The sequence below is a fragment of the Bacillus sp. PAMC28571 genome (assembly GCF_014250435.1).
In the GTDB taxonomy this organism is placed as follows: Bacteria; Bacillota; Bacilli; order Bacillales; family Bacillaceae; genus Bacillus; species Bacillus safensis.
Map to the genome: position 1 here is coordinate 3392488 of NZ_CP060191.1, position 115343 is coordinate 3507830.

The 115343-nt window shown below is 41.3% G+C and carries 98 protein-coding genes, 6 tRNA genes, 3 rRNA genes, 1 pseudogene and 1 other annotated feature (2 of these 109 only partly in view); of the genes and pseudogenes, 39 read left to right on the forward strand and 69 right to left on the reverse strand.

Features of this window, described 5'->3' with window-relative positions:
- The 4 genes from H7F25_RS17155 to H7F25_RS17170 all read right to left on the reverse strand — a co-directional run.
- On the reverse strand, positions 1-798 hold the 5' portion of the coding sequence (locus tag H7F25_RS17155; RefSeq protein WP_185853988.1) for a T7SS effector LXG polymorphic toxin. It extends 882 nt beyond the left edge of the window; only the first 798 of its 1680 coding nucleotides appear in the window; it begins with the start codon at positions 796-798; the stop codon falls past the left edge of the window.
- Positions 799-1001: 203 nt separating this feature from the next.
- Positions 1002-2237: a TerD family protein gene (locus H7F25_RS17160; protein ID WP_185853989.1), complete on the reverse strand. Its 1236-nt coding sequence runs from the start codon at positions 2235-2237 to the stop codon at positions 1002-1004.
- A gap of 372 nt (positions 2238-2609) precedes the next feature.
- Entirely contained in the window at positions 2610-4049 is a 1440-nt protein-coding gene (gene bglA, locus H7F25_RS17165; protein WP_133744906.1) for a 6-phospho-beta-glucosidase BglA, read from the reverse strand.
- Positions 4050-4059: 10 nt separating this feature from the next.
- Positions 4060-5958 (reverse strand): beta-glucoside-specific PTS transporter subunit IIABC, encoded by a 1899-nt coding sequence (locus H7F25_RS17170; protein ID WP_185853990.1) that lies wholly within the window; start codon positions 5956-5958, stop codon positions 4060-4062.
- Positions 5959-6114: 156 nt separating this feature from the next.
- Between H7F25_RS17170 and H7F25_RS17175 the strand changes: the two genes are divergently transcribed.
- On the forward strand, positions 6115-6825 hold the full coding sequence (locus H7F25_RS17175; RefSeq protein WP_073208095.1) for a GntR family transcriptional regulator: 711 nt from the start codon (positions 6115-6117) through the stop codon (positions 6823-6825).
- Between the two features lie 47 nt (positions 6826-6872).
- Here H7F25_RS17175 and H7F25_RS17180 read toward each other — a convergent pair whose 3' ends face one another.
- Positions 6873-7364, reverse strand: coding sequence for an Imm64 family immunity protein (locus tag H7F25_RS17180; protein ID WP_253207500.1), 492 nt, complete (start codon positions 7362-7364; stop codon positions 6873-6875).
- Between the two features lie 277 nt (positions 7365-7641).
- Between H7F25_RS17180 and H7F25_RS17185 the strand changes: the two genes are divergently transcribed.
- On the forward strand, positions 7642-8538 hold the full coding sequence (locus tag H7F25_RS17185; RefSeq protein ID WP_185853991.1) for a PhzF family phenazine biosynthesis protein: 897 nt from the start codon (positions 7642-7644) through the stop codon (positions 8536-8538).
- 39 nt (positions 8539-8577) lie between these two features.
- Here H7F25_RS17185 and H7F25_RS17190 read toward each other — a convergent pair whose 3' ends face one another.
- The gene (locus H7F25_RS17190) at positions 8578-9453 is read right to left on the reverse strand and encodes a LysR family transcriptional regulator (protein ID WP_253207501.1); all 876 of its coding nucleotides are present in this window, start codon (positions 9451-9453) and stop codon (positions 8578-8580) included.
- Positions 9454-9676: 223 nt separating this feature from the next.
- Between H7F25_RS17190 and H7F25_RS17195 the strand changes: the two genes are divergently transcribed.
- Complete coding sequence (locus H7F25_RS17195; protein ID WP_185853992.1) at positions 9677-11323, forward strand: DUF2075 domain-containing protein; 1647 nt, start codon at positions 9677-9679, stop codon at positions 11321-11323.
- Positions 11316-11621 carry a nucleotide pyrophosphohydrolase gene (locus tag H7F25_RS17200; protein ID WP_185853993.1) on the forward strand — a complete coding sequence of 102 codons (306 nt, stop codon included), beginning with the start codon at positions 11316-11318 and terminating at the stop codon, positions 11619-11621. The genes H7F25_RS17195 and H7F25_RS17200 overlap by 8 nt, the downstream gene beginning before the upstream one ends.
- Before the next feature lie 84 nt (positions 11622-11705).
- Here H7F25_RS17200 and H7F25_RS17205 read toward each other — a convergent pair whose 3' ends face one another.
- The 15 genes and pseudogenes from H7F25_RS17205 to H7F25_RS17275 all read right to left on the reverse strand — a co-directional run bounded on the left by H7F25_RS17205 (position 11706) and on the right by H7F25_RS17275 (position 27587).
- Entirely contained in the window at positions 11706-12212 is a 507-nt protein-coding gene (locus H7F25_RS17205) for an LURP-one-related/scramblase family protein (protein ID WP_024424003.1), read from the reverse strand.
- A gap of 105 nt (positions 12213-12317) precedes the next feature.
- Complete coding sequence (locus H7F25_RS17210; protein WP_185853994.1) at positions 12318-12659, reverse strand: darcynin family protein; 342 nt, start codon at positions 12657-12659, stop codon at positions 12318-12320.
- Positions 12660-12729: 70 nt separating this feature from the next.
- The gene (locus H7F25_RS17215; protein WP_024424005.1) at positions 12730-13320 is read right to left on the reverse strand and encodes a Crp/Fnr family transcriptional regulator; all 591 of its coding nucleotides are present in this window, start codon (positions 13318-13320) and stop codon (positions 12730-12732) included.
- Positions 13321-13442: 122 nt separating this feature from the next.
- Positions 13443-14297, reverse strand: coding sequence for an MBL fold metallo-hydrolase (locus H7F25_RS17220; RefSeq protein ID WP_024424006.1), 855 nt, complete (start codon positions 14295-14297; stop codon positions 13443-13445).
- A gap of 50 nt (positions 14298-14347) precedes the next feature.
- On the reverse strand, positions 14348-15514 hold the full coding sequence (locus H7F25_RS17225; protein WP_024424007.1) for an MFS transporter: 1167 nt from the start codon (positions 15512-15514) through the stop codon (positions 14348-14350).
- 137 nt (positions 15515-15651) lie between these two features.
- Positions 15652-15954 (reverse strand): ArsR/SmtB family transcription factor, encoded by a 303-nt coding sequence (locus tag H7F25_RS17230; RefSeq protein ID WP_039182804.1) that lies wholly within the window; start codon positions 15952-15954, stop codon positions 15652-15654.
- A gap of 757 nt (positions 15955-16711) precedes the next feature.
- Positions 16712-16849: pseudogene (locus H7F25_RS19580) on the reverse strand (MBL fold metallo-hydrolase); the annotation flags it as partial.
- 35 nt (positions 16850-16884) lie between these two features.
- Entirely contained in the window at positions 16885-19995 is a 3111-nt protein-coding gene (locus tag H7F25_RS17240) for a DEAD/DEAH box helicase (RefSeq protein WP_185853996.1), read from the reverse strand.
- 873 nt (positions 19996-20868) lie between these two features.
- Positions 20869-22626: an AIPR family protein gene (locus tag H7F25_RS17245; protein WP_185853997.1), complete on the reverse strand. Its 1758-nt coding sequence runs from the start codon at positions 22624-22626 to the stop codon at positions 20869-20871.
- An 80-nt stretch (positions 22627-22706) separates the two neighbouring features.
- On the reverse strand, positions 22707-23186 hold the full coding sequence (gene rlmH / locus H7F25_RS17250; protein ID WP_185853998.1) for a 23S rRNA (pseudouridine(1915)-N(3))-methyltransferase RlmH: 480 nt from the start codon (positions 23184-23186) through the stop codon (positions 22707-22709).
- An 80-nt stretch (positions 23187-23266) separates the two neighbouring features.
- Positions 23267-23437 (reverse strand): CxxH/CxxC protein, encoded by a 171-nt coding sequence (locus H7F25_RS17255; protein ID WP_185853999.1) that lies wholly within the window; start codon positions 23435-23437, stop codon positions 23267-23269.
- 161 nt (positions 23438-23598) lie between these two features.
- Positions 23599-24429 (reverse strand): energy-coupling factor transporter transmembrane component T family protein, encoded by an 831-nt coding sequence (locus H7F25_RS17260; RefSeq protein WP_185854000.1) that lies wholly within the window; start codon positions 24427-24429, stop codon positions 23599-23601.
- On the reverse strand, positions 24420-26135 hold the full coding sequence (locus H7F25_RS17265) for an ABC transporter ATP-binding protein (RefSeq protein ID WP_185854001.1): 1716 nt from the start codon (positions 26133-26135) through the stop codon (positions 24420-24422). Before H7F25_RS17265 ends, H7F25_RS17260 begins: the two co-directional genes overlap by 10 nt.
- Positions 26136-26154: 19 nt before the next feature.
- Complete coding sequence (locus H7F25_RS17270; protein WP_024424020.1) at positions 26155-26712, reverse strand: ECF-type riboflavin transporter substrate-binding protein; 558 nt, start codon at positions 26710-26712, stop codon at positions 26155-26157.
- A gap of 14 nt (positions 26713-26726) precedes the next feature.
- The gene (locus tag H7F25_RS17275; RefSeq protein WP_024427616.1) at positions 26727-27587 is read right to left on the reverse strand and encodes an SAM hydrolase/SAM-dependent halogenase family protein; all 861 of its coding nucleotides are present in this window, start codon (positions 27585-27587) and stop codon (positions 26727-26729) included.
- Positions 27588-27698: 111 nt separating this feature from the next.
- Positions 27699-27969 (reverse strand) — a binding site (T-box leader).
- 192 nt (positions 27970-28161) lie between these two features.
- Between H7F25_RS17275 and H7F25_RS17280 the strand changes: the two genes are divergently transcribed.
- Both H7F25_RS17280 and H7F25_RS17285 read left to right on the forward strand, forming a co-directional pair.
- Positions 28162-28851, forward strand: a complete 690-nt coding sequence (locus H7F25_RS17280; RefSeq protein WP_185854002.1) for an ABC transporter permease subunit — start codon at positions 28162-28164, stop codon at positions 28849-28851.
- Complete coding sequence (locus H7F25_RS17285) at positions 28852-29733, forward strand: ABC transporter ATP-binding protein (protein ID WP_149126096.1); 882 nt, start codon at positions 28852-28854, stop codon at positions 29731-29733.
- 38 nt (positions 29734-29771) lie between these two features.
- Here the strand turns inward: H7F25_RS17285 and H7F25_RS17290 are convergent, their stop codons facing one another.
- The 11 genes from H7F25_RS17290 to H7F25_RS17340 all read right to left on the reverse strand — a co-directional run bounded on the left by H7F25_RS17290 (position 29772) and on the right by H7F25_RS17340 (position 37908).
- Entirely contained in the window at positions 29772-30236 is a 465-nt protein-coding gene (locus tag H7F25_RS17290) for a GNAT family N-acetyltransferase (protein WP_041106743.1), read from the reverse strand.
- 68 nt (positions 30237-30304) lie between these two features.
- Complete coding sequence (locus H7F25_RS17295) at positions 30305-31495, reverse strand: S1C family serine protease (RefSeq protein WP_370880894.1); 1191 nt, start codon at positions 31493-31495, stop codon at positions 30305-30307.
- 78 nt (positions 31496-31573) lie between these two features.
- A complete protein-coding gene (locus H7F25_RS17300) occupies positions 31574-32368 on the reverse strand; it encodes an MBL fold metallo-hydrolase (protein WP_024424026.1) in 795 nt (264 codons plus the stop codon).
- Between the two features lie 6 nt (positions 32369-32374).
- The gene (locus H7F25_RS17305) at positions 32375-33238 is read right to left on the reverse strand and encodes a two-component system regulatory protein YycI (RefSeq protein ID WP_185854003.1); all 864 of its coding nucleotides are present in this window, start codon (positions 33236-33238) and stop codon (positions 32375-32377) included.
- Positions 33225-34604: a two-component system activity regulator YycH gene (yycH, locus tag H7F25_RS17310; RefSeq protein ID WP_024424028.1), complete on the reverse strand. Its 1380-nt coding sequence runs from the start codon at positions 34602-34604 to the stop codon at positions 33225-33227. The genes H7F25_RS17305 and yycH overlap by 14 nt, the downstream gene beginning before the upstream one ends.
- Complete coding sequence (gene walK, locus H7F25_RS17315; protein WP_024424029.1) at positions 34594-36432, reverse strand: cell wall metabolism sensor histidine kinase WalK; 1839 nt, start codon at positions 36430-36432, stop codon at positions 34594-34596. The genes yycH and walK overlap by 11 nt, the downstream gene beginning before the upstream one ends.
- A gap of 7 nt (positions 36433-36439) precedes the next feature.
- A complete protein-coding gene (gene yycF / locus H7F25_RS17320) occupies positions 36440-37147 on the reverse strand; it encodes a response regulator YycF (RefSeq protein WP_024424030.1) in 708 nt (235 codons plus the stop codon).
- 348 nt (positions 37148-37495) lie between these two features.
- Positions 37496-37568: transfer RNA gene (locus H7F25_RS17325), tRNA-Phe, on the reverse strand.
- A gap of 27 nt (positions 37569-37595) precedes the next feature.
- A tRNA-Asp gene (locus H7F25_RS17330) sits at positions 37596-37672 on the reverse strand.
- Positions 37673-37754: 82 nt separating this feature from the next.
- A tRNA-Glu gene (locus H7F25_RS17335) sits at positions 37755-37826 on the reverse strand.
- A 6-nt stretch (positions 37827-37832) separates the two neighbouring features.
- Positions 37833-37908 (reverse strand) — tRNA-Lys (locus tag H7F25_RS17340).
- 343 nt (positions 37909-38251) lie between these two features.
- On the opposite strand from H7F25_RS17340, the gene H7F25_RS17345 reads away from it, so the two are divergent.
- On the forward strand, positions 38252-38776 hold the full coding sequence (locus H7F25_RS17345; RefSeq protein WP_149126095.1) for a peroxiredoxin family protein: 525 nt from the start codon (positions 38252-38254) through the stop codon (positions 38774-38776).
- A 29-nt stretch (positions 38777-38805) separates the two neighbouring features.
- Here the strand turns inward: H7F25_RS17345 and H7F25_RS17350 are convergent, their stop codons facing one another.
- The 7 genes from H7F25_RS17350 to H7F25_RS17380 all read right to left on the reverse strand — a co-directional run bounded on the left by H7F25_RS17350 (position 38806) and on the right by H7F25_RS17380 (position 45906).
- Positions 38806-39015, reverse strand: a complete 210-nt coding sequence (locus tag H7F25_RS17350; RefSeq protein ID WP_149126094.1) for a hypothetical protein — start codon at positions 39013-39015, stop codon at positions 38806-38808.
- Positions 39005-40162, reverse strand: a complete 1158-nt coding sequence (locus H7F25_RS17355; protein ID WP_185854004.1) for a DUF418 domain-containing protein — start codon at positions 40160-40162, stop codon at positions 39005-39007. The genes H7F25_RS17350 and H7F25_RS17355 overlap by 11 nt, the downstream gene beginning before the upstream one ends.
- Positions 40163-40299: 137 nt before the next feature.
- Positions 40300-41589, reverse strand: a complete 1290-nt coding sequence (locus H7F25_RS17360) for an adenylosuccinate synthase (protein ID WP_024424032.1) — start codon at positions 41587-41589, stop codon at positions 40300-40302.
- 255 nt (positions 41590-41844) lie between these two features.
- Entirely contained in the window at positions 41845-42258 is a 414-nt protein-coding gene (locus H7F25_RS17365) for a VOC family protein (protein ID WP_073208155.1), read from the reverse strand.
- 129 nt (positions 42259-42387) lie between these two features.
- The gene (gene dnaB, locus H7F25_RS17370; protein WP_024424034.1) at positions 42388-43752 is read right to left on the reverse strand and encodes a replicative DNA helicase; all 1365 of its coding nucleotides are present in this window, start codon (positions 43750-43752) and stop codon (positions 42388-42390) included.
- Positions 43753-44005: 253 nt separating this feature from the next.
- Complete coding sequence (locus H7F25_RS17375) at positions 44006-44962, reverse strand: DUF4885 family protein (protein ID WP_185854005.1); 957 nt, start codon at positions 44960-44962, stop codon at positions 44006-44008.
- Positions 44959-45906 carry a DUF4885 family protein gene (locus H7F25_RS17380; RefSeq protein ID WP_185854006.1) on the reverse strand — a complete coding sequence of 316 codons (948 nt, stop codon included), beginning with the start codon at positions 45904-45906 and terminating at the stop codon, positions 44959-44961. Before H7F25_RS17380 ends, H7F25_RS17375 begins: the two co-directional genes overlap by 4 nt.
- 108 nt (positions 45907-46014) lie before the next feature.
- Between H7F25_RS17380 and H7F25_RS17385 the strand changes: the two genes are divergently transcribed.
- On the forward strand, positions 46015-46872 hold the full coding sequence (locus tag H7F25_RS17385; protein WP_185854007.1) for a hypothetical protein: 858 nt from the start codon (positions 46015-46017) through the stop codon (positions 46870-46872).
- 144 nt (positions 46873-47016) lie between these two features.
- On the opposite strand, the gene H7F25_RS17390 is transcribed toward H7F25_RS17385, so the two are convergent.
- Entirely contained in the window at positions 47017-47235 is a 219-nt protein-coding gene (locus H7F25_RS17390; protein ID WP_185854008.1) for a hypothetical protein, read from the reverse strand.
- A gap of 534 nt (positions 47236-47769) precedes the next feature.
- Between H7F25_RS17390 and H7F25_RS17395 the strand changes: the two genes are divergently transcribed.
- The 12 genes from H7F25_RS17395 (at position 47770) to H7F25_RS17450 (ending at position 65731) form a co-directional block, all read left to right on the forward strand.
- Positions 47770-48654 (forward strand): alpha/beta hydrolase, encoded by an 885-nt coding sequence (locus tag H7F25_RS17395; RefSeq protein WP_185854009.1) that lies wholly within the window; start codon positions 47770-47772, stop codon positions 48652-48654.
- 4 nt (positions 48655-48658) lie between these two features.
- Positions 48659-49444: a 2,3-dihydro-2,3-dihydroxybenzoate dehydrogenase gene (locus H7F25_RS17400; RefSeq protein ID WP_185854010.1), complete on the forward strand. Its 786-nt coding sequence runs from the start codon at positions 48659-48661 to the stop codon at positions 49442-49444.
- A gap of 26 nt (positions 49445-49470) precedes the next feature.
- Positions 49471-50649 carry an isochorismate synthase DhbC gene (gene dhbC, locus H7F25_RS17405; protein WP_185854011.1) on the forward strand — a complete coding sequence of 393 codons (1179 nt, stop codon included), beginning with the start codon at positions 49471-49473 and terminating at the stop codon, positions 50647-50649.
- Between the two features lie 26 nt (positions 50650-50675).
- Positions 50676-52295 carry a (2,3-dihydroxybenzoyl)adenylate synthase gene (locus H7F25_RS17410; RefSeq protein ID WP_185854012.1) on the forward strand — a complete coding sequence of 540 codons (1620 nt, stop codon included), beginning with the start codon at positions 50676-50678 and terminating at the stop codon, positions 52293-52295.
- Between the two features lie 19 nt (positions 52296-52314).
- Positions 52315-53223 (forward strand): isochorismatase family protein, encoded by a 909-nt coding sequence (locus tag H7F25_RS17415; protein ID WP_133744930.1) that lies wholly within the window; start codon positions 52315-52317, stop codon positions 53221-53223.
- A 13-nt stretch (positions 53224-53236) separates the two neighbouring features.
- Positions 53237-60385 carry an amino acid adenylation domain-containing protein gene (locus H7F25_RS17420; protein WP_185854013.1) on the forward strand — a complete coding sequence of 2383 codons (7149 nt, stop codon included), beginning with the start codon at positions 53237-53239 and terminating at the stop codon, positions 60383-60385.
- A 20-nt stretch (positions 60386-60405) separates the two neighbouring features.
- Positions 60406-60633, forward strand: coding sequence for an MbtH family protein (locus tag H7F25_RS17425; RefSeq protein WP_133744932.1), 228 nt, complete (start codon positions 60406-60408; stop codon positions 60631-60633).
- Between the two features lie 123 nt (positions 60634-60756).
- Positions 60757-62382, forward strand: coding sequence for a helix-turn-helix domain-containing protein (locus tag H7F25_RS17430; protein WP_185854014.1), 1626 nt, complete (start codon positions 60757-60759; stop codon positions 62380-62382).
- 98 nt (positions 62383-62480) lie between these two features.
- On the forward strand, positions 62481-63446 hold the full coding sequence (locus tag H7F25_RS17435) for an iron-hydroxamate ABC transporter substrate-binding protein (RefSeq protein WP_185854015.1): 966 nt from the start codon (positions 62481-62483) through the stop codon (positions 63444-63446).
- 94 nt (positions 63447-63540) lie between these two features.
- Positions 63541-64275, forward strand: a complete 735-nt coding sequence (locus H7F25_RS17440; RefSeq protein WP_185854016.1) for an alpha/beta hydrolase — start codon at positions 63541-63543, stop codon at positions 64273-64275.
- Between the two features lie 72 nt (positions 64276-64347).
- A complete protein-coding gene (locus H7F25_RS17445; RefSeq protein WP_064498621.1) occupies positions 64348-64494 on the forward strand; it encodes a YycC family protein in 147 nt (48 codons plus the stop codon).
- A gap of 22 nt (positions 64495-64516) precedes the next feature.
- A complete protein-coding gene (locus H7F25_RS17450; RefSeq protein WP_185854017.1) occupies positions 64517-65731 on the forward strand; it encodes a CynX/NimT family MFS transporter in 1215 nt (404 codons plus the stop codon).
- Positions 65732-65770: 39 nt separating this feature from the next.
- Here H7F25_RS17450 and rplI read toward each other — a convergent pair whose 3' ends face one another.
- From rplI to H7F25_RS17465, 3 genes are read right to left on the reverse strand one after another with little or no spacing between them, the layout of a single operon-like run.
- A complete protein-coding gene (rplI, locus tag H7F25_RS17455; protein ID WP_008359128.1) occupies positions 65771-66220 on the reverse strand; it encodes a 50S ribosomal protein L9 in 450 nt (149 codons plus the stop codon).
- Positions 66217-68196 carry a DHH family phosphoesterase gene (locus tag H7F25_RS17460; protein WP_185854018.1) on the reverse strand — a complete coding sequence of 660 codons (1980 nt, stop codon included), beginning with the start codon at positions 68194-68196 and terminating at the stop codon, positions 66217-66219. Before H7F25_RS17460 ends, rplI begins: the two co-directional genes overlap by 4 nt.
- 30 nt (positions 68197-68226) lie before the next feature.
- Positions 68227-69165 (reverse strand): YybS family protein, encoded by a 939-nt coding sequence (locus H7F25_RS17465; RefSeq protein WP_185854019.1) that lies wholly within the window; start codon positions 69163-69165, stop codon positions 68227-68229.
- 303 nt (positions 69166-69468) lie between these two features.
- Here H7F25_RS17465 and H7F25_RS17470 point away from each other — a divergent pair, with 303 nt between their 5' ends.
- Positions 69469-70395 carry a manganese-dependent inorganic pyrophosphatase gene (locus tag H7F25_RS17470; protein ID WP_024424048.1) on the forward strand — a complete coding sequence of 309 codons (927 nt, stop codon included), beginning with the start codon at positions 69469-69471 and terminating at the stop codon, positions 70393-70395.
- 55 nt (positions 70396-70450) lie between these two features.
- Here H7F25_RS17470 and H7F25_RS17475 read toward each other — a convergent pair whose 3' ends face one another.
- The 3 genes from H7F25_RS17475 to H7F25_RS17485 form a co-directional block, all read right to left on the reverse strand.
- A complete protein-coding gene (locus tag H7F25_RS17475; RefSeq protein ID WP_073208192.1) occupies positions 70451-71305 on the reverse strand; it encodes an anti-sigma-V factor RsiV in 855 nt (284 codons plus the stop codon).
- Positions 71306-71800 carry an RNA polymerase sigma factor SigV gene (locus H7F25_RS17480; protein WP_073208195.1) on the reverse strand — a complete coding sequence of 165 codons (495 nt, stop codon included), beginning with the start codon at positions 71798-71800 and terminating at the stop codon, positions 71306-71308.
- A gap of 147 nt (positions 71801-71947) precedes the next feature.
- Complete coding sequence (locus tag H7F25_RS17485; RefSeq protein ID WP_073208199.1) at positions 71948-72607, reverse strand: aspartate/glutamate racemase family protein; 660 nt, start codon at positions 72605-72607, stop codon at positions 71948-71950.
- A 195-nt stretch (positions 72608-72802) separates the two neighbouring features.
- Here H7F25_RS17485 and katX point away from each other — a divergent pair, with 195 nt between their 5' ends.
- Positions 72803-74302, forward strand: coding sequence for a catalase KatX (gene katX, locus H7F25_RS17490; protein WP_231506898.1), 1500 nt, complete (start codon positions 72803-72805; stop codon positions 74300-74302).
- 49 nt (positions 74303-74351) lie between these two features.
- Here the strand turns inward: katX and wrbA are convergent, their stop codons facing one another.
- The 10 genes from wrbA to H7F25_RS17540 form a co-directional block, all read right to left on the reverse strand.
- Positions 74352-74966, reverse strand: coding sequence for an NAD(P)H:quinone oxidoreductase (gene wrbA, locus H7F25_RS17495; RefSeq protein ID WP_034283654.1), 615 nt, complete (start codon positions 74964-74966; stop codon positions 74352-74354).
- A 72-nt stretch (positions 74967-75038) separates the two neighbouring features.
- Positions 75039-75647, reverse strand: coding sequence for an alpha/beta hydrolase (locus H7F25_RS17500; protein WP_034622294.1), 609 nt, complete (start codon positions 75645-75647; stop codon positions 75039-75041).
- Positions 75644-76615 carry a ring-cleaving dioxygenase gene (locus H7F25_RS17505; RefSeq protein ID WP_034667828.1) on the reverse strand — a complete coding sequence of 324 codons (972 nt, stop codon included), beginning with the start codon at positions 76613-76615 and terminating at the stop codon, positions 75644-75646. Before H7F25_RS17505 ends, H7F25_RS17500 begins: the two co-directional genes overlap by 4 nt.
- 191 nt (positions 76616-76806) lie before the next feature.
- On the reverse strand, positions 76807-78324 hold the full coding sequence (gene opuFB, locus H7F25_RS17510) for an osmoprotectant update ABC transporter permease/substrate-binding subunit OpuFB (RefSeq protein ID WP_185854020.1): 1518 nt from the start codon (positions 78322-78324) through the stop codon (positions 76807-76809).
- Positions 78317-79282, reverse strand: a complete 966-nt coding sequence (locus H7F25_RS17515; protein WP_185854021.1) for an ABC transporter ATP-binding protein — start codon at positions 79280-79282, stop codon at positions 78317-78319. The genes opuFB and H7F25_RS17515 overlap by 8 nt, the downstream gene beginning before the upstream one ends.
- Before the next feature lie 202 nt (positions 79283-79484).
- A complete protein-coding gene (gene rpsR, locus H7F25_RS17520) occupies positions 79485-79724 on the reverse strand; it encodes a 30S ribosomal protein S18 (RefSeq protein ID WP_008359105.1) in 240 nt (79 codons plus the stop codon).
- Between the two features lie 41 nt (positions 79725-79765).
- Positions 79766-80308, reverse strand: a complete 543-nt coding sequence (gene ssbA / locus H7F25_RS17525; RefSeq protein ID WP_007497456.1) for a single-stranded DNA-binding protein SsbA — start codon at positions 80306-80308, stop codon at positions 79766-79768.
- Positions 80309-80344: 36 nt separating this feature from the next.
- Entirely contained in the window at positions 80345-80632 is a 288-nt protein-coding gene (rpsF, locus tag H7F25_RS17530; protein ID WP_024424058.1) for a 30S ribosomal protein S6, read from the reverse strand.
- 108 nt (positions 80633-80740) lie between these two features.
- Positions 80741-81841 (reverse strand): redox-regulated ATPase YchF, encoded by a 1101-nt coding sequence (gene ychF, locus H7F25_RS17535; protein WP_185854022.1) that lies wholly within the window; start codon positions 81839-81841, stop codon positions 80741-80743.
- A 216-nt stretch (positions 81842-82057) separates the two neighbouring features.
- Positions 82058-82264: a DUF951 domain-containing protein gene (locus H7F25_RS17540; protein ID WP_008347561.1), complete on the reverse strand. Its 207-nt coding sequence runs from the start codon at positions 82262-82264 to the stop codon at positions 82058-82060.
- Positions 82265-82559: 295 nt separating this feature from the next.
- Here H7F25_RS17540 and H7F25_RS17545 point away from each other — a divergent pair, with 295 nt between their 5' ends.
- Together H7F25_RS17545 and H7F25_RS17550 are read left to right on the forward strand one after the other, a co-directional pair.
- Entirely contained in the window at positions 82560-83879 is a 1320-nt protein-coding gene (locus H7F25_RS17545) for a hydrolase (protein WP_185854023.1), read from the forward strand.
- 15 nt (positions 83880-83894) lie between these two features.
- Positions 83895-84305, forward strand: coding sequence for a hypothetical protein (locus tag H7F25_RS17550; protein ID WP_024424061.1), 411 nt, complete (start codon positions 83895-83897; stop codon positions 84303-84305).
- A 25-nt stretch (positions 84306-84330) separates the two neighbouring features.
- Here H7F25_RS17550 and H7F25_RS17555 read toward each other — a convergent pair whose 3' ends face one another.
- Entirely contained in the window at positions 84331-85386 is a 1056-nt protein-coding gene (locus H7F25_RS17555; protein ID WP_125587578.1) for a YkvI family membrane protein, read from the reverse strand.
- A gap of 72 nt (positions 85387-85458) precedes the next feature.
- On the opposite strand from H7F25_RS17555, the gene yyaC reads away from it, so the two are divergent.
- Positions 85459-86085: a spore protease YyaC gene (yyaC, locus tag H7F25_RS17560; RefSeq protein ID WP_044333170.1), complete on the forward strand. Its 627-nt coding sequence runs from the start codon at positions 85459-85461 to the stop codon at positions 86083-86085.
- Between the two features lie 25 nt (positions 86086-86110).
- On the opposite strand, the gene H7F25_RS17565 is transcribed toward yyaC, so the two are convergent.
- From H7F25_RS17565 to rpmH, 11 genes are all read right to left on the reverse strand, one after another.
- On the reverse strand, positions 86111-86965 hold the full coding sequence (locus tag H7F25_RS17565) for a ParB/RepB/Spo0J family partition protein (RefSeq protein ID WP_024424064.1): 855 nt from the start codon (positions 86963-86965) through the stop codon (positions 86111-86113).
- A complete protein-coding gene (soj, locus tag H7F25_RS17570; protein WP_008360890.1) occupies positions 86958-87719 on the reverse strand; it encodes a sporulation initiation inhibitor protein Soj in 762 nt (253 codons plus the stop codon). Before soj ends, H7F25_RS17565 begins: the two co-directional genes overlap by 8 nt.
- Before the next feature lie 235 nt (positions 87720-87954).
- Positions 87955-88782, reverse strand: a complete 828-nt coding sequence (locus H7F25_RS17575; RefSeq protein WP_172880934.1) for an orthopoxovirus pf05708 family protein — start codon at positions 88780-88782, stop codon at positions 87955-87957.
- Positions 88783-88911: 129 nt separating this feature from the next.
- A complete protein-coding gene (gene noc, locus H7F25_RS17580) occupies positions 88912-89787 on the reverse strand; it encodes a nucleoid occlusion protein (protein ID WP_024424067.1) in 876 nt (291 codons plus the stop codon).
- Positions 89788-89892: 105 nt separating this feature from the next.
- A complete protein-coding gene (gene rsmG, locus H7F25_RS17585; RefSeq protein WP_024424068.1) occupies positions 89893-90612 on the reverse strand; it encodes a 16S rRNA (guanine(527)-N(7))-methyltransferase RsmG in 720 nt (239 codons plus the stop codon).
- A 13-nt stretch (positions 90613-90625) separates the two neighbouring features.
- Positions 90626-92512, reverse strand: a complete 1887-nt coding sequence (gene mnmG, locus H7F25_RS17590) for a tRNA uridine-5-carboxymethylaminomethyl(34) synthesis enzyme MnmG (protein ID WP_024427650.1) — start codon at positions 92510-92512, stop codon at positions 90626-90628.
- Positions 92513-92529: 17 nt separating this feature from the next.
- Positions 92530-93909, reverse strand: a complete 1380-nt coding sequence (gene mnmE, locus H7F25_RS17595; RefSeq protein WP_185854024.1) for a tRNA uridine-5-carboxymethylaminomethyl(34) synthesis GTPase MnmE — start codon at positions 93907-93909, stop codon at positions 92530-92532.
- Between the two features lie 401 nt (positions 93910-94310).
- Entirely contained in the window at positions 94311-94934 is a 624-nt protein-coding gene (jag, locus tag H7F25_RS17600) for an RNA-binding cell elongation regulator Jag/EloR (RefSeq protein ID WP_185854025.1), read from the reverse strand.
- Positions 94931-95713 carry a YidC family membrane integrase SpoIIIJ gene (gene spoIIIJ, locus H7F25_RS17605; RefSeq protein ID WP_087976621.1) on the reverse strand — a complete coding sequence of 261 codons (783 nt, stop codon included), beginning with the start codon at positions 95711-95713 and terminating at the stop codon, positions 94931-94933. Before spoIIIJ ends, jag begins: the two co-directional genes overlap by 4 nt.
- A gap of 158 nt (positions 95714-95871) precedes the next feature.
- A complete protein-coding gene (gene rnpA, locus H7F25_RS17610) occupies positions 95872-96231 on the reverse strand; it encodes a ribonuclease P protein component (RefSeq protein WP_024427652.1) in 360 nt (119 codons plus the stop codon).
- 78 nt (positions 96232-96309) lie between these two features.
- Positions 96310-96444: a 50S ribosomal protein L34 gene (gene rpmH / locus H7F25_RS17615; RefSeq protein ID WP_073208224.1), complete on the reverse strand. Its 135-nt coding sequence runs from the start codon at positions 96442-96444 to the stop codon at positions 96310-96312.
- 620 nt (positions 96445-97064) lie between these two features.
- On the opposite strand from rpmH, the gene dnaA reads away from it, so the two are divergent.
- The 12 genes from dnaA to rrf all read left to right on the forward strand — a co-directional run bounded on the left by dnaA (position 97065) and on the right by rrf (position 111587).
- Positions 97065-98405, forward strand: a complete 1341-nt coding sequence (gene dnaA / locus H7F25_RS17620) for a chromosomal replication initiator protein DnaA (RefSeq protein WP_024424073.1) — start codon at positions 97065-97067, stop codon at positions 98403-98405.
- A gap of 196 nt (positions 98406-98601) precedes the next feature.
- Entirely contained in the window at positions 98602-99738 is a 1137-nt protein-coding gene (dnaN, locus tag H7F25_RS17625) for a DNA polymerase III subunit beta (protein WP_024424074.1), read from the forward strand.
- A gap of 150 nt (positions 99739-99888) precedes the next feature.
- Entirely contained in the window at positions 99889-100104 is a 216-nt protein-coding gene (yaaA, locus tag H7F25_RS17630; protein WP_008360916.1) for a S4 domain-containing protein YaaA, read from the forward strand.
- Between the two features lie 16 nt (positions 100105-100120).
- On the forward strand, positions 100121-101233 hold the full coding sequence (recF, locus tag H7F25_RS17635; RefSeq protein WP_044333186.1) for a DNA replication/repair protein RecF: 1113 nt from the start codon (positions 100121-100123) through the stop codon (positions 101231-101233).
- Positions 101234-101250: 17 nt separating this feature from the next.
- On the forward strand, positions 101251-101496 hold the full coding sequence (remB, locus tag H7F25_RS17640) for an extracellular matrix regulator RemB (protein ID WP_024424076.1): 246 nt from the start codon (positions 101251-101253) through the stop codon (positions 101494-101496).
- Between the two features lie 57 nt (positions 101497-101553).
- Positions 101554-103470 (forward strand): DNA topoisomerase (ATP-hydrolyzing) subunit B, encoded by a 1917-nt coding sequence (gene gyrB / locus H7F25_RS17645; protein WP_024424077.1) that lies wholly within the window; start codon positions 101554-101556, stop codon positions 103468-103470.
- Positions 103471-103702: 232 nt separating this feature from the next.
- Entirely contained in the window at positions 103703-106207 is a 2505-nt protein-coding gene (gyrA, locus tag H7F25_RS17650; protein WP_024424078.1) for a DNA gyrase subunit A, read from the forward strand.
- A 363-nt stretch (positions 106208-106570) separates the two neighbouring features.
- Positions 106571-108119: ribosomal RNA gene (locus H7F25_RS17655) — 16S ribosomal RNA — on the forward strand.
- 95 nt (positions 108120-108214) lie between these two features.
- Positions 108215-108291, forward strand: a tRNA-Ile gene (locus H7F25_RS17660).
- A gap of 14 nt (positions 108292-108305) precedes the next feature.
- Positions 108306-108381, forward strand: a tRNA-Ala gene (locus tag H7F25_RS17665).
- A 98-nt stretch (positions 108382-108479) separates the two neighbouring features.
- A 23S ribosomal RNA gene (locus tag H7F25_RS17670) occupies positions 108480-111410 on the forward strand.
- Positions 111411-111471: 61 nt separating this feature from the next.
- Positions 111472-111587: ribosomal RNA gene (gene rrf / locus H7F25_RS17675) — 5S ribosomal RNA — on the forward strand.
- The 16S, 23S and 5S rRNA genes sit together here with 2 tRNA genes alongside, the layout of an rRNA operon.
- Before the next feature lie 11 nt (positions 111588-111598).
- Here rrf and H7F25_RS17680 read toward each other — a convergent pair.
- Complete coding sequence (locus H7F25_RS17680; RefSeq protein ID WP_103132793.1) at positions 111599-112567, reverse strand: YaaC family protein; 969 nt, start codon at positions 112565-112567, stop codon at positions 111599-111601.
- Between the two features lie 121 nt (positions 112568-112688).
- On the opposite strand from H7F25_RS17680, the gene guaB reads away from it, so the two are divergent.
- The gene (gene guaB / locus H7F25_RS17685; RefSeq protein ID WP_024426749.1) at positions 112689-114155 is read left to right on the forward strand and encodes an IMP dehydrogenase; all 1467 of its coding nucleotides are present in this window, start codon (positions 112689-112691) and stop codon (positions 114153-114155) included.
- 159 nt (positions 114156-114314) lie between these two features.
- Positions 114315-115343: the 5' portion of a D-alanyl-D-alanine carboxypeptidase family protein gene (locus H7F25_RS17690; protein ID WP_133745005.1), read on the forward strand. It continues 297 nt past the right edge of the window; the window shows 1029 of its 1326 coding nt (coding positions 1-1029); it begins with the start codon at positions 114315-114317; its stop codon lies beyond the right edge, outside the window.

The following is a 115343-nucleotide window of genomic DNA, read 5'->3' on the forward strand; positions in this document are numbered from 1 at the left end:
TGCGGCACGTTTTGCATCGTTCACGCCAGTCAGTTCATTCACGATGTTTCCACCATAATCGAGGGCTTTTTCATACCAAGGGCGGTTGGCGAGCGCTTCTTGTTCCTTCGCAATCTTGCGGGCTTCTTCTTGTTCTTTTTTGATTTTCAGATATTCAGAAGTTTGCTTCTCAATATCGCTCTTTGCCTTGTAGATTTCGCTATTTTGATACGCTTTCTTATCAAAATTCATAGGCGAAATCGCTTTTCCGTCATTTGTCGCATTCATCATTTCAGCGTACAATGCCATTGTAGCTTGCTGCTCTGTCTCTGACAAAGCATATTCATCTGTTAAATTTTGATCAAGTTCTCTTAGTTCTTTGACCGTCTTTTTTCGTTCATCTTCCGCATCTTCTATTTTTTCATCAAAGGTTTGGCTATCAAATACCTCTAGGGAAATGAGGTCATCAATGTCTTGAAAAATCGTTTTGAGTGCCTTTTTTTGATCCTTTACAATGCTTTTGGCGTTTTTGATGCCCATATGTACTGCGTTGTCTAAAAAGTGTTCTTCTATAAAGGTATCGCCACCAAAACTCGTATCATCCAGTGTCCCAGAAACACCTTCATGAAAGGCTTTTTGCTTATCGATGAAGCTGATAAACATGTCTACATTTCCGGCGAGCTCTTTATAAAAGCTTTTAATGTTATCGGCTCCTTTCCCAGTGAAATCATCACCGAGGTTGGCCACACCTTGTAATGCCTTTTTTAAATCTACCATTTGTTCGCGGAGTTCCTGATAGTGTTTTGCCCTTGTGTCCATGGCACTGGTTAGTGCTTTTGCATCAAGTATCTTGCCCAGAAGAAGTCACTCCCTCCATTATTGATCATAAAGTCTATTTTACCGTGACCATTAAAACGGAAAAATAGGCTAAATGACATAAAAAATGGAATAGACTCTCTATTCAACGATCAAATAAAATAAGCTAGACAATGCACTTTGTTTTGTCCAGCCATACATTCATTTTATTTATAATCATTGATCGGTCCTTTATCCATCAAAACATCAATTTCATTAGATGACTTCATTTTTAATTTAGGTCTGCACTCGGAATTTGGTTTGCTGTAAAGCTCTAGCGGACGGATGATCACACCATCATTTGTATTTTGAAGCATACCCGGCACACAAGAATAAATCCGATCATTATCATTCGCATGTTTGGAATGAATCGTCACAGAAGTTCCTTGATGATTGTCGATGCTCATAGATACTCTATATCTATAAAAAGAACCTGTCCCGTTTGATTGAGCAGAATAAACAACTGGAACGACAGCAAGGATATCGTCATTTAACCGTAATTTAATGACTTCTGTTTTCATAGATTCACAGTCTCTACCGACATCTCCCATATGCTCTACAGCTCCGTTTCCGAAACTTTTAAGAGCAGGAACACCTTTTGCACCAAACATGGCCACATCTATTTGTTTTCCTGACTTCGTATAGACCAATGCATAAATATCATAATCGGTTCCAGACTCCCAGGATACTGTAGCTGTTATCTCAGGCGTTTTTTCAATGATGATCGGTTTATGACCTTTGTCTAGACTAATTTTACCTTGAACTTTCTCTAAGCTGATAGGTGCAGCCACTTTCTCTTTAGCGGCTGTCTTTATTGGAGCAGACTCATCAATTTGTTTTTCAGAAGCCATTTGAGGAGGTGAAGAAACATCTTGTTCATCAGGTTCAACCTCCACCCCATAAAGCTTGCATAGCCCTTCCAATCCAGAATTGAAGCCACGCCAGATGGATCGTGCTTTCGTTTCACTATTTCTGATATATAGCTCTACTACGACAATCCCTTTTTCATTTGTAAAGTTTACTGGTGTTAGGTATAGCACCTCATCACCTGTTCGAATTTCTGCTTGCAGATTCTTCACTTGAGAAAAGCCAATTCCTTGATCCTCTGTTAGTGTAATCGCCACCTTTGTGATTCCTGCAGGCACTTTGCTCATATCAAAATTCAATTGATGCCTTTTCAACTGACCTGATATCTCTGCTGGTAAAAGTGTCGCGACACCCGTGGCACTCTCCGGCTGATTGTAAAAAATAATGCCATTATCTCCTTGAACTAGATCTGAATCTGTTAAGAGAAACGCTGTTAAAGAAATATCAATTGCATATGATACTTCATAACTGATGGATACTTGTCCCTTTGGAGAGTTTAGTACGGTATTGGCACCCATTTGCAGAGTTTGATTCATTTCAACACTCCTATTCTTCATCTACCATTTATCGCTTTTATAGATCAATTATACCAAATTATATAATAGAACCTATGAATATCTTTATCTCATTTCAATCTCTGCAATGATATGAGACAATGCCAATTAAAAACAAACTACTCTCGAAAGGAGAATTATTATGTATAAAAAATCATTCCTGCTGTTATGGTGATATTCGGCTTTTGGATTCTTCTTCAAATATCCTTGAACATTAAGATATTCCACAATCCAATGAACTATTTTGTCGCTATTACTCTCTTTTTTCTTTGTATTCAGGCATTAATAAAACTTAAACAATGAAAAACCCGAACAAGCATATACCACGCTCGTCCGGGCTTCTATTTTCCTTTATTACACTTCTTCACCATTCGTTGCGATGACGTTTTGATACCAAGTAAACGAATCTTTTTTAAGGCGCTTCATTGAGCCGTTTCCTTCGTTGTCGCGGTCAACGTAGATCATGCCGTAGCGTTTTTTCATTTCGCCTGTTGTGAATGACACGATATCAATGATACCCCAAGGTGTGTAGCCAATAAGGTCGACACCGTCGTATTCAATTGCTTTTTTTAGTGCTTCGATATGAGAAGCGAGATATTGAATTCTTTCTGGATCGTGAATAGAACCGTCTTCTTCCACTTGATCTATTGCACCAAATCCATTCTCTACGATGAATAACGGGATTTGATAGCGATCGTAAAAACGATTCAATGTATATCTTAAGCCTGTCGGGTCAATGGACCAGCCCCAGTCACTTGATTTGATATAAGGGTTATCTACACCATGCGGCAGGGCTCCGTTGACAATGTCTCCGTTGTGATCAGACACCGTATCACTTTTAACCGTCGTCGACATGTAGTAGCTAAAGCCTAGATAATCCACTTTCCCTTTTCTTAAGCTTTCTTCATCGCCTTTTTCAAATGGAATGTGATAGCCTTCGCGTTCGAATTCTTTTAATGCATAGCTCGGATAGTAGCCGCGCACCTGTACATCTGGGAAGAAATAGCGCTGTCTCATATATTCCTCTGCGAGCATGACATCCTCTGGATTTGAGGAATACGGATAGATTGGCACGTGAGAAACCATCGCTCCAATTTGGAAAGCAGGATTGATCTCTTTTCCTTTGGCTACTGCCCATGCACTTGCAAGTAATTCATGGTGTCCTGCTTGATACATGACTTCTTTGGCATTTTCGCCTTCTTTGACTGATACCCCTGAATTTGTCCAAAGGAATAGTGGGTTGTTGACATCCATTTTGTTATTGATTTCATTAAATGTCATCCAGTATGTGACCTTGTCTTTGTATCGATTGAAGCATACTTCTGCGAATTTCGCGAAATACTCAGCGACTTTTCGGCTGCGGAACCCGCCGTACTCTCTTGCTAAATGGAGCGGCATCTCAAAGTGAGACAGCGTAATTACAGGCTCGATACCATGCTTGAGCAGTTCATCAAAAACATCATCATAGAACTGTAAACCTGCTTCATTCGGTTCCGCTTCATCTCCCTTAGGGAAAATCCGGCTCCAGCCGATCGATGTACGTAAGCATTTTAAACCCATTTCGGCAAACATCGCGATATCTTCCTTATAACGATGATAGAAATCGATCGCTTCATGATTCGGATAAAATTTATCTTCTTCTATCGTTTCAGTTATTTGTCTCGGTACTCCATGAGCACCTGCTGTCATCACATCTACAACACTTGGACCTTTTCCTGCTTCATTCCATCCACCTTCAAATTGATGCGCAGCTAATGCGCCGCCCCATAGAAAATCTTTTGGTAAAGTCATTATTTTTTTCCTCCTATTTTACAATAGTGATCATGACATCCGTTGGCTGACATGTCGATTGTTCCTCTACAATCACATCTTCGTACGCTTGTGTATTGGTGATGATGACGGGTGTGATTGTTTTTAATCCTTTGCTTTCAATGGCTTCTTGATCAAATGTCATCAACAAGTCACCCTTCTTCACCTTGCTGCCTTCTTTGATATGAAGAGTGAATGCTGAGCCATCTAGGGAAACCGTATCAATTCCTACATGAACTAGTAACTCCACACCGAATTCTGAACGCAGTCCAATTGCATGCTTTGTCGGCGCAAGCATGACGACACTGCCGTCAAACGGTGCATACAGCTTATTGTCTGTCGGTTCAATCGCAAACCCTTTGCCCATCGCCCCCGAGCTAAATACGGCATCAGGCACTTCAGATAACGGGATCACTTTCCCTGCAAGCGGTGCAGGGATTGTTTCTTCATTATTCATCGAAGCATTCATTTTTTCTCCAACTTGATCTTTATCAGACGTTGCACCGGCTGTCTGTTCCACTGTATCTTCCCCATAACCAAACATTTGAATAAGCACAACTGGTAAGATCAGCGCAATTGCGGCACCAATCAATATGCCGATGATCGATGTTGGATAATTTGAACTAATTCCGTTTACAATCGTCAGTGGACCAGGCAACCCTGCATACGCAAAGTAATAAGGCGTAAAGAAGCTGGCAGCAATGGCCCCGATCGCTCCAGATATACATCCGAAAATAAATGGTTTCTTGAAACGCAGGGTGACCCCATAAATCGCAGGCTCAGTAATTCCAAAGAGACCTGTGATTCCCGCTGAAACCCCGACTTTTCGTGTTTCGCGGTTTCTTGCTTTTAAAATAACCCCTAACACTGCGCCGACCTGAGCGATAACAGCGATGGTTTGATATGCCTGGAAGGAGTCACGTCCATATTGTTCAAAGTTGGCGAGCACCATTGGCGTGATGCCCCAGTGAACACCGAAAATGACAAGCACTTGCCAGAATCCTCCGATAATGGCACCTGCTAAAGCTGGGACATGTTCTGCTAAGAAATTGTATCCGTTTGCAATCCCATTTGCACCGGCTGTCGAAAGTGGACCAATTAATAGAATCGTTAACGGAACCATGACAACCATACAGATAAATGGGACAAATAACGGTTTAACTACCTCGTGAATGCGTTTGTTTAAAAATCTCTCAACATATGAAAGAATCCATACCAAGAATAGCGGCGGCAAAACAGATGACGTATAAACCGTTTCAGATAACGCTATGCCTAAAAAAGTAACGCCTTCCCCTGATGCTACGCGTCCAGCAATCTCCGTCCAAGATGGACTGACAAGCGCTGCTGTACACGCTACGGCGATATACATATTCGTTTTAAAATGCTTGGCTGCTGTGATGGCGATAAAGATAGGCAAGAACGTAAACGGCGCCCATGAAATAAAGCTAAAGACTTCATACGTTCCGGTTTTCGAGAAGCTTGGAAATAATAAATTAATAAGGATAAGTGCACCTTGTAAAATACCAGCGGCGGCCAAAATATACACAAATGGTGCAAACACAGCAGACATGGTCGCGATGACACGATTCAGTACCGTTCCCTTGTTTTCATTTACCTGATCATCATCAGACGGCTGCAGCTGAACAAGGCTGGAAAAATGCTCGTATACCTCACCAACATGCTGACCGATGACGACCTGAAATTGACCGCCGTTTTCCACCACGGTAATGACGCCAGGCATTGCATTAACTGCTTCCTTTGCCTTTGGATTCGAACGTTTCAGAACCAAACGCAGCCGCGTGGCGCATCTTGCAGCACTCACCACATTTTCTTCTCCGCCAACTGCCTCTAAGATGTCTTCTGCAAGCTTTTGATAATCCCTCACTTTTGACATATAAACCCCCCCCTTTATCACTGCTAGTATATGTACATTATAATTATACCGGTACAATTTATCAATACATATATAATTTCAAATAGCATATCAAAGGAAATTTGGTATGTGCTATAATACAAGAACAATAAATCGTGAAAACAAAGAGGAATGGCCATGTTAAAGTATCAACAAATTGCGAGCGATATTGAAAAATATATTGTCACCCATGAGCTGCAGCAAGGGGATAAGCTCCCTGTACTCGAAACACTCATGAGCCAATTTGCTGTGAGCAAAAGTACCATTATCAAATCGTTAGAATTACTCGAAAAAAAAGGAATTATCTATCAAGTGAGGGGCAGCGGCATCTTTGTTCGAAGACACCGGCGCAAGGGCTACATCAGCCTTTTATCCAACCAAGGGTTTAAAAAAGATTTAGAGGAATTTCAACTGACATCAGAGGTTTTAATGCTAGATACCATCAAGCCGTCCGAAGAAGCTGCACTTAATTTGAACATTGAACAAGAAGAGGATGTTTTTTATCTAAAACGAATTCGTTACATCAATGGACAAACCTTATGTTTAGAAGAATCCTATTACCGAAAAACGATCATTCCTTATCTCAACACAGAAATTGCTGCCGACTCTGTTTTTAAATTCGTCAGTGAAGGTTTAGGGCTCAAAGTCGGTTTTTCCGATATGTACTTACAAGTAGGCAAATTGAATGAAACCGAAGCGACACACCTCGGCCTCAAACAAGACGATCCCGCCCTCCGCGTCGAGACGGTCTTTCATCTCACAAACGGCCAGCCCTTCGACTTCTCGAAAATCACATATAACTACATGCAGTCCCAATTTTTTATTCAAGCGAATAATTATTATGGGTGATGGATGGAAAAAGCCTTCTGAGAGTATCAGGAGGCTTTTTTTTACTATTATCTTTCAATCTTCAAACATTCCCTCCTTCTTTCTTGAGAAGAAAGGCCATCAATCGCCACATCACCATAATAAATGTCTATGTGATCTACTTTACCAATTAGAGCAACTGGAAAAGCATGCTGTTCTAGCAGGCACTTTTCAAACTCATTTGGATGAATCTCGACTTCAATTTCATGTCCAATGAACGCATATTCAAATGTAAACGTATGATAAAGATCTACAAGACAGCGTATGATCTCTTGTTGAAGATGAATAACATCATGAGAAACAACCTCTGTCCAATTTAAACTGAGAACGAACCCTACGAAACCCGTTTCTTTTTGTATGTTGATTGTCATCCCTTTTCGATCTGAACTTATGCCTGACAATTCAAACTCTGTATAATAACCTGAAAAATCATCGTCTTTGATGATATTTTCTTTAACACTGTGTTCAATCCATGTTTCTCCGTCAGGGTCCTGACTAAACTTTACTTTCGTAATAGACATGTCTTTTTGAGCTAGATAATCAATCAATTGACGAAAAGTATTTGGTATATGAATGGTCTCATAAAAAACGAGTCCGATATTGATGTATCCACCCAGAGCTATGTCGCATCCCTCACTTCATTTTTTCTTTCATTATACTTTATTCAAACTATTATTCTGCGAAAACCCCTCTCTTCCATGAACACTTCCGATTTAAACCATCAAAAAGATTCATTTTACGAATGCATCAAACAAACTTATGATTAACGTAACAAGAGTGTATAGGAGGGTTCGTCAGATGAGAGAGATTAGAGTGTATCATGTCGATGCGTTTACAACTGAGAAATTTGGAGGAAATGCCGCTGGGGTGGTGTTGGATGGTGAATTTTTAACAGAAGATGACATGCAGAGCATCGCCAAGGAGTTGAATTTGCCGGAATCCGTCTTCTTGCTTCCTGCCCATGATCAGGAAGCCGATTATCGTGTCAAATACTTCACCCCGACGGAGGAGGTCAATTTCTGCGGGCATGCGACTGTTGGATTGACTTGGCTTCTGGCGACGGAGCTAGAACTGGCTAAAGATAGATCAGGGGTTGTGTTAGAAACAAAGATCGGCAATGTTCCTGTTGTATGGAATGAAGAAAACGGCAAGGTCGTTGATGTGGAAATGACGCAGGTGACACCGAAGACGCGGGATTTTGTCATCGATTTAGAAGTGCTTAGTGACATGCTTGGTGTGAGCAGTGACCGCCTTGATCCTTCCTATCCTATCAAATTAGCAAACACCGGTAACTGGCATCTTCTTGTTCCGATGAAGGACCAACAGGACATTGATCAAGCGGCACCGAACTTAGCGGCTTTAGCTAAAATGAATAAAGAGCATGGCATCTCGACAACCCATCTTTATACGTTTCACCCCTCAAAAGAATGCGATCTTTATACGAGGGATTTTGCACCTGGGATTGGTATACCCGAAGATCCTGTGACAGGGGCAGCAAACGGAGCATTGGCTGGATATCTTTATTTGGAGGATATCATTTCTCAGCAAGAAATCACTCACCTGAACATTGCCCAAGGGGATGCCATCGGCAGACCTGGCTTGCTTCGTATCACAGTCATTCCAAATGAATCAGAGCCGGTGATCAAAGTGGCAGGCGCAGCTATCATCACGATCCGCGGTGTATTGACTTTATAAAACATCAGCTTGAATGGGGACTTCCTGTTCAAGCTGATTCTATTTAAAATGATTTTTGACCGTTTCGATCCACCTCTTGGCCGATGGGGAAGCTGTTTTGAATGATTTGAGCGATAGATTGACCTCACGAAAGACGCTCGTCTCCAGTGGAATGACTTTCGTATGAGGTATGTGCGGCGGCAACACTAATTTGGGAATGATCGTGACCCCAAGCCCTTCTTGCACCATAGAAATGAGCGTATTGTTGTCTTCAATTTCAAACAGAACATGAGGCTTCACGCCGCCTCTTTCTTTTAACAGCTTCTTAACGAGTATGTCACAGCCCGCTTTCGGCATGATAAAGGCTTCATCATGTAGCGAGTCCACTTCAATCACTTTCTTCGTATGAAAGCGATGATTCTCTTGTATGAGCACCACCAACTCATCCTGAAAAAGTGGAACGGTCTCGAATTCCCTCGATGACTGCGTTAAAAAACCAACATCAACCGTGCCTGAAGCAATCCATTCCTCAATCTCCTCATAACCGCCTTCATATAACTCCAGCTTGATATGCGGATAACTTTGCGTAAAACGATGAATAAGGCGTGGAAGGACATTTGAAGAAAAACTAGGGAATGTCCCAATCTTGATATTCCCCACCTCCATCCCTTGAATCAGCGCTGCCTCTTGCTCAAGCAATGCCGCATGGTTCATGATTTGCCGGATATGCGGCATCACCCGCTCACCTGCGTCCGTTAACGAAAGCCCGTTTCGATTCCGCCGAAGCAGCACAACCCCTAATTCCGACTCAAGCTTCGCAATATTATGACTCACCCCAGACTGCGTCAGCCCAAGCTTCTCCCCGGCTTTTGTAAAACTGCCGCATTCGATGACTGTTAGAAATACTTTATATTGGAATGTGATCAGTGTGCTCACCTCGTATGTTCATATGTTAAATCGAAAAATAATGCTAGTTATATAGTTCATTTGGGTTTAGCGACTTCCACCCATTACCAGTAAATCAAAGACACCTATCTCTCTATGGAAAATAACTCAACATGTCTAATTTGTCGAGAATCAATATCCACCTATAAGCACTGAGATATTTTGCTAAATTTATGATACGATAATAGGCAAAAAGACTACAGGGGCTAGCTAAATGAGTGAACTTTTTATTGAAAAACGCGATTTTAATACAAATCATATTCTTTCTTTACGAACAACCTTATTTCATAATCAACCTATTGTCTACATTCTTTATGATGAAAAGAAGAAACCATCTGCTTATATTGGTCAGTCAGTCCAAGCTAGCAGACGATTGAAGGATCATTTGAAAGACCCAAAAAAGAACAAATTAACTAAAACAATTCTGATCGGACATGAACGATTTCATCAATCTGCCTCTTACAATATTGAGACAAATCTCATAAACTACTTTATTGCAGAAAATCGTTTCCAATTAAAAAATGTTAGTCAGACACGATCGAGGGAAATGCATCATTATTATCAAAAAGATTTTTACAATGAAACTGTTTTTAAAGAGATATGGGAGCAACTGCAAAAAGATAAGATCGTTAGTAATTCAATTGAAACCTTAAAAAATAGAGATATTTATAAACTTTCTCCCTATAAAGAATTATCACCTCAACAAGTAGAAATTAAGTATGAAATCTTATCTTTTTGCAAAGAGCATATCAAACAGTCAGGTCACCATGTGATTTCGATAGAAGGTGATGCAGGAACTGGGAAGAGTGTTTTACTGAGTTCTCTTTTTAATACGATTCAAGATTTATCAAATGATATGGACTCTGTCTTAAACAATAAGAACAATTATTTACTTGTAAATCATGCGGAAATGCTTAAAACATATCAAAACATCGCAAAGAGTCTGCCAAATCTGAAAAAGAAACAAATTATGAGACCAACCTCGTTTATCAATAAGATGACAAAGTCAGGTGAAATGGCTGACATCGTGTTAATTGATGAAGCCCATCTTTTATTAACAAAAGATGATAAGTACAATAACTTCCATTACCAAAACCAACTAGAAGAAATTATCAAACGAAGTAAAATAACCATTGTCATTTTTGATCCAAAGCAAGTACTCAAAATTAAAAGCTACTGGAATGAAAAATTACTCGAGGAAATTACAAATAGATATCATGCCAAAACTGTAAAACTCACAGAACAAATGCGTATGCATGCTGATACTGATACGTTGAAATGGATTGACCAATTTGTGTCAAAACAATTATTACCTCTGCCTATAAAACAGGATTCTTTCGAACTTAAAATTTTTGAGGAGCCTGACAAATTTAAAACGGCCATTCAGCAGAAAGATGAAGAGGTAGGCCTATCCCGCATTGTATCTACCTTTGACTTTTTACATAAAAAAGATGGAGCTGCCTATATCGTAGATGAAGCTGGTATCAATATGCCATGGAATTTTACAAATGATAAATGGACATGGGCTGAACATGCAGATTCAGTTAGAGAAGTGGGCTCAATCTATACAGTTCAAGGATTTGATTTAAATTATGTCGGCGTCATACTTGGCCCTTCTATCAGCTATGATGAAGAAAAGGATGAACTTCTCATAGACACATCAAATTATAAAGACACAGGTGCATTCACATCAAGAAGTGACATGTCTCCAGAGGAAATCAAACAGGCAAAAGAAAAGATTATACTAAACTCGATTAACGTTTTGATGAAGCGAGGCATTCACGGGCTTTATATTTATGCAACAGATGAAAAATTGAGAAGAAAATTACAAGAGATAAAAGAGGGAGGAAAATATGACTGAGATCAAAGATTTAATACATTCAATTAACCAATTTAGAGATGATCGAAATTGGAGACAATATCATAACCCAAAAGACTTGGCCATCTCAATCTCGATAGAAGCAGCTGAACTGCTTGAAGACTTCCAATGGAAAAGTAATAAAGAAGCTCTTGAGGCGAACGAAGAAAATATCCGAGAGGAAATAGCCGATATCTTAATATATTCACTAATGCTTTGCTCAGATCTTCATCTAGATGTGAAAGAAATAATTGAAGAAAAATTAATAAAAAATGGACAGAAATATCCCATTGAAAAGTAAAGAAACATGATTCGTCTTTTTAATGAAGAAGAGTAATGTCCTATCACTCTTCTTCATTTCATTATACTTTAAGAATATATTTAACTAATTCGTCGTAGCCGACGACGAAGACCTAGACGCTGCTTCATCAGCTTTCACACAATCAATCGCAACAACGAGCGCAATCATCACAGGCTCCATTTCTTCTTTCAAAATATCAACCTTATAGCTGTCACCCCAAGTAAACCATTCCTTCTTCACCTGACCAATCACTTCGCCGTTCTGGAGCACCTGGAAATTCATATCCCACCAGTTACCTTGCACTTCGATCCCAGCAGCATCAATTGAATATTTTGCTTTAAAGAACGTAAACTCTTTTTTAATCGTCAATACCTCTTGACCACCAACTTCTACTAAAAACTTCGGTAAAAAGGTAAACATTTTCTTCGTAATCACAGCGATTTCATCTCGTTCTGTATTCAAAATGGTAAACGTCTTCGGCATCTTCATAAAGCTGCCCTCAACCACATACACATCGTTCTCCTGTTGATCCTTTACCGTAAACCTGCCGCTCAGGCTAAATACTTTCTGCTTCATGTAAAGCTGTTTCATATGTACCTCCGATTCAGTTCAAAAATTTATCCGTTCTTACATTACCTCTGATTATACCAAAAAATAGAATGTACAAAAAACCACCTGCTATCAGGTGGTTTTCGATTACGGATTCATTTTCAGAGATTCTTTTTCATATGTTTGAAAAGCATTTTCCATTCCCATGATGACTTCTTTAATTTTTAGATAACCTCTTGTATAAGGAATAGAATCTCTAATCTCTTCCCACATAAAATGATAAAACTTAAGGTCACCCGTTTCACACATCACAAAATCTGTGTAATCCTTACCTGGAAGAGCTTCAGCATCAAAAAAGCGCACCGTCACATGTTCCTCATATTTCTGCATCAACTCTTGCAGCGAAGCCGCATGGGTTCTTCGCTCCTCTCGTGGTAAAGCAAGCCAAGATGGATAGAACTCTAATAAAACAACCATCATATATTTCATCATCATACCCCCGATTTTTCTATGATGTGATGATTGTACGTCAGATCTAGAGAATGTGCATTAACATAGGTTAATGTTCAGCAGGATGGAGCAGCCTGCTCAGCGAAACCGGAGAAATGCCAATATATGAGGCAATATGATATTGAGCGATACGTTGATGTAACCCAGGATATTTCAATAAAAACGCCTGATATCGCTCAATTGCGGGCAAATATAGCAGTTCCCTCTCACGCTCTTCCTTTCTCGTATACAGCCTTTCTACACTAACCCGAACAAACCGCTCCCACATATGACTTCTATCCATCAACATTTGAAGCAGATCATACGGAATTTCAATCACGATCGAATCCTCCATCGCTTCAATCGAATAAGGAGAAGGCTGCCCGTTGATCATACTTGCATAAGAAGTAGCAAAATCATCTTCCAACGTAAAAGCCACGTTGTACTCCCTTCCATCCGGTAACAAATAAAAGAGACGGAAGAGCCCCGTTATGCAAAAATAAGCATGCTTCACCGGATCGCCAGCCTTGATCATGCATGTACCTGCTTTTAATTGTTTAATCGTTGTTCCATCTTTGAAGGCTTGCCAATGATTTTGTTCGATTGGATACTTGGATATTTTGGTTTTGAAGGTGTCGTATGGGTCAGTTATTTTGTCCATCTGTTTTTTACCTCCTAATAAGGAAAACTCAAGCCTACTTGGGGATTGTTGTTATGATCAATGCCAAAAATAAGTCTGTCACAATACATGATGCAAAAAAAGTCCCGTTTGAGGGAAATCACTCAAATGAGATACCCATTTACAAAGTAAGCAATGGTTTCTAATTCATCTTCTTTCAGTTCTCTGTTCACGTAATGTTGATATTCTTTCATGATTTTCTGCTTATCTCCACCACATTGATCAGTGAATTTCGCTATCATCCGAAGTTTGTCTGTTTCCTGACGAAACTCCTTTTTTGTCCACGGTCTTTGGTGTGAAGGAATATAAGTATCAGCATCAAAAGCTTCTAACTCATCTAAAAGACGCAATATTTCTTTCACCGTATAATGAACTTTTTCGGCATACATTTTCGGATAAATACAATCACCAAGAAAAAGAATTTTCTCTTCTTTCACATACACGATCACTGAATCTGCCGCATGATCGCCTCCAACCTGCTGCACAATGCAAGTAACCCCGCCAAGATCAATCTCTATCCGACGGTCAAACGTGACATCCGGTAAAACCACCTGAATATCTCGATGACCCTGATATTCTTCCTTAATGGCCTTCGCGCAGAACTCAATCTCCGTTCCTTCCCTCACCCGCTCATCAATCGCCTCATCTGACCACGAAAACGGAACAAGCTTCTCCATTTCCTTTCTTGTCTGTGCAGAAGCAATTGAAACCGTATCAGGCAGCGCAGGCAGACCAAAAATATGATCCCAATGCCAATGTGTGAGGACAACGAGATCGGGCTTGGCGTTCTCGTGTTTTAAGGTTTCTTTGATAAAGTATCTGGCATGATCTTCCGAGTTACCAGCATCGATCATTAATGTTTTGTTATTGCCTGCGACCATGCCTAGGATGGGGCGGTCGGTAAGTGATACTGGTGTGATGTACCAAAAACTCTGACCTATTTTTTTAATTGAGTGCAAAGGTGCTTCCCACTTTCTGTCATTATTTTTTATCGTTCCGCTGTATATGATTAAGTATATCGAATTTCATTACTCGAAGTAGCACGCGAAGCCAATATTGTTACAATGATCGCGATTGCAACGCCTAAAGCACCTGCCCAAGTAACGGAAAATAGAGAAACTTTCTCTACAAAGATACCTCCAATAGCTGCACCTGCAGCCATCGCCAATTGCATCATTGACTGATTGAGACCTAATAGTATACCTGATGACTCTGGCTCCATTGTAGCTAAGTGATATTGTTGAGTCGGGCCAGAAGACCATGCAGCAAATGACCATAATATTAAAATGAGCAATACTCCAACATAAGAATGCGTAACTAGTGAGAGCAATATGAGCATGATGACATGTAATGTCATTCCACTAATCAGAGTAAAATTCACACCCCATCGATCGGTACTAAATCCACCAAACTTTGACCCAACTAGACTAGCAATCCCGAATACGAGGAGAACTCCACTCAGCAATTTGCTGCTTACACCTGATATATTTAAAAGGTAAGGGGATAGATAGGTATAGGCAATTGAATAACCACCAAGCCAAAAAAAGGTGATAGCTAATCCCAACACTACTTTTGGTTTTTTAAAAAGAGCGAGTTGTTGAATTAAAGGTACAGGTTTATCCCCTTGGATTTTTGGAATCGTAAGAGAAATTATCACCATGGCTAATAATCCGAGTAAGGCTATTCCTCCAAATACAGCCTTCCAACCAAAGAAATCACTAGTCATTCTGCCTAGTGGGACTCCAATGATCAATGATGCTGTAAAGCCCATTACTACTGTAGCAATAGCGGTACCTTGCTTACCTTTTGGTGCAATTTTTTCAGCAATTGTTAATGCAGTAACTACGACCATCCCCGCTCCAAGAGCCATAATAATTCTTGACACAATAAATAATTGATACCCAGGGAGGACGAATGCAAGAATATTACCTAGAATAAAAACGCTAAGTGAAAATAACATTAACTTGCGTTTATTCATTCCCGATGTTAAAGCCATTAATACTGGGGTGAAGATGGCATACACAAGAGAAAAAATCGTAATTAACTGGCCGGCTGCAGCTATCGTAATCCCTAATGATTCAGAAATATTATCCAAAATACCAGAGATGATATACTCTGATGTACCAACTAAAAAACTGACAATAGCTAAAATGTAAATCTTTACAGTGTTTGACAATGTAGATCACTCCTTATATATAACGAATTCACATATCTAGAATTGTTAATATGTATGGACAAAAAAACATATTACGATAAGTCGATTTGTATTTAATAAATGAAACTGAATTCTGATGTATGAATTCAGTTCATTTATTAAATATTTTTTTCTAGAATCTCAGCAATTTGTTTTATGGCATTTTCATCTCTTTTATAATACGTGTATTTACCTATACGCTCTGTCGTAATTAATCCAGCTCGTAGTAAAATTGAAAGATATTGAGATGCTGTTGATTGCGTCATTTTCAATTTATCTGTTATTTGACTAACACATACCCCTGTAGTATTCATATCAATCCCTTCATGGGGTGTAAAATGACGATCAGGTTCCTTTAGCCATTGTAAAATTTGCAGTCTTGATTCATTGGATAAGGCTTTGAAAACTTCTATTGGCTCCATACAAATTATTATATCGATAAATAACGATATGTCAACATGTGTTGTTGGAGATTCCTTAAAAGTTTCTATTTTACTAGGTCATTCCCGCAGCTTTAGGCTTAATCGCGTTTTTTTGCGGGGTGGTTATATCTTCTATGCTGGTGCAATGGAGATGTTTGATGGAAAAGGATTAGAGTACTTTTTTGCTGCTTGTACAGCTAAATTTAGCCTTCTCACCCCTCACTAACTTATGATAAGGCTCACCGTGATGCCTTTAAATGAGGTTATTATCTACCAAGGTTATTAAAATATTATTTTATGTTGGAAGATCTCTAGAACTACATTTAAATTAGCTCATGAAACACTCAAGTGATAATGAAAGGAGAAACAATGAAAAATTGTCATTTTAGAACCATCAATTGCGTGAAGCGATTTGATTTTTTTGGACGAAAACACTACCTGAAAACTAAGCCTACGTGGGCTTGTTTTTATTATCAATGCCAAAAATAAGTCTCTCACAATCCGTGATCCGTTTGAGGGAAATCACTCAAATGAGACTTTTTTTAGTGATTATTTAATCACCATTCACAAAGTAAATAATGGTTTCTAATTCATCTTCTTTCAATTCTCTGTTCGCATGTACTTGATATTCACTCACGATTCTCTGGTGATCTCCACCACATTTTGTCCACGGTCTTTGGTGTGAAGGAATATACGTATCTGCATCAAAAGCTTCTAACTCATCTAAAAGACGCAATATTTCTTTCACCGTATCAGCCGCATGATCTTCTGAATTACCGGTATCGATCATTAATTTTTTGTTATTGCCTACGACCATGCCTAGGATGGGGCGGTCTGTTCGTGATACTGGTGTGATGTATGAGAAGGTTCGGCCTATTTTTTTGATTGTGTGCATGGTTTGCCTGCTTTCTTAGATTGTATATTGAAGTACTACTTACGCAGCCGGTTACAAGCATTATTATAGTCATTAATAATTGAAATAGTCTTGTTTGCAACGTCACTTCCAAGAGATGCATACAATTTCTTATCACCAATAATATAAAATTCTTCTTTAGCTCGAGTGGCCGCAACATTCATTATATTGGGCTCTGAAACAGCCCACTTTGCTGCTCCACTGCTATTTGAATCTGTTCCTAGGACAAAATAGACAATTTTCGCTTCTTTTCCTTGAAAAGTATGAACAGTACCTACATTTATTGGTTTACCTTCTTTTCGTTTAGTAAAGGTTATTTCATCTAAAACTCGTGCAATTTGATAAGCAACATTTCTAAAAGGAGATATCACATAGATATCATCAGCTAAATCTGTATTTGCTTGTATCCGCTCAGTAATTTGTTTTTTCAGTAACTCAGCTTGTTCTTTAACATATTTGTCATTCGCCTTTCCCACACAATGAAGCCACTCTGATCTCCCTTGCACCTCATCTTCATTTTTTCCTTGTACCATTAAACCATCATAAGAAATTTCATTAGAAATCGTGAACATTGGATAGTTTGAACGTCTATGTACCCACAGTGGAATTCCAATCCATTCGTCTTCGTTTTTTTGGAATCCATACTGACTAGTATCATCTACTATTGTTTGAGTGGATGCATTAGCAGATACAAATTTTTCGTCTACGTTATAGTGTCTTCCAATCAAAGTTAAAACATTTGGATCTAAATTTAATACGGGCCTTATTTGTGAGGGATCTCCAACAACCATTACTTTTTTACTTCTAAAAATGGCTCCTACACTAGCCTGCGGTAATGCTTGACCAGCCTCGTCAATAAATAAGTTGCCTATTGAATTTTCCTTGAGGTTTTTAAACATTCGACCAAAACTTGCAAAAGTTGTACTGATAACTGGTACAGCGAAATTGATCCATTGCCATGCTTCTGAAATTATCTCATGGCCATTCTCTTTCGCAATGTAATTTGATTGTTTATTCCAGATAATCCTTGCTGCTTTTAAATTTCTTACGTTCTCATTGAGGAATTGCTTTCTAACTTTTAAAGCCGAAATAAATAATTCTGATTGTAAAATACGAAACTCCTTTGTAAACCAAGGATTAGACTTTTGGAGTTCTTCGTATGATAAAGAAAAGTCTATTTCCTTAATTTCATTTTGTGACTTGTTCTTTTCAAATGCATCAATTTCTTTTTTCATTTTTCCCAAATCATTATTCTTAGCATTCACCCATCGTTCATAGGTAGATTTTCTTTCCATCATTTGTTTTTGAGTATACTCTTTATTAACAGCATTTTTAGCTAGATGCTTTTCAAACTGTCTATAATCATTTGTAAGTGTTGTTTTTTGTTGAGTTAGATCATTTAAGTGTTCATTCACGCTGTTTAGCTTTTTGAAATAATGTTCGACTTTAGATTTATTAAATATTTTCTGAAACCATAAAAAACTAGGCTTTTGTGAAGTAAGAACATGATAATTTCGTTCAGCTTGTACTTCTGCCCTTGATAAATTTTCAAGTTCAACAGAAACATTAGATAAAACTTTTTGAAATTTTAATTCCTCTTCTCTAAGTCTCTCTAATTCAGCTTTTGCTTCTTTTTCATTACTAGTCAAAACTTTATGTTTTTCTGTTTTCTCATTTTCAAATTCTTTAACTTGATTTATATAATTGATCTTTAGTTTTTGTATTTTATATAATTTTTGGCTATATTTTTCTACTTTGTCTCTTTCAACTTTTAATTTATTATAAAGCCGTTTGAATTCCTGATATACTCCAGTATTCGATTGATCATCTTCCTCCAAATCTTTTTCAATTGCCTCTATATTGAGAAGCAAATTATTCATGTTGAGTGAATTTCCACCTTCTAATGAAAAAACACCCCAATTTTTATCATTGAGCAGTTCACTTATAATGTATCGATCTTTCCCAAATCCTTCTCCTTTTAGTTGAGAATTAGAAATATCTTTGAAATAATTTGCTTTCTCTAATTGATCTTGAAAACATTTAGGAATCTCTTCTTTCACCGGTAATTCATTAACGATATTTTGGACTGCTCCATTATTTGAACTTGCCACAATAATATTCTTATCAGAAATAGATCGTGGTAACACGCCAAGTTTAGCATTTTGCCAATAGGCCAGACTGCCTTGAATCACTTTATTAGAAAGATTTGAAATAGCTAGAGCCTGTTGTACGACTAAATCAGCAAAAATATCCTTCAACAATGTTGTCTTGCCTGTTCCTGGTGGGCCGTTAATACTTCGGATATCGTTTTTGTCGTTTAAAGCTAAATTGACAGCTGCTTGTTGCATAAAATAGAGTGCATAATCAGGGTTTGATGGAAAACGTCCTAACGGATAATATTTTGGTTTTAAAGCAATTTCCTCAAAAATATAAGCGTTAAAATGTTCAGACTCTTTATGACTGTCTAGATTTCTTCTATTTCCAGTAAACCCATTAAAATATCTGTTTATATTTTCAGTATCAATTAACTTTGCCATTTTTAAATCTTCAATAAAGAATGAATGTAGATTTATATCCTCATTATCCAGATGTCGTATGAATTTATAACGGAAATTATCTATTGATACATGATACTTTTGTATAAGTTCAGAGAACACATTATGAAAACCCTCTTCAAATTTTCGATCTAATTCTTCTCTAAATAAAGTTTCAACTTTTAAAAAATCATCAGGTAAATGGCCATGTTCGCGAATATAACCGCTCATTGTTAAAAACAATTTATCAGCCACCAGATTTAGTTGATGATCAAAATATAAAGCGAAAGTAAATTTTTCCGAATTACTTATTTCCTCATAAGTTTTCTCAATATTATATTTTTCTCTCAAAATATCAACAACTTCTTGGAAATTGAAAATACCAAAGTAAAATACGATTCCAGACTTTTTAAAGGCTTTATCTGACATATTATTTTGTTGTTTTTGATAATATAAAAAATTCATAAAGAATTGTTGCCAATCTTTTTCAATACGATGAAATGTCTTTAATAATTTACTATTTTTATTAATTGAACCTTCTGCTAACTGCTCTATTGTAATCCATGCATTTAGAATATCTTCCTTTTTATTCATGCTATATCTCCTGTTATCGAGTATATTTAAATAATTATACTTTTGAATAGTTTTTGACTCTTTAATATTAAATAATAACATACTTTTCCAGTGTCACTCAATTGATTGTTCATTCGAATTGTAAAAGGCAAATGCATCTGATCAAGTACTTTAAATCTTTGTGAATTTACAATAGGAGATAATTAAAGAGACACTTACACTAGGAATGGGAGTTGAGATACTTGAACATGAAATTAATAATCACCAGTACCTTTATGAAGAGACTTCACTAAATGTATTTTAATAAGAGATCCTTTTATAGTTACATTTCCTCCGTAAACATTAGATTATTACACTTCTAATAAAAATAAAGCGTCATTCAATAGAATTGAATGACGCTCATTTAGGCTATTTATTATCTAATTCTTTTATCATTTTTTTGAGTTGTTAATACATCTATTACAATTAGTACTTAACAAATCTCTTGCACTCTATATCCAATAAACCCCACTTAATAAACAACTTCTCCAAAACGTTTCAAAATAATGAGAATAAATATCAACATTGATTTCAAGACCAATTACACATGATAATACGAAAGATCCTGATAAAAAAGCTTTGATCGAAACTTCTCTTATTCATCATCTCCCTATAGTTTTTATTACTGATCTTCATATCATTCTAACAATCCCCGAATACCTACTACAGATGCGCTTGTAGACAACTTTCAAATCATTGTAGTATACCTAATCTTATAATGAATGAGATATAAGTATTTTCGATTAAATATAAAAAAATCAATACACACTTTAGCATATTGGCTTCTTTTTAAAGTCAACCAACTAATTGTATTTGTAAATTAAACCTTTCTTATCTATTAATAAATCTACGTTTTTAATTAAATGGTTTTACAATAAATTCATCATCCACTAATTTATCTATTAAATTTGTGCCTTTAGCTACTTTATTATTGCCTCCAAGTTTCAGATATTTTTCATAAACATATTCAGCACATAATTTAACTTTTTCCTCAGTAATATCATCTAAATTAAAGTTACCTAATTGTTTTGGTGAAATATCTGCAGATCCAGAAATTTTAGCGGAACAAACATACATTACATAGAAGGAAATATCTGATTGTTCGCTAATAGAATAAACACCTAGATTATTTATAAAGCTTCTAACTCTTTTTCCAATTACCGCAGCATTATAATAACTATCTAATATTCTATTATTTAAATACAGTTGTTTGTATGTTTCTTCATCGTTTAATAGTGTAGAAGGTCTTGCTCTAGCATAATTAGGTTTTCTTAAGAGAATGGATATTAAACATTGAGCTAAAAAAGGAATACTAATTATCTTATCTTTAGGTTTACCTTCATTCTTATAAAAGTTTTTCCTTCTATCATAAAATAACCCCTTTGTTTTCATATAATTCTCAATTTCTCTATGAATACCATCTGTACCTCTTAATATCGCTTTTGGAATTGTTGTTTGACTGTTTGTAGCCAATATAATATTATCTCTTGAAGCATCAGTATCAGGAACTATTATCCTTAATAAAACTTTTCTGCTCTCATTCTTATTTTCTTTTTTTGTGGAAATCAGATAATTATATATTTCGGTCGATGTTTGTAATCCATTTACTATTTCTGGATTCTTTATTTCAAAAACTTTAGTTGATTTTTGATCAATTTTGCTAGCCAGCATTGTTATTCCATTATTCAACCACCAAAAATCTTCTTTATAATCGATTTGCTCTAAGGTTGCAGCAATTTCTTTATTAACAGTTATATTACCTTGATAGTCTCGAACATTAGCTTCAAACATATGTTTTATCAATTTATCATTTTCATTAGTAATGAATTTAAAATACTGGTTAAGATCAGCTAATACAATATATTCTTTTTCTTCTTGTACAATTATTGGTGTTTCAGAAATATGTAAAACAAAATCTGTTTTAGAAGGTGCATCATATAATTTCAAAATTCTTTCTGCATTAATATATTCCACATCGACATCAGTATTGGGACTGGGAAATAAAGTTTTAAGCTTGCTCATTAACTCTGTTGCCTGTTGCTTTACATTGGGATGTACCTCATTTCCTAAACTCACATAAATAAATTTAAAACTAACTATAGGTGATTTAGTTATTAAACTTAAGAATGTATTATGAAACCTTTCAAAGAACTCTAAAACATCACTATTGTAACGATTAGAAAAATCATTATCTTTAAATGCTTCTATTTTAAAAAGATTATCGACAATACTCTTCCACTTATTAAAAACATCTTCTCTAAAGGATGTTTCAAATTTCGATTGTATTATGTATAAATCTAATTTAGGGTTTCTTTTAATATTTTCCAACGGTGTGTCATCATAAATCAATTCTTCATTTACAAATAAATAAAGACCATCACAACCACCGTCATTTCCATTACCAACGATACCTTTTTCAAGTTCTTCATCACTTAAATCAAAAGCTTTTAAAATTAAGCTGGCAGAAAAAGTTTCAAAATAATCATGTAGCAATTTGTTAAATTTTGATGAATTAGACTTAATATCTTCCTGCCTATCTAGTAAACTTTCTTCAAAACTCTTTTTTATTAATTCACTGGCTATTAACTGTGAGTTATCCATTTTAATTGCCATATATAAATTCCCTCCCTTACTATTTAACATTTAATTTAAATCATGTTTCAAAAAGTTCAATTAAGTTGATTTCACCGCAGTTACTTATGATAAGGCTCCCTCCGCACAATCCGAAACGCCCGATAAATCTGCTCCACCAACACCAACCTCATCAACTGATGCGGAAACGTCATCCTCGAAAACGACAGTTTCTCATTCGCGCGCTGCATGACAGCATCACTTAGTCCAAGGGATCCGCCTATGACGAAACATACTTTGCTTTTTCCGTATGTTGCCAGCTTATCTATTGTATCGGCTAATTCTTCGGAAGTTTTCATTTTTCCTTCGATGGCGAGGGCGATGACGTGGGCGTCTGGGTTGATTTTGCTTAGGATGCGTTCGCCTTCTTTGTCTTTGATGATTTTCATGTCTTGATCGCTGAGATTCTCGGGTGCTTTTTCGTCCGCGAGCTCAATGATCTCGATTTTTGCGTAAGCCTGTAATCGTTTTGTGTATTCGGCTATGCCTTGCTTTAAATATTTCTCTTTTAATTTTCCTACTGTGATAATTGATATATTCACAGGTCATCCCCACCTTAAGAACAAGTTATTCATATAAGTTATCAACAATTGTGGATAAAATTTGTGTATTTTGTGTCCGATCATTCGTTCCCCACTATATATATTGCAGGTTCATCGCACAATTCACAGGTTGTGGATAAACTGTGTGTATGTTCGATTTTTCTGAATTCCAGCGGCGTTTCGTGATCATCTATGTACATGTCTAATACGGTTTCTATGTGTTCTGCACACGCATAATATGTTTTGTTCATAAGTTTCTGATTCCTCCAATAGGTTCTCTGGTTATTCACAAGTGTTTCGCTCATTGTCCAATATAACCGATTTATTCACATGTTAATAGTCTTTTACCATTTCCTCCACCTTTTATCCACAAACCAAACAAAAAAGCCTCCACTCCTGTGAAGGCTTCCTTCTATAGAAACGGATTATAAAATCTCGTTCCTCTAACAAATGTAATCACTAGCGACACGATCAGCACCACACCAACAAACAATAACGCCACATAATCTGCTTTTTGAAAGTCTTTTGCTGTAAACCATGTTCGCTTTTTATGCTTTCCAAACCCTCGCAGCTCCATCGCATTGCTGATCGTTTCAATCCGCTCTAGGCTAGAAAATATCAATGGCATGACAATAGACAGCGCATTTTTAATCCGTTTCCCCAGCTTTTCATTCTTCGATAAATCAATGCCTCTTGCTTGCTGAGAAATCGCGATCGTGCGAAAATCCCGCTGAATATCTGGAATATAACGAAGAGCAATCGCTACAGCATACGAAATCCGGTAGCTGACCCCAATTCGGCTGAGAGATGAGGCGAATTCACTTGGATTTGTTGACACAATAAACAAAAGCGCTGCTGGCATCACGGTCACATATTTGAGTGTAATGTTCAACTGATAGAAAAGCTGTTCAAGTGTGACATTATACCAGCCTGCAATATGAAACAGCTCATGCTTTGCTCCGTAGATGGCGACACCTTGCTGGGGCGCAAAGATGTAAATGGCGATGTTATTGATCACTAGGAAAATCGCCAGGACGATCACCACGAAGGAAATATCACGAAATCGTACGTTCGATAGCTGAAAGAACACGATACTGGCGGCTAACATAAACACTAATACGCCTGTATCATACGTGAGCATCGCTGCGGATGACCAGAGGATAAAGCAAATGAGTTTGGTTGCACCTGTCAGCCGGTGAATCGGTGACGGACGATCGATATAAGACAGCATGTCTACAGCCATGTCATTCGTTCCTTTCTGTCAACCTCAATGAAGCGATCCACGAGTTCATTTGGATTTGGCCAGTCTGCTTTCAGCGCCAGTTCATACAGCGACGTTTCCTTTAAACTCGCCTTTTGAACAAGCAGCTGATCTGTCAGCACTTTGGCTGGTGTATCATCTGCGATTTTTTCTCCATCTGAAATGACAATGGTTCTTGTTGTGTATTCAAGCATCAAGTGCATATCATGGGTGATCATGAAAATCGTGACACCCTGCTGATTTAATTGCTCTAAAAACGTCATCATCTCTGTGTAATGTTTAAAGTCCTGTCCTGCGGTTGGTTCATCTAGGATGAGTATTTCTGGCTCTAATACAAGAATTGACGCGATGGTGACGCGTTTTTTCTGTCCAAAGCTGAGGGCTGAGACCGGCCAGTTCCGAAATGGATACAGTCCGCACACTTTCAAGACCCGCTCCACCCGTTCCTTGATCTCTTCTTCCTTTACGCCTCTTAAAACGAGACCGAGTGCCACCTCATCAAAGATCATTTGTTTTGAAATCATTTGATTTGGGTTTTGCATGACGACGCCGATTCGTTCGGAGCGCTGTTTGATCGTATCTCCTGTGATGTCATCACCATTTAAAAGAATTGACCCTTTCGTTGGCTTTTCAAATGCACAAAGCACCTTAGATAATGTTGTCTTGCCTGCTCCATTGGCTCCTGCGATGCTGATCATTTCCCCTTTTTTGACGGTAAAAGAGATGTTGCTCAGCGTATTTGGTCTTGTTGGATAGTCAAAGCTCAGCTCGCGCACTTCTAGTAAATCCTGTGCTGCAATCTGTTCTACTGATGGCTCAGACGCTTCCATCCACTGTTCGATTTTTTCTTTTGCCTCGTCGTCTAAGGTAAGACGCTGTAAATCAGCGATCTGATCTCCTGGCGCAACCGGAATGCCTGCATATTTCATCGCCTTTACATATAAAGGCTCACGCAAATACGCCGCTTCTAATACGTTTGAGGCGAGCAATTTATCTGGTGTCATATCCGCTACAATCGTTCCTTCATTGACAACGATAATGCGGTCCACATGACGGAAGAGGACGTCTTCTAATCGGTGCTCAACTATCACAATGGTTTTTTTCGTTTGTTTTTGCAGCCGGTCAATGAGGTCGATGACTTCTTTACCTGTTGCGGGGTCTAGGCTTGCAAGTGGTTCATCAAACAGCAGAATGTCGACATCATTGACAAGTACGCCCGCAATGGCGACACGTTGTTTTTGTCCGCCTGACAGCTCATGCACGGATGATGCCAGCTTGCCGTCTACCTCTGTTAATTTTGCCGCTTTCTCGACACGTGTTTTCATTTCTTCACGTGTGACTTGATCATTTTCAAGTGTAAAAGCAATGTCTTCTCCAACGGTCAGCCCGATAAATTGTCCATCAGGATCCTGAAGCACCGTTCCGACAAGCTGTGAGAGAGAGAAAATGTTCTCTTTCTCTGCATTTTTCCCGCCGATGTGAAGACTTCCTTCCATAGAACCTTTATAAGACGCAGGAACTAGCCCATTGATACAATGGGCTAGTGTGCTTTTTCCCGATCCAGACGGGCCTGCGATGAGAACTTTTTCTCCTTCATAGATCGTCAGGTTGATATCCTTTAATGTTGGTTCTGCCTGACTGCGATACTTGAATCCGAAATGTTCGAATTGAATCATCGGTTTCTTCATTTATGTGTTCCACCTTGCTTCATGATGTTTCTTTCGATAGGCTGCCGCTTTTGCTTCTCGTTTTCGCATAAGCTGCAATGATGATGGTTCCTAGTACACCAACTGTGATGATGTTTGAAATCCCTGCCACGATGCCTTGAACAAACACTTTGTTCGCAGGTTCTGCATAGATCACAATGTCAAGTACAGGAGCAATGATAAACCAGCCTAATGCCTGTGCGCCTGCTTGTACGGCATTAAAGAGCGTGATTTTCTTCCAGCCGAAGTCTCCCTCTTCTACTTTTAAACGGTTAGAAATAAAGCCGATCAATAAACCAACGACACCCGATACAATAATCCAGCTCCACCAAGGGCCAAATGTGGTCGCATCTTTAATGAGATGGCCAATAAAACCAATCAGTGCGCCTGCAACAGGACCAAATAGCACGGCCATTAATGCTAGGAATGCGTATGAGGTTTCAATTTGTGTATTCGGAATACCAGTTGGAATGGAGACGAATCGTCCTAGAATCACAAAGACGGCTGCGCCAATTCCAATGGCAACGACAGTTTTCGTTGAAAGTTGTTTTCCTGCCATGATGTATCCTCCTCTTATTCGTATATAATGCGCGGAGCTTTGCGAATCGAAAGGCGCCAGCCTGTGCCTGTACCGATGTTATAAGCCTTTGCAAATGACCCTTGATTGATCGCCACGCCTAAATGGTCGAGTGAATTGACATATACGAGTGGTTCGCCTACCTTTAAGTCGGCAAAAGATCGTCCATAGGTCATGATATTTTTATACACATTTTTTGGCCCGTTGGCAATGGTAACTTCTATTGCATCGCCGTAATTAATTGAAAGCTGCTCAAATAACGTGTGATGAATGTTTGTCCATAGGTTTCCGAATCTCACATCTAAAATATCAATCGTCCCTGTGATCACATCTTCTTCCGCATAAGCCTGTACAACTGGAAGATGGATAATATCATCGATATTCGCCTTTGGCCCAACCTCTTCAAAAGAAATCACACCTGATGCAATTCTCGCCCCTGTATAAGCGTAAATATCTCTCCCATGGAAAGTATGTGATTTTCCCGACTTTGGCAGCCGGTTAATGGTTTCATCTAAATAACGGGCTTCCACAATGCCAATATCCTGGGCAACGTGCGTGAGTGTCCCGTTATCTGGGGTAATAATATAGTGTGAACTTGTCGTTTTGACGACAAGACTTTTTCTCTCTGATCCAACGCCCGGGTCAACGACGGAAACAAATACCGTCTCTTCCGGCCAGTATGTGACGGTTTGAAGCAGGCGATAAGATGCCTCCCAAATGTCATACTGCGGAATATTGTGTGTTAAATCAAAAATGCGGATGCTGCTGCTGACCGTATTTGCCACTCCGTACATTGCACTGACAGCTCCATCATCAATGCCGAAATCTGATTGTAAAACCAATGCATGTTCACTCATGTCAATCTCCCTTTCATTTGAAAAAATGGATGTGGTGTTTCACGTGGAACATTTGAACAATTGTATGAAAAAAAGTGGACAATAAAAAATACCCCATCCTTATCTTTGAATCATAAGGACGAGGTATTTGTCTCGTGGTACCACCTTTATTTACTGTTTGCTCGCGCTAAACAGCCTCTACAAGTACAAAGCTCCAATCTGGCTCATATACTGTGGTTTTGATAACGAGTACCAACTCTCGTCGTCACCTACTAATATCATAGATATGTTCAGCACGAGGCTCAGAGACCATTTTTCGAATCATTATTTTTGCTTCTTTTCAGCTGCCGAAGCTCTCTGTGAAAAAATTGATGATTGTACTTTCTCTCGTCATTGCCTGTATAACTATCTTGAATTAAAGCTATCATACATGATGTTTTTTGATAAATCAAGATATTTTTCTGAACATTTTTAAAAATGAGTCAACTGGTGCTGGAAGAGTCTTCTTTTTATGAAATTTAAACAAATGTTAAAGAGCGAGATATGGTGTCTTTCTTTTCTAGGGGTATAATAAAGGTGAAGGGAGGTACAGCGTGTGTGGACCATCTGTATGAATGAGTTTAAGCAGCTCTTCAAAAGCACAAAATCTATTTTAACAATTGTTATTATTTTCATTTTATCTACTTTTGTTTCAAGTCTTCCGTTTATCGCTGCTCATCAGGAAAAATGGGAACTGGCAAAGGATCCTTATTCTATTGGGAATGAACTGGTGATGTCTTTATTTGGTTTCTTCCTTATTTTTTTGTTGTCTCATGATATTTTAAGCCGCGAAATTCATTTGAAAACCATTCGTTTTCTCGTCAGTAAAACAACCCGTTTGAACATTATCATCGGGAAATATCTAGGACTGATGCTGTTTTGGCTTAGCTGTATTATGACGACATATGTGCTGAATATGGTGATTTCACACCGTTTTCTGTTCTCAGATGCCTTAAAAATCTTAACCTTTATCAGTGTCGGTATCTCATGTGCTTTATTTTTGTCCATGCTCTTTCCAACACCGCAGAAATCAATGTTTGTCGGTATGTTATTTTCCTTTCTTTTCCCAATCGTCAGTATGATTTCTGTTCTTTCTTCAGAACGAATGATTCATTGGTTCCAATATATGACGCCTTATTATTATGCGCGCTGGAGTGAACCGCTGACCTACGTCCTAATGAACACGGCATTGACCGTTATCTTACTCGTTGGAACTGCACTGCTGTTTCAAAGGAGGGATGTGTAGATGCTTCATACAAAAGGGCTCACAAAAAAATATCGTACAAAAGTCGCAATAGATCATATTAATCTTGATGTCAATCAGGGCGATATCTTCGGCCTCATTGGACCAAAGGGATCTGGTAAGACGACGTTTTTCAATATCATTACCGGGATCTCCCGCCCTACCTCTGGTACGTTTACAGTGATGAATATGCCTTCGCTAAAAAAAGTGAGACAGCATATCGGTGTTCTGCCAGAATATACGGATTTATATGAAGGTCTTACGGCTCTTGAGCATATTGCCTATTTGTCAAAAATCACCGGAACACGCCAGAGAACGAGTGATTATGAAGAACTGCTCGAATTTGTCGGTTTACATCATGATCATCAGGAGAAGGTCGGTGCCTTCACACCTGGTATGAAGAAACGGCTTGGAATGGCACAGGCCATCGCCCATCAGCCGGAATTTATTTTACTTGACGAACCTTTTGCCGATATTGATGCAGATTCGATCTTGCACATTCAGCGGGTCATTGAAACATTAAAGGATGAAGGGAAAACCGTCTTTTTAACAGCTGACCGCCCAAGGTTCACCAAAAGTATTTGTACCAAAACGGCGTTCATTTCTGAAGGAAAATTAGTGTCCCCACATACTCATCCTCAAGAGAAAACCATCACATCCTCAAACATACGTGCAACCTTCAAGCATGCATGGATTGATGATGAGGTGAAACCTGTTCTCACGCAGTACCTACAAACTGTCGGAACAGATCTTGTGATCAGTGATGACGAGACCTCATTGTTAATTCGTTCAGAAGCTCAAGTTCCAGCGATCATTCGCGCTTTCGTGAAGTGTAAAGTCGATTTATACAGAGTCACGGCTCAGGATGCCATGATGTCCTCATAAAAAGTACCGTACGCTTTCTGCACGGTACTTCTTCTTTTTTATAAAGGTTTACTCATATAAATACCGGTTTCTGCAAATCCCGTTTTCTCGTACAGCGAACGGGCGATTTGATTGTGAGCAAAGACATGGAGCGAGAGTTTTTGCACACCTAATGACTTTGCCTGCTCCTCTAATGCAGCAATGGCCTGCTTTGCAAAGCCTTTTCCTCGATAAGCTTCAAACAAAATAAAGTTATAAATAAATCCTTCGTGCTGCGGGTGATTCGGGTCATAGCAAAGCCAAACCCAGCCAATCGCTTCATCTCCGTTTAAGAAATTCCACAGCTCATGATGCTCTGTCTGAAGTCCTTCTGGAAGAAGCCTGTCAAATTGTTCTTCTGCGTTCGCAAGTGATTCTTCCTTCTTCCATGTTCCTGCGAGTACCTTTTCTTCCGCGTACCGCTGAATGGCCTTCTCTATCAATACATCGTAATCGGTTTGTGACATCCGTTGTAGTGTAACCAATCTTACAACCCCCTTTCCTTCATCATATGTCAGTCATGCCAAAAAAACCAGTCCCTTACTGGAACTGGTTAGCCGCCATATCGGTCGGTTTGAGAAAGTTTGATCTCTGCTGATTTTTTCTTCCCGCTTCGGTAAAATTGCACTTTTACCTTGTCGCCGACCTTCCTTTGATATAAGTACTTACGAAGATCCACGATATTCTGTACACTCTTGCCATCGAAGGAGGTCACGACATCCAGCTCTTTTAGTCCCGCTTTTCCTGCTGGAGATAACGGCTCAACACTCATGACAACGACCCCAGATGTAACCTTGGATGGCAGTTTCAACGTTTCCTGCCAGTGGTAGCTCGCAATATCCGCTAATGATTTCATGCCGACGCCAAGATACGGACGCTTTACCTCTCCGTAACGCTCTAAATCCTCTATGACAGGGATGACCAGATTCGCTGGAATAGACAGCCCGATTCCTTCTACCTCTGATTCAGCAATCTTCATTGAGTTGATGCCGATCACCTTTCCGTCCATATTGATCAAGGCACCACCGCTGTTTCCAGGATTGATGGCGGCATCTGTTTGCAGTACCTCTGCATTCCAATCCGTCTGTCCGTCTCCATTTGAGTCAACAGGGATCGCTCGCTCTGTGCCTGAAATGACCCCTTGTGTGACAGAGCCTGCGAATTCAAGCCCTAATGGATTTCCAATGGCGATGACTGGCTCACCCGGCTTCACATGATCTGAGTTACCGAAGGCTGCGGTTTTCTTGATTTTATCACTTTTGACAGTGAGAACAGCTAAATCCATGAGCTGATCGCTGCCGACAAGATTGGCACTAATTCTTGTCCCGTCATGGAGGCTCACTTCAAGCTGGTTGGCGCCTTTGATGACGTGATGGTTTGTGACAATATAAAACGTGTCACCCTTTTTCTTATAGATCACACCTGACCCGCTGCCTGCTTCTCCGCCTTCCTCCCAAAAGCTCGACTTTTGGATATTAATGACGCCGACCACCGTATCTGACATATTAGACACCACTTTCGTGACAGCATCATTGACGTTTACATTCACCGTCTTTAAAGGACCCTGTGATGCTTGCCCATCACCGTTCTGCTGCCATCCAAAAAGGCTGCCGCTCTGTCCAGATATATAGGGGAAAAAGAATCCCATTAAAAAAGCTCCTACCAATACACCGATCAAACCAGAAAGAAAATATCCTTTTCTGCTTCGTCTCGGCTTCCACTCTACATCGCGATAATCCACTATGTTTCCTTCCTTTCAGTGAATAGATGATGTATATAGTGTTGGTAAGAAGCTCTCATCTTAATCATACGATTATAAAAATCATACGGCGCAAAGCGGGGTTGCTTTTTTCGGGTCCGTATCAAATAAATCAAAGCCGTCCCCCACAACAAAGCCCTTCATTTCAAGCGTCTGCTGGACCGCCATACGGGCTAAATCCTTCATGTTGTTGTCTTGACTCAAGTGAGCCAAATAAATGCGTGAGGTGGCATCTCCAATGACATCTGTCATCGCAAGAGCAGCATCTTCATTTGATACATGTCCGACATCGCTTAGAATTCTGCGCTTAATGCTCCATGGGTATCGGCCCATTTGCAGCATCCCGACATCATGATTGCTCTCAAACACAAACGTATTGGCTGACTTAATAATGCCTTTCATGCGGTCACTCACATAGCCTGTATCCGTCATGAGGGCAAGTTTGCGCCCTCCATAATGGAACACGTAAAACATAGGCTCTGCCGCATCGTGTGAGACACCAAATGACTCGACATCAAGGCCGCCAAAGGATTGAACGGTCTCCATATCAAAATGGAATTTCTGCTCTGTATCAATTTTTCCGATATGAGATTCCATCGCCTTCCATGTTTTCGCATTTGCATAGACAGGAAGCTTGTACTTTCTTGCCATGACACCAAGCCCTTTAATATGATCGGAGTGCTCGTGTGTCACAAAAATGCCGTCCAAGTCCTCAGGCTTGCGGTCGATTTGGCCAAGCAGCTCGACCATCTGTTTGCCGCTTAAACCAGCATCCACCAAAAAGGCATGCTCGTCTGTTTCTAAATAAAAAGCGTTCCCCGTACTTCCGCTCGCTAGTACACTGAACTGCAAGCTCATGTTCTCTCACTCCATTGAAGATTTGTCATCTTTCTCTATATGATCAAGTGTTGAGCCATCGATGGCATTGATCAAATATTCTTCCTCTGTCTTTTTCTTTGAACCTGCTGATACGCCTTCAAGCTCCACCCGCCAAACAGGAACCATGACTTGCGTGCTTGCCCCTGGGTATTGCGTATAGTAGCCAAGCTCTACCTTTTTCACGGTCGTGTTTTGACTCAGCATATTTTGCGTATATAAGTCCTTCACGGTTTCAAGTGCTGGGACAAGGGTTTCTTTTCTCACTTCATTAATCGACGTCACCATCGATTGCTGATATGAGACGACTTCGTTTTGATCGTTGAGATTTAAGGTAATTTGCCCGATGGTTTCGGTGTCATCAAGGCCTTCTTGGAAGATGTATTTCCCTTTATACGTTTGGAAAAAGACGATTTTCCCTGTCTCTTCATCTATATTCCACAGCTTATAATTCTTCCCATCCAGCAAACGCTGGTTCACAAGGTTCGTCGCCGCTGTTTTCATATCCTTTTTCGGCAAGGCAACTGGCTTGTTGAAGGTCATTTCAAGCAGCGTGACAGGATCATCTTTTTCTGTTTTCGGGAACGTGCTTTTCGCCTTTTGATCAGCTAATCCGTTGACATCCTTTTTCGTATATTGCTTCTTTTCAGCTGTAATGCGGTATCCAATCTTCGCTTCATCTGATAGATTGCCATATTTGATCCCGTCTGCCTTCATTTCTTCCAGCGTATCCGTTTTTTCGATAATCGCAAAATGATCGGTTGACCGTTTTTCAAAGTATTGAAAACCTAGAAAGATATCGAGAACGAGAAAGGCTAGGATAAAGATCGTTTTGGTCTTATTCCACTCCATGATTCTCGCTCCCCTCTGTCAAAAGATCATTCGATAGAATCACGGTTTTGCCGTTATATTTCATGCACCATACAGGCTCCAGCCAAACAAACATCGCTTGATCTTGATCTGATGGAGTTGAAGCAGCTTGATATGCAGGGAAAATCTGTTCAATTTTCTCCAGATCATCATATTTCGTCTGCTTGATGATCAAGTCCTTCAGCTCTGTCCCGTTCATCAGCTTGACCTGTTCACTTTGACTCGCTTTATTGCCAAGAATATAGTTTGGACGCTTGTAATTCAAAATGTCATCATTCGCCCATTGAACTTCAAGGGAGGTCATCCCAAATGGATGCTTTGTACTGTTCACAATCGGCAGACCGTCCATAAACATATTAAAGGACAGCTGCTGGTTGCTGTTGATACCAAAATATTGATAGTCATCAGTAAAGCTTCCCGTATCATTGAAATATTTCACGCTTCGCTTAATCAAATCCCCCGTTTGGAAAACAGTGCTGGAATTGATATTGCGGTGCTGATATTGAATGCGGTGGTCTTTTTGATTGGCTTCAAGGCGGCTTGTGCCATCTGTGTACACTGTCCGGTTTAAATTAGATTCCTCACCGACAAGGCTCGGGTCCGTAAACAAAGCGTCTTTGAACTTGTTTGTCTTAATCGTTTCGATAAAGAACATCTTCGCTTCAAGCTGCTTTTGCTTTCTCGGAAGAAGGAAATCTCGTTTAGAATTCGTCGAGAATGTATAAAGATCATAGCGCGGCATCTCGTTTTGAGCCGCTGCGATACTGTTCATTAGATTACGGTAATTGGCGGACTCAATTGTCAGCTCAAGCACCGTCTCCTTGCTGTATGAGACCAAATATACTTTTTTATTCGCCTTATCCTGCTGAGCGAACGGCACGATCATCCGATCAAACGAGTTGTATTCAATGGACTTGTTCGGCCATTTAAAGAGCGCTTGGAAAATATCAATCGGAATCGGATCATTGAACACAAGATCCAATGTCTTCCCTTGTCCTTCGCGTCCATAGAAGAAATTCTTAAATTTCTGCTCGGAATATTGATCTGACACATCATTAATCTCTTTGACATCCCAAAGGCTCACATCATTCCAAAAGTTTTGAAAGAGTTCCTTTTGATCCACTTTAAAATGCTCTCCATTTGAATGGATGAACATCTCGCGCGGCTTCACGACATCAATGAGACTTCTAGGCTCGTCGCTTGAAATCTTCTTCGTTTCCACGACCTTTGTGCCGGTATCTGCCTGATCCTGCATGACGGGCTGGAACATCCAGATATTCCACGTAAATACAAGACTGATCGCAATTAGGATTGTCAATATTATGGTTTTAAAGGTCTCACGCTTCATCCCAATCATCCTCTTGTTCTTCATTGTACGGAAGGGTAAAGGTCACCGTTGTCCCTTTTCCTTCAATGCTGTCAGCCCAAATATCTCCGCCATGAGCTTGAACCATTTCTTTTGCAATCGCAAGACCGAGGCCGGTTCCGCCAAGCTTTCTTGTTCTTGCTTTATCTACCCGATAAAAACGTTCAAAGATTTTATCCATATCCTTCTTCGGAATACCGATTCCTTCATCTTTGACGCTAAATAACACAAGGCCTTTCTCTTCATCCAGATCAACGGTAAACGTGATGTGTCCACCCTCTGGTGAGTATTTCATGGCATTGGAAATGATATTATCGAGCACCTGTGTAATTTTATCTTGGTCGATTTCCACATATACTTCACGCTGCGGCAGGTTGCGGATAAAATCGACATGCTGCTCCTTCGTCATTTCAAAACGATCAATGACGAGCGAGATAAACCTGATAAAGTTCGTCCACTCACGGTTGAATTGATAATCCTTGCTGTCGAACTTAGACAGCTGCAGCAGGTCATTGACAAGCCGGATCATGCGCTCCGTTTCATTTTGCGTGACACTGAGAAATCTTGGCGCAAGCTCTTTATCACCAATCGCACCTTCAGCCAGTGCCTCAAGATAGCTTCGCATCGTCGTCAGCGGTGTGCGCAGCTCATGCGATACGTTCGCTACGAATTCACGGCGTTCAGCATCAATTTTCTCCTGCTCTGTGACGTCATAAATGACCGCAATTAAGCCATCAATTTTCCCATGCTCTTTCTGAATGACGGAGAAATTAACACGCAATACAGACAGCTGATCTTCGCGCTCAATTTCTATCAGCATGGAATCTTGATTTTCGACTAAATCTTCAAATGTATGAGTTTCCTCTAAGCCAAGCAAAGACGTGATCGGCATCTCTAAAGCTGTTTCACGTGAAACATTTAACAGCTCTAATGCGGGGCTGTTTAATAGAATAATCGCACCGTTTTGATTCGTTGCGATGACACCGTCCGTCATATAGGCAATGACAGAAGAAAGCTTTTTCCGCTCCCCCTCCGTCATCAGCTGAGCTTCCTCCAGCTCTCTCGTCAGATGGTTAAAGGTTGTCGCAAGCTGGCCAATCTCGTCATGTCCATACTTCCGGACCTTTCTGGAGAAGTTCCCTTTGGCAAGCTCGATCGCCTGCTTTCTCATATCTGAAATAGGATGAGTGATCGTTCTAAAGATGAAGATACCAAGTAGAGCAGTCGTCCCAAGTGCAATCAGTGTCCCAGTCGCTAAAATGGTGTTAATGGTTCGCATTTGGTTAAACACACTTTCCATTGAAGACACAACATAAATCACACCAACGGTCTCTTGGTTCTCATTTTTTACGGCTGTCGCAGAAATACGCACCCTTTTATTTGACTCAGGGTCATAGAATTTTTTCTCATAGTCTTTGCCAACCGCAAAAATACGGCTAATGATTTGATCAGTGATTTTCTTTCCGGCAATCTCTTGGCTGCCGTTATTGACAGAGGCAATGACCTCTCTGCTTTCATCAATATAGCTGACTTCAGAGATTTCATTAGACTCATCTTTGTTGTTAAAATCGTTTAATATCTTTTGAGCATCCTCTTTTAATTCTGCCTTGCTCTTCGATGAATCTTGTTCTAGGTAATACGATAACGAGTAGATTCGCTGATTCAAGGAATTATCATATGAATTAATTAAGGACTGCTCTAGCTGCTTCACAAAGTACACGCCAATGATCTGCATGGCAACGATGATCAGCAGCACGTAAATCAAGGTCAATTTAAAGTGAATCGAGCGAAAAAAACCTACTTTACTCATAAGAATCTTAGTCCTGTTCTGGGTTTCTTAAATAGTAGCCGACGCCTCGTCTTGTCACGATCCAGCTCGGGTGACTAGGGTTGTCTTCAATCTTCTCACGAAGACGGCGGACTGTAACGTCTACTGTACGGACATCTCCGAAGTAATCGTAGCCCCATACCGTTTGCAGCAAGTGCTCACGTGTCATGACTTGTCCGATATGTTTCGCTAAGTAATGAAGCAGTTCGAACTCACGGTGCGTTAATTCTATCGTTTCCTCGCGCTTAGACACCACATACGCATCTGGATAAATAACAAGTGATCCAACCTCAATATCATTTGATTCAGATTCTTCCTCCGTCTGCGGAGCAGCGGTTTGTCTTCTCAAATTCGCTTTCACACGGGCAAGCAGCTCACGTGTGCTGAAAGGCTTCGTCACATAATCATCTGCGCCAAGCTCCAGGCCGATGACTTTATCAATTTCAGAGTCTTTTGCTGTCAGCATGATAATCGGCATGTCATATTTCTTTCTCACTTCACGGCATACTTCAACACCATCTTTATTCGGCAGCATAATGTCGAGCAGAATAATGTCCGGCTTGATTTCTTCTACCATTTCAAGGGCTTCGTTTCCATCATATGCACAATGAACCTCATAGCCCTCTTTCCTTAAATTAAATTCCAATATATCAGCAATCGGTTTTTCATCATCTACGACAAGAATCTTTTTTTCCATTGTGATTTCCTCCTGCATTTTTAGCATCTATGTCATTCCATTTTGCATGTATCATTACGCCTTTTTCGTTTATGAAAAAAAGGCTCACTGTCTATTATAACGTTTTACGTGGCAAAGATAAAAATAATAACGGCTTTCTTTTCTAGTAAACGTTGGATAGGAAGGTGCCGCCCGAAAAAAATTGATGACTTTTTCCTTTTTTATTGAAACTTTTCCAATCACCAGCCGTCTATATAGATGTAACGTCTTCTTCTTATGGAGCCGGGCCCTACCTAGGTCCGGCTTCTCCCTTTTTATGCCTTCTTTTCATAATAAAAACGCACCTGCGATTGCAGATGCGTTTGGAAGTGGCTCGGGACGGAATCGAACCGCCGACACACGGATTTTCAGTCCGTTGCTCTACCAACTGAGCTACCGAGCCATCATCAAAAAGATGAATATGTATAAATGGCGGTCCGGACGGGACTCGAACCCGCGACCTCCTGCGTGACAGGCAGGCATTCTAACCAACTGAACTACCGGACCTCAGTAACTTGCCCGAAAAAGCAATCGTGGTGCTCCTTCAAGCAAGTGAGGAAAAAATTAGCTTAACGCTAAAGTAAATCAATGACCCGTACGGGATTCGAACCCGTGTTACCGCCGTGAAAGGGCGGTGTCTTAACCGCTTGACCAACGGGCCAATACATGGTGAGCCATGAAGGACTCGAACCTTCGACCCTCTGATTAAAAGTCAGATGCTCTACCAACTGAGCTAATGGCTCTCGGTTTGTGAAAAGTGAATCTGAAGAAGCTGTATTGCGCCAAACCAATCGCTTTAAAAAAGCTGGAACATCGCATCCTAACAAGTTTCAGAGACCTTTGCAACAACGAGATTTATAATATCATAGAGTAATTACATATGGCAATACGTTTTTCGACATTTTTTTAAAAAAAGTGTCGGATTTAAATATCTCCTATCAAAGCCCCCGCTTCTGCAACCGCCTTCATTAGATACGCCTTTTCGGGTGACCTCTGCCTACTCAAACACATAGGTACGTTTCAGGCCGCTCAAAAATGGCTATACATGAAATAAGTGACATTGTCATTGAAAAAGGAGGAAGCAGTATGAGTTCATTCAAATTAGGAGATAAAATGCCCAACTTTTCACTTCCAACAATACAGGGCGATCACATTGATTTCGACAAACATTTAGAGGAGCATCAAAGCTGGCACCTGATCGTTTTCTTTAGAGGATCTTGGTGTCCGGTATGTGTAGAAGAGTTAAAAGAACTCGAACAGCAGCAATCATATTTTCAGGACAAGGATATTCACTTGATGGCGATTTCCACGGATAACCCTGATGACTTGAAGGCATTTGCGGATAAAGAGGAACTATCCTTCCCGATCATGTATGACCATGACCTCACGTCATTAAAAGCATATGAAGTCCACTATCACGGGGAAGATGCCCCATATGAAGATCACGGGGTGCACGGTGAACCCGCCTATTTCTTATTAAATGAAAAAGGTCAAGTGCTCTATCAGCAAAGACAAACAAGTCCGTTTGGCAGACCGCACGCCAACGAACTACGCAAAATCATCCAGTACATCCGTAAAAATTTAAAAGGCCAATATAAAAGCCTGAAGTAAGGAAAAAGCCCTCATGATGAGGGCTTTTTTTATGAACGCTTTTTGTTAAATAGCCAGTCAGCGGAGAAAAAAACAAGGAGTCCCGCCATGAGAATGACAAAGGTGACGGGTGGTTTATTCCCCTGGAAATACATGTACAGCGCATGCCCTCCTAATGCGAGAAGATAAAAGACAAATGCTGTTACAGCTGCTTTATGTGTATTCGCTTGTTCTCTTTTCGTCATTTTTTTAAAAAACATTGTGTCTATCCCCTTTATGCTGCTTTTTTATCGTCACCCGACGAAGTGCCCGTGAACGGATATATTCCATTGGTCCAATTCTCCAAATCTTTAGACAAACTGCTGAAATCGCGATTTGCAGAAGTGAAATCAACAGCCATGCCAATACAATAAGAGGCGCATTGATTTGACCGCTAAGACCCAATCCCCAGCTATAAAAAAGAATGGAGCAGATAATATTTTGCAGGATGTAGCAGCTAAGCGCCATTTTCCCTACATATTCAAACCAAGTCCACATGAACCATGACTCCGTGCGTGCGAGGAGCTTCGCAATGACAGCTATATAGAAAATAGAGAGGAATGGTGAAAAGGCGTAGCGCACCACAAATTCCACTAAATCGTTCGGTACGAAAACTAGTGCATTCAGCGGCAGACCAATCCACAGTCCGATTCGGAACAATATTTTCCGGAGAGATTGTCCGCGTTCATTTGCATAAAATACACCGGCTCTCATCATCCGCACACCTAATAAAAACAGAAATGTGTTCATTGGAATAATAAAGACCGCTTCTTCTCGGTACATGAAGAAGTATTGTAACCGTTCTTGAACCTGCGAGATCCATGTCTCTGGCAGCTGCTCTTCCAGCGCCGGTTCACCGCTTTGATCATCGGACGCTGACTCCATTTCAGAGAGGGAGTACAGCATCAGACATGACATCATGAGCAAATGAATCACACCTGAAAAAATCATGCCCTTTTTGATGCGCCTGCTTCCTCCCCGTACAATGTAAGCCACAAGCAGCCCCGTAACGGCATAGCTCATGAGCACATCATATTCCATCACAAGTGTAAAATGAACAAAGCCTTCGATAAATAAAAATAAAAGAATCCATAAATAAGTACCCGGCCAAGGCGTGTCCTTCCTTTTTGCCTGCTGGTATTTCAGCTCCAATCCAACACCAAACATGATCGTGAGCAGCGAGAGCATTTTTCCATAAACGAACATGGAGACAAGACTTTCTAGAAAACTACCATTTTCATATTCATCCGCAATCTGATCTGTCGCAAAGGTATCCCCTGCATACGCAAAAAACCAGACGTTCGTTCCCAAGGTGCCTAGTATGGCAAAACCTCGTAAAATATCTAATAATCGTATTCTTTCTTTCACTAGAACGCTCCTTCCCTCCTATACAGTTATCATATTTTGGTAATGACCGGAAGCCTGCTCTACTGAAATTAAGAAATATTTAAACAAAAAAACACCAGTAAAATGCGAGATTTTACTGGTGCCTCATCAATCTATTCTTATGGACGGTACACGCTGCGGACAACGTTCGTTTGTGAACGATCTGGTCCGACTGAGAAAATGGAAAGTGGAATACCTGTTAATTGTGAAATGCGCTCTAAATAATGGCGGGCATTTGCAGGCAGTTCACTTAAGTTCTTTACGCCTGTAATATCCTCTGTCCATCCTGGCATTTCTTCGTAGACAGGCTCACATTTCGCTAATTCATTTAGGCTTGCTGGGAATTCCTCAGTGATTTCTCCATTCAATTTATAAGCGACACAGATTTTCAATTTTTCAATCCCTGTCAGTACATCAATTGAGTTAAGAGATAAATCTGTAATTCCGCTCACACGGCGTGCATGACGGACAACAACGCTGTCAAACCAGCCGACACGGCGCGGGCGTCCAGTTGTCGTACCGTATTCACGGCCAACCTCACGAATTTGATCGCCAATTTCATCATGGAGTTCTGTTGGGAATGGGCCATCTCCAACACGTGTTGTGTACGCTTTTGACACGCCGACTACATGTTGAATTTTTGTTGGTCCTACACCAGAACCAATCGTCACGCCTCCAGCTACCGGGTTAGATGACGTCACAAATGGGTATGTCCCTTGATCGATATCAAGCATGACCCCTTGTGCTCCTTCAAATAACACGCGGCGGCCTTCATCTAGTGCATCATTCAAAACAACAGATGTGTCTACGACATATTTTTTCACTTGCTGGCCATATTCATAATACTCGTCTAAAATATCTTCAATCTTGAAGCCTTCTGTGTCGTACATTTTCTCTAAAAGACGATTTTTCTCTTCTAGATTGCGTGCAAGCTTTTCTTCAAATACTTCACGATCTAATAGATCTGCGACGCGGATACCAACGCGGGCAGCTTTATCCATATAAGCTGGTCCGATTCCTTTTTTCGTCGTACCGATCTTGTTAGCCCCTTTCCGCTCCTCTTCTACCTCGTCCAATTTTAAATGGTAAGGCAGAATAACATGGGCTCTATTGCTGATTCTGAGGTTATCTGTACTCACATTCCGTTCGTGAAGATACGCAAGCTCAGTGACCAACGCTTTAGGATCAACCACCATTCCATTACCGATGACACAAGTTTTCTCTTTATAAAAAATACCGGATGGAATGAGGTGTAGCTTGTATGTCACTCCATCAAATTTGATCGTGTGACCTGCATTGTTTCCCCCTTGATAACGGGCAATCACCTCTGCATTTTCTGAAAGGAAATCGGTAATTTTCCCTTTCCCTTCGTCACCCCACTGCGTACCTACTACGACTACTGAAGACATATCGTGCACCTCCGTTAACCTTTCAAAACGTTATCTCTTTCAAACACATTTATTTTATCAATGCACAACGAAAAAGTCAACGTGAAATCCGAACATTAATATCTCGAAATCAAATTTTGTTCGTTTTAAATATAAAGAAAAGCGCTTTAATCACTTTTCCAGTGCTTAAAAATGGAGATTTCGAGCAAAAACAACTTTTTATCGTTTCCAGCTGTTCATCAACATAAAAAAGACCCCCAATAACGGAAGTCTTTTTTAAACAGGTGTAATACCATCTGTGTTCATCAGCACAACTCGATATCCATCTGGGTCTTCAATGGTTGCTCCTCCCCGGTCCCAGTATGGATTCGTTGAGGTGACTTGCCGTCCGCCAAATGAGAGCAATCTCTTTTTCATTTGCTGAAATTCCTCTGCATCTGGAATATAGAAAACAAGCAGCTGTTCTGGATGCGGGACGGGCAGGCTGTCTTCTTCTTCATGTTTGGTGATTTCTAAATGAACATGCTGGTGAGGCAGCCCGAGCATCACACCATCGTACCCTTCATGCTGATCAAATGAGCCTATTCGTTTGAGCCCTAAGCCTTCTTCATAAAAGGAAACAACCTCTTTCATGTTGACGGTTGGGCGTGCGATACGTAATTGAGCGGCTTCAAACTGTTGAAATTTCATCAGTCTTCACTCCTTTTCTCCTTTTAGTATACGCTCTCTCTTTTTCCCTCTCCTCCTCATTTTGATTGTTTTTTCAATCATTCTTTCGATGTAGATCAATCAAAAAAGCCCAGCTTCTTGAGCTGGGCTTTAAGCACCGGGCGGAACACCCGCATCATCAAATCTTCTTTCCAGATTGACGAATTTGTTATATTCTTTGACGAACGCCAGTGATACTGTACCAACTGGACCGTTACGCTGTTTGGCAATAATGATTTCGATAATGTTCTTATTCTCTGATTCTTTGTCATAGTAATCATCACGATAAAGGAATGCTACGATATCGGCATCCTGCTCGATACTTCCTGATTCACGAATGTCAGACATCATCGGACGTTTGTCCTGACGCTGCTCTACCCCACGAGAAAGCTGAGACAAGGCAATAACCGGAACTTCAAGCTCCCTTGCCAGCGATTTTAATGCCCTAGAGATTTCAGAAACCTCCTGCTGACGGTTATCGCTTGATCGCCCGCTTCCTTGAATGAGCTGCAAGTAGTCAATCAGGATCATGCCAAGACCATTTTCTTGCTTCAATCGGCGGCATTTCGAGCGAATTTCACTTACTCTGATTCCAGGTGTATCGTCAATGAAAATTCCGCTGTTTGACAGCGAGCCCATCGCCATTGTCAGCTTGCCCCAGTCCTCTTCTGTCAGATTACCGGTTCTTAGGTTTTGTGCATTGATATTCCCCTCTGCACAAAGCATACGCATAACGAGCTGCTCCGCACCCATCTCTAAACTAAAGATAGCAACACTTTCGTCCGTTTTGGTCGCGACATTTTGGGCAATGTTCAATGCGAAGGCGGTTTTCCCTACTGATGGACGGGCCGCTACAATGATTAAATCATTTCGCTGGAATCCAGCTGTCATCCGGTCAAGCTCAGAGAAACCTGTTGGAATCCCTGTGATATCGCCTTTACGGTTATGAAGCTGTTCAATATTATCGTATGTTTGAACAAGAACGTCCTTAATGTTTTGAAAGGCTCCTGAGTTTTTACGCTGCGCCACTTCCATAATGGTCTTTTCAGCATCGCTCAGCAGGTCCTCTACTTCATCCTCACGCGTATACCCATCTTGTGCAATGGTTGTCGCGGTACGGATCAGACGTCTTAAAATGGATTTCTCTTCTACAATTTTTGCATAGTATTCAATGTTTGCGGCAGTTGGGACAGAGTTCGCAATGTCGGTTAAATACGAAATCCCGCCTACCTCTTCTAATAAATCTGTATTGGCAAGCTCAGATGTCACCGTGACAAGATCGACCGGTTCTCCTCTATCGCCAAGTATAAGCATCGCATTGTAAATCTTTTGATGCGACATTCTATAGAAATCCTCTGGAATTAATACCTCAGAAGCGAGCGTTAGCGCAGATGGTTCTAAAAAAACAGCACCTAATACGGCCTGCTCGGCTTCTATATTTTGCGGCGGCAGCCGGTCATCGAGAAGTTCCGTCATGCCAAGCACCGTCCTTTCATAAAAAAATACGCTACTCATCATTTTAACATTTTCATCAATAAAAAAGTGAAAAACATCTACTATAGTCAAAATTACCATGTTGATATTTTGTGCAAACCAGCGCATTTCATATAGAAAAGACTCTGTAACATCAATTGTTATAGAGTCCTTCGTTATCGCTAATGGAATTTCGATTTGTTGCCGTTCACACATGTAATCGATGCTCCAACATGGCATGTTCGGATGCGTTTTTCTAATCTATCGTTTTCTTAACCCCATAATTCACTTTTTGCCCAATGTCTTGTAAAGAACCGTTTTGATAACCAATAGATAACACCAAATCTTGAATGGAATCAAACCCGTTTTTCGCTAGGTCAAATAGCTGTGCACCGTAATGTGAAGCGGCAATGCGCGCATTTTCTGCTGTGTATGGATTTTTAAAAAGTTCTTCTTTGTATATATCAAAAATATTCGTTCCGTTATCCGTTACAAATTGACCATTTACAATGCTTAAATCCTTTAAATTGTAGCCTGTGACCGTTTTAATTTGATTAACAAGATGGAACTTGGCCAGAGAATCCGGTGTGAATTGAGTAGAATCATCATTTCTGCTTTTCATAATATGGAAAAATAATTCTCTTGTATTGTTGGTTGTATTTAATAAGTCTTCTATTTGTTTCATCAGCGATTCGTCTTTTGAACCACCCACCACTAATTTGAAATTATTCGGGTCAATGGTAAAAGTGAGATTTGTGTTTTTAGGAATGGATATCCCGTTTTTAGAGAATAAATCTTGTAATTGTTCGTTGACCTTTTGACGATTGAATATTTTTTTCTCTATGCTTTCTTGGGTTGGATCGTACCGTTTTTCATTACGGAAGATGGCATCATTAAAGTCATATTGTCCACCTTTATTATTCCTTGCCCAACTCATTTCCATAATGTAAGCAGCTTCTCTTTCCGGTTTTGTTAGATCACTTCTGAAATAAGAAGAGTAAGGGTTTCTATACTTATTATATATATGGTCTTGAGGATCATTGAATCGTTTATTTTGTTCATTTATTTTTTCGTATTTTTCATCTAGTATTTTCATTCGTCTATCAGCTTCGGTCATCACCTCATTTGTACTTTTAATAGCTGGATGGCTATTGAAGTCCGGAAGGTTCTGCTTATTTAGAACAGCTGTCGTGTTCGATGTATTTATCTTCACTTTGATACTCCGTAATTCACCTTTTGTCCAATGTCATATAAGGAGCCGTTTTGATAACCAATAGATAAAACCAAATCTGGAATGGAATCAAACCCGTTTTTCGCTAGATCGAATAGCTGTGCTCCGTAATGTGAAGCGGCAATGCGCGCATTTTCTGCTGTGTATGGATTTTTAAGAAGTTCTTCTTTGTATAGATCAAAAATATTCGTTCCGTTATCCGTTACAAATTGACCATTTACAATGCTTAAATCCTTTAAATTGTAGCCTGTCACCGTTTTGATTTGATTGACAAGATGGAACTTGGCCAGAGAATCCGGTGTGAATTGAGTAGAATCATCATTTCTGCTTTTCATGATATGGAAAAATAATTCTCTTGTATTGTTGGTTGTATTTAATAAGTCTTCTATTTGTTTCATCAGCGATTCGTCTGTTGATCCACTCACCACTAATTTGAAATTATTTGGATCAATGGTAAAAGTTAAATTTGTGTTTTTAGGAATGGTTATACCGTTTTTAGAGAATAAATCTTGTAATTGTTCGTTCACTTTTTGACGATTGAGTATTTTCTTTTCTACACTTTCTTGCGTAGGATCGTACCGTTTTTCATTACGGAAAGCGGCATCATTAGAATTATAATGCCCTCCTGTTCCACTATTAGCCCATCCAATTTCAATAGAGTAAGCCGCCTCTCTTTCCGGTTTGGTTAAATCATTTCTGAAATAAGGGGAGTTTGGATTTCGATACTTATCAAATATATGGCCATGAGGATCTTTGAAACGTTTATTTTGTTCATTTATTTTTTGATATTTTTCATCTAGTATTTTCATTCGTCTATCAGCTTCAGTCATCACCTCATTTGTACTTTTAATAGCTGATTGACCTTTATAGTCTATTCGGTTCTGACTGTTTGAAGCACCTGCCGTGTACGACGTATTAATATTCATTTTGATTCTCCTTTTTTAAAAAATAGTGATTATTAAATATATCGGAAATTAAGTTAAAATTTGTTAGTTTTGATCCGATATAGTAATTATTACAAGTAGGGTTAAAATATGACAAATACTATTTTCAAACATTTTTTATTACCTGCATTATTGTTAGTGCTTATTACTAGTTTTTTTGCACCTCATTCAGCAGAAGCAGCGATTACGGGGAATAACAGTCCTAACACAGCAAGCTCAATGGGATATTGGAAATATAGTCGTCCAGATACGACAATCTTACCTGAAGGTGAAAATGAAGCGTATTATCAGTTCACGATCAATAAGGGTGAAAGGGTTTATGTACGAAGTTCATATGATAAGCAATATACGGGGATGAAAATCGAGGTGTACAATTCGAAATATTCTGATGGGAGATCTAGAGTCATTAACCCTGATTCAATTACACCCTTTATTTTTGCTAATACTGATGAAGTTACTTCAACTTCAGAAACTTACTTTGTGAAAGTGACCCGTGGTACATATACAGGGAATATGTACTTTACTGTTTCTATCCAAGATCGTATTAAATCTGGAAATGGGACATTCAATTTTACGGGGACTGCTACCAATTTGGGGAATTCTTCTTTAAATTTTTTAGGAGTTGATTCTTCTATCATTACAATGGATTTAACGAACAATTCTTCTATCCCTAAAAATGCAATCGTTAAATCGATTTCAACAACTAGTACCCAATCGCCCAATCAAGGAAATGTCACTCACAAACTGATGGCTGATATAAACAAAATTTGGAACGAATCTATTTTTTCATCTGCAACAAGTGGTTCTTACCGTATTTCTCTGGGTGATCAATTAAAAGTCGCGCAAAAATGGAGCTTTAAGTACAACGCAAAGGCTACTGCGAGATCTACTATGAGCAATGTCAAAGCCGATATTCGTTACGAATATGATGTCACAGATGGATTTTAATTGAATGGTGTTTGCAGAAAAAAAGTAAGGGGACATCCCTTACTTTTTTCATTTCCGCATTTTTGATGCTATATGATATTTGGCCAACTTTAAAACAGCACCGTCCTTCCATAAGAAATACGCTGCTCATAAAAAGTGAAAATGTTAATGGTGGTTTTGCTTGAGGGCGTGTTGAAAGAGGAGGATGGTGATCATATCGGTGGCTCGCTGGTATAAATCCCATTGTTCATAGGCCGCAAATGTCATCCGTATTTCATGTAATGATTGCTTCATTTCTTGATATTCTTCCAATGTAAACGTATTTTTCAGTTTGAGCTGATGTTCAAGCAGTTTTAGCCTTAGCTTTCCTAATGGAGTTTTCATTCTGCCTACATTCCCTTCGATCTTGTCTTCCTTAAAAAATTGTATATGAATTTACGCATGAGATTGAATAAGTTGTGAGATATGCTCACCAGCTTTTCGAAAAATTCTCCTCTTTTTTCCTAAAAATACAAGAAGGTCTATAGACTTATTTTTCCTCAAAATGATTTCAAGAAGAAATACCTATATATATTCCTGAATCAAACAGAAGAAAATGGTAAATATCCCGTGACGGTCAAGGTCTTTTGGTATTTCTCCTCTTTTTAAATGACTCAGTCCGGCATTCCCTATTTCCATTCATTTGGTAGTTATTTAGTCCTTTATTTTCCGAAAATTTAGATCAAATTATCAATTACACCACTTAATGAACATTTGACTTCATAATTGATAACCATTATCATTTGATTTGCTTGCGTGATAATTGAGAATCATTTTCATTTGAAGGGACCATTCTTCAATCTCTACACTCATCCTATATCCGCAAGCCTGCTTTTATCAGCATATGAGAGTCAATTTGAGGAAGGGGATATTTTACACATGTCCAAACGCCCTGAAGGAATGGGTACTGAGGATTCTCTTTTCAGTGAAAGCCGTCCTTTTTTTATACCTGGGACGGAGCAGCTGGATATCACAGCACACCCTTACAGACTTTTTATATTTAAACCGAATACAACTCCTCCAGCGGCTGGTTTTCCAGTCATGTACGTGCTTGATGGAAATTCACTTTTTGGCTCAATGGTCGAAGCACTTCGTTTACAGTCAAGAAGGCCTGAAAAAACAGGTGTCGTACCTGCCATCATTGTTGGAATTGGCTATCAGACAGAAGCGCCCTATCATCCGCTCAGGCATTATGATCTCACTCTTACCGGCCCTGACGCTTCCATTGGCGGCAAAAGAAAGGACTTCTCCAACCATACATATGGCGGGGCCTCTGCGTTCTTTTCTTTTTTAGAAAAGATTGTAAAGCCTTATATCGAGCAGCGCTTTCCGATCAACCAGAGTCGTCAAACACTGTTTGGACACTCTCTTGGCGGTCTTTTTGTATTACACACACTATTTGAGCACCCTGATGCTTATCAGACATATATTGCGGGCAGTCCTTCTATCCACTGGAACAAAGAATTATTTCTAGAAAAGGAACACCAATTCACCAGCCATATACGTCAGATGTCTGTGAATGTCAGGCTGCTTGTAGGTGTAGGTGAGTTAGAAAAACATCATCCATGTCAAATGAATGATCATGCACATGGACTAGCAAATCGTATGCTGCCTTTATCTTCATATGGCTTGCATACGTCTTATCACGAATTCCCTGAAGAAGGACATACGTCCGTTTTACCGGTGCTGATGAATTACGCTTTTCGTTTTGCACTCTATCATAATGATCCTTTCACAACCACAGATATGAAGGAAAGGCAGTGAACACATGAAACACAATGGTCTATCTCAAAAAATTGCACTGATCACAGGCGCAGGACAAGGTATTGGACAAGCAGTCGCAAAAAGACTAGCCGAAGAAGGTGCGATTATTGCAGCAGTTGATGCAAATGAAGATCAGCTGCAAAGCACCGTCCAGCAAATGAAGGATAAAGGCATACGTGCCTTTGCCTATCCATGTGACATCACCGATCAAGCTTCTGTTCAGCGTATTGTCGATCAAATTGAACAGCAGCTTGGGCCCATTTATTTACTGGTCAATGTAGCAGGCATTCTTCGAATGGGTTCTATCGACAAGCTTAGTGCAGACGACTGGCAACAAACTTTCGCAGTCAACACACATGGTGTCTTTTACGTATCTCAAGCTGTCTCCAAATACATGATAAAAAGATCAGAAGGGGTCATTGTGACTGTCAGCTCTAACGCAGGTGCCATTCCTAGAATGAATATGGCTGCCTATGCCGCTTCAAAAGCAGCAGCTACTTCATTTACAAAAACGCTTGGATTAGAACTGGCTGCCTATGGAATCAGATGCAACGTCGTCTCCCCTGGCTCTACCGCAACACCTATGCAATGGGCTTTATGGCCTGATGAACAAGGAGAAAATCAGGTGATTAAAGGTTCATTAGAGACGTATAAAACCGGTATTCCTTTACAAAAAATCGCTGATCCTCAAAACATTGCTGATGCAGTCATTTTCTTTGCATCTGAGCAATCCAGTCATATTACGATGCAGAACCTCACGATTGATGGCGGCGCAACACTCGGAATCTAGCATTTCATTTAAAAGGAGGCCTTTTCATGAAACATTCATTATTGTCGTCAGAAGAAAAAATACAGTTGCTTCAAGACTATCAGCCAGGCGCTTTTTTTCTTGCTTCACCTAAACGCACGATACTTGCCGAAGGGATTTTCCAGCATATTGAGACCAATCAGCTAAATGAACTATCCACAAGGGTAGCGCATGTATTTGACGATGCCAAACAAGCTGGTATCCAAACACCGATTGTGGCTGGTGCTGTCCCATTTGATCCGGCGCAGCCCGTTCGTTTAAATGTACCAGTCCATGTACAGTTTAGTGATCCACTCGAATTTCAACAAGGTGATGAGGAGTCAGAAGCGGCATCGCCATCCTATGAGGTGACACCTGTCCCCTCTCCAGAGGTCTACATGAATGGTGTGAACGAAGGATTAGCTAAAATTGAGAACGGGGAGCTTAGCAAAATCGTACTCTCTCGATCTCTCCATCTCAAAGCAAATCGAGATATTCATACAAAAACAATACTCGAACGACTGGCTCGTCATAATACGACTGGCTATACGTTTGCTGCAAATATAGCTGACCCGAAGGCTTCCCAAAAGCACACACTTCTTGGAGCAAGCCCTGAACTGCTTCTTTCAAAAACTGGTTCATCTGTGATTTCCAATCCACTCGCTGGTTCTCGGCCGCGCAGTTCAGATCCAGTAGAAGACCAGCGCCGCCGCGATGAACTCCTTACCTCAGCGAAGGATTTACACGAGCACGCAGTGGTTGTTGAAGCTGTCACTAAAGCGCTTACTCCATACTGTCATACACTAGATGTGCCTGCATCACCATCCGTCATTCAAACAGAAACGATGTGGCACTTATCTACTGTCGTAAAAGGTGAATTAGCAGATCCCAATGTGTCCTCAATTGATATAGCACTTAGCCTTCATCCAACACCCGCAGTATGCGGCACACCTACAGCAGATGCACGTGAAGCCATTCAAGCGATTGAACCCTTCGATCGAGGATTTTTCACAGGAATGATCGGTTGGGCAGATACAAATGGTGATGGTGATTGGATTGTCACCATTCGTTGTGCAGAAGCTGAGGGTCATTCTCTCCGTCTCTTTGCTGGTGCAGGAGTGGTCAAAGGATCAAAGGCAGAAGAAGAGCTAGCTGAAACATCTGCAAAATTCAACACGATGCTTCACGCGATGGGCATCCATCAGTGATAAAAATAAATAGGAGATGACAAAACATGTTTGTTCAACCACCTACATGGCCAGAAGAATTTGCAAAACGCTACCGTGAAAACGGCTGTTGGCGTGGGGAAACCTTTGGCGGTATGCTTCGTGAACGAGCCGCATCGCTAGGAAATAAAACAGCCATTACATACGCTGATACGCACATAAGCTACCAAGAACTTGATCAGCGCGTCAGCAGTCTTGCCGCCGGTTTTCATCAGCTTGGAATTCAAAAAGGAAGTCGAGTTGTCGTGCAGCTTCCTAACATTCCTGCTTTTTTTGAAGTCATTTTCGCTTTATTTCGAATCGGTGCTTTACCCGTCTTCTCTCTGCCATCTCATAGAAGCAGCGAAATCACTTATTTTATTGAGTTTGCCGAAGCAGATGCATATGTCATACCAGATATTGATGGCGGCTTTGATTATCGATCACTCGCACGTCAAGTGAAAGAAAAGCTTCCCTCATTACCTCATGTCATTGTTGCAGGGGAAGCTGAGGAATTCCTTTGCTTGGATGATCTGCGCAAGGACCCAGCACTTGATCCTCAAATTCATGTAGAGGCAAGCGATATTGCGTTTCTTCAGTTATCTGGAGGCAGCACAGGCCTTTCAAAGCTCATTCCTCGTACACATGATGACTATATTTATAGTCTTTGGAAAAGCAATGAGGTGTGCGAGCTCACACAAGAAAGTGTGTATCTAGCTGCACTTCCAGTTGCGCACAACTATCCATTAAGTTCGCCTGGCGTCCTTGGAACGTTATACGCAGGCGGAAGAGTCGTTCTTGCACCTGGATCAAGCCCTGATGTCGTCTTTCCACTCATTGAAAAAGAACGGGCGACCATTACCGCTGTCGTTCCACCTATCGCATTGATTTGGCTAGAGGCCGCTCCTCATCGATCAGATGACTTATCGAGTCTTGAAGTCTTACAAGTCGGTGGTGCTAAATTCAGTGCTGAGGCAGCAAAACGAGTGAAGCCTGCCCTTGGATGTAAGTTACAGCAAGTTTTTGGCATGGCAGAAGGTCTGGTCAACTATACCAGATTAGATGATCCTGAACATATCGTAATTCATACACAAGGACGCCCGATGTCTGAATATGATGAGGTACTAGTGGTAGATGATGAGGACAAGCCCGTCCCGCATGAAGTGGCTGGACATCTTTTAACAAGAGGGCCTTATACGATTCGCGGCTACTATAAAGCCGATGAACAAAACAAAAAAGCATTTACACCCGATGGCTTTTACAGAACAGGTGACATCGTGCGATTAACCAAAGAAGGAAATGTTGTTGTAGAAGGCAGAGACAAGGATCAAATCAATCGTGGCGGTGAAAAGGTTGCCGCTGAAGAAGTTGAAAATCATTTACTTGCGCATGCTGACATTCATGATGCCGCCATGGTATCCATGCCGGATCCATTTCTTGGCGAACGCTCATGTGCCTTTGTTATCGCGAAAGGAAACAACAAACCAGCACCGCACGTCTTAAAATCATTTCTAAGAGAACGCGGGCTCGCAGCCTATAAAATTCCTGACCGCATTGAATGGATCGATGCGTTCCCACAAACAGGTGTAGGCAAAGTCAGTAAAAAAGCATTAAGAGAATTAGCTGCAACCCATACTGCCAACGTATAAAAAATGAGGAGTGAAAACCATGGCAATCCCTACTATTCCTGCATATCCAATGCCAAGCACACAAGATTTACCCGAAAATAAAGTGAACTGGATACCTGATCCGAAACGTGCTGTTCTGCTGATACATGACATGCAGCAATATTTTTTAAATGCATTTCAACAAGATACATCACCGATCACAGAGTTAGTTCAGCATATTGAACAATTACGTAATACATGCAATGAACTTGGCATTCCAGTCGTCTACACAGCTCAGCCTGGTGACCAAGACCCGAAGGATCGTGCCTTATTAACAGATTTTTGGGGACCTGGACTTGGTGATGATGAAGCATTGACAAAAATCATTGATCAGCTTGCTCCATCTGAAGCAGATACAATGCTGACAAAATGGCGTTATAGCGCATTCAAGAAATCTAATTTTTTGGATATTCTTCAAGAAGGCGGGCGTGATCAACTGATCATTACTGGCGTATATGCACATATTGGCTGTATGCTGACAGCCGCAGAAGCATTCATGCTCGATATTGAAACCTTTTTTGTCGCCGATGCCGTCGCTGACTTTTCATTGAAACATCACAAAATGGCGATGACCTATGCAGCTGAACGCTGTGCAGTCTCCACAACGACAAACCAAATCATCAGTCATTTAACAGGACAAGAAGCAAACAGTGATGATTTATCCTTTGAGGCCATCGTTCACCAAGTAGCTGAGTATCTCCAAATCGAGCCAAATGAAATACCACTTGATGAGAATCTCGTCTACCTTGGGCTTGATTCTATTAGAATGATGAGCCTAGCGGAAAAGTGGAGGCAGCAAGGAGAGACAGTCAATTTCGTTGAGCTTGCAGCAAATCCAACGCTCGCTCATTGGCGGACTCTTCTTTTCCCAGAAAAGCAGCCATCTATCCCAAATATCGATTACTTGTAAAGGAGGTATACCCTTGTCGATCCAGTCAGTCGATTCATTCCCACTAACCGGTGCCCAATCAGGTATTTGGTACGCGCAGCAGCTTGATCCAGCTAATCCTATTTTCAATACAGCAGAGTATATAGATATTAAAGGTCCTATTGATCCCATACATTTTGAAGCCGCCATTAGAAAGACTGTCTTAGAAGCAGATTCCTTGTATATGCGCTTCGTTGAGGATACTGACGGTCCAAAGCAATGGTTCTCTTCTAAGAAAGAAATTCCATTCCAATTGATTCATTTACAAAATGAAAAACAGCCGCTTGATGCGGCTAAAGCATGGATGAAGGCAGATCTTTCAACACCAGTCTCTTTAGAGAAAGATGTATTATTCCGTGAAGTACTTTTTCAGCTTGCTGACGACCGATTTATCTGGTATCAGCGCATTCATCACATTGCCATTGATGGATTCGCCTTTTCGCTCATTGCACGTCGTGTTGCTGAGGTCTATTCAGCCTTATCGCAAGGGACACCTGTGCCTCCTCAAGCATTTGGATCCTTACATGACGTAGTCCAAGAGGAGCTCACCTATCAACAGTCCAATCGATATGAAGCTGATCAAGCGTTTTGGAAAAATCGCTTCACTGATCAACCGGAAATTGTCAGCCTTGCTGAGCTTGCCCCAAGAACGTCGGATCATTTTATTAGAAAAACGGCTGGCTTCGATGCCGAAAAGGTAAGCAAAATGAAAAGAAATGCTCAAGCCTTCGGTGGTACGTGGCATGAAATGATCCTTGCAGCATCCGCATTATATATGCATCGTATGACTGGTGCACATGATATTGTTTTAGGACTTCCTGTGATGATGCGCCTTGGATCGTGCGCCTTACAAACACCCGGAATGGTCATGAACCTGGTACCATTTCGTTTAACATGCAAACCAGAAATGACACTCTCAGCTCTTGTTCGCCAAGTATCTGAGGAACTAAAAGCCATTCGCCCTCATCAAAGATATCGTCACGAGGACATGCGGAGAGACTTTAAACTCATCGGAAGAAATCAGCGATTATTTGGCCCACAGATCAATATCATGCCATTTGATTATGATTTCATGTTCGATCAGAGCATTGGTCAAGCACATAACCTTTCAGCAGGACCCGTGGATGATATATCGATTAACATATACGACCGCGCGGATGGGAACGGATTTCAAATCGACTTTGATGCAAACCCTGCCGTTTACAAAGAGCAAGCAGTTGACGCTCATCAGCAGCGTTTTCTGCAATTGCTGGAGGAAATAACCGGACTAGAGCAAGATCAGACAATCAGTCAATTCAACCTTCTTTTGTCTGAAGAAAAAGAGAACATCCTCAAGCACTGGAATGATACAAAACGAGAATTACCACAGCAATCTTTACGGGAACTATTTGAAAAACAAGTGAGCAAAACACCACAAGCAAAAGCATTACAGTTTGAAGGAATTACTTTGACCTATGAAGAGTTGAATCAGCGGGCTAATCAATTAGCTCATTATTTGAAAAAACATGGCATTGGACCAGAACAATTTGTCGCCATTGCCCTGCCTCGATCCATCGATATGGTCGTAAGTCTATTAGCCGTCGTCAAAACGGGAGCTGCATATCTGCCATTAGACCCTGATTACCCTAACGATCGAGTCGCCTATATGCTAGAAGATGCCAAACCGGCGTGCTTGCTCACAGTCAAAGAGACAGCAGACGGTTTGGACCATCCGCACATCGTTCAACTGGATGATTCAACTGTTCATCAGGAGATAGCAGAAAGTCCGCATCTCAATCCGACTTGGAGCGATGGCTCTCCACATCACCCCGCCTACATCCTGTACACATCAGGATCGACAGGCAAACCAAAGGGTGTTGTTGTAACAAAACGAAATGTAATCAACTTTATATTGTCCATGCAAGATTCATTTTTATTAGATCAAGAAGACCAGCTTTTAGCGGTAACGACCATTGCCTTTGATATTTCCGGGCTGGAAATGTTCCTCCCGCTTTTACATGGGGCTGCTATTTTATTGGCAAAAAAAGAAACCATACAAGAACCAGCAAAACTTTCAGACATGATTCGTTCTCATCATGTCACCATCATGCAGGCAACGCCAACGTTGTGGCATGCGTTGGCAGATGAGTACCCTGACGTGATAACAGGTATGCGTGTTCTTGTTGGAGGAGAAGCACTCCCTGCTTCCCTTTTGCACACATTGCAATCTCTTCAATGCGACATTACTAATTTGTACGGACCTACAGAAACGACGATCTGGTCTACGATGGAAAATGTCACAGCACACCGGGAGAATAGCGGGCCGGCAATCGGTAAACCCATTTGGAATACGAGCATTTACATTTTAGATGAAGGACTAAACCCAGTCCCAGCAGGATCAATTGGTGAACTTTATATTTCAGGTGAAGGAGTATCCAGAGGATATCTTGGACGATATGATTTAACGGCTGAACGTTTTGTCGCTGATCCATTCAGCACAAAAGGCACGAGAATGTATCGTACCGGTGATTTAGCCAGATGGCGTGAAGATGGTTCGATTGATTATATCAGCCGTGCCGATCATCAAATTAAAATACGCGGCTTCCGTATTGAACTAGGTGAAATCGAAACCGTAATGATGCAGCATCAAGCCATAAAGCATACATCTGTTATCGTTCGTGAGGATCAACCTGGGCAGCAGCTTCTTTGTGCGTATGTTGTGCTGACAGATGGCTCTTCTCTGCACCCTTCAGAGCTCAGGCAGTTTGCGGCTTCATTACTTCCTGACTACATGGTGCCCTCTGCTGTTGTCGTGTTGCCAGAACTTCCACTTACACCAAACGGCAAAATCGACCGCAAAGCATTACCAGCACCAAATATGTCTTTAGTCAGTTCTGAGCGTACACCTAGAACACCACAAGAAGACATGTTATGTAGTTTATTTGCAGAAACCCTTGGCCTATCTCAAATTGGCATAGATGATAGTTTCTTTGACTTAGGAGGACATTCCTTACTCGCCGCTCGCCTGCTTAGACGTATACGCGATACACTTGGTGCAGACCTAAGCATGAGTACCCTTTTTGAATCTCCTCGGGTTGCTGAGCTTGTGCAGTACATTGACAAAGCGAAGGACATTCGGCCGCCGCTTCAGGTAGAAGACAAGCCAGATGAAATTCCATTATCCTTTGCCCAAAAACGGCTCTGGTTCCTTCATTGCCTTGAAGGGCCAAGTCCAACTTACAATATTCCACTTGTCATTCAGCTGACAGGTACACTAGATCAAACAGCTCTCATTGGTGCTTTGGCAGATATCACTGAAAAACACGAAACCCTTAGAACCATTTTTCCAAATAAGAACGGCATGCCAAGACAGGTCATTTTACATCCGAAAAGTGTTCAGCCTGAACTCCATGTCACAGCTTCAAGCGATCAACAAATTGAGAATCAGTTAAACGAAGCCATTCGGTATAGCTTTCAGATTGAAGAAGAACCTGCACTTCGAGCTGAATTATTCACGCTTGATGCAAACCGATCCGTACTGCTTCTATTGCTGCATCACATCGCTGGTGACGGCTGGTCACTTGCACCATTGACACGAGACTTAGCTGCTGCTTACGAAGCCCGTATACAAGGAAAATCCATCTCCTTGCCAGCAGAACCTGTTCAATATGCTGACTATGCTATTTGGCAGCAGAAGCTGTTGGGCAGTGAAGAAGAGACGGATAGTCTATTTGCCAAGCAGCTCAGCTATTGGAAAGGTGCCTTACAAGACCTGCCTGAAGAACTTGAGCTTCCCTATGACTTCCCGCGTCCACAGGAAGGAAGCTTCAACGGTGCGACGATAGACTTTACGATTGAACCCGCTTTACATCAGAACCTCCTTGAGCTTGCAAAGCAGCATCAGGTGAGTTTGTTCATGGTGCTTCAAGCATCACTTGCAGCATTACTGACACGCCTTGGAGCGGGGACAGATATCCCAATCGGCAGTCCGATTGCTGGACGGAATGACGATGCACTTGACGACATTGTAGGCTTGTTTGTGAACACACTAGTATTACGTACAAATACAGCTGGTAATCCAACCTTTAGTGAGCTATTGAAGCGAGTGCGAGACGTTGACCTAGCAGCCTATGAGCATCAGGATCTGCCATTTGAACGGCTAGTCGAAATCCTAAACCCAACCCGGTCCAGATCAAGAAATCCATTGTTCCAGGTCATGCTAGCCTTCCAAAATACACCGAAGGCAGAAATGAAGCTGACACAACTTGACTCAGATCTTTACGTGAAACCAGTAGGGTCAGCTAAATTTGATCTGACCATCGAATTAACAGAACAAAGAACGGAAACTGGGTCAGCAGCAGGTTTAACAGGATTGTTTGAATTCAGTACAGATGTATTTAAACAAAGCACCATTCGAGCAATTGCTGACAGAATGAAGCGATTTTTAACTGAAGTGACTGAGCGCCCACACGTGCCGATTGGTCAAGTGAACATTTTATCAGATAAAGAGCGGCAAACATTTCTCCCTGATAAAAAGACATTCGCTCAGTTAGATCAAGCACATAGTCTCCCGGCCTTATTTGAAAAAACGGCGCAGCAATACCCTGATCGAGTGGCTGTAACGTATGGCAATAGGCAGCTGACCTATGGTGAGTTAAACAACAAAGCCAATCGTCTTGCTCATTTATTAATAGAAAGAGGCGTTGGACCAGAACAGTTCGTTGCACTTGCTCTGCCTAGATCAATCGACATGCTCGAAAGCTTATTAGCCGTTCATAAAGCAGGCGCAGCCTATGTTCCGCTTGATCCAGATTACCCAGCAGATAGACTGGCATACATGATACAAGATGCCAAACCCGTTTGCAGCATCACAACAAAAGCAGATGCAGTGCATCTTCCAGCTGATTGCGATTTGATTTTGTTAGACGAAAAAGAAACGAGCGATCAATTGCTGGCAATGCCAAATCACAATCCGGCTGATATAGACAGAATTGAGCCGCTATCTTCTCTGCATCCGGCCTATATTATTTATACATCCGGTTCTACAGGGAAACCAAAAGGAGTGGTCATCCCACACCAAAATGTCATCCGTCTTCTGACATCTACTGAACATTGGTTCCAATTTGATGAAGAAGATGTTTGGACAATGTTCCATTCATATGCCTTTGACTTTTCAGTATGGGAAATTTGGGGACCACTTTTATATGGCGGCCGGCTTGTCATTGTACCTCATACCATCTCTCGCTCTCCAGAAGAGATGCTGCAGCTTCTAGTCGAGGAAGGTGTGACTGTGCTTAATCAAACACCTTCTGCCTTCTATCAGCTCATGCAGATAGATAAGGAACAACAAACACTAGGCCAAGCATTATCACTCCGCTATGTCATCTTTGGCGGTGAAGCATTAGAGCTTAGCAGATTAGAAGATTGGTACAGCCGTCACTCAGACTGTAAGCCAAAGCTCATTAACATGTACGGCATTACAGAAACTACCGTACACGTTACGTACAATGAACTCAATCGAGATATGATCACAAAGAACTCCAGCAGTTTAATAGGCGAACCGATTCCTGATTTACATGTGTACGTACTAGATGAATACCTACAGCCTGTTCCCCCTGGGACGACAGGTGAAATGTATGTAGCTGGAGCTGGCCTTGCAAGAGGTTATCTAGGCAGACCTGACCTGACATCAGATCGATTCCCTGCCGATCCTTATGGAGCACCTGGCACAAGGATGTATCGTACAGGCGACCTTGCGCGCTGGACAGAAGAAGGGGCTCTTGATTACATTGGCAGAGCCGATCATCAAATTAAAATACGCGGCTTCCGCATTGAACTTGGAGAAATCGAAGCCGTTCTGGCGCGCCACGATGCAGTTGCACAAGTTGCCGTCATGATGCGAGAGGATCAGCCTGGCGACAAACGCCTAGTCGCCTATATCGTCCCAACTGAAGAAAACCGTTTCGATACAGAGACCCTTCGTCATTTTGCAGCAGCCAGTCTTCCTGATTACATGGTGCCCGCGGCATATGTACAGATTGACGCCATGCCGCTTACAGCAAACGGGAAGCTTGATCAGAAATCACTGCCAGCCCCTCAATTGCATTTACAGCAAACGGATGGCCGCGGCCCAAGAAACCCGAAAGAGGAAATCCTATGTCATCTCTTTGAAGAGGTACTTGATTTGCCTAAAATCAGCATAGACGATCGCTTTTTTGACATTGGCGGGCATTCCTTACTTGCGGTTCGTTTAATCAGCCGCATTCGTGATGCACTTGGTGTCAAACTAAGCATTGGAACATTGTTTGAAGCACCAAATGTGGCAAGTTTGGCAGAGAAACTAGAAACAGGAAGCGATGAAAACGCACTAGACATCTTGCTCCCGCTGCGAACAAATGGAGAAAGATATCCTCTTTTCTGTGTTCACCCAGCAGGTGGTCTGAGCTGGTGCTATGCAGGTCTCTTGAATACATTAGAGAAAGACATCCCTATTTATGGATTACAGGCACGAGGAATCGCAAGAAAAGATGACTACCCTCACACACTAGATGATATGGCTGCGGATTACATCAAGCACATCCAAACGATTCAGCCAAAAGGCCCTTATCATCTTCTTGGCTGGTCATTAGGTGGAAACGTTGTACAGGCAATGGCTACACAGCTCCAGCAGCAAGGTGAAGAAATCGCACTCGTTGCGATGCTGGATGCCTATCCAAACCATTTCTTACCGATTAAAGCAGCACCTGATGAAGAAGAAGCACTAATTGCTCTTCTTGCGCTCGGCGGTTATGATCCAGATACCTTAACAGGTGAACCGCTCACGATGAAAAGCGCCGTCGACATCTTGAAAAAAGATGGCAGTGCACTAGCAAGCTTAAGTGAAGATGCTATTAGAAACTTAAAAGAAACCTATGTGAATTCAGTTCGATTGCTCGGAGAATATCAGCCAAAAACTTATCAGGGAGACATATTATTCTTTAGATCTACCATCATCCCAGATTGGTTTACACCAATTGATCCCGAAGCATGGGCACCTTATATCAACGGAACAATTGAACAGCACGACATTCATTGCCGGCACAAAGACATGTGCCAGCCTAAACCCCTAGCAGAAATTGGTGTCATCTTAGACAACACACTGCATCGGGTCAAACAAAAGCACTAAGAATAAAGGAGAGATGACAAATGACAAATCCCTTTGATCGTGAAGACGGTGTATTTCTTGTGCTGGTCAATGAACAAGGACAGCATTCACTTTGGCCATCATTTGCACCAGTGCCAGATGGATGGGAAAAGGTCTTTGGTGAAGACACTAGAAATGCCTGCATCGATTATATCCAGACACACTGGCAGGACTTGCAGCCATTAAGTTTAACAAAAGAACCAGCGCTAGCGCATGGAAAAACGGAATAAATCATCGCACCCTGATCTCCATCAGGGTGCTTTTTTGACAGAATAAACATCACCATCTTTCTGCTCTTTCTGCTACAATTTAATTGAGAATAGTTATCAATCAATAAGAGATTAGGTGGTTTTATGGGAAACAACAATCAATTACGTACATTGGCAAATGCCGAACAATTCATCTATCGATTAACATATACTGAAAAAATAAATAATGCAGAGCTTCCACATACGGAGCAGCAGCTATCAGATACATTCTGCCTCCTCTTCAGCATAAGCGGCAGCGGTTTACTCACATTGAACGATCAAAAATGGCGATTGAAACATCTGACACTCTATACGATCATGCCTGGGGAAACATTTATGTTGAAAACAGAGCCTTATCAAAAACACGAGCTCTACCTTTTTCGCTTTCAGCTCTACACGCTGCAAAATCAAAACATAGGAGAAGTATCAATGGAACATGCCCGTTCTTTACTGAATAAATGGCAATTTATCGATATTAGCTCGATTGAACATATTCATTCTTTATTGTCCGATATGATAGAGGAATGGCAAAGACCTGAATCCATTAGCTTTTTTAGAAGCCAAACTCTTTTCCAGCAGCTCATTATGCAGCTTTTCACACTGCATAATGAAGATATTTGTGACACGGCACATGCCCTTTTCAAAACAAAACAATATATCGATCAACATTCCGAAGAACCCCTCAGCCTGACAAGTCTATCTCATATGGCTGGTATCAGCGCCAATCATTACAGTGAGCTATTTAAAAAGCATTTTGATGTGAGTGTCACTGATTATATCACCAAGAAAAGGATGGCTAGAGCCAAACAATTAATGGCAAAAGGCAACGCAAAGCTCAAAGACATTGCACTTGAAATCGGCTATCAAGATCCGTATTACTTCAGCCGCATCTTTAAGAAAAAAACGGGCATGACCCCTTCTACTTATATGAAAAGCCGTCAGCGGAAAATTGCAGCCTATGGCCATTCCATACTCGGCCAGCTCACACCCATTCATATCATCCCATATGCTGCTCCCCTTCACCCTAAATGGACAGCACATGATTTTGAGCATCATGCAGAAGAAATTCCGATTCACCTGAGTGCACATCGGATCAACGAGCACGCTGAAGCCAATTTACAGCTATTAAAGGAAACAAAACCTGAGCTGATCATTGCCAATGATCATGTGACAGAGGAAGAAAAACAAGTGTTAAAAACCATCTGTCCTGTTCACTTTGTTCCATTCACACAATTGGATTGGCGCACTCAATTTACACAAACAGCTACGTTCCTAAACGAAGCGAACGAAGCAGAAGAATGGTTGATTCATTACGAGGAACTCGTCAATCAAGCGAAAAAGGCATGCCTTTTTGATCATTCATCAAAAACCGTCCTGCCTCTTCGTATCTTTCAAGATCAGCTCTATTTGTCTGTGAATCGCACCATGTCAGAAGTAATTTTTCAAGACATTGGCCTTCTGCCAGCTTTTCAGAATGATGGTCAGCTAATAGAAAAAAAAATCAGCATTCGCTCTATACAACAGCTAGATCCAGACGCCATCTTCCTTTTCCTGCATAAGGAGCCAAAAACCATTGCTTTTTATCAAAAGTTAAAGCAGCAGGCGTCTTGGCAAAATCTCAAGGCTGTGACGCAGCAAGCCGTCTATCCGCTCACTTCTGACCCTTGGCGTGAATACACAGCAGCCAGTCATCAACGGGTCATTCAGGACCTTTTATCTTTTTTTCCGTAAAAAGTCCATCCTTTGACAGAGATTTGTCTATGGATAAAAGGACGAAAGCCTAATACAATCTTTAATTGAGAACAATTATCAGTTAAAGGAGAAAACAAATGAAAAAATGGTTCGCATTGCTTATCCTTTGTATTATGACGGTCACCGCAGCAGGCTGTGGTGCTGCAGAAAATAAACCTGCTTCAAACACAGCCAAAAGCAAGTCAGCTGAAGCAGTAGAAACAAATATCAACTACTTAGATCAAACGTACAAAATCAAAACACCAGTGAAACGAATTGTCATTGCTGGAAGCCTTGAATCAATGGAAGATGCAAAATTACTTGGTATCGAGCCTATTGGTGCTTCTACTGTAGGCGGCACATTCCCTGAATTATTTAAAGACATTACAGTGAAAACAGAAGGCATCGGGGAAAAAACAGAACCGAACCTAGAGAAAATCTTAAAACTAAAGCCAGATGTGATACTCGGATCAACAAAGTTCCCACCTACAACAATTAAAAAATTGGATAAAGTCCAAACGACGATCCCAGTATCCCATGTCTCTTCTGACTGGGAAAGCAATCTTTTATTGCTCGGTGAATTGACTGGAAAAAGTGAAGAAGCCAAAAACATCATCTCTGATTATCAGAAAGATCTCAAACAAGCGAAAGAAACCCTGAAAGACAAAAGCAGCAACAAAACAGCTGTCATTTTGCGCATTAGACAGGGCGATCTGTACGTATATCCAGAAGACGTATACTTCAACTCTACTTTATATGGGGATTTAGGATTTACAGTTCCAAGTGATATCAAAAAAGCCAAAGCACAAGCATTGATTTCATTGGAGCGCCTAGGAGAACTCAATCCTGACTATATTTTTGTTCAGTTCTCTAAAGAAGAAAACTCATCGAATCCAAATGCATTGAAAGACTTAGAGAAAAATAAAATTTGGACAAGCCTAAAAGCTGTGAAAAATGGGCACATCAATGAAAATGTCGTTGATCCTATGCTTCAAGGAGGAACAGCACTAAGCAAAACAACCTTCCTTGACAAGGCTGTCAAATGGTTAGATCAAAACAACTAAAAAGATGCGTGATCAGATGGTTGACAAAGGGCTAAAATGTTTAGCCCTTTGTCTTCTTTTCAACGTAGTTGAAAACCGTTAGGAGAGGATACACATGAACGGAACGTTTCTATATGACGAGCTTAACGGGCGTCAGCTTGATATTTACCTTCCACCGGACGCTTCTATTGATGTTCCAGCTGTCTTTGTACAAGATGGCTCTTCTTTGTTTAGAACACACCTGCTAGAGATCGAAAGAATGATCGAAACCAAAACCATCTCGCCAATCATCATCGTCGGCATACACCCCTTCAATCGACTTGACGAATATACACCATGGAAGGCGTCATCACTGCGATCTGGGTTTCCTGACTTTAAAGGCGAGGCACAGACGTATGTGTCATTTTTAGCGAATGACTTGCTCCCATATATCAAAAGAGAATATCCAGTTCAAGAGACCTGTCATGAACATAGCCACGTAGGTGCTTCATTAGGTGGGCTGTTTGCTATTTATACTTTATTCATGCACCCTGATCTTTTTAAAAACATCGCATCGATCTCCGGGTCATTTTGGTATCAAGATTTTCTACCGTTTGCTAAACAACAAAGCATTCAGTGTGTGGATCACTTTATTTATTTGTCTGTAGGAAGTGAAGAAGGGAAAGGAAAAACATCTGCTCAACAGCACATGCCTTTATTCAACAAACAACTACATGACCTTTTATTGCAGAAAGGGATGCAAGAAAGGCAGCTGCAATATCACATCGAACAAGGGGAGGGCCATCATCTGAAACAATTTCAAAAAAATTTCTTATCGGTCCTAAAGTGGTTTTATCAAAGAGAACGCTAATTTTTTATCAGCATGGCCCAAAGCCGATATGATATATTGGAACGTATAGATTGAAAGAGGAGGGATTTGCGCATGAGACCTTTACAAATCTCAGCCGATACCGCACAAAAGCTTGCTGCATCACTCAATGTACCGTTAGAACAAATCATGCATATGCCGCAGCATATCTTATTAGCTAAATTAGCGGAGCTTGAACAGAAGAAAGATCGTTCTTCTTAAAGAAATAAAGGAGTTTACATTCATGGAACAACAACTAGAAAAATCAACATTACATCCTCGCAGTACTGGACAAACCATCCTGCTGATTGCTGGGATTCTGCTTATTGCATTTAATCTTCGGCCTGCCATTACATCCGTTGGCCCTGTGATCGGCGCGATTCGCTCCGATTTGCAGCTTTCAAATGGACTGGCGGGTTTTCTTACGACATTACCATTGCTTTCATTCGCATTGCTTTCTCCAATTGCCCCTAAAATCGGAAAACGACTTGGCAATGAACGAACCCTCTGGCTTGGACTTGCTGTCCTTCTCTTTGGGATTGTGATTCGCTCGTTTGGCACCATCACCTTCTTAATGATTGGCACGGCGCTGGTCGGCGTTGGAATTGCGATTTGTAATGTGCTCTTACCGGGGCTTGTGAAGCATAAATTTCCTGCACATGCAGGTTTGATGACAAGTGTTTATACGACTTCAATGTCCGTCTTTGCTGCACTTGCATCAGGTGTCAGTGTTCCGCTCAGTCATACGATGCCTGGCGGCTGGAATACATCATTCCTTGTATGGGCTGGACTTGCCCTTCTCGCCATGATGGTTTGGGCGCCGCAGCTTCTTCATCAGAATACAGTGGCCGTCAAAAGTATTTCTCTTACAGAGCAGCCAATATGGCGTTCACGTGTTGCATGGCAGGTGACCTTTTTTATGGGTTTGCAGTCATTCCTTTTCTATAGTAGCATCGCTTGGTTTCCTGATATCTTAACATCACATGGAATGAACCTGTCGACAGCTGGCTGGATGCTGTCCATTATGCAGTTTGTTGGGCTGCCATCCACCTTCTTAACGCCCGTTTTTGCAGAAAAATTAAAAACACAAAGACCGCTTGTCGCCGGCCTTGTCCTTGTGTATTTACTCGGCATGATCGGACTTCTTCTCGGAGGATCGACGCCTATTCTTGTCATCTCTGTTCTATTGATCGGCATTGGACAAGGGGCCAGTATCAGCCTTGCCCTCACATTTATCGGTTTACGTACAACCAATATGGAACAAGCTGCTGCCCTTTCTGGAATGGCGCAGTCTCTCGGTTATTTATTAGCTGCTGTTGGGCCGTTCATGATTGGAATCCTTTTTGATTCCACACATACATGGACACCCGCGATTATCATCTTTATTGTCATCCTATTTTTCATGTTTTTATCCGGTATGCGTGCCGGACGCAGCGTCTATATTTCAGATCCTTCATAAAAAAGAACCCGCCTCCTCGTGAGACGGGTTCTTTTCTGCTTATGCCTGCTCTGTCACATGTACCTTTAACGTTGCTTGTACCTCTGGATGAAGCTTTACCGGTACATTTGTATAACCTAACGCACGGATGGCGTCATTCAGCTCGATTTTGCGCTTATCGAGTTTAATTTGATGATCTTTTTGCAATTTATCAGCGATTTGTTTGCTTGTAATTGAGCCAAACAAACGGCCGCCTTCACCTGATTTTGCAGTGAGTTCCACTGTTAACGCCTCAAGTGTTTCTTTTAATTGTTTTGCTTGTTCAAGCTCTTGGATGGCATTCTTTTTCTCTTTGTTTTTCTGCCCTTCCAATGCGCTTAGGTTCGTTGGAGTTGCTTCAACAGCTAACCCTTGTTTGATGAGAAAGTTGTGAGCGTATCCGTCAGCTACATTTTTGACTTCGCCTTTTTTCCCTTTGCCTTTTACGTCTTTTAGAAAGATGACTTTCATCTTTGAACCCCTCCTTCGAAATATTCGTCTATGGCAGCCTTTAACTTCCCTACCGCTTCTTCAATGGTTATACCATAAATCTGGGTAGCAGCGTTAGTCAAATGACCGCCGCCGTCTAATGCTTCCATAATAATTTGAACGTTGATATCCCCTAATGATCTGGCACTAATACATACTGTGTCGTCATCTCGTCTAGCGACAGCAAATGACGCTTCTACCTCACTCATTGACAACAGGGAATCAGCCGTCTGGGCAATCGTAATTTGATCATAATACTCCGACCTGTCAGATGGCAATGAAGCGATAGCCACCTGATTCTGATACAGCTCTGTATGCTGAATGAGTTTTGCTCGTTTGATGTAATGATCGACTGTTTCTTTTAAGAACTTTTGCACAAGGACAGGATCTGCTCCCTTTGCACGAAGATAGGATGCTGCATCGAACGTTCTTGACCCCGTTCTCAGAGAGAAACTCTTCGTATCAACAATGATCCCAGCCAGAAGCGCAGTCGCCTCAATCATGTTAATCCGTAATTTCTTCGGCTGATACTCTAAAAGCTCTGTCACAAGCTCTGCTGTAGATGAAGCATACGGCTCCATATAAACAAGTAAAGGATCACGGATAAATTCCTCGCCGCGTCTATGATGGTCAATGACCACGACGTTTTCAATCTTATTCAGCAGCCGTTCTTCCATAATGAGAGACGGTTTATGTGTGTCCACGACTACAAGCAATGTGTCATCCTTTGCAAGCTCCATTGCTTCCTCTGGTGTGATAAAACGTGACCAAAGCTCTTCATAATTCTTAATTTCACTAATTAAGCGTTGAACACTGTCGCCAATCTGGTTGGCATCAATGACAATATAGCCTTCTTTTCCATTGGCCTGAGCAACCTTCAAAATCCCGATGGATGCACCGATCGAGTCCATGTCTGGGAACTTATGCCCCATGATCATGACATTACCGCTTTCAGATACAATTTCTTTTAAAGCATGAGAAATGACCCGTGCGCGTACGCGTGTCCGTTTCTCCATTGGATTCGTTTTTCCACCGTAGAATTTCACTTTTCCATTCGGCTGTTTAATGGCGACCTGATCCCCGCCTCGTCCGAGGGCAAGGTCAAGACTCGACTGCGCAAGTGCTCCAAGCTCTTTCAAGGAAGGAACGGACGCACCGATCCCGATACTCAGAGTGAGCGTCGCACTATGTGCCCCTGTTTTCTCACGGACCTCGTCTAAAATGGAGAATTTCGACGCTTCAAGCTCAGCTAAAATACTCTCATTTAGAACCGCCATAAATCGTTCAGACGAAATTCTCTTCAGGAAAATACCGTATTCTTGTGCCCAATTGTTGAGCAAAGACGTCACTTCACTATTAATCGCGCTGCGCACTTGATCATCAAGTCCCTGCGTGACATCGTCGTAGTTGTCTAAAAAGATATAAGATAACACCGTTCGTTCATTTTCGTACTGTCGTTCAATCTGTACCTGCTCCGTGACATCAAAGAAATATAAAAGGCGCTCTGACCGTTTAATAATGACTTTGAATTTCCGGTCATTCAGCGTCACATTTTCGGTCTCGACCTCTTGTTTAATAAGAGGCACAATGGACTCGAATGTATCGTACAAGGATCTGCCGACAAGTGTGCTTTCATGAAAGCATGAAGCGAGAAACGGATTGGTCCATTCGATATAATACTGGTCATTAAACAGCATAATACCAATAGGCATCTCCATTAATGCTTCTTCTCCAACCTTTTTGACTCGATAGGATAATGTTGAAATATATGAATCAATCTCTTTCTGCACTTGCGTATCTGCCCACTTTAAGAAGTAGAGCACACCTGCAAGGACGAAAAGACCAACTGCTCCTATGATCCAATTGAAATAAAGGTTGAGGAGGACTGTGATCACCGCAAGAACAATTAACGCGAAGATCGGATACTTGATGACAGGTTTTCTATAGAAGCTTGGCACTGATATCAACTCCTCAACATTCAGAGTGAATTATTTGTTTTTTACTTTTTCTCTTAAATCAAAGCCTATGTCAGCAATCCCTATAATTCGCACAATCACACCGATCGGCGGAAAGAAAACCGTTAACACGACAGCGAAAATGGGTACCGCTTTTGAGATGTTTTTTTCGTGGCAATAATAGAAGAGAAAAGAAAATCCCTGAATAAGCACCAGTATAAATAAAATTTGAAACGCACTCGTTTGAACGAGCCATAAAAAGCTGCCTTTTTCCGTCTGAATCAGCATCAAAAGCAATGTGAGTAAATAATACCATACCATGCTTTTTGGCAGCCGCATATCCTTAAATTTCTTCAAGGACGGCATGTCTTTGACAAACCGTTTGATCAGAGGCTGCACGAACCAGTGATTCACGAAAGCCATCAGGGTGACCAAAATCAATAACGCTACAGGTAAAGCACTTAATGCCGTATCCTGCATCTCTTTAAACTGTTTGAGCTGTTTGGCTATGTCCTTTTCAGAAGCCCCGGATTGCTTTAAAACACTCTCTACCATCGGCATCATTTGCTCAATTGACTCTTTCGCGATACTCATGATATCGATCTGAAAAAGCTGAACACTGACAACAAAGGAGATGAGAAAACTGAACAAATAGATCAGCGCACCTGTAATGATGGCATTCCCGGGCTGCCTTCTGCTGTAGAAAACACCCATGCCTAATCCCACGGCAATCAGAATTGGAGCACTCATAAGTCCAGTCATAGACCCAATTAAAAAGCTGATCACTATGCCAATAGCGCCAGCAGCAATTCCCTTTTTCAAGCCGTGTCTGATTGTATAGAGAATGATTGGAATCGGAGCAGCTAGAAAGAAAATAATGGATAATAGCGGCACATACAAATAAAACAGCGTCATGACCGCGAAAATACTGATCATGATTGCGCCCTCTACTAACGCTTTTGTTTGTTTCACACCTTCACCTCTATCCAATCCTTTTGTCTATATCTTGCTCAATGTGTACTTCTATGTATACGTATGATGTCAGCTCCATCATGTCTTGCCCCAACCTTTATTTTACCATAGCGGTAAATCTCAAGTAAAATGCAGGCTGTCCTGGGAGCGTTTCACGTGGAACACCGATATGGAATGGCATATGCAAGTTTTCAAACAGCATGTTACAATTTTTTAGATTATTCTTAGCTATAAACCCTGAATTCAAGGTCAAAAGCTGTTAGAATAGAAACATCATCAATAAATGTAAGAAGGAGAATTCACATGGGAAAAACACTCGTATTCGGACACAAAAATCCTGACACAGACACGATTTGCTCTGCTATTGCTTACGCTGATCTGAAAAACAAAATCGGCGTTCAGGCAGAAGCCGTCAGACTTGGAGAAATTAATGGAGAAACACAATACGCATTAGATTTCTTTAAACAAGAAGCACCTCGTTTCATTGAAACGGCTGCAAACGAAACAAAGCAAGTCATTCTTGTCGATCATAACGAATTCCAGCAAAGTGTAAGCGATATTGATCAAGTACAAGTAACTGAGGTCATTGACCACCACCGTATTGCCAACTTTGAAACAAGTGAACCTCTTTACTATCGTGCAGAGCCTGTAGGCTGTACAGCAACGATCTTAAACAAAATGTATAAAGAAAACCAAGTGACGATTGAAAAAGAAATCGCTGGTTTGCTTTTATCTGCGATCATTTCTGATTCCTTACTATTCAAATCCCCAACATGCACACAGCAAGATATTGATGCTGCACATGAGCTTGCAAAAATCGCAGGGGTAGATCCAGAAGTTTACGGCCTAGACATGCTGAAAGCAGGCGCTGATCTAAGCCAAAAAACGGTTCAAGAATTAATTACACTTGATGCAAAAGAATTCGCACTAGGCAAAAGTAAAGTGGAAATTGCACAAGTCAATACAGTAGATATCGCTGAAGTGACAGCAAGACAGGCTGACATTGAAGCAAAAATTAATGAAGTCATTGCAGCAAAAGGTCTTGATCTATTTGTTTTAGTCATCACAGACATTTTAGAAAATGACTCCCTTGCTCTTGCACTAGGTGCAGAAGCAGCAAAAGTAGAAAAAGCATTTAACGTCACGCTTGAAAACAACACAGCTTTACTAAAAGGTGTTGTATCAAGAAAGAAACAAGTCGTACCTGCACTGACAGACGCACTTTCTTAATAAAACACGACAAGACTGCTGAATCATTCAGCAGTCTTTTTTGTCTATATTCTTTTTAATGAATATACATATCACTAACGAGAACATCCTTTAGCACACTTGTTGGGATCGTAAATTCAACAACACCCATGTAACCAGGAGCCACATCATATTCATTAAAGGAAATCACAAGCTTTCCTTTTGAATTGATATAGAAGTTTTGATCCGGCTTAATTTTCTTAAATGGATCTGTTTCTTCCTTGCCAATCCAGTATATTTTGTCTGAATCCTCTTTCATCTGTTTCTTCATTTGTTCTTTAATATTTTCACTAATCACATCAATATAACGATCATCTTTAAACAGGCTTGGTAATGTAATGAGGACATGGTTTTTCTTATCAACCGTATCATACGTCATTTCCTCTGCCGCAGAAGCCTGAGTCGTCACCTTGTATCGGCCTAGTGAAAGGATTTGATCATTGTTCGTTCTCACTTCATAACCGCTCTCAACACTTAAATGACCATTTTTATAACCCTTTGTTTCCTTTTCAAAATCTTGATACAGCTTTTTGTTTTCAGCTAAATATTTTTGATTCAGGCTGTCTTGTAATGTTCCGTCCCCAAGTCCTGAAACGTGTGGTGTTTTGAGATCAATATTCGTTCCTTGATCGCTCTTTTTAAATTCTGTAAACGTTACGACTTTCACCAGCTCGCCAATGACAGGCACCTCTGAAATCGCTCTTGCTGCCTGTGGACTGACATTAACCGTTGTAACAAAAAGAGCTGCCGCCGCAACAAGCCCTATGGTCCATTGCTGAAAATGAGGTTTTTTATTTTTTCTTTTTAACGTTCGTTCAACCATCGCATCATATTCCGGTGGAATAGGAATTTCTAAATATTCATCTTTTAAATGTTCCAAATACTTATCCATTTATATTTCCTCCTGTGATAATTCTACTTTTAAAAGCCGCAGCGCCTTATATAATCTTGTTTTAATGGTGTTTTCATTTTCATCGAGAATCTGGGCGATGTCCTCTAGTTTTAAATCTTCAAAGAATCTCAAAATAATGACGACTCGATACATCTCAGGCAAATCCTCTATAGCCCGTTTGACGTCTTGATCCTCGTATACATCTGATTCACCCTGAGATAAGAATTCAAGCGTATCATCATCTGTCACCTGCACCCGCTTCTTCTTTCGTAAAAAGTCTAGGGCAGCGTTCACCACGATTTTATAAAACCAGCTATGCATCTTGCTCGCATCCTCTAATCGGTGAACAGATTTGAGTGCTTTATGAATGGCCTCCTGAACAACATCCATAGCATCTTCTGGGTTTTTGACATAACTATAGGACAACCGATAAAAACTGTGTTTATGTTCCATGACGTAATCCGCAAATTGATCGTCTATTTTTCGTTTCTTCATTTTACAAAGAGCTCCTTTATCTTAAATGCGCATCTGTTATTTCTTACATTGGATAGACGCGCACCTTTTGAAAATAGTTTGCGCTCGATTATTTTTTAACATGTCTCGCATTTACGTTCCTATACAAAAAGAGCGAACCTAATGGGTTCACTCCTTCCAAGCGGATAGTGTTTGATGGACAAACTGTTTTAGTGGAGAAAGCGGATGAATGATAGAAACGCCTGTCTCCCGCTCCACCTGCTTTGCCGCATGAACCATCGAAAGCTGCATCACGCAAATGTCTCTCCCTTTTTGCTTCATACATCTTCTCAGCTGCTCCTTGATTTGTTCATCATAAGCTTGCATATCACCGTTTAGGCAGAGATGAAAGACATCCTCCATCACAACCATTTCTACTTCAACCTGTTTGCCCCTCTCTGTGGCATATGATTCAAGCCGCTGCATCGTCCCTTCCACTGTATCTGGGTTGGAAAACACCAGTTGAAGAGGCCTTTGTTTCTCACAAATCAGCTCAAATAACGGTTCATCGATCGGAACAATCGGTTGTTTAAAAAGGTGCTGCTGATCACCCAAAGCGGCAATGTATTGTGTACACGTGAGCAGAATGAGATCGGCTTCACTTTCTTGTTTTAATCTGTTGATAGCATACATTTGCTGCTTGTGTTGAACAAATGCAGGATCTTGTGTCGCGCGTTCTATAAATGATGAATCGACCGTGTGATGCAAATCAACATCTGTATCACCAAAAGCATCTTCTATATATGACTGATTGGATGGATGGGCGTGAAGGCAGTGTAATCGAATCATCAGGCTCGCTCCTCGTGAAAGTTTTCAATCATTATATCAATCCTTGTATGAAATAGGGAGCAACATGACCATATTGTTAGAGAGATATTGAAGGAGGGATTCGAATTGAAAGAAGATCAACAGCCTAAACCATCTTCAGAGTCAGAAGAAACCTTAACAAATCGGCAAGGTCATCCCGTAACAGACAATCAAAATATGAGAACTGTTGGGAATAGAGGACCCACTACGCTTGAAAACTACGATTTCCTAGAGAAAATCAGTCATTTTGATCGTGAACGCATCCCTGAACGTGTTGTTCATGCACGCGGTGCTGGAGCTCACGGGTATTTTGAAGCCTACGGCACATTCGGTGATGAACCCATCTCCACCTATACGAGAGCAAAATTGTTTCAGGAAAAAGGGAAAAAGACGCCTGTTTTTGTTCGTTTTTCTTCTGTGATTCACGGCGGTCATTCGCCAGAAACATTACGCGATCCGAGAGGGTTTGCGATTAAATTTTATACAGAGGAAGGCAACTGGGATCTCGTAGGGAACAACCTGAAAATTTTCTTTATTCGAGATGCTTTAAAGTTTCCTGATTTGGTTCATGCCTTTAAGCCTGATCCTGTCACCAATCGTCAGGACGGCGAGCGTATTTTTGATTTTGTCTCACAATCACCTGAGGCGACGCATATGGTGACATTTCTCTTTTCACCATGGGGCATCCCAGCTACATACCGGCACATGCAAGGCTCAGGTGTCCATGCGTACAAATGGGTCAACCATGAAGGAAAAGCGGTGCTGGTTAAATATCATTTTGAACCGAAACAAGGCATTCGCAACCTGACCCAAGAACAGGCGCAAGCGATCCAGGGAGAAAATTTTAACCATGCCACACAGGATTTATATGAAGCGATTGAGCAAGGAGATTATCCTGAATGGGAGGTATATGCACAGATCATGGAAGATGATGCCCACCCTCACCTCGACTTTGACCCGCTAGACCCGACAAAGCTTTGGTACAAGGATGACTATCCATGGAAACCAATCGGACGGATGGTATTAAACAAAAATCCAGAAAACTATTTCGCAGAAGTCGAGCAGGTTGCCTTTGGGACTGGTGTACTCGTAGACGGTTTAGATTTCTCAGATGATAAATTGCTTCAAGGCCGTACCTTCTCCTACTCTGACACGCAGCGATATCGTGTAGGGCCAAACTATTTACAGCTGCCGATCAATGCACCGAAAAAGCATGTCGCCACCAATCAGAGAGACGGTCAAATGGAATACCATGTCGATCAAGGCAAAGGCCAAAATCCCCATGTGAATTATGAGCCATCGATCCTCGGAGGATTAAAAGAAGCCAAACAGGATGGAAAGGATCATACGCCTTTTGTAGAAGGTGAAGTCAAACGAGAAGCCATTGACCGCCCAAACAATTTTGGACAAGCGGGAGAAACGTATCGCCGTTTTAATGATTGGGAGCGTGAGGAACTGATTAAGAACTTAGTCAATACTCTTGCGACATGTCAAAAGGACATTCAAGACCAAATGATTGAAAACTTTACAAAAGCAGACCCTGATTACGGAAAGCGTGTCGCTGACGGCTTAAAAGCCTTTAAACAAGAGCAGCCAAGCGGACCTATCGGCTCTACAGGTGCTGCTCAAGCCGTGGACGAAGCCATCAACAACAGCACACCATCAGATCCTTATTAATGAAAAAAAGAATGCAGCGGCGAGGCTGCATTCTTTTTGTATACATCTATTAAGCGTTTTGACCTTTTTTGATCCATTCTGCCACATTGACTGTACGTTTTGCCTGATGTTTCACAGCTGCTTCTGCATCCTCTTGGATTTTTCCATTTTGGTCAACAGTGACACTTACGCCATAAGGGTTGCCCCCTGCACCGTATAAGGAATCATCTGTGTATCCAGGAGCGGCAATAATGGCTCCCCAGTGGAACATCGTCGTATATAGGCTGAGAACCGTCTGCTCCTGTCCGCCATTTGCGTTTTGAGCTGAAGTCATCGCGCTGACTGCTTTGTTTGCCAATTTACCTTGGAACCACAAGCCGCCTGTTGTATCTAAGAACTGCTTCATTTGAGCTGGCAGGTTACCGAAACGTGTCGGCATGCTAAAGATGATGGCATCTGCCCACTCTAAATCACTTAATTGAACCTCTGGCACATCCTTTGTTTCGTCTAAATGTGCTTTCCATGCTGGATTTGAAGCGACAACTGCTTCTGGTGCCAATTCAGCAACCTTTAATACTTTGACCTCTGCGCCAGCTTCTTTTGCTCCAGCTTCAGCCCATTTCGCCATCTGATAGTTAGTACCTGTTGAACTATAATAAATAATCGCTAATTTTACGTTTTCCATTTGTTCCAGCTCCTTTTGTTTGTTTTGCCCAAAAAGCTTCTGTAAAAATCCCACCTGTATTCCCCACCTTATTTAAAATTGACGACGATACCATAAAGCCGCAGCATCGACTTCTTCTCTCGTTAGCTGATGTCCGCGATTTTCCCAATGAAGTGTAACCGATGCGCCTGCACCCTGGAGCAATTGCTCCAGCTCCTGTGATTCCTCTGGACGGCACATTGGGTCATTTTCACCAGCTGCTATAAAGACTTGTTTCCCCGCTAATGAAGGCAACGAAACCCCGCGTCTTGGAACCATTGGATGATGCAGGATAGCTCCTTTTAAAGCATCCCCATAATGGAATAACAAGCTTCCAGCAATGTTTGCCCCATTGGAATATCCGATAGCCACCACATTGTGACGATCAAACCCATATTCATCAGCTGCTTCGCCGATAAATGTATATAGTTCCTCTGTACGCTCAATCAAATCCTGCTCATCAAATACACCCTCTGCCAAACGTCTGAAAAAACGCGGCATGCCGTTTTCTAATACATTCCCTCTCACACTAAGAACAGATGCATCAGGGTCTACTATCTGTGCAAGCGGCAATAAATCTTCTTCCGTCCCGCCAGTTCCATGCAGTAATAACAGGACAGGTCTTTGTTCATTCTTTCCTTTTCGAAAAAGATGCTTCATCATGAATCTCCTTTCCCTTTAACTTCTCTCACTTCAATTGGCAGTACAATTTGTTCAATCTGACTGCGCTGTGCCTCATATTGCGGTGGCAGTTTCAATGCTTCACCCATTGTTTCCACTGATTCGTCGTGTGCAAACCCTGGGGGATCAGTAGCAATCTCAAATAATATGCCGCCAAGCTCTCTAAAGTAAATAGCATTAAAATAATTTCGATCTTGCACAGGTGTCACTTGATACCCGCTTTGTGCAATATGTCTTTGCCAATCTAATTGATCCTGATCATCTGTTGCTCTCCATGCAATATGGTGCACAACTCCAACACCCATACGTCCTCGTGGAACAGGTGTGATGTTCACATCAATGACATTGCCTATTTCACCAAACGAACGGAATCTCACATAGTCTCCTTCTTCTCCGACTCGTTCAAGTCCCATCGTTTGCTCTAGCAGCTGCATTGTTTGCTCCGGATGCGAAGTTAATAAAACAGCTCCGCCAAATCCTTTAATCGCTACATCTGGTGTGACACCGTTAAATGTCCACTCGTTTTGCTTTCCTTCCGCACGCTCTACTAGCTCAATCAATAAGCCGTGTGGATCTTCAAATGAGAGAAAAGCTTCCCCAAAACGTTCAACCATTTCATAAGAGACATTAAACTGCTCAAGACGATCCTTCCAGAAAGAAAAAGCGCCTGTCGGTACGACATATGTCGTCACGCCCACTTGCCCTGCACCAATTTGACCTTTTTGTGCCCCCGGCCAAGGGAAAAACGTAATAATGGTCCCTGGAGAGCCGCCTTCATTTCCAAAATATAAATGGTATGTGCCCGGATCATCAAAATTCACGGTCTTCTTCACGAGACGAAGTCCTAAAACACCTGCATAAAAATCAACGTTCTCCTGAGGATGACCGACAATAGCTGTAATATGGTGAATTCCTTCTGTTTTTTTCACTTCTAATGACCTCCTAATCATGAAGTAATAAGCCTCTATTCATTATGTCTTTACTGACGTCTTTATATTATCTCGAATTCGAGATATTAGATCAAAAAAATATATTTATCTCGAATTAAGGATATTATGTTTTTAAGTAAATGTCAATGATTTTTGTTTTTCTTTTAAAAAAGCAGAGCTGTTTTGCATGAAACAGCCCTGCTTTTCCTTGATTATTTCAGCAATTTTTTCTTTTTTAAATAGGCTTTCGCTACCTGAAATGCATCCTTCCCCTTCACATTGACTTCATAATTCATTTCTCTCATCTCATCGTCTGTGATTTGACCCGCAAGCTTATTGAGAGAGGTCTCAATCTCAGGGAATTCAGTTAATGTCTCCTGCCTGAGCAGCGGTGCTCCTTGATATGGCGGGAAAACATGCTGATCATCATGAAGCACCTTTAATTTGTATTGTCTCAATTCACTGTCTGTCGAATACGCATCGACTAAATTGATATCTCTTTTTTGAATCGCACGATACCGTAGCTTCGGCTCCATCGTCACAACATCGTCAAAGGAAAATTGATAGGCTTTTTGAATGCCTCGATACCCATCCTGACGATCAGAAAACTCTAAGGTGAATCCAGCTTTTATGCGGTTTTTGATCTTACCTAGATCTGAAATGTTGGACACTTCATATTGATCAGCCAGTGACTGCGGCACAGCTAAAGCATACGTATTGTTGTATGCCATGGGCTCAAGAAGGCGAAGCTGAAAGGACGATTCCAATCCACGCCGCGCTTGCTCATACACTTTTCTTTTATCTGTGCTTTTTGCTGTTTCTTTGAGGAATTCAGAAATCGCTGTACCCGTAAACTCAGGATAAATATCGATATCACCAGAGCGTAAAGCCTGGAAAACAAAGGACGTCTTACCAAGACCGGGCTTCAGGTTCACTTGAATATCTGTATCCTGTTCAATTAAAAGCTTATACATCGAGATCAAAATCTCAGGCTCTGATCCTAACTTCCCGCCAATGGTGATTTCCTTCTTTTCTTGCTGAAACAGCACGGGGGCAGCGACAACTGCTCCTGCAATCAGAGCAAAAACAGTCACAGAGATCACAGTCTTTTTAAAGGAAATTTTCTCAAAGGTACGCAGCACCACATCAAATAGTAGAGCGAGTAAGGCAGCTGGTATCGCACCAATGACAATGAGAGACATATCATTTCGATCAATTCCCAGCAAGATTAAGCTTCCTAATCCCCCAGCCCCGATCAGTGCTGCCAGAGTGGCGGTTCCCACAATGAGAACCATCCCGGTTCGGATACCTGCCATGATGACTGGCATGGCAAGAGGAAGCTCCACCTTTAATAACCGTTTGCGATGATTCATCCCCATAGCAAGCGCCGCTTCTCTCAGAGAAGGATCAACCTCCTGAATGCCTGTATATGTATTTCTTAAAATAGGGAGTAGGGCATAGACCACAAGCGCAATAATCGCAGGTACTTGCCCAATCCCCACTAGAGGAATCAACAAGCCAAGAAGTGCGAGCGACGGAATCGTTTGTAAGACGGCCGTCACCCCGATGACCCACTCCGCTAACTTTGGAACCCTCGTTAAATAGATACCTAATGGAATAGCAATCAAAATCGCTAAAAATAAAGCAATAAAAGAAATTTGAATATGCTCAAGTAAGGCGTGTCCCAATTGTTCTTTGCGTTCCCATAACACACGGGTCCAATCATTCATGTGACTCGCCCCTCTCTTTAGGAGAATCAGCTAAATACTGAATCACTGCTTGACGATTCACTAGTCCAATCCGCTCTCCATTCTTTTCAACAGCCAATTCCTCGTGCTTTGCCAATTGAGACAAGACTTCATCCAATGGGGCATCTGCTGAGACCGCCTCATAGGGTAAAAGAGCTTCGTGGGCTATCGGTTGTGCCAAGGTTTCCAGCTCAAAAGCTTGATGTCCCACATGACGGGCAGCCCCTGAAACAAACTCCTGTACAAAGGCATTGGCTGGATGTTGAACCAACTCCTCAGGACGTCCGATCTGCACTACTTTTCCTTCATTCATCACACAAATCCGATCACCCAGCTTCATAGCTTCCTGCATATCATGCGTCACAAAAACAATGTTTTTTTGTATACGGCGCTGCAAATCAAGCAGATCATCCTGCAATTTCTCCCTCGTTAGTGGATCTAACGCACTAAAAGGTTCATCCATCAGGACGATCTCAGGATCAGCTGCAAGTGCACGTGCCACACCGACACGCTGCTGCTGTCCACCAGAGAGCTCTGCTGGCTTTCGATGCCGATACATAGCAGGATCAAGCCCGACCATCAACATGAGTTCATCGACACGCTGATTGGTCTCATTCCGGCTCCATTGTTTAAGCTCTGGCACCACAGCAATATTTTCTTCTATGGTCATATGAGGAAAAAGCGCAATTTGCTGCAAAACATAACCGATATCCCAGCGCAGCTCATACATATCATAATCACTTATTTTTTGACCCTTTATGTAAATCTCACCTTCTGTAGAAGAAATGAGGCGATTGATCATTTTCAATGTCGTCGTTTTCCCGCTGCCACTAGGTCCAATCAATACAAAAAACTCACCTTTCTGAATCTCCAAATCAACGGATTGAACGGCATAGCGCTCATCAGAAAATTGCATCGATACCTTTTTAAATTCAATCATCTTCCCACGCCCTGACTGCAATTATTTTCTAGACTATCAATATGACAGATCAACCACATATTTGTATAGAATAAACTGTCACTTTTACATACTTCCCTTCGGTTGACTGTCAAAAACAACTCTAGCAAAAATAGATGAGATTCACAGTGGGGAAAATAAAAAAAGCGAAGAGCTCGGGGCTCTCCGCTTTTAAGTCAACGACTTACTCACCAGTAACGTATGGAAGTAATGCCATTTGACGTGATCTTTTGATCGCTAAAGTCAATTTACGTTGATACTTAGCGCTAGTTCCTGTTACACGACGAGGTAAAATTTTACCACGCTCAGAAACAAACTTTCTAAGAAGATCAACATCTTTGTAATCGATGTGCGTGATACCGTTAGAAGTAAAGAAACATACTTTACGACGTTTCGCACGACCGCCTCTGCGTCCACCTGCCATTTGTTTTCACACCTTTCCTTTAGTCATTTTTTTCAGATCAATTAGAATGGCAAATCATCATCGGAGATGTCAATCGGTTTACCATCGTTCGCAAATGGGTCATCATTAAAGCTGTTTCCCTGATTACGATTTTGGTTGTTTTGATTGCCATATGGATTTTGACTTGGTTCATTTCCAAATGGATTCTGATCGTTTTGGCTACCGCCATAATACTGGCCTCCGCTATTGCCACCGCCGCTGTATCCACCTGAACCAGCACCGCCGCTCTTAGGCTCAAGAAATTGAACACTTTCAGCTTGAACCTCTGTCACGAAGACACGCTGTCCTTGCTGATTTTCATAGTTTCTTGTCTGCAAACGACCGTCTACACCGGCAAGACTTCCTTTTTTCAAGAAATTAGCCACGTTCTCGGCTTGTCTTCTCCAAGTAACACAGTTAATGAAATCGGCTTCACGCTCTCCAGATTGATTCGTAAACGTACGATTCACAGCTAGAGTAAACGTGGCTACAGCCGCACCATTAGGCGTGTAGCGAAGCTCAGGGTCTTTTGTTAGTCTTCCGACCAATACAACACGGTTTAGCATATTGAAAGACCACCTTTAAATATATATTTCAATGATTTATACTTCTTCTTTAACAACAATGTGGCGAATGATATCGTCACTGATCTTAGCTAAGCGGTCAAATTCTTGAACTGCTGCAGCGTCAGATTGAACGTTTACGATTTGGTAGAAACCGTCACGGAAATCGTTGATTTCGTATGCAAGACGACGTTTACCCCAATCCTTTGTTCCAGTGATCTCCGCACCGTTAGAAGTTAACACGTTATTGAAACGCTCGATAACTGCTTTTTTAGCCTCATCGTCAACTGTTGGGCGGATGATGTACATAACTTCGTACTTTCTCATCTGATTGCACCTCCTTTTGGTCTAAGCGGCCCTAAACGGGCAAGGAGCAATAAATTATATTACTCACAATTGTATATTATAACAAATTACTTGGCCTATGACAAGAACCTATACATTAAAACGGAAATGAATGACGTCTCCATCTTTCACTACATATTCTTTACCTTCTAGACGAACTTTTCCTGCTTCTTTAGCAGCAGACATGCTTCCGCCAGCTAGTAAATCCTCATACGCAACCGTTTCAGCACGAATAAATCCACGCTCGAAGTCTGTGTGAATGATTCCAGCACATTCTGGCGCTTTCATTCCTTTTTTAAATGTCCAAGCACGTACCTCTTGCTCACCTGCTGTGAAATACGTAGCTAATCCTAGAAGAGAGTAAGATGCTCTAATTAGCTGATCAAGCCCTGACTCATTAATACCAAGCTCTTCAAGGAACATTTGCTTCTCTTCTCCTTCAAGCTCTGCAATTTCAGACTCGATCTTCGCACAAACGACGATAACTTCAGCGTTTTCACCAGAAGCAAACTCACGGATTTGCTGCACATATTCGTTGCTCTCATGATCCGCTACTTCATCCTCACTCACATTTGCTACATAAAGGACTGGTTTAGATGTGAGTAAATGAAGCTGTTTCACAAGCTTTTGCTGCTCATCAGTAAATTCTACAGATCTTGCCGATTTCCCAGCCTCAAATGCGTTCATTAGCTTCGACAAAATCTCAAATTCAGCTACTGCTTCCTTGTCCTTTTGTTTTGCAAGCTTACTCACACGAGCTAAACGCTTTTCAACTGTTTCTAAATCAGCCAAAATCAATTCGAGATTAATCGTTTCAATATCTGCCACAGGATCAACCTTACCAGCTACGTGTGTAATGTTATCATCTGCAAAAGCTCTAACCACGTGACAAATCGCATCTACTTGTCGAATATGAGAAAGGAATTTATTCCCTAAACCTTCACCTTTAGATGCACCTTTGACAATACCCGCAATATCAGTGAATTCGAAAGCAGTGGGAACTGTCTTTTTCGGCTGCACCAATTCTGTTAGCTTTTGTAAACGCTCGTCAGGAACTTCTACAATTCCGACGTTTGGATCAATGGTACAAAACGGATAGTTAGCAGACTCCGCTCCAGCCTGTGTAATTGCATTAAATAGCGTTGACTTCCCGACGTTAGGTAAGCCAACAATACCAGCTGTTAAAGCCATTCTTTCATCTCCTCTATATCAAACGTGCTCGTTATACTGCGTAATATGAACCTAGAGCAATTATAAGTAGGTTTACATGAAAAGACAAGCTAACCATCATGCATTTTCAATAGAAGAAACATCGTCAAAAAGAATAAATCAATGCTTCAAAACGAGAAAATGCACCTGGCTTTGCTGTAGAAAAGACAAATTTAATAAAAAAAGCATGAGGCCTACTTAAGCAGTTGGCTCCTCATGCTTGACGAGAATTTTCTTCATTTTTCGTTCAAAATCTCTTCTTGGGATCATCACGCTGTGTCCGCAGCCTTCACATTTAATACGGATATCCATGCCCAAACGAATGACCTTCCACCGATTGGCACCACATGGATGGGGCTTTTTCATTTCTACAACATCATGTAACCCAAACGCTTTGTCTGCCATCAGCCTTCACCTCTCCTTGCTCACTTCATTGAATCTATTGTACAAAAAAACGGCGATGAAGGGCAATGCACAAAACAAAGAGTCTCTTTCAATCGTTCATCCTATTCTTTTTTAGAGAAAAAACCCTCCTTTTAGATCATTTTATTTGTGACCAATAGTTACTTAAACTCCGTTTTTTTTCAATATTGTCACAAACACTGTAGGTCAAAAGGTTTTTATTGGTAGAACGCGGTGGTTTTTCCATATTTTTTGATTTATGATATCTGCATAAATGTTATGTGAGGGAGCAGGTACGATGGTCAATCGAAAGGATAGATTAACTGATAAAGAATATAAAATCATATCCGATCATGCTGGTAATATCGACAATTACCAGCAGCACCATACGATAGAAATAGGTCAGCAAACACTCACTGTCCACGATTTTCTAAAGATCGACCAAAAATTATATGGTTTAACGATGCAGCCGGAACAATCAGATGAATTCATCGTCGCTTTTCACTGTCCGCTGCCACATCAAACGAGGGTGACATCTAAGCAAGATGTACACAACGTGGCACAGTCATTGCTCAAAACAGACTATGCCTATCCAATTGAAAGAAAGTCCCTTGACGGCAATCAAGACCATGTCTTTTTTAAAGGGAAGGAATACATAGAGAAAGTCTGTCAGAAGCATCCGAATGCAGGTATCCACCTCACTGGACAAGCACTTGCCGGTGCTGTTTGTGCTTATATTGCAACAGAACAGCCAGCTGTCAAAAAAGCCGTTACCTTTGACAGCCCAAATATATGGAGCAGCCTATCGCCTTCGATTCAGCAAAAGGCGCAGCAAGGTCAATATAAACGCATGTTGACTGAATATATTCAGCCTAGTCATTACGTCGGTTTACTCAATCGTCATGATCAAGGAGTTGGGCAAGTCAAGTACACCGTACCGCCACGGCAGCAAGACTCAGTCCAAGAATCCGTTAAATACAAAAAAAGGGAAATTGACACCTTTTTAAAATCAGCTTTTGCATCTATGAATATAGAATGGAACGAATCCTTTGATACAAATGCTTTTTTAGCTCTCGTTTCAGGTGAATTCAAAGCAAATGGATATTCGTTCCATCCAAATGGATATGCCCGTATTTTAGATGAACAGCTTGATCATAATACAAGTTTTACAGCCATGCTGCTGCAAGAAATTCATTCTGGACGTGCATATGCACAAAGCGGACTTGAAATTATCATAAAATCCCATTTACTAAAAAATTCATCCTATGATCTGCAAAGCATTATTGAACATGAAGTGCACACTGTATTTGAAAAAATCGATGGAATTGATGAAAGTGTAAAAGACGCCGTCCATCATGTAAAACAAGAGCTTAAAGGACTCGTAGGCTTTGGCCACTATGATTTATTAAGTCATAGTGATGTGGAAGCACTGGTAGACGAAGTGAGGATGGAACAGTCGCATTCCTCCTTTTATTCACACGAAAAACAGCTGAATGCCTTGTACACCCTGAGGGATTACGAACAAGAGCTTTCTGCTCTTTCAAGACATATGTACACAATGGGTGATGACTACGCCAAGGCAGATAGACGCCTTGCAATGCAAATGGGTATTCATTAAGAAAGGAGTCATCGCATGATCAATCAAAATAAGCCTCCTAGTGACGCCCAGCGTTTCTTGCAAAATGTGAGTGCCCGCCGCTCCATGTCTGTATTCGAAAATCAATCGGCACCACACACACAAACACAGTCTCCAGAAGAAATGGCCGCCATTCAGGCCATGCGCAGAGAAGGACAGCGAAAAGATCTAAAACGGCTGCTCAAAATGCGGCTGCACGACGAATTAGCAAATACTCGCGTGCACTTGGAGTATCAATTGGCTAAAACAGAAGACATGATAAACCAGACGACCATTGTCAAACAACACATTTCCCAGCATTTAAAGGGACAGGCCATTTCAGAATTAGAGGATCGCCTCCAGCGTCTCAAGCAAATGCCTGTCTATGATGATATCAAAGAAGCTATTGATTCAATTCAGATCAAATAAGCACAGCTCTAAAAAAGAGAGGTGCTTATTTTGTTTTATCAATATAATTCTTAGGACGAGAAAATATCTTTTTACTTAAAATCGGATACAGCATTAAACAGACGAGCAAATAAAGATTCAACAAACTATAAATTGGATACAAGAAAGCAATCAAATCAGCAAATCCAAGAGATGTTAAAGGAGCCATCAAAAGAAGCATCACCAATACAACCAGCCAGCGAGGCATTCGTACAAAAGAAAGCATCCGGCTTGATAATCCAAATAAACCTGCTGCCGTCGTCGTATAAATTGCTAGACAAAGGACAACGGTCATAAACACAAATAAAGAAGTCGGCGCCCCTTCTAATACTGTAAACAAAGGAATTCCCTCTGATGAAAGGCTTCCAGAAATATCAACCAGTATTTCGTTATACACATACGAGATGACACCAAAAATAAGACCGCTTAATATACTCGCCACCTTGGCTTCCCCAAGCCCCTTCATTTCTTTCCCAACCGAAGACAGCACTGCCACAACAGATAATATATTCAAAGAAGCAAAGACAATGCTGGCAGGCCAATTGTACTGATGCCCAAAATCAATACGCCACATATGATCATGATTCATATAATAAAAAACAAACGCATAGATGAGCCCCGCCACCAAAATTGGTATAATGAAAGCATTCACAGATAAAAGCCCTTTCACATCCCAGAAAAAAATCATAAATGAAAACAAACAAAACGCGCCGATGCCAATCCAAAAAGGCACATGATACATCTCAAGAGTCACCCCGCCGCCGGCAATCATGACCGTCGTTGTCGTGAATAAATATAGGACAATTAAAACGTCATACACCTTAGCCAGCCATGGACCGACAAGCCGTTCCAGCACTGGCACAAAGTGATCGGCACGCACCTCATAACTGATTTTTAACACCACATAGGTAGACAGCATAAACATCAATGTAAACAGTAGAATGGCTAGTCCGCTATCAATGCCAAAAAACTGCCAAATTTCCTGGCCGGAAGCATATCCCGCTCCTATTAAGCTTCCTAAAATTAAAAGCGTCCACCTTGAACCAGCCTTCCACACAATCATCACCTCATAGGTATAGAATTAAGCTTGTTTCCGTATACTGATACTAACTACTATGACAAGGAAGTGAGACCTATGAATAGCAAGAACGGTCTTTTTTTTAGAAATAGGGTAAAAGAATACGTGTCCCATACGGATACAAACGCCATTCAACAGCTTAAAAGTATTTTATTCTCGCATCTTCAGAAAGCAGGAAAAAGACCCGTTGCCATCGTCTGTATTGGAACAGACCGCTCAACTGGCGACTCTCTAGGTCCACTTGTTGGTACAAAGCTTTCAGGTCTGGATTTGAAAAAGCTTCATGTATATGGAACACTCTCTGACCCAGTGCATGCGGTCAATTTAAAAGAAAAACTCGCTGAAATTGAACAAGCTCATAAACACCCGTTTATTGTAGCGGTTGATGCCTGTTTAGGAAGAGTGAAAAGTGTCGGTTCCTTCCAAATTGGTGATGGTCCGTTAAAGCCTGGAGCTGGTGTGCAAAAGGAGCTGCCAGAGGTAGGAGATATTCATATTAATGGGATCGTCAATGTGAGTGGTTTCATGGAATACTTCGTCCTCCAAAACACACGTCTTCATCTTGTCATGTCTATGGCCAATATACTTTCTGAAAGTCTATCTCACATTGACCAAATGGATTGGACGAGAGAAAAAAGCCGGTCTCTCTTCACCCCTATTCAAAATATCACTGGAAGAATATAAAAAAGACCATCTCATATCAAGATGGTCACTCTGATGATTCCCTCGTAGAAAGCAATTCAAGGATTCTTTCTAAATCTTCATTCGAGAGGAATTCAATCTCAATTTTCCCTTTTTTCTTCTGTTTCTTGATCGTCACGGAAGTACCAAAGTAGTTTTGTAAGAAAGACTCTCTTTCTTTCAACACTCGATCCTTTGGTGCTTCTTTTTTCTTTGTTTCACGTGGAACATTTTCGTTTAACTGCTGAACAAGTTTTTCAACCTGTCGTACGTTTAACCCCTCATCCACGATTTTCTTTACCAAAGGCGCCAGCTTCTTTTTGTTCTTTAAGCTGAGCAATGTGCGGCCATGTCCCATTGATAACGTTCCATTTGCAATCAGCTTTTGGATGTCATCCGGTAAAGTCAACAGACGGAGATGGTTCGCAATATGCGGTCTGCTTTTCCCTAATCGCTTCGCTAATTCCTCTTGCGTCACACTTAGATGATCCAGCAAGGAAGCATATGCTTCCGCTTCCTCTAGTGGAGATAGATCCTCACGCTGTAGGTTTTCTAAGAGGGCAATTTCTCTCATCAGTGTTTCTGAAAACTCTCGAACGATTGCAGGAATTGTTGTCAGACCAGCTTGTTGTGCTGCGCGGAAACGGCGTTCTCCTGCTACTATGTCATATCCTTTAATCGATTTACGAACAATGATCGGCTGTAAAACCCCGTGCTGCTGAATCGATTCTTTCAGATCAGACAATGCATCATCATCAAACGTTTTCCTTGGTTGATACGGATTCGGACGCAAATCCTTTAATTTGATTTCTTCAACCGTTTCTTCATTTGAGTCTACATTGTTAAATAGTGCATTAATACCCTTTCCAAGACCTTTAGCCATTCGCATCCACTTCCTTTGCTAAGTCTAAATAGACATCTGCACCTCTTGAACGTGGATCATACAAGATAATCGGCTTTCCATGACTAGGCGCTTCACTCAGCCTCACATTTCTCGGAATGACGGTTTGATAGACTTTATCTCTAAAGTACTTCTTCACTTCTTCGATTACCTGAATCCCAAGGTTTGTTCGGGCATCAAGCATTGTCAGCAAGACACCTTCAATGGCAAGATCGGTATTTAAATGTTTCTGCACGAGACGAACTGTGTTTAACAATTGGCTCAATCCTTCAAGCGCATAATATTCGCACTGAACCGGTATTAAAACGGAATCGGATGCAGTTAACGCATTAATCGTCAGCAGTCCAAGTGATGGCGGGCAGTCAATAATCATATAATCATAATTCTGCTTAACAGATTCAAGTGCTCTCTTCAGCCTCACTTCACGTGAGATTGTAGGCACAAGCTCTATTTCAGCCCCTGCAAGCTGTATTGTCGCAGGAATGACATCAAGATTTTCGACCTCTGTCGTCTTAATCACATCAAGAACATCTGCATCATCAACTAAAATATCGTACACACACTTTTCTACGTCGGCTTTCTCAATCCCAATACCACTCGTGGCATTGCCCTGCGGATCAATATCAACTAACAACACTCGTTTGCCTATGTATGCTAAACACGCACCCAAATTAACAGAAGTTGTCGTCTTCCCGACGCCGCCCTTCTGGTTGGTAATCGCTATGATTTTTCCCACGATGTCACCCACTTTCAACTTAACAAGTTTCTCATTCATTCATACTTTCTATTCTATCAAAAAAAGTATGAAACGTTTGCTTTTTTTGTTTCCCTATTATAAATTCGTCGGTGAATGTGCCTTTTCGTACATAAAAGGACGAATGAAAACACTCCATAAAAATATATTGATATATCTTTTTAAAGGAAGAGACATGCTCAAAACCCTCACTTTCATCAAAAGTGAGGGTCACATGTCAAAAGTTTAATTCACCTATTTTACGGCCTTCACTCACAATGACCTTAGGAGTTACTGTTTTATAGCTTTTCTTTTTTAAAAATCCATAGGGTGTCTTAATGGTAAAGGTCGCATGTCCCAAAGCGTCCCCTGTTTTGCCATAGGCCTGCCACACAATCTTTGAACAATAAGTCGGATCCAGTGATTGAATGGACATGGTGATGGAGTAGCGAGCCTTCGGATGACCTTTCACATAATCGTGTGCCCATTCCCCTGCTAAATCTGCCTTCTCCTCTTGATTAATTCGAATTACCTTTGTATTGGCACTATAGCGAAACCAGTTATGAATGGAATCAAGTTGAGGATGCTGCCGAAACCCTGGAATAGAAGCATAGCTTATCTCATTAATGACGATACCTGCATGTCCGACCAAACCCTTTACAGCATCAGTGGTTGTCACCAAAATATCTCCTTTTTTAGGGATAATATCGGTACCAGGATACGGCTTTCCTAAAAGGAGCTTGAGGGTGTGTGGCTTTTCATCCGTCACCAGCTCATCCTGCTTATTCTGTCGTAATCCATAGTTCTTCAAATCATCGTCAGCTGTAATCAAGTCGATCGAATCGTCGGAAGACGCATACTCTTGATTGAATTGCTGTAAAGTCACATCTTTAGAAACAGCACCTTGCTCCTTCAGAATGTTCAATTCTTCGTTGGTCATCAAGCTTTCATCCGCATGATGAGCCGTTGGCGATTTCACAGCGTATATTGTCGCTTCATTTGAAAAAAAAGAAAAAGAAAATAGTAAATAACAAATAATGGCGAAAGTAGTCTTCTTCATTTTTATCAAGTAGTTGTCACCTCCTTCACACTTCTAAAATCATATTTTACCAATTTATAAATATAATGTATATTGAATGTGTGCTAGAAATAAAACAAACAAAAAAGCTGACGAGTGGCGCTCATCAGCTTATTTCTATTTTGGAATTCGAATCGTTAATTGGATATATTCCTCAAACTCTTCTTCCTCGGTATTTATTTTAAGTCCGCTGTCTTCTACCATGTGGAGAGACTGACGAATGGTATTCATCGCAATTCGTGTATCACGACTAAACGCCTTACGTTTTGGCTTCGGTTTGCGATCCGTTTTTTGTTCAAGCATCTTCACTACACGCTCTTCAGTCTGTTTCACATTCAACTGCTTTTCGATGATTTCCTGCAATAGCGCGATTTGTAATTCCGGAAGCTTTAGGGGCACAAGTGAACGTGCATGCCTTTCAGAGATTTTTTTCTCTAAAATGGCTTGTTGTACCTCTTCAGGCAACTTTAAAAGTCTTAATTTGTTTGCAACAGTTGATTGTCCCTTGCCTAAACGCTGAGCAAGCGCCTCTTGTGTTAAATCATGAAGCTCTAAAAGACGTGCATAAGCATGAGCCTCTTCAATAGAAGACAGCTCTTCTCTTTGCAAATTTTCAATCAATGCCACAGATGCCGTTTCCGTATCAGTAAAATCTTTTATAATAGCGGGGATTTTCTCCCATTGAAGAGTCTGTACCGCCCTCCAACGTCTTTCGCCGGCGATCAGTTCATATTTTCCTTCTTCTTCTGTTGGTCTAACAACAATCGGTTGGATAATGCCATGGGTATGAATCGTCGTGGCCAGCTCTTGTATCTTTTCTTCTGAAAAAATGGTGCGTGGCTGAAAACGGTTTGGCATAATTGTGTCGACCGGGAGCTCCTGTATCTCTTCCTTTAATGTATCATGCTCAGCAATCTCTGCCTCTATTTCGGTTTCACGCTCAGGATGTTCTTTGTCTCCAAGCCCGAAGAAGCGTGAGAGTGAATGCTTCATGAACCTACACCACCTTTAAAAACTACCTTTTTATAATTCTATTTTCTCATGTTTTTTCCTTCTGTAAAATCATAAATATTGAAGAAAAACCGACCTTTTACATGATCAACCTTCTATTGGTGATTTATTAGGTGTCCCTGGTTTTCTAGGATATTTTTTTGGTGTTTGCTTTTTCTTTTCAATGACAATGATGTTCCGTTCGCTTTCTTCTAAAGGAAGAACAAAGGAATGCTTTTCAACAACCTCTCCTCCGAGAACTGTGACAGCTTTTTTTCCTGCTTGCATTTCTTCATCAGCGGCAGATGCTTTTAAGGCAACAAACAATCCTTCTTTTTTCACTAGAGGCAGACATAGTTCGCTCAAGACGGATAAACGTGCAACTGCTCTAGCAGTGACAAGATCATAGCTTTCACGCTTTTCCTTACGTTGTCCAAACGTTTCCGCACGATCATGATAAAAAGTAGTATCTTGTAAGTTTAATCCTTTTGCTAACTCATTGAGAAACGTAATTCGTTTCTGAAGAGAATCAACAATGGTCACATGTAGATGAGGGAAACAAATTTTAAGAGGAATGCTTGGAAAACCAGCACCAGCTCCAATATCACAAATCGTCGTCACTTTGTGAAAATCAATAAAAAATGCTGCTGATATTGAATCATAAAAATGCTTTAAATACACTTCTTCCTTTTCAGTAATGGACGTTAAATTCATTTTCTCGTTCCATTCTACAAGCATGCGGAAGTAGGTTTCAAATTGTTCAAGCTGCACAGGAGAAAGAGTGATCCCTTTCTCCTCTAGTGCTGCTGTAAATTGTTCAATGTTCATGCCGACATCCTTTCTATTCTGCTATCTTCGCAATACGCCCCTGCTCTAAATATACTAAAAGGATAGAAATATCAGCAGGGTTAACGCCTGAAATACGAGAAGCCTGTGCAACAGAAAGCGGTCGGACTTCTTTCAGCTTTTGTTTCGCTTCAGTTGCAATTCCTTTGATGGCATCATAATCAATACGATCAGGAATCTTTTTGTTCTCCATCTTTTTCAGTTTTTCAACTTGCTGGAGTGACTTTTCAATATAACCTTCGTATTTAATTTGAATCTCTACCTGCTCACACACATCAGAAGGAAGCGGTGTTTCAGCAGGAGCTAATTTCACAACAGATTCATAATTCATTTCCGGGCGCTTCATTAAATCACTTGCACGAATGCCGTCCTTCAACTCACTTCCACCGAGTGAACGAATAAATTCTTGAGTCTCTGCTGTAGGTTTAATGATGACAGAATATAAACGTTTTTTCTCTGCTTCAATGGCTTCTTTTTTCTGCTGGAATGCTTGGAATCTTTCTTCAGAAATTAATCCAATTTGATAGCCAAGTTCAGTTAATCTTAAATCAGCATTGTCATGACGTAGAAGTAGACGATACTCAGCACGTGATGTCAAGAGACGGTATGGTTCATTTGTTCCTTTTGTGACAAGGTCATCGATGAGGACACCGATATATGCATCAGATCGGCTTAAAATGACTTCTTCTTTACCTAATGCTTTTCTTCCTGCATTAATACCTGCCATAATCCCTTGACCTGCTGCTTCCTCATAACCAGACGTACCATTAATTTGGCCGGCTGTATATAATCCAGAAATTTTCTTCGTCTCAAGTGTAGGCCACAACTGAGTAGGCACAATCGCATCATACTCGATGGCATAACCCGCTCTCATCATTTGAACATTCTCGAGTCCTGGGATGGTTGAAAGCATGCGCTGCTGTACATCCTCCGGAAGACTTGTAGACAATCCTTGAACATAAACTTCCTGCGTATTACGACCTTCTGGCTCTAAGAAAATTTGATGTCTCGGTTTATCATTGAAACGAACCACTTTATCTTCAATGGACGGGCAGTATCTAGGACCAGTTCCTTTAATCATACCTGAATACATTGGAGAACGGTGAAGATTCTCATCAATAATTTGATGAGTCTCTAAACTCGTGTATGTTAGCCAGCATGGCAGCTGGTCAGTAATATATTCAACCGTTTCATAGGAGAACGCCCGCGGTACATCATCACCTGGTTGAATTTCTGTTTTACTATAATCAATCGAGTGGCTATTCACTCGAGGAGGTGTTCCTGTTTTAAAGCGAACCAAATCGAATCCTAGTTCTGCTAAATGATCCGATAATTTAATGGAAGGCTGCTGGTTATTTGGACCACTTGAATACGATAAGTCTCCTAAAATGATGCGGCCTTTTAAGAAAGTCCCTGTCGTTAATACAACAGACTTTGCACGATAGTTCGCCCCCGTTTGAGTAACAACACCTTTACATTCATCATCTTCTACAATTAAATGATCTACCATACCTTGCAGCATTGTCAGGTTTGGTTCATTTTCCATTGTTTTTTTCATTTCATGCTGATATTGGAACTTATCTGCCTGCGCTCTTAACGCACGGACAGCAGGTCCTTTCCCCGTATTCAGCATGCGCATTTGAATATGCGTCTTATCTATATTTCGCGCCATTTCTCCGCCTAGAGCATCAATTTCTCTGACGACAATCCCTTTTGCGGGGCCGCCTACGGACGGATTACATGGCATAAAAGCAACCATATCGAGGTTGATAGTCAATACAAGTGTTTTGGCGCCCTGTCTTGCAGAAGCAAGAGCAGCCTCAACTCCAGCATGACCGGCACCCACGACGATTACGTCATAATTGCCAGCTTCATAACCCATTTCTTATGTTCCTCCCTTTACTTTCCTAAACAGAATTGAGAGAATAACTGATCAATCAAGCTTTCATGAACAGCATCCCCAATAATTTCACCCAGCTGTTCCCAGCAGCGTGTTAAATCTATTTGAACTATGTCGATCGGTACATCCATTTCAATTCCTTCAAGAGCATCCTCAATGGATTGTTTTGCTGCCTGAAGAAGGGCAATATGCCTTGTGTTACTTACATACGTTAAATCTCCACTTTCAATTGAACCCGTGAAGAATAATGATTGAATCGCCATTTCGAGCTCATCAATCCCCTTTTCTTGTAATAATGATGTAGTAACCACCGGACGATCCTTCGCTAACTGCTTGACCTTTTCGATATCAAGCTTAGGCTCAAGATCTGTCTTATTCACGATCACGATGATATCCATGCCTGAGACGGCCTCAAATAGTTTGATATCCTCTTCTGACAATTCCTCGCTATAATTGAGCACAAGTAAAATCAGGTCAGCTTCTTTTAAGACCTGTCTAGATCGTTCAACCCCTATACGCTCAACAATGTCCTCCGTCTCACGTATACCCGCAGTATCGACTAAACGAAGCGGTACACCTCTAACATTTACATACTCCTCAATGACATCTCTCGTTGTTCCAGGAATATCCGTTACAATCGCTTTTGTTTCCTGTACAAGACTATTCAACAAGGAAGACTTCCCAACATTCGGTCTTCCAATAATAACAGTGGATAAGCCCTCGCGAAGTATTTTCCCCTGCTGAGAAGTCGTTAGCAGTGACTCAATTTCCTTTTTCACTGATGTTGCCTTTTCAACTAAAACTCGATGCGTCATTTCTTCAACATCGTCATACTCAGGATAGTCAATATTGACTTCAACATGAGCCAGAGTTTCCAATATCTCACTGCGAAGTCGTTTAATCAAACCGGAGAGTCGTCCCTCCATTTGAGTAATCGCTACATTCATCGCACGATCTGTCTTTGCACGAATCAAATCCATTACCGCTTCAGCCTGTGAAAGATCAATTCTTCCATTTAAGAAAGCTCGTTTTGTAAACTCACCTGGCTCCGCTAATCTTGCTCCTTCTCTTAAAGCAAGCTGCAGTACTTTATTGACCGTTACAATTCCGCCATGGCAGTTAATCTCAATAACGTCTTCTCTCGTAAATGTTTTTGGTGCTCGTAATACTGACACCATGACCTCTTCTATGACTTGCTCAGTGCTAGAGTCCACAATATGACCATAATGAATCGTATGTGAATCCACCGATACAAGTTTTTTCTCCTTAGGACCTTTATACATCCGATCAGCAATCTGTACCGCATCAGGCCCGCTTAAACGAATAATCGCAATTGCTCCTTCACCCATCGGTGTAGAAATTGCTGCAATTGTATCCATCACTCATTCACCTCTTTCTCTACTTAATAAACAGTCTGTTATCTATTAAATGGACATTGTCCATCTCTATATCAAAAACGCTTAATCCAAAATTTAAAGATACCATAAATGAAAGCGAAGTGAAAGTATCCCATATCTAATTATCCACAGCTTTGCATCTTATCTATTTTAACACTTAACTTATCCACATGTGAATAACGACGTTTGAAACTTGTCTTCACATCTTACACCTAAATCCCATAAATTTAAACGCCCTGATCCCTATACTTACTTGTTAAATTGGCGTTTTGCACCCATATCACACACTCATTTTTTAGAAATAAAGGATGAATCCTCTATAAAAAGCAATTTTTCAATAAAAAAAGACTAAAATCCAGCTTTGCTGAATCTTAGCCTTTCTGCTATTTTTTATACAGCACCACAACATGACGTTTGCTGCCTGTATCTTCAGATGCCGTTGCAAGTTCTTTAGAGAATGCAGCAATCGCATCATGAACAATTTTTCGTTCATTCGAAGGCATTGGTTCTAAATGAACCTTTTTCTTCGTTTTTAAAACCCGATTTGCTGTTTTCACTGCATATTGTTCAAGTGCTTCTTGTCGTTTCTTCCTATAATCGCCAATATCAATTGTTATATGATGATACTGATCAGAATAACGATTAAACACTAGCTGTACCAACGTTTCTAAAGAGTACAGTGTTTGGCCTCTTTTTCCAATCATTAATGACGTTTTATCTCCATCAATGTGGTAAGAAATCTTTTTCGGTTCCTGTTTGGAAATAATCTTTGCTTTAGGATCAATAGACTTAACAATTTTATCTAAATACTGTGTAGCTAATTTAAATGCATTTATCTTTTCTACTAACTTGACCACAGCTTGTCTTTTACCAAATAATCCTAAAAACCCTTTATTTCCTTCATCTACTATTGTGATTTCTACTTCTTCTTGTAGTAGCTGAATTTGTTTCAATCCGGAATCTACTGCTTCTTCGATTGTGCGACCGACAGCAGTTATTTCCTTCATTTTTTATTCCCGCCAGCTTTTTCTTTTGTATCAACTTTTACTTGAGGTGTTTTAATCACCAATGTTTGAATGATCATGAAAATGTTACCTACAACCCAGTACAATGAAAGTGCTGCTGGGAAACTAATTGCAAACACAACGATCATAATCGGCATCACCCATAACATGATAGCCATTTGAGGGTTGTCCGAAGGATTTCCAGCCATCATCAGCTTTTGCTGAATGAAAGTAGCTACACCCGCAATAATCGGTAATAGGAACAATGGATCTGGGCTGCCTAAGTCAAACCATAAGAATGTATGCTTTTTAATTTCTGCTGTTCTCATAATTGCATGATAGAAACCAATAAGGATTGGCATTTGAATTAAAATTGGGAAACAGCCTGCTAATGGATTGACGCCATTTTTTTGAAAAAGGGCCATTGTTTCCTGCTGAAGCTGCTGCTGTGTTTTTTGATCTTTAGAGCTATACTTTTCACGAAGCTTTTTCAATTCAGGCTGTAATGCTTGCATCGCTTTTGTACTTCTTAACTGTTTAATCATTAATGGTAAAATAAGCAAGCGAATTAATAGTGTCACAATAATAATCGCTACACCATAGTTTTCACCAGTTAAGTTTGCCATGTACGTGATTAATTGAGATAGCGGGTAAACAATATAAGAATTCCAGAATCCCTTACTATCTGATGTAATTGGTTCATTGATCTGTGTACATCCTGCCAATAAAACCAATACGCCAATCAAGCTAAATATTAGTAATAATCGCCTTTTCAACAAGATTCCTCCCATTACTTCAAACTTTATTTAAGTTGGAATTGATTAAGAAAGTGACTCACCTAATCAGTATGGTAACATTTTTTCTTTGCAAAGTGGTGGTTTCATTTTAATTCACTAGATGAAGGAAGCGCTTTTAAAAATTGATTCAACGAAAGTTTCTATTACGAAGACTTTTTCGGTTGTTGTTGATAAACAGCGGATTTTCTAAATAAATGTTGGAGAGACTTCTTTGTTTCTTCAAAGGTCAATTCACTCGCTGGTTTTCGTGCAATGACAATGTAGTCTTTTTCTTGCTTTAACTTATGGCCTTCCTCTAAAAACACCTGACGGATCAGACGTTTTATTCGGTTTCTAATCACTGCATTACCAATCTTCTTACTGACAGACAATCCTAGACGCAGTTCAACTTGATTTGGCTGATCCAGCTGGTAAATAACGAATTGGCGATTTGCCATTGATTGACCTTTTTTGAACACCTTTTGAAACTCTTCATTTTTTTTTAGCCTGTTTCGCTTCTTCATGTTTTCTTCCACTCCGATAAAAACTGACAGTTCATTTACGATTTTATGTAAAAAAGACCACTGACATTATTCAGTGGCCTAAGCTGATAATTTTTTTCTACCTTTGCTGCGGCGTCGCTTTAAAACTAGACGTCCGTTTTTAGTACTCATACGGCTGCGGAAGCCATGAACTTTACTACGCTTACGGTTATTTGGTTGAAACGTTCTTTTCATTTATGACACCTCCCTGAGGAATAGCTGTTTAAGACAGTCTAACTCATTATATTTGTGTAACCCATCGATTGTCAATATCAATGATAAAACTCTTATTATCAACCTTATAAGCATAACATAAGTTATCAAACGAAGAAACCTTCTTTTTTAGTTTCCAGCATTTTATTCTTTTTTTCCTCCTAAAAGACCTTCAAAACAAGAATGTGGATATTTTTCCGGCATATTTAGACTATCCACACCCATTATCGACATTTTTTTCACACAAATAACCGATGTGGATAATTATTTTTCAACAGGATGTAAAGTGTGTGGATAAGTTTGTGACACCCATTGCACCATCTTGTTTATTTTGATATTATATTTGTGTTTTAACTCTTAATTACTTATCTGGCCCATTTATATTATCCACAATTTGTGGATAACCTGTGGAAAGTTATTACACAGCCTGTTGAATTGTTTATCCACAGCTTGTGTAATTTGTCGAAAAGACGTTTTTCTACTATATTAATTGTTTTCAACAATGTATGTGCACGAATGGTGATGACCATTTGCTCTTTTTCGTGTTCTATAACAGTTTGATACTGGTCATTTTAAAAAGAAAAGGAGGGGGGAGAAGCCTTATGGAAAATATTTTGGATCTGTGGAATAAAGCACTTCAAAAAATAGAGACAAAATTGAGCAAACCCAGTTTTGAGACATGGATGAAATCGACAAAAGCCCATTCTCTACAGGGAGATACGCTTACAATTACGGCACCTAATGAATTTGCTAGAGATTGGCTAGAGTCAAGATATCTTCACTTAATTGCTGATACCATCTATGAACTAACAGGTGAAGAGCTCAGCATTAAATTTATTATTCCTCAAAATCAGGATGAAGAGGAAGCCATGCCAAAGTCTCCTATCAAAAAAATGTCTAAAGAAGAGCCCGTTGACATTCCACAAAATATGCTGAATCCAAAATATACATTTGATACTTTTGTTATTGGTTCAGGCAACCGTTTTGCTCATGCCGCTTCACTTGCAGTCGCGGAAGCACCAGCAAAAGCATATAACCCGCTTTTTATTTATGGGGGCGTTGGTTTAGGAAAGACACACTTGATGCATGCGATTGGTCATTACGTGATCGACCATAATCCATCAGCCAAAGTGGTCTATCTATCATCTGAAAAATTTACTAATGAATTTATCAACTCAATCCGAGATAACAAAGCTGTCGACTTCCGTAACCGCTATCGGAATGTAGATGTGCTTTTGATAGATGATATTCAATTTTTAGCAGGAAAAGAACAAACACAAGAAGAGTTTTTCCATACATTCAACACACTTCACGAAGAAAGTAAGCAAATCGTCATTTCTAGTGACCGGCCTCCGAAGGAAATTCCGACACTTGAAGACAGATTACGCTCTCGATTTGAATGGGGCTTAATTACAGACATTACCCCGCCAGATCTAGAAACGCGTATCGCGATCCTGCGAAAAAAAGCAAAGGCAGAAGGCTTAGACATTCCGAATGAAGTCATGCTGTATATTGCCAATCAAATCGACAGCAACATTCGTGAGCTGGAGGGTGCTTTGATTCGTGTCGTTGCTTACTCATCTTTAATTAATAAAGACATTAATGCAGATCTAGCAGCTGAGGCGCTAAAGGACATCATTCCTTCATCAAAGCCTAAGGTCATTACAATTAAAGATATTCAAAGAATTGTAGGGCAGCAATTTAATATTCGATTAGAGGATTTCAAAGCAAAGAAACGTACAAAGTCAGTTGCTTATCCAAGACAAATTGCCATGTACCTCTCTAGAGAAATGACCGATTCCTCTCTGCCTAAAATCGGAGAAGAATTTGGCGGTCGTGATCATACGACTGTCATTCATGCTCATGAGAAGATTTCGAAATTAATTGTTGAAGATGAACAGCTTCAGCAGCATGTCAAAGAGATCAAAGAACAATTAAAATAACTAAGCTGATATAATGAGTACGGGAAAATGTGAATAACTAGAGCATAGTCATACACAGTCTGTCCACATGTGGATAGGCTGTCTTTCCTTTCTTTTTCTCGACTTATCCACATATTCACAAGCCCTACTATTACTTCTACGATTTTTATTAATAAAATATATATACATGTCATTAAGAAAATTTAGGAGGACCACTATGAAATTCACGATTCAAAAAGATCGTCTTGTCCAAAGTGTCCAAGATGTATTAAAGGCCGTATCCTCTAGAACAACGATTCCTATTTTGACAGGGATTAAAATTGTTGCGTCTGATGAAGGGGTTTCTCTAACAGGAAGCGATTCTGATATCTCAATTGAATCTTTCATTCCTCAAAGAGATGGAGATTTAGAGGTTATCACCATTGATCGTCCGGGAAGTATTGTGCTTCAAGCCCGCTTCTTTAGTGAAATTGTAAAGAAACTGCCTATGTCTACTGTCGAAATTGAAGTAGAACAAAATCACCTGACGATCATCCGCTCTGGTTCAGCGGAATTTAACTTAAACGGCTTAGATGCTGAAGAATATCCGCATCTTCCACAAATTGAAGAGCATCATGCATTTCAAATTCCGACAGATCTGCTTAAAAACTTAATTCGTCAAACTGTTTTTGCAGTGTCCACCTCAGAAACACGACCTATCTTGACAGGTGTAAACTGGAAGGTAGAAAAAGGTGAATTAATATGCACAGCAACGGATAGCCACCGTCTTGCATTAAGAAAAGCGAAGTTAGATATTAACGAGGAAAGTTCGTATAATGTCGTGATTCCAGGGAAAAGTTTAACAGAGCTAAGTAAAATTCTTGATGATGGACAAGATCTTGTGAGCATCGTCATTACAGAAACACAAGTTCTTTTTAAAGCACAAAACGTGCTGTTCTTCTCAAGGTTGCTGGATGGAAATTATCCAGATACAGCCCGTCTGATCCCGCAAGAAAGTAAAACGGATGTCGTGGTCAACACGAAAGAGTTCCTTCAAGCCATTGATCGTGCATCACTTTTGGCAAGAGAAGGACGTAATAATGTCGTGAAACTGTCAGCTGATCCTGAACAAAGCCTTGAAATCTCTTCTAATTCGCCTGAGATCGGTAAAGTGGTGGAGACGGTTCAAGCAGATGACATTAAAGGGGAAGATCTTAAAATCTCCTTCAGTCCAAAATATATGCTGGATGCGTTAAAAGTATTAGAGGGAACAGATATTCATGTAAGCTTCACTGGTGCAATGAGACCGTTCCTGCTGCGTACGCCGAATGATGATTCTATCTTGCAATTGATTCTTCCGGTAAGAACGTATTAATTCAATCTAAAATGGCTGCTGTGTGAGTGCACAGCAGCTTTTCTTCTCGTTTTCCATGCTTTCTTTCATCCCAGTTCGCTTTCCCCCTTTCCTTCTTGTCTTGTTTTTTAGTACAATTAGATATTAGTGATATTGAAAGAGGTCGATACAATGCCTAATCTTATAACCATTGAAACAGAAATGATTACATTAGGGCAGTTTTTGAAATTAGCCGAAGTCATCCAATCTGGCGGAATGGCGAAATGGTTTTTAAGTGAACATGAGGTGTTCATTAATCAAGAGCCAGATAATAGACGGGGACGCAAACTATACCCAGGAGATGTTGTCGAGATTGAAGGTTACGGCACATTTCAAGTTGTGAATTAGAAACGGGTGACAATACATGTACATTCAAAGTCTGGCGTTAACTTCATACCGAAACTATGAACACACTGAGCTTCAATTCGACAATAAGGTGAATGTCATGATCGGTGAGAATGCCCAAGGTAAAACGAACTTGATGGAAGCGATCTATGTATTGTCGATGGCAAAGTCTCATCGTACGTCAAATGATAAAGAACTTATCCGATGGGACCAAGACTATGCTAAAATAGAAGGTAGAGTCATTAAAAAAAATGGTCCACTCCCAATGCAGCTCGTGATCTCAAAAAAAGGGAAAAAGGGCAAGGTCAATCACATTGAACAACAGAAGCTCAGTCATTATGTTGGTGCGTTAAACACCATCATGTTTGCGCCAGAGGACTTAAGTCTTGTGAAGGGCAGCCCGCAAATCCGCAGAAGATTCCTCGACATGGAGATTGGACAAGTTTCTGCTGTCTACTTGCATGATTTATCGCTCTATCAAAAAATCCTTTCTCAGCGGAATCATTACTTGAAACAATTGCAGACAAGAAAGCAAACGGATCAAGCGATGCTGGAGATTTTAACAGAGCAGTTGATTGATGCGGCAGCGAAAGTGGTCAAAAGACGACTGACTTTTACGAAACAGCTCGAAAAATGGGCGCAGCCGCTGCATTTTGGGATTTCTAGAGAGCTAGAAACACTTACGCTCCAATACCAGACGGCAATAGAGGTATCAGAAGCGTCAGACTTGTCGAAAATAAAGAATAGCTATGAAGAATCGTTTCAGAAACTAAGAGACAGAGAAATAGACCGAGGGGTGACCCTGTGGGGACCTCACAGAGATGACCTGCTTTTCTTTGTGAATGGTCGGGATGTTCAGACATATGGCTCTCAAGGGCAGCAAAGGACAACAGCTCTTTCACTAAAGCTGGCAGAAATTGATCTGATACATGAAGAAATCGGAGAATATCCCATTCTTCTACTTGATGATGTGTTATCTGAACTTGATGATTACAGACAGTCTCATTTGCTCCATACCATTCAGGGACGTGTACAGACCTTCGTCACCACAACAAGTGTTGAAGGCATCGATCACGCCACCCTGAAAGAAGCGGAAATTTTCAGAGTAGCCAGTGGAAAAGTAATTGACTGATAAATGAGGTGTGAGTCTTGTATATTCATTTAGGTGATGATTGTGTTGTTTCTACACGAGAGATTGTCGCAATTGTTGATTACAAAATGAGGTCGTCTTCTGTTGTAGAAGAATTTCTACAAAAACAAGAGGAACATATCATTTCGTTATCACAAGGGACACCCAAATCCATTGTCGTCACAACTGAATCTGTTTATTACTCTCCTCTTTCCTCAAGCACGCTCAAAAAACGTGCTTCGTTTGTGGTTGAAATTGAAGTCTAAAAACTCAATTCATATAAATATATCGTTTAAGAAAAGTGTAGGTGAATGTACGTGGCAATGGAACAGCAACATAATAGTTATGATGAAAATCAGATACAGGTGCTTGAAGGATTAGAAGCTGTTAGAAAACGTCCAGGAATGTACATTGGGTCAACCAATGCAAAAGGGCTTCACCATCTTGTATGGGAAATTGTCGACAACAGTATTGATGAGGCATTAGCTGGTTATTGTACAGACATTACAGTGCAAATTGAAAAAGATAACAGCATTACAGTAAAAGATAATGGCCGCGGGATTCCTGTTGGAATTCATGAGAAAATGGGGCGTCCTGCCGTAGAGGTCATTATGACTGTTCTTCACGCTGGCGGTAAATTTGACGGCAGCGGTTATAAAGTATCAGGCGGTCTGCATGGTGTAGGGGCATCTGTTGTAAATGCATTATCTACTACCTTAGACGTGACTGTATACCGTGACGGGAAAATCCATTATCAGCAGTTCAAACGCGGCGTTCCAGTGGGAGATTTAGAGGTTATTGGTGAAACAGATGTAACCGGGACAACTACTCACTTTGTGCCAGATCCAGAAATTTTCACGGAAACCATTGAATTTGATTACGATACACTTGCTAACCGTGTTCGTGAGTTAGCCTTCTTAACAAAAGGTGTAAACATCATCATAGAAGACTTGCGTGAAGGCAAAGAGCGGAGAAATGAATACTGCTACGAAGGCGGTATTAAGAGCTATGTAGAACATTTAAACCGCTCAAAAGAAGTCGTTCATGAAGAGCCTGTGTACATCGAAGGTGAGAAAGACGGAATCACGGTTGAAGTAGCATTACAATATAACGATTCCTATACAAGCAATATCTATTCCTTCGCCAACAACATCAACACGTATGAAGGCGGAACACACGAAGCTGGTTTTAAAACCGGTCTAACGCGTGTCATCAATGACTATGCTCGTAAAAATGGCGTATTCAAGGATGGGGATGCGAATTTAAGTGGTGAAGATGTGCGAGAAGGCTTAACAGCCATTATCTCCATCAAACATCCAGACCCTCAATTCGAAGGACAAACGAAGACAAAGCTTGGGAACTCAGAAGCGAGAACCATCACAGACTCCCTTTTCTCTGAAGCACTTGAGAAATTCTTGCTTGAAAATCCTGATTCTGCGAAAAAAATTGTGGAAAAAGGACTGATGGCAGCTCGTGCAAGAATGGCTGCCAAAAAGGCTCGTGAGCTGACAAGACGTAAAAGTGCACTGGAAGTCTCCAGCTTACCTGGGAAACTAGCGGACTGTTCTTCTAAAGATCCTTCCATTTCTGAACTCTATATTGTAGAGGGAGATTCTGCGGGCGGATCTGCTAAACAAGGCCGTGATCGTCACTTCCAAGCGATCTTACCGTTAAGAGGGAAGATCCTAAACGTAGAAAAAGCTCGTTTAGATAAAATTTTATCGAACAACGAGGTTCGTTCAATGATTACAGCGTTAGGAACTGGAATCGGAGAAGACTTTACTTTAGAGAAAGCACGCTATCACAAAATTGTGATCATGACAGATGCCGATGTGGATGGAGCACACATTCGAACGCTGCTCTTAACATTCTTCTATCGCTACATGCGTGAAATCATTGAAAACGGTTATGTGTATATTGCGCAGCCGCCTTTATATAAAGTGCAGCAAGGAAAACGTGTGGAGTACGTGTATAACGATAAACAGCTGGATGAGCTGTTAAAATCACTTCCTCAAACACCAAAGCCTGGACTTCAGCGTTATAAAGGTCTTGGAGAAATGAATGCTGCTCAGCTTTGGGAAACAACAATGGACCCTGATGCGAGAACACTTCTTCAAGTCACACTTGAGGATGCGATCGATGCTGATGAGACATTTGAAATGCTGATGGGAGATAAAGTAGAACCGAGACGAAACTTTATCGAAGAAAATGCGCAATACGTGAAAAACCTTGATATTTAGATAGATCCCTCCTGAGAACAACCTTATTTCTTGTTTGGAATAAGGTTGTTTTTCAAGAAATAGGGGCGTGTAACGAATGTCCTGGTTTTCCGTGTTTTCGTTGATTTTCTAGTAAATAAATGTGTATAAAGCCGAGATTATTGATATAATGGAGAATAGTCTTGTGAAGATAAATACATATTTTACTCCCACATAATTTATTTCATGTGATACGTAAAGGGAGGTTCTTATAGTGAGTGAACAACATACACCAAATGTACGCGAAGTAAATATTAGTCAAGAAATGCGTACGTCCTTTTTAGATTATGCAATGAGTGTTATTGTTTCGCGTGCATTACCAGATGTGCGAGATGGCTTGAAGCCCGTGCATCGAAGAATTTTGTATGCGATGAATGACCTAGGTATGACAAGTGATAAACCATTTAAGAAATCTGCACGTATCGTTGGGGAAGTTATCGGTAAGTACCACCCTCACGGTGACAGCGCTGTATACGAAGCGATGGTTCGTATGGCGCAAGACTTCAACTATCGAAATATGCTGGTTGAAGGCCACGGGAACTTTGGTTCTGTCGATGGAGACGGTGCAGCGGCAATGCGTTATACTGAGGCGCGTCTATCTAAAATTTCAATGGAAATCCTGCGTGATATCACTAAAGATACGATTGATTATCAAGATAACTACGATGGCAGTGAAAGAGAACCAATCGTCATGCCTGCTCGTTTCCCGAACTTATTAGTCAACGGGGCAACAGGTATCGCTGTAGGGATGGCAACCAACATTCCGCCTCACCAGCTAGGTGAAGTGATTGATGGGGTACTGGCGATAAGTCAAAACCCAGAAATGACAACACAGGAACTAATGGAGATCATTCCAGGACCAGACTTCCCAACTGCGGGACAAATCATTGGCCGAAGCGGAATCCGCAAAGCATATGAAACAGGCCGGGGTTCTATTACATTACGTGCAAAGTCTATTATTGAAGAAACATCCAGCGGTAAGCAGCGGATTGTCATTAATGAAATTCCATATCAGGTCAATAAAGCACGTTTGATCGAAAAAATCGCTGATCTTGTGCGCGATAAAAAGATCGATGGCATTACAGATCTCCGTGACGAGTCTGATCGTAATGGAATGCGGATCGTGATTGAACTGCGAAGAGACGCGAACGCCCACGTTCTATTAAACAATCTTTATAAACAAACGACACTTCAAACGTCATTTGGGATCAACTTATTGGCACTAGTTGATGGACAGCCGAAAGTCTTGTCCCTCAAACAATGTCTTGAATATTATTTAGAGCATCAAAAAGTGATTATTCGCAGAAGAACAGCATATGAACTTCGTAAAGCTGAAGCAAGAGCTCATATTCTAGAAGGTTTAAGAATCGCTCTTGACCACTTAGATGAAGTCATTGCATTAATTAGAAGCTCTCAAACTGCTGAAATCGCGAGAAATGGCTTAATGGAGAACTATAGCTTGTCCGAAAAACAAGCACAGGCCATTCTTGATATGCGTCTTCAGCGCTTAACTGGTTTGGAAAGAGAAAAGATAGAAGAAGAATACAAAGGACTTGTTGATTTGATTGCTGAGTTGAAAGCCATTTTAGCAGACAATGAAAAAGTTCTTGAAATCATTAGAGAAGAATTAACAGAAATCAAAGAACGTTTCAATGATACGCGCCGTACTGAAATTGTGACAGCAGGTATTGAAACAATTGAAGACGAAGATTTGATTCCTGTTGAAAACATCGTGATTACGCTGACTCATAATGGTTATATCAAGCGTCTGCCTGCATCAACATACCGCAGTCAAAAAAGAGGCGGTAAAGGTGTTCAAGGGATGGGAACCAATGAGGATGATTTCGTAGAACAGCTGATTTCAACATCTACCCATGATACGATCCTCTTCTTCTCTAATAAAGGGAAGGTTTATCGTGCGAAGGGATATGAGATTCCTGAATTCGGACGGACAGCGAAAGGGATTCCGATTATTAACCTGCTTGAAGTAGAAAAGGGAGAGTGGATTAATGCCATTATTCCGGTAAGCGAATTTGATGAAGATTCGTATCTCTTCTTTACAACAAGACACGGTGTATCAAAACGAACCTCATTGTCTCAGTTTGCCAACATTCGAAACAATGGACTTATCGCATTAAGTCTTCGTGACGAAGATGAACTGATGGCTGTCCGTTTAACCAATGGAGAAAAACAAATCATCATTGGAACGAAAAAAGGTATGCTGATTCGTTTCGACGAGACAGATGTTCGTGAAATGGGGCGTACGGCAGCTGGCGTGAAAGGAATTACGCTTTCTGAAGATGACATCGTCGTTGGGATGGAAATCCTTGAGCCAGATGCAAACGTATTGATCGTCACCGAAAAAGGGTATGGTAAGTTAACACCTGAAAAAGAATATCGTGTTCAAAGTCGGGGCGGTAAAGGTCTTAAAACATGTAAAATCACTGATAACAATGGTCCGCTTGTCGCAGTGAAGGCGACGAATGCTGAAGCTGAAGAGGACTTGATGATTATTACAGGAAGCGGCGTGATCATTCGTATGGCCGTTTCAGATATTTCAACAACAGGTCGAGTCACTCAAGGTGTCCGCCTGATTCGTCTAGGTGATGATGAACATGTCGCTACAGTGGCATTAGTTGAACAATCACAAGAAGATGATGAAGAGAATAGTGAAGAAAACGTAGAAACTATAGAGTCAGATCAAGAGCAATCTGAGTAAAAATAAAGCCGGTTCTTTACCGGCTTTATTTTTTTCTAAAAAAACATGAGTTTTTTTGAAATTTATAATGCTTTTTTCATAGATATGTGTTAATCTTTCAAAGGAGCAAAAAGAGGCTCTATTTTTTATCTCTTTTACAGTGGAAACTTCTTAAAAAAATAAAATGTTTTTCAAGAAAAATGTTGACTGTTGATAGAGATATATGATATATTTAAGTGGTCGCTTTGAGAGAGTGACACACAAGTTCTTTGAAAACTAAACAAGACAAAACGTACCTGTTAATTCGAGTTTTTATAAAAAATCCTATGATACTTCATAGGTAGTCAGTCAAACTGGCGAAAAGCAAAACTTCGGTTTTGTACTTTTTCGGAGAGTTTGATCCTGGCTCAGGACGAACGCTGGCGGCGTGCCTAATACATGCAAGTCGAGCGGACAGAAGGGAGCTTGCTCCCGGATGTTAGCGGCGGACGGGTGAGTAACACGTGGGTAACCTGCCTGTAAGACTGGGATAACTCCGGGAAACCGGAGCTAATACCGGATAGTTCCTTGAACCGCATGGTTCAAGGATGAAAGACGGTTTCGGCTGTCACTTACAGATGGACCCGCGGCGCATTAGCTAGTTGGTGGGGTAATGGCTCACCAAGGCGACGATGCGTAGCCGACCTGAGAGGGTGATCGGCCACACTGGGACTGAGACACGGCCCAGACTCCTACGGGAGGCAGCAGTAGGGAATCTTCCGCAATGGACGAAAGTCTGACGGAGCAACGCCGCGTGAGTGATGAAGGTTTTCGGATCGTAAAGCTCTGTTGTTAGGGAAGAACAAGTGCGAGAGTAACTGCTCGCACCTTGACGGTACCTAACCAGAAAGCCACGGCTAACTACGTGCCAGCAGCCGCGGTAATACGTAGGTGGCAAGCGTTGTCCGGAATTATTGGGCGTAAAGGGCTCGCAGGCGGTTTCTTAAGTCTGATGTGAAAGCCCCCGGCTCAACCGGGGAGGGTCATTGGAAACTGGGAAACTTGAGTGCAGAAGAGGAGAGTGGAATTCCACGTGTAGCGGTGAAATGCGTAGAGATGTGGAGGAACACCAGTGGCGAAGGCGACTCTCTGGTCTGTAACTGACGCTGAGGAGCGAAAGCGTGGGGAGCGAACAGGATTAGATACCCTGGTAGTCCACGCCGTAAACGATGAGTGCTAAGTGTTAGGGGGTTTCCGCCCCTTAGTGCTGCAGCTAACGCATTAAGCACTCCGCCTGGGGAGTACGGTCGCAAGACTGAAACTCAAAGGAATTGACGGGGGCCCGCACAAGCGGTGGAGCATGTGGTTTAATTCGAAGCAACGCGAAGAACCTTACCAGGTCTTGACATCCTCTGACAACCCTAGAGATAGGGCTTTCCCTTCGGGGACAGAGTGACAGGTGGTGCATGGTTGTCGTCAGCTCGTGTCGTGAGATGTTGGGTTAAGTCCCGCAACGAGCGCAACCCTTGATCTTAGTTGCCAGCATTTAGTTGGGCACTCTAAGGTGACTGCCGGTGACAAACCGGAGGAAGGTGGGGATGACGTCAAATCATCATGCCCCTTATGACCTGGGCTACACACGTGCTACAATGGACAGAACAAAGGGCTGCAAGACCGCAAGGTTTAGCCAATCCCATAAATCTGTTCTCAGTTCGGATCGCAGTCTGCAACTCGACTGCGTGAAGCTGGAATCGCTAGTAATCGCGGATCAGCATGCCGCGGTGAATACGTTCCCGGGCCTTGTACACACCGCCCGTCACACCACGAGAGTTTGCAACACCCGAAGTCGGTGAGGTAACCTTTATGGAGCCAGCCGCCGAAGGTGGGGCAGATGATTGGGGTGAAGTCGTAACAAGGTAGCCGTATCGGAAGGTGCGGCTGGATCACCTCCTTTCTAAGGATATATGGAGCAGCGTACGTTTTCGTCTTGTTTAGTTTTGAAGGAACTTGCAAAAGATCCTACAACATCATATCTTCGATATGAAAGATGGGCCTGTAGCTCAGCTGGTTAGAGCGCACGCCTGATAAGCGTGAGGTCGGTGGTTCGAGTCCACTCAGGCCCACCATCTTCTATTAAATTGGGGCCTTAGCTCAGCTGGGAGAGCGCCTGCCTTGCACGCAGGAGGTCAGCGGTTCGATCCCGCTAGGCTCCACCAACGTGTTCTTTGAAAACTAGATAACAATAAGTAATACATTCACATTGAATGCAATGCAAAGTTCATCACACATAGTGATTCTTTCTAAAGTAAGAAATGGTTAAGTTAGAAAGGGCGCACGGTGGATGCCTTGGCACTAGGAGCCGATGAAGGACGGGACGAACACCGATATGCTTCGGGGAGCTGTAAGCAAGCTTTGATCCGGAGATTTCCGAATGGGGAAACCCACTGCTCGTAATGGAGTAGTATCCATACTTGAATACATAGAGTATGAGAAGGCATACCCGGGGAACTGAAACATCTAAGTACCCGGAGGAAGAGAAAGCAAATGCGATTCCCTGAGTAGCGGCGAGCGAAACGGGAACAGCCCAAACCAAGAGGCTTGCCTCTTGGGGTTGTAGGACACTCTATACGGAGTTACAAAGGAATGATATAAGCGAAGAGGTCTGGAAAGGCCCGCCAAAGAAGGTAACAGCCCTGTAACTGAAATGTCATTCTCTCCAGAGTGGATCCTGAGTACGGCGGAACACGTGAAATTCCGTCGGAATCCGGGAGGACCATCTCCCAAGGCTAAATACTCCCTAGTGACCGATAGTGAACCAGTACCGTGAGGGAAAGGTGAAAAGCACCCCGGAAGGGGAGTGAAATAGATCCTGAAACCGTGTGCCTACAAGTAGTCAGAGCCCGTTAACGGGTGATGGCGTGCCTTTTGTAGAATGAACCGGCGAGTTACGATCCCGTGCAAGGTTAAGCAGAAGATGCGGAGCCGCAGCGAAAGCGAGTCTGAATAGGGCGCATGAGTACGTGGTCGTAGACCCGAAACCAGGTGATCTACCCATGTCCAGGGTGAAGTTCAGGTAACACTGAATGGAGGCCCGAACCCACGCACGTTGAAAAGTGCGGGGATGAGGTGTGGGTAGGGGTGAAATGCCAATCGAACCTGGAGATAGCTGGTTCTCTCCGAAATAGCTTTAGGGCTAGCCTCAAGGTAAGAGTCTCGGAGGTAGAGCACTGATTGGACTAGGGGCCCCTACCGGGTTACCGAATTCAGTCAAACTCCGAATGCCGATGACTTATCCTTGGGAGTCAGACTGCGAGTGATAAGATCCGTAGTCGAAAGGGAAACAGCCCAGACCGCCAGCTAAGGTCCCAAAGTATACGTTAAGTGGAAAAGGATGTGGAGTTGCTTAGACAACCAGGATGTTGGCTTAGAAGCAGCCACCATTTAAAGAGTGCGTAATAGCTCACTGGTCGAGTGACTCTGCGCCGAAAATGTACCGGGGCTAAACGTATCACCGAAGCTGCGGACTGTTCTTACGAACAGTGGTAGGAGAGCGTTCTAAGGGCTGTGAAGCCAGACCGGAAGGACTGGTGGAGCGCTTAGAAGTGAGAATGCCGGTATGAGTAGCGAAAGACGGGTGAGAATCCCGTCCACCGAATGCCTAAGGTTTCCTGAGGAAGGCTCGTCCGCTCAGGGTTAGTCGGGACCTAAGCCGAGGCCGAAAGGCGTAGGCGATGGACAACAGGTTGATATTCCTGTACCACCTCCTCACCATTTGAGCAATGGGGGGACGCAGGAGGATAGGGTAAGCGCGGTATTGGATATCCGCGTCCAAGCAGTTAGGCTGGGAAATAGGCAAATCCGTTTCCCGTAAAGGCTGAGCTGTGATGGCGAGCGAAATTTAGTAGCGAAGTTCCTGATTCCACACTGCCAAGAAAAGCCTCTAGCGAGGTGAGAGGTGCCCGTACCGCAAACCGACACAGGTAGGCGAGGAGAGAATCCTAAGGTGATCGAGAGAACTCTCGTTAAGGAACTCGGCAAAATGACCCCGTAACTTCGGGAGAAGGGGTGCTTCTTAGGGTGTTAAAGCCCCGAGAAGCCGCAGTGAATAGGCCCAGGCGACTGTTTAGCAAAAACACAGGTCTCTGCGAAGCCGTAAGGCGAAGTATAGGGGCTGACGCCTGCCCGGTGCTGGAAGGTTAAGAGGAGCGCTTAGCGTAAGCGAAGGTGCGAATTGAAGCCCCAGTAAACGGCGGCCGTAACTATAACGGTCCTAAGGTAGCGAAATTCCTTGTCGGGTAAGTTCCGACCCGCACGAAAGGCGCAACGATCTGGGCACTGTCTCAACGAGAGACTCGGTGAAATTATAGTACCTGTGAAGATGCAGGTTACCCGCGACAGGACGGAAAGACCCCGTGGAGCTTTACTGCAGCCTGATATTGAATGTTGGTACAGCTTGTACAGGATAGGTAGGAGCCTTGGAAACCGGAGCGCTAGCTTCGGTGGAGGCATCGGTGGGATACTACCCTGGCTGTATTGACCTTCTAACCCGCTGCCCTTATCGGGCAGGGAGACAGTGTCAGGTGGGCAGTTTGACTGGGGCGGTCGCCTCCTAAAATGTAACGGAGGCGCCCAAAGGTTCCCTCAGAATGGTTGGAAATCATTCGCAGAGTGTAAAGGCACAAGGGAGCTTGACTGCGAGACCTACAAGTCGAGCAGGGACGAAAGTCGGGCTTAGTGATCCGGTGGTTCCGCATGGAAGGGCCATCGCTCAACGGATAAAAGCTACCCCGGGGATAACAGGCTTATCTCCCCCAAGAGTCCACATCGACGGGGAGGTTTGGCACCTCGATGTCGGCTCATCGCATCCTGGGGCTGTAGTCGGTCCCAAGGGTTGGGCTGTTCGCCCATTAAAGCGGTACGCGAGCTGGGTTCAGAACGTCGTGAGACAGTTCGGTCCCTATCCGTCGCGGGCGCAGGAAATTTGAGAGGAGCTGTCCTTAGTACGAGAGGACCGGGATGGACGCACCGCTGGTGTACCAGTTGTTCTGCCAAGGGCATCGCTGGGTAGCTATGTGCGGACGGGATAAGTGCTGAAAGCATCTAAGCATGAAGCCCCCCTCAAGATGAGATTTCCCATTCCGCAAGGAAGTAAGATCCCTGAAAGATGATCAGGTTGATAGGTCTGAGGTGGAAGCGTGGTGACACGTGGAGCTGACAGATACTAATAGATCGAGGACTTAACCTATATTCTATTGTGAAGCATGAACATTGTTATCTAGTTTTGAGAGAACATTCTCTCCATCAGGTTTGGTGGCGATAGCGAAGAGGTCACACCCGTTCCCATACCGAACACGGAAGTTAAGCTCTTCAGCGCCGATGGTAGTTGGGGGTTTCCCCCTGTGAGAGTAGGACGCCGCCAAGCTTCTATAAGGATCAGTTCCAGTCGGAACTGGTCTTTTTTGTTTTTTCTTCTAACAGCATCATGATGTAAGCTGGGAACTTCTCTTCTGCAATCTCCATGTAGCGTTCAATCATGACGTAATCATCGCTAATGTATTGAGACAGCAGCTCGTACCACCATTCTGTTTCGTAGCGGGCAATCATACTAAGGTTATACATCAATAAGTAATGGCTGATGATCTCAGGAATCCCTAGAAAAGCATCTCGTGTTGACGGGATAAACCATTGATCCATTTCTAAATCATAATGAAGATGAGTAGCAAGTGCTGGGTTTTCTTCAAGAAATACATCAAACGTCAGTTTTTTAGCCTCTCTCTGTTTGAGTTTCCAGCTTGTATGAAACTCAAAGTATTCAATAAAGCGTTCAGCAGACATGTTATAAAGTAATGGAATATGATCTTGAATTATCAATCCATTAGCCTTTTCTACTTTAACTAAAGTCGAGGGCTGCTTCTGAAACTCCAGAATATGACTCATTTCAGGTATTTTAGACAGGAGATGGATCATCGTAAAACGCTCATCTTCAAGACCATTTAATTGAAATAGATGCTTTAACACATGCATACATAGCCCATTTCTTTGGATTTTCACTTCATCTTCACTAAAACGGTAATGCTGTTTCTTTCTCTTCCTTGATGTTACGCCATGAGCTAAAACAGAAGTTTGAGAAGGATAATGGGGATCAACTGTCAGCAAACATGCTTTTAGCAGCTGTGCCATTCCATAAAACAATAAAATGGGTTTAAGTTCTAGAGGCGCGATCGCAGCCTGTTCATAAAATGTGTGGCCATGTTTTAGAAAGTAAATAAATCGTTCACAGTTTTTATAGGCTTGCTGGTTTGCATCTTGAATGTTCCGTTTCTCATATTGTTGAAATAGAAACTTTTGGGAGGTTTCGAGCGAGTAAAAACGTTTTAAATCCTTCCATCCTGAACTTTTCATCTTCTTCCTCAACTCTCTTTATATTTTCTAAAAATTGCAACTGTTTGTTGCTTCCTTGACATGCTGTTTGCTAGTTGATAATCTACATATAATATTTTGCCGAAAAGAGGGGGATTTACTAATGTGGGAAAGTAAATTTTCAAAAGAAGGTTTGACGTTTGACGATGTTTTGCTTGTTCCAGCAAAGTCTGAAGTACTTCCGCGTGATGTCGATTTATCAGTGGAGCTAACAAGCACATTAAAGCTAAACATTCCAATTATCAGTGCGGGAATGGACACAGTGACGGAATCACAAATGGCGATTGCAATGGCACGTCAAGGTGGTCTTGGTATTATTCATAAGAACATGTCCATTGAACAGCAAGCAGAACAGGTGGATAAAGTAAAACGTTCAGAGCGCGGCGTTATTACAAATCCATTCTTCTTAACACCAGAGCATCAAGTATTTGATGCAGAGCATTTGATGGGTAAATACCGTATTTCAGGTGTGCCGATTGTCAACAACGAACAAGACCAAAAGCTTGTTGGTATTATTACGAACCGTGACCTTCGTTTTATTTCGGATTATTCAATGAAGATTAGCGACGTGATGACAAAAGAGGAACTTGTGACAGCTTCTGTTGGTACAACATTAGAAGAAGCTGAAAAAATCCTACAGCAGTACAAGATTGAAAAATTACCTCTTTTAGATGACGAAGGAACGTTAAAAGGTCTTATCACAATCAAAGATATTGAAAAAGTGATTGAATTCCCTAACTCCTCTAAAGATGCACATGGCCGTTTAATTGTTGGTGCCGCTGTTGGTGTCACTGGCGATACAATGACACGTGTGAAAAAATTAGTCGAAGCCAATGTAGATGTCATTGTTATTGATACAGCACACGGTCATTCTCAAGGTGTTCTAAACACTGTATCGAAAATCCGTGAAACGTATCCTTCTCTTAACATCATTGCTGGTAATGTTGCAACAGCTGAAGCAACAAAAGCATTGTTTGAAGCAGGAGCAGATATTGTGAAAGTCGGTATCGGACCAGGATCTATTTGTACAACACGTGTTGTTGCAGGTGTCGGTGTACCACAAATCACAGCGATCTATGACTGTGCAACAGAAGCAAGAAAACATGGTAAAGCTATTATTGCAGATGGTGGAATTAAATATTCAGGTGATATCGTGAAAGCATTAGCATCTGGCGGACATGCTGTTATGCTGGGAAGCCTTCTAGCTGGTACATCTGAAAGCCCAGGAGAAACAGAAATTTTCCAAGGTAGACGATTCAAAGTTTATCGTGGTATGGGTTCTGTCGCTGCAATGGAAAAAGGAAGTAAAGATCGTTACTTCCAAGAAGATAATAAAAAATTCGTTCCTGAAGGTATTGAAGGCCGTACACCATACAAAGGGCCAGTCGTTGATACAGTGTATCAACTAGTTGGTGGTATTCGTTCTGGTATGGGTTATTGTGGAACACAGGATTTACGCACTCTTAGAGAAGAAGCACAGTTCATTCGTATGACGGGTGCAGGACTTCGTGAGAGTCATCCACATGATGTACAAATTACAAAAGAATCACCAAACTACACAATTTCTTGATAAATTGTGACAATCAAATTACATTTGACAGGGTCTAAGACTCTGTCTATTTTTTTTGTCTTTATTGTGATAAAATTTATACTGTTGTGTTGAGATAAGCCCTTGTGGATTACATATATATGAAAACGTCGAAAAAAGATGAATACGGAGGTATGACGATTGAACAGCAAGATGTTGAAACAGCTTATGGTCTCTATCCTTGCATTGGCATTGATTGTTACAGCATTTACACCAATGTCCAAAGCAAAAGCTGCTGAAGATCCATTCAGTGTGAATGCGAAAGCAGCGATCCTTATTGAAGCTTCTACAGGTAAAATTCTTTATAGTAAAAACGCAGATCAAAGACTGCCTATTGCAAGTATGGCAAAAATGATGACAGAGTATCTATTACTAGAGGCAATTGCTGAAGGAAAAGTGAAATGGGATCAAAAGTATACGCCAGATGATTATGTATACGAAATTTCTCAGGACCGCAGCTTATCCAACGTTCCTTTGAGAAAAGATGGTTCGTATACAGTAAAAGAACTTTATCAAGCAACGGCTATTTATTCGGCAAATGCAGCAGCGATTGGTTTAGCAGAAGTGATCGCTGGATCAGAATCGAAGTTTGTTGAAAAAATGAACGCAAAAGCAAAAGAACTTGGTTTAACAAACTACAAATTCGTGAATGCAACTGGTCTGGAAAATAAAGACTTACATGGCCAACAGCCAAAAGGTACAGGTCCTGATGAAGAAAGTGAAGTATCTGCAAAAGATATGGCTTTGCTTGCACAGCATCTCATCAAAGACCATCCAGAAATTCTTGAAACAGCAAGTATTGCGAAAACAAAGTTCAGAGAAGGCACAGACGATGAAATGGACATGCCTAACTGGAACTTCATGCTTAAAGGACTTGTGAAGGAATATAAAGGTGTTGACGGTCTGAAAACAGGATCTACAGATTCAGCCGGTTCTAGCTTCACAGGTACAGCAAAACAAGGGGACATGCGTGTCATCGCAGTTATCTTGAATGCAAAAGGTAATCTTCATACAGCACGTTTCGACGTGGCAAAAAAACTGTTCGACTATGCGTTTAAAAACTTCACGATGAAAGAAATGTACAAAAAAGGCCAACAAATTAAAGGACATGAAAACATCGAAGTGGATAAAGGCAAAGATAAAGAAGTACCTGTTGTGACGAAAGAAGCA

Bases quoted from the DNA above. Each gene is read 5' to 3' on its own strand.
- H7F25_RS17240 (WP_185853996.1), bottom strand. From the start codon at position 19,995: ATGAATAAAAAGGAAGATATTCTAAATGCATGGATTACAATAGAGCAG.
- guaB (WP_024426749.1), top strand. From the start codon at position 112,689: ATGTGGGAAAGTAAATTTTCAAAAGAAGGTTTGACGTTTGACGATGTT.
- H7F25_RS17450 (WP_185854017.1), top strand. From the start codon at position 64,517: ATGGAACAACAACTAGAAAAATCAACATTACATCCTCGCAGTACTGGA.
- rpsR (WP_008359105.1), bottom strand. From the start codon at position 79,724: ATGGCAGGTGGACGCAGAGGCGGTCGTGCGAAACGTCGTAAAGTATGT.
- H7F25_RS17275 (WP_024427616.1), bottom strand. From the start codon at position 27,587: ATGAGTGAACATGCATTGGTTTTACAATCAGATTTCGGCATTGATGAT.
- yycH (WP_024424028.1), bottom strand. From the start codon at position 34,604: ATGAAGCGTGAGACCTTTAAAACCATAATATTGACAATCCTAATTGCG.
- rsmG (WP_024424068.1), bottom strand. From the start codon at position 90,612: ATGAACATTGAACAATTTACAGCAGCACTAGAGGAGAAAGGGATCACT.
- rplI (WP_008359128.1), bottom strand. From the start codon at position 66,220: ATGAAAGTCATCTTTCTAAAAGACGTAAAAGGCAAAGGGAAAAAAGGC.
- opuFB (WP_185854020.1), bottom strand. From the start codon at position 78,324: ATGAATGATTGGACCCGTGTGTTATGGGAACGCAAAGAACAATTGGGA.
- H7F25_RS17270 (WP_024424020.1), bottom strand. From the start codon at position 26,712: ATGGCAGGAAAACAACTTTCAACGAAAACTGTCGTTGCCATTGGAATT.
- H7F25_RS17515 (WP_185854021.1), bottom strand. From the start codon at position 79,282: ATGATTGAATTTAAAAAGGTATCGATGCAATTTTCTGATGAGCGCTAT.
- H7F25_RS17160 (WP_185853989.1), bottom strand. From the start codon at position 2,237: ATGAATCAAACTCTGCAAATGGGTGCCAATACCGTACTAAACTCTCCA.
- noc (WP_024424067.1), bottom strand. From the start codon at position 89,787: ATGAAGCATTCACTCTCACGCTTCTTCGGGCTTGGAGACAAAGAACAT.
- H7F25_RS17400 (WP_185854010.1), top strand. From the start codon at position 48,659: ATGAAACACAATGGTCTATCTCAAAAAATTGCACTGATCACAGGCGCA.
- H7F25_RS17305 (WP_185854003.1), bottom strand. From the start codon at position 33,238: ATGGAGTGGAATAAGACCAAAACGATCTTTATCCTAGCCTTTCTCGTT.
- rnpA (WP_024427652.1), bottom strand. From the start codon at position 96,231: ATGAAGAAGCGAAACAGGCTAAAAAAAAATGAAGAGTTTCAAAAGGTG.
- H7F25_RS17445 (WP_064498621.1), top strand. From the start codon at position 64,348: ATGAGACCTTTACAAATCTCAGCCGATACCGCACAAAAGCTTGCTGCA.
- H7F25_RS17470 (WP_024424048.1), top strand. From the start codon at position 69,469: ATGGGAAAAACACTCGTATTCGGACACAAAAATCCTGACACAGACACG.
- H7F25_RS17200 (WP_185853993.1), top strand. From the start codon at position 11,316: ATGACTGAGATCAAAGATTTAATACATTCAATTAACCAATTTAGAGAT.
- H7F25_RS17170 (WP_185853990.1), bottom strand. From the start codon at position 5,958: ATGTCAAAAGTGAGGGATTATCAAAAGCTTGCAGAAGACATCTTAGAG.
- ychF (WP_185854022.1), bottom strand. From the start codon at position 81,841: ATGGCTTTAACAGCTGGTATTGTTGGCTTACCTAACGTCGGGAAGTCA.
- H7F25_RS17360 (WP_024424032.1), bottom strand. From the start codon at position 41,589: ATGTCTTCAGTAGTCGTAGTAGGTACGCAGTGGGGTGACGAAGGGAAA.
- H7F25_RS17440 (WP_185854016.1), top strand. From the start codon at position 63,541: ATGAACGGAACGTTTCTATATGACGAGCTTAACGGGCGTCAGCTTGAT.
- H7F25_RS17550 (WP_024424061.1), top strand. From the start codon at position 83,895: ATGATCAATCAAAATAAGCCTCCTAGTGACGCCCAGCGTTTCTTGCAA.
- jag (WP_185854025.1), bottom strand. From the start codon at position 94,934: ATGAAGGAAATAACTGCTGTCGGTCGCACAATCGAAGAAGCAGTAGAT.
- H7F25_RS17500 (WP_034622294.1), bottom strand. From the start codon at position 75,647: ATGATGAAGCATCTTTTTCGAAAAGGAAAGAATGAACAAAGACCTGTC.
- H7F25_RS17345 (WP_149126095.1), top strand. From the start codon at position 38,252: ATGAGTTCATTCAAATTAGGAGATAAAATGCCCAACTTTTCACTTCCA.
- H7F25_RS17195 (WP_185853992.1), top strand. From the start codon at position 9,677: ATGAGTGAACTTTTTATTGAAAAACGCGATTTTAATACAAATCATATT.
- H7F25_RS17430 (WP_185854014.1), top strand. From the start codon at position 60,757: ATGGGAAACAACAATCAATTACGTACATTGGCAAATGCCGAACAATTC.
- H7F25_RS17175 (WP_073208095.1), top strand. From the start codon at position 6,115: ATGTTAAAGTATCAACAAATTGCGAGCGATATTGAAAAATATATTGTC.
- H7F25_RS17255 (WP_185853999.1), bottom strand. From the start codon at position 23,437: ATGAACAAAACATATTATGCGTGTGCAGAACACATAGAAACCGTATTA.
- H7F25_RS17245 (WP_185853997.1), bottom strand. From the start codon at position 22,626: ATGGCAATTAAAATGGATAACTCACAGTTAATAGCCAGTGAATTAATA.
- H7F25_RS17260 (WP_185854000.1), bottom strand. From the start codon at position 24,429: ATGGCTGTAGACATGCTGTCTTATATCGATCGTCCGTCACCGATTCAC.
- H7F25_RS17505 (WP_034667828.1), bottom strand. From the start codon at position 76,615: ATGATTAGGAGGTCATTAGAAGTGAAAAAAACAGAAGGAATTCACCAT.
- mnmE (WP_185854024.1), bottom strand. From the start codon at position 93,909: ATGGATACAATTGCAGCAATTTCTACACCGATGGGTGAAGGAGCAATT.
- H7F25_RS17385 (WP_185854007.1), top strand. From the start codon at position 46,015: ATGACAAATACTATTTTCAAACATTTTTTATTACCTGCATTATTGTTA.
- H7F25_RS17265 (WP_185854001.1), bottom strand. From the start codon at position 26,135: ATGAAGAAACCGATGATTCAATTCGAACATTTCGGATTCAAGTATCGC.
- H7F25_RS17205 (WP_024424003.1), bottom strand. From the start codon at position 12,212: ATGAAACAGCTTTACATGAAGCAGAAAGTATTTAGCCTGAGCGGCAGG.
- H7F25_RS17555 (WP_125587578.1), bottom strand. From the start codon at position 85,386: ATGATTGTGTGGAAGGCTGGTTCAAGGTGGACGCTTTTAATTTTAGGA.
- H7F25_RS17390 (WP_185854008.1), bottom strand. From the start codon at position 47,235: ATGAAAACTCCATTAGGAAAGCTAAGGCTAAAACTGCTTGAACATCAG.
- H7F25_RS17185 (WP_185853991.1), top strand. From the start codon at position 7,642: ATGAGAGAGATTAGAGTGTATCATGTCGATGCGTTTACAACTGAGAAA.
- dnaB (WP_024424034.1), bottom strand. From the start codon at position 43,752: ATGACGGAACTTCTCGATGACCGGCTGCCGCCGCAAAATATAGAAGCC.
- recF (WP_044333186.1), top strand. From the start codon at position 100,121: ATGTACATTCAAAGTCTGGCGTTAACTTCATACCGAAACTATGAACAC.
- H7F25_RS17350 (WP_149126094.1), bottom strand. From the start codon at position 39,015: ATGTTTTTTAAAAAAATGACGAAAAGAGAACAAGCGAATACACATAAA.
- H7F25_RS17395 (WP_185854009.1), top strand. From the start codon at position 47,770: ATGTCCAAACGCCCTGAAGGAATGGGTACTGAGGATTCTCTTTTCAGT.
- H7F25_RS17475 (WP_073208192.1), bottom strand. From the start codon at position 71,305: ATGGATAAGTATTTGGAACATTTAAAAGATGAATATTTAGAAATTCCT.
- H7F25_RS17425 (WP_133744932.1), top strand. From the start codon at position 60,406: ATGACAAATCCCTTTGATCGTGAAGACGGTGTATTTCTTGTGCTGGTC.
- H7F25_RS17380 (WP_185854006.1), bottom strand. From the start codon at position 45,906: ATGAATATTAATACGTCGTACACGGCAGGTGCTTCAAACAGTCAGAAC.
- H7F25_RS17565 (WP_024424064.1), bottom strand. From the start codon at position 86,965: ATGGCTAAAGGTCTTGGAAAGGGTATTAATGCACTATTTAACAATGTA.
- dhbC (WP_185854011.1), top strand. From the start codon at position 49,471: ATGAAACATTCATTATTGTCGTCAGAAGAAAAAATACAGTTGCTTCAA.
- mnmG (WP_024427650.1), bottom strand. From the start codon at position 92,512: ATGGGTTATGAAGCTGGCAATTATGACGTAATCGTCGTGGGTGCCGGT.
- ssbA (WP_007497456.1), bottom strand. From the start codon at position 80,308: ATGCTAAACCGTGTTGTATTGGTCGGAAGACTAACAAAAGACCCTGAG.
- wrbA (WP_034283654.1), bottom strand. From the start codon at position 74,966: ATGGAAAACGTAAAATTAGCGATTATTTATTATAGTTCAACAGGTACT.
- yycF (WP_024424030.1), bottom strand. From the start codon at position 37,147: ATGGAAAAAAAGATTCTTGTCGTAGATGATGAAAAACCGATTGCTGAT.
- H7F25_RS17435 (WP_185854015.1), top strand. From the start codon at position 62,481: ATGAAAAAATGGTTCGCATTGCTTATCCTTTGTATTATGACGGTCACC.
- H7F25_RS17215 (WP_024424005.1), bottom strand. From the start codon at position 13,320: ATGGACAAAATAACTGACCCATACGACACCTTCAAAACCAAAATATCC.
- H7F25_RS17285 (WP_149126096.1), top strand. From the start codon at position 28,852: ATGCTTCATACAAAAGGGCTCACAAAAAAATATCGTACAAAAGTCGCA.
- walK (WP_024424029.1), bottom strand. From the start codon at position 36,432: ATGAGTAAAGTAGGTTTTTTTCGCTCGATTCACTTTAAATTGACCTTG.
- rpsF (WP_024424058.1), bottom strand. From the start codon at position 80,632: ATGAGAAAGTACGAAGTTATGTACATCATCCGCCCAACAGTTGACGAT.
- gyrB (WP_024424077.1), top strand. From the start codon at position 101,554: ATGGAACAGCAACATAATAGTTATGATGAAAATCAGATACAGGTGCTT.
- H7F25_RS17230 (WP_039182804.1), bottom strand. From the start codon at position 15,954: ATGGAGCCAATAGAAGTTTTCAAAGCCTTATCCAATGAATCAAGACTG.
- H7F25_RS17485 (WP_073208199.1), bottom strand. From the start codon at position 72,607: ATGATTCGATTACACTGCCTTCACGCCCATCCATCCAATCAGTCATAT.
- dnaN (WP_024424074.1), top strand. From the start codon at position 98,602: ATGAAATTCACGATTCAAAAAGATCGTCTTGTCCAAAGTGTCCAAGAT.
- dnaA (WP_024424073.1), top strand. From the start codon at position 97,065: ATGGAAAATATTTTGGATCTGTGGAATAAAGCACTTCAAAAAATAGAG.
- H7F25_RS17415 (WP_133744930.1), top strand. From the start codon at position 52,315: ATGGCAATCCCTACTATTCCTGCATATCCAATGCCAAGCACACAAGAT.
- H7F25_RS17365 (WP_073208155.1), bottom strand. From the start codon at position 42,258: ATGAAATTTCAACAGTTTGAAGCCGCTCAATTACGTATCGCACGCCCA.
- yaaA (WP_008360916.1), top strand. From the start codon at position 99,889: ATGCCTAATCTTATAACCATTGAAACAGAAATGATTACATTAGGGCAG.
- H7F25_RS17410 (WP_185854012.1), top strand. From the start codon at position 50,676: ATGTTTGTTCAACCACCTACATGGCCAGAAGAATTTGCAAAACGCTAC.
- H7F25_RS17480 (WP_073208195.1), bottom strand. From the start codon at position 71,800: ATGAAGAAACGAAAAATAGACGATCAATTTGCGGATTACGTCATGGAA.
- H7F25_RS17210 (WP_185853994.1), bottom strand. From the start codon at position 12,659: ATGAAATATATGATGGTTGTTTTATTAGAGTTCTATCCATCTTGGCTT.
- yyaC (WP_044333170.1), top strand. From the start codon at position 85,459: ATGAATAGCAAGAACGGTCTTTTTTTTAGAAATAGGGTAAAAGAATAC.
- H7F25_RS17180 (WP_253207500.1), bottom strand. From the start codon at position 7,364: ATGTCTATTACGAAAGTAAAGTTTAGTCAGGACCCTGACGGAGAAACA.
- katX (WP_231506898.1), top strand. From the start codon at position 72,803: ATGAGAACTGTTGGGAATAGAGGACCCACTACGCTTGAAAACTACGAT.
- rpmH (WP_073208224.1), bottom strand. From the start codon at position 96,444: ATGAAAAGAACGTTTCAACCAAATAACCGTAAGCGTAGTAAAGTTCAT.
- H7F25_RS17545 (WP_185854023.1), top strand. From the start codon at position 82,560: ATGGTCAATCGAAAGGATAGATTAACTGATAAAGAATATAAAATCATA.
- H7F25_RS17680 (WP_103132793.1), bottom strand. From the start codon at position 112,567: ATGAAAAGTTCAGGATGGAAGGATTTAAAACGTTTTTACTCGCTCGAA.
- H7F25_RS17300 (WP_024424026.1), bottom strand. From the start codon at position 32,368: ATGAGCTTGCAGTTCAGTGTACTAGCGAGCGGAAGTACGGGGAACGCT.
- H7F25_RS17540 (WP_008347561.1), bottom strand. From the start codon at position 82,264: ATGGCAGACAAAGCGTTTGGGTTACATGATGTTGTAGAAATGAAAAAG.